We start from the raw sequence: 113,583 nt of genomic DNA on the forward strand, positions 1-113,583 counted from the left end.
GCGGTGATGCCGCTGGCTGGCCTGATCGGCACGGGTCTGGGGATCTGCAACCCGTACAACCTGCAGATCATCCTGGAAGAAGCCAAGATTCCGGTGTTGGTGGATGCCGGTGTTGGCACCGCCTCCGACGCCACCATCGCCATGGAACTGGGCTGTGAAGCAGTGCTGATGAACTCGGCCATCGCCCATGCCCAGCAACCGATCCTGATGGCCGAAGCCATGAAACACGCCATTGTGGCCGGTCGCCTGGCATACCTCGCCGGCCGCATGCCGAAAAAACTCTACGCCAGCGCCTCTTCGCCGCTGGATGGTCTGATCAAGTAAGAGCCATTGATGACTGAATCGAACGACACGCCTGTCCTCCCGGAAGAAGGCGAAGAGCGCCAACACCGCCGCATCAAGAGTTTCGTGATGCGCGCCGGGCGCATGACCGAAGGCCAGCAACGCGGCCTGGAACAGGGCACGCCGCTGTTTGTCCTGCCCCTGGCCGATGCGCCGGTGGACTTTGACCAGGTGTTCGGCCGCTCGGCGCCGCGCTCGCTGGAAATCGGCTTCGGCATGGGCCACTCGCTGCTGGAAATGGCCGCCGCGGCGCCGGAACAGGATTTCATCGGTGTGGAAGTTCATCGTCCCGGTGTGGGCGCGCTACTCAACGGCGTACTGACCCAAGGACTGACCAACCTGCGGGTCTACGACTGCGACGCCATCGAAGTGCTCAACCGCTGTGTGGCCGACAACAGCCTCGACCGGCTGATGCTGTTCTTCCCGGACCCATGGCACAAGAGCCGCCATCACAAGCGCCGTATCGTCCAGGCGTCGTTCGCTGAGTTGGTGCGCAGCAAGTTGAAGGTCGGCGGTGTGCTGCACATGGCCACCGACTGGGAACCCTACGCCGAGTACATGCTGGAAGTGATGAACGTCGCCCCGGGTTACCGTAACCTGGCCGAAGACGGCAAGTGCGTACCGCGCCCGGCCGAACGACCGATCACCAAGTTCGAACGCCGTGGCGAACGCTTGGGGCATGGGGTTTGGGATTTGAAGTTCGAGAAGGTGGCTTAAACACCAGAAGATCCTGCTGAGATGGGATCCCCTGTGGGAGCGAGCTTGCTCGCGATGAGGCCATAACATTCAATATCAATGTTGACTGTCAGGCCGCCATCGCGAGCAAGCTCGCTCCCACATTTCGTTCTGTGCTACATCGAAAATCAGCGACGGTCAGCGACCACCCCAATCAACACCAGCACCACCAACAGCACCGGTGCCAGGCTGTAGTTGTTGAACTGGCTCAAGCCCCGGACGACCCACGGCGTGGCGTAGATCAAGGCCGCGCCGCTGCCGATCATGCACAGCAGGGCGATCAGCGGGACGCGCAAGGCCCCGGCAATATTGCCAAGGCGTTGTTCGACCCAGCCCTTGATGTCGGCACCAAACAGCACCAGCAGGCAGCCTACCAATGCCAGGGAGATTTCCGACAGGTTGCTGCGGCTCCAGCGGGACACGGTGGCGAGCAGGTCGAGTACCAGATCCATGGGGTTTCCTTGTGTGATTAGCTCAAAAATTTCTGCAACAGGTCATTGAGAAACAACTGTCCGCGCTCGGTGGCTGCCAGACGTGCCGGTTCGACCCGCAACAACCCGCTTTGTTCGGCCTCGCGTCGGCCTTCAGCCAGACTCTGCAAAGGCAGGCCGGTGCGTTCGGGGTAAAGCCGCGCGTCCACACCTTCGGTCAGGCGCAGCGCGTTCATCAGGAACTCGAAGGGCAGTTCTTCATTGCTCAGGGTTTTCTCGCCGGCCAGGAAGCGTTTGGCTGGGTTGAGGTAGTCCTTGGGCAGGCGGGTTTTCCAGGTGCGCACAATACGCCCGTCCGGATGGCTGAGCTTGCCGTGGGCGCCCGCGCCGATGCCGATGAAGTCGCCGAAACTCCAGTAATTGAGGTTATGCCGCGCCGGTCGCCCGGGCTGGGCGTAGGCCGAGACTTCGTATTGGCTGTAGCCATGTTCGGCCAGCAACGCTTGCCCGGCTTCCTGGATGTCCCACAGCGTGTCGTCCTCCGGCAAGGTCGGCGGCTGGTTCCAGAACACCGTGTTTGGCTCCAGGGTCAACTGATACCAGGACAGATGCGTGGGCTTCAACGCAATGGCCTGGCGCAAGTCGCTCAAGGCGTCGTCCAGGGACTGATCGGGCAGGCCATGCATCAGGTCCAGGTTGAAGTTGTCGAACCCGGCCTGACGGGCCATGCCGGCGGCGCGCACAGCTTCGTCACCGTTATGAATCCGGCCCAAAGCCTTGAGCTTGGCTTCCTGAAAGCTCTGGATGCCAATGGATAGGCGATTGATGCCCAGTGCCCGGTAAGCGACAAATTTCTCTTGCTCGAAGGTCCCTGGGTTGGCTTCCAGGGTGATTTCAATGTCATAGGCGAAGGGGATTCGCGCCTCGACACCTTTGAGCAGCCGGCCCAGGGCCTGGGCGCTGAACAGGCTTGGAGTACCGCCGCCGAAAAAGATCGAGCTCAGTTCCCGGCCATACACCGCCTGCAGGTCCTGGTCGAGATCGGCCAGCAAGGCGTCGACGTATTCTTCTTCCGGCAACTGCGGGCTGGCGGCATGGGAATTGAAATCGCAATACGGGCATTTGCGTACACACCACGGAATGTGGATGTACAACGCCAAAGGCGGCAGCACTGGCAGCGGTGCCCGAGGCGTTTGCGCACCGCCATGGATCAGAGGTGCGGGGGACTCATCGATCATTGCAGGCCCAGGCGTTGGCGCAGCAAAGCCATGGCGCGGGCGCGGTGGCTCAGCTGGTTTTTTTCCACCGGGCCCAGTTCGGCGCTGGAGCAGTTGCGCTCTGGCACCCAGAACAGCGGATCGTAGCCAAAACCGTGCTCGCCGCTGGCTTCGGTGAGAATGCGCCCGTGCCACAAGCCTTCGCAGAGGATCGGCAGTGGATCGTCGGCATGACGGACGAGGGCCAGGACGCAGACGAACTGTGCGCCGCGCTCGGCTTCGGGCACATCCTTGAGGGCCTCGAGCAGCTTGGCGTTGTTCGCCGCGTCGCCTTTGCCATCGGCGTAGCGGGCTGAATAGATGCCCGGCGCACCGCCGAGAAAGTCCACCGCCAGCCCGGAGTCGTCGGCCAGCGCCGGCAGGCCGGAAATGCGCGCGGCGTTGCGGGCCTTGAGGATGGCGTTCTCGACGAACGACAGGCCGGTTTCTTCAGGTTCGACTTGGCTGAACTCGCCAATCGAGCGCAGTTGCACCGACCCGCCGAGCATGGCCTGGAGTTCCTTGAGTTTGCCGGCGTTGTGGCTGGCCAGTACGAGTTGGGTGAAATTCATCATTCGCCGGGGAACAGTTCCTGGTTGAAGTTGAGGGTGTTGATCTTATCGCCCGTTTTCACCTGGATGTTGAAGGTGCGGGTTTCCTGCTGTTTCACCGGGTATTGGGCGATGTAATAGGTCGCGTTGGGTTCGGCCACCTCCTTGAAGTTCAGCGTGACACTGCTGCTGGTAAGGTCCTTGACTGTCCCGCTGACCTCGGCCTTCAAGGGTTTACCATCCTTGAGTACCGAAACGTTGATCACGCCCTGGGTCTTGTCGCGGATCAATCCGGCGGCGTCGGCAATATCCGGCGTCAGGAAGGTGGAATTGAAGGTGTTGTAGTGCACGGTGATGTCGCCGAACACTTCCTTGCGATCGCTCTTGATGACATCCGCGGCCATGGCTCCGGCGCTCAGGCAGGCGGTAATGAGAAACAACGCTAGACGTTTCATGTCGTGCTCCTGGTAAGGCCGGGGTTCACACCGCGACCTGATGATCGGCAAGGCCTGGGCTGCTGACCCGATAGATGCCTATTTCACCTAACAGATTAGGCCATAGCTTGCTGGCCCACCCGTGGCGGTGCTGCTGGTCCACCGCCAGGCGATCGATGACCTTTGCTTGGCGTTCGCGGCACAACGCCTCAAAATCCTCGAAGGTGCAGAAGTGGATGTTCGGCGTGTTGTACCAGGTGTAGGGCAGAAACTCCGACACCGGCATGCGGCCCTTGCTCGCCAGGTACCAGCGGCAGCGCCAGTGACCGAAGTTGGGGAAGGTGATGATGCACTGGCGCCCGACCCGCAGCATTTCGTCGAGGATCTTGTCCGGGTAGTGCACCGCTTGCAGCGCCTGGGTCATGACCACGATGTCGAAGCTGTTGCTGGCGAAGTTGCCCAGGCCCTTGTCCAAGTCCTGCTCGATCACGTTGATGCCCTTGGCCACACACTCGGCGATGTTGTCCGGGTCGTTTTCCAGGCCGTAGCCGGTGACTTGCTTGTGGTCGCGCAGCCAGGTCAGCAGTTCGCCGTTGCCGCAGCCCAGGTCGAGCACGCGGCTGCCGGCGGGGATCCATTCCTGGATGATGTCCAGATCGGCTCTCATGGCGTCCTCACAGCGTTATACGGTTCATGTAGTTGCCGAACGCCTGCAGGTAGCGCGGGATCGGGATCAGAAAGGCGTCGTGACCCTGGGGCGCGTCGATTTCCAGGTAGCAGACGTCCTTGCGGGCAGCCATCAGCGCGTCCACCAGCTCCCGTGAGCGGGCCGGGGAGAAGCGCCAGTCGGTGGTGAACGACATCACGCAGAACCTGGCGGTGGCGCCTGCAAAGGTTTTTGCCAGGTCATCGTCGAAGTTCGCCGCCGGATCGAAGTAGTCCAGGGCTTTCGTCATCAACAGGTAGGTGTTGGCATCGAAGCGTCCGGAGAATTCTTCGCCCTGGTAGCGCAGGTAGCTTTCCACCTGGAATTCGACGCTGTGGAAGTCGTAGTTGAGCTTTTCGCTCTTGAGACCGCGGCCGAATTTCTCGCCCATGGAATCATCGGACAGGTAGGTGATATGCCCGACCATCCGCGCCAGCATCAGCCCGCGCTTGGGAATCACGCCGTGTTCCTGGAACGAGCCGCCGTGGAATTCCGGATCGGTGAGGATCGCCTGGCGCGCCACTTCGTTGAAGGCGATGTTCTGCGCCGACAGCTTGGGGGCAGAGGCGATTGCCAGGCAGTGGCGCACACGGTCCGGGTAAGTGATGGTCCATTGCAGGGCTTGCATGCCGCCCAGGCTGCCGCCGATCACTGCGGCCCACTGGGCGATACCGAGGCGGTCCGCCAGGCGTGCCTGACTGTGGACCCAGTCTTCCACGGTCAGCACCGGAAAGTCGGCGCCGAAGGGCTTGCCGGTGTCCGGGTTGACGCTGCTGGGGCCGGTGGAGCCGTTGCAGCCGCCGAGGTTGTTCAGGCTGACCACGAAGAACTTGTTGGTGTCGATGGGCTTGCCCGGGCCGATGCAACTGTCCCACCAGCCCGGCTTGCGGTCGTCGACACTGTGATAGCCGGCGGCGTGGTGATGCCCCGACAAGGCATGGCAGATCAGCACGGCATTGCTCGCCGTGGCATTGAGGGTGCCGTAGGTTTCGAAAATCAGGTCATAGGCTGGCAACGAACGACCGCAGGCCAGGGCCAGGGGCTCGCTGAAATGCGCCATTTGCGGCGTCACCAGACCAACGGAATCGGGGGGAAAGGCAGCTGGCATCGACCCTGCTCTCGTTGAAATGAGGCGTAAGTCTAAAGACCGCTGTGGCAAGCGGCAAGCAAAGGGCGGAGCTGATTGTCCGCCGCTTTACCCGTGGCGAGGGAGCTTGCTCCCGCTGGGGCGCGAAGCGGCCCTGAAAGCTGCTGCCCGTGACTGTCCGGGATACGGTGGCGCCCGCTTTGGGGCTGCTTTGCAGCCCAGCGGGAGCAAGCTCCCTCGCCACAGGAAAGGCTGCAGCGTTTTAGATCAGCAACCGCAGGATTTCCGGCATCATGGTCATCGCCGCCAGGTTGTTGATCACCAGCATGTCGATCAGCTTGAGCACCAGGAACGCCAGGATCGGCGAGATATCCAGGCCGCCGAGGTTCGGCACGATGCGGCGGAACGGTGCCAGCGCCGGCTCGCAGATCTGGTTCACCAGTTCGGCGCCCGGGTTGTGGCTGCCGGGAGCGACCCAGGACAGGATCACGCTGATGATCAGGGCGAAGAAGAAAATCTTCAGGAACAGCGCGGTCACGCCAATGATCGACCAGATCAGCAGTTGCAGCGGGTTGCCGGTGGTGCCGTAGGTCAGCAGCAGGGTCAGGGCCATCAGCGCCAGTTGCACGATGATTGCCAGTACCAGCGACGACATGTCCAGGCCGAACACGCTCGGAATGATCCGGCGCAGTGGCTTGAGCAATGGCTGGGTGGCCTTGACGATGAACTGGCACAGCGGGTTGTAGAAGTTGGCGCGCACCAGTTGCAGCACAAAGCGCAGCAGTACGATCAGCAGGTACAGGCTGCCGAGGGTTTGCAGCACGTAGACCGCTGCAGTGTTCAATCCGATCATGAATGGCTCCTTATTGGCCCAGTTGTTCGGCCATTTCGGCCGAGCGGTGCGCGGCGGCGCCGAGTGCTTTTTCCACCAGGGCTTCGAAGCCCCCGGCCTGGAACGATTTTATGGCGGCTTCGGTGGTGCCTGCTGGCGAAGTCACCCGGCGCCGCAGTTCGGCCGCATCGACATCGCTGGACACTGCCATGTGGGCGGCGCCCAGGGCGGTCTGCAACGTCAGTTTGGCGGCGGTTTCGCGCGGCAGGCCGAGTTTTTCACCGGCGGCGGTCATGGCTTCGATCAGCAGGAAAAAGTATGCCGGGCCCGAGCCGGACACGGCCGTCACCGCATCCAGTTGCTGCTCGGTTTCCAGCCACAGTGCCAGGCCTACGGCCGAGAGCAGCTCTTCGGCCTGCTGGCGCTGTTCGGCGGTCACTTGTGCGGTCGCGAACAGCCCACTGACGCCCTGGCGCAGCAGCGCCGGGGTGTTGGGCATGCAGCGCACGATCGGCTGGGACCCGAGCCAGTTGTTCATGCTGGCGCAGGTAATGCCGGCGGCGATCGACACCACCATCTGATGGGGTTTGAGGCTTGGACGAATGGCCTCGCAAACAGTTTTCATCGCCTGTGGCTTGACCGCCAGCACGACGACGTCCGCGCCCTCGATGGCCTGGGCGTTGTCGGCGAACGTTTCGATGCCGTGCTCTGTGCTCACCCGGGCGCGAGTCTCGGCCCCCGGATCGCTGGCGCGGATCTGCGAAGCGTCCAGACCCTTGGCCCGCAGGCCGCCGATCAGGCTGGCGGCCATGTTGCCGGCGCCGATGAAGGCAATACGTGTGTTGCTCATGACAGGTCCTTGATTAGAGAGTTGAGTCAGCATGGCGTACGGCTAGCTACGGCTATAGTCGCGCGCACCAAACAGCGCGGTACCGATCCGCACCCAGGTGGCGCCCTGGGCAATGGCCGACTCGAGGTCATGGCTCATGCCCATGGAAAGGGTGTCCAGCGGTAGCTTCAGATCGGCTTGCAAGCGTTGAACCGCTGCGAAGGCGGCATCCTGGGCGGCACGCTCCTCGGTCGGTTCGGGAATCGCCATCAACCCACGCAGCTTCAGGCGTGGCAACGCGCTGATGGCGCTGGCCAGAGCGGGCAGGTCCGCCGCGGTGCAGCCGGATTTGCTGTCTTCACCGCTGACGTTGACCTGGATGCAGATATTCAGCGGCGGTAGGTCGGCCGGGCGCTGCTCGGACAGGCGTTGTGCAATTTTCAAACGATCCACGGAATGCACCCAGTCGAAATGTTCGGCGATAGCGCGCGTCTTGTTCGATTGAATGGGGCCGATGAAGTGCCAGATCAAGGGCAGGTCGGTCAGTTCGGCCTGTTTGCCCAGCGCCTCCTGCAGATAGTTCTCGCCAAAGTCCCGCAGGCCGGCGGCATAGGCTTCACGCAGGGCCTGGGCGGGCTTGGTCTTGCTCACCGCCAGCAGCTGCACGCTGTGTTCGTCGCGGTGGGCGGCTTGTTCGGCTGCGCGGATACGCGATCTAACCTGAGCAATGTTGTCTGCTATCGTGGACATTAAAGAAGCGCCAGCGGTGAGGTTCGCGGCATTCTACTGGAATTGAGGAGCGCTATGGATATCACTGAGCTACTGGCGTTCAGCGCCAAACAGGGCGCATCGGACCTGCACTTGTCCGCCGGGCTGCCGCCGATGATCCGTGTCGATGGCGATGTGAGGCGGATCAACCTGCCGGCCCTGGACCACAAGCAGGTCCATGAGCTGATCTACGACATCATGAACGACCGGCAGCGGGTAGATTACGAGAAGTTTCTGGAAACCGACTTTTCCTTCGACGTGCCGGGCGTCGCACGGTTCCGGGTCAATGCGTTCAACCAGAATCGCGGTGCAGGTGCGGTGTTCCGGACCATCCCGTCGAAAGTCCTGACCATGGAAGACCTGGGGATGGGCGATGTGTTTCGCAAGGTGACCGAGGCGCCTCGCGGGCTGGTGTTGGTGACCGGGCCGACCGGCTCCGGCAAGTCCACCACCCTGGCGGCGATGATCGACTACCTCAACACCCACAAACACCATCACATCCTCACCATCGAAGATCCCATCGAGTTTGTCCACGAGCCGCGCAAATGCCTGATCAACCAGCGCGAAGTGCACCGCGACACCCAAAGTTTCTCCACGGCCCTGCGCTCAGCCCTGCGCGAAGACCCGGACGTGATTCTGGTGGGGGAGATGCGTGACCTGGAGACCATCCGCCTGGCCCTGACCGCCGCCGAAACCGGTCACCTAGTGTTTGGCACCTTGCACACCACCTCGGCGGCCAAGACCATCGACCGGGTGGTGGACGTGTTCCCGGGGGATGAGAAATCCATGGTCCGCTCGATGTTGTCCGAATCCTTGCAGGCGGTGATTTCACAGACGCTGGTCAAGAAGATTGGCGGCGGCCGGGTCGCGGCTCATGAAATCATGCTGGGAACGTCGGCGATCCGTAACCTGATCCGCGAGGACAAGGTGGCACAGATGTACTCGGCGATCCAGACCGGTGGGTCGCTGGGGATGCAGACATTGGATATGTGTTTGAAGGATTTGCTGAACAAGGGGCTGATCAGCCGCGAGCATGCGCGGGAGCGGGCGCGTACGCCGGATAACTTCTGAGGATCGGCCACAAAACCTCCTGTGGGAGCGAGCTTGCTCGCGATAGCGTTGGATCAGCCAACATTGAAGTTGACGGATGTACCGCTATCGCGAGCAGGCTCGCTCCCACAGTTTGCTTGAACTGGCAAATGTGCCACTTTCAAATCAGCGCTGAACCAGCTGCATCCCTTTCGGCTCTTTGGGCAGCACCCGCTTGGCAAGGACGTAGTGGCTGTTCCAGTACGGCTTGTTCAAGGTGTCGATGGTCACCGACTTGCCACGGCGCGGGGCGTGGATGAAGCGGTCATTGCCCAGGTAGATGGCCACGTGGTTGACCCGGCGGCTCTTGAGCTTGAAGAAGATCAGATCGCCGGGCTTGAGGTCCTTGCGATCGACCTTCTGGCCGTGACCGCTGGCCATCGCATTGGAAGTGCGCGGCAGGTCGAAGGTGGCATCGTTGAAGGCGTACTTCACCAGGCCGCTGCAATCGAAACCTTTGCTTGGGCTACTGCCGCCCCAACGGTAAGGTGTTCCCAGTACGTTCACGGCACGGCTCAAGACGTTGCTGCTTGTCTTGGCGGTCATGACCGGAACCAGCTTGCTATTGGCGGTGCTCAAACGCTGGGCGTTTCGCTTGTTCTTGCTCGAAGGAGCAGAAACATGAGATTTGGGGGTGTAGCCGTTGACGTTGGGAAGACGTTGCTCACGATTGGTGGCGTGGGCGGCCAGGGGCAATAATAGGCAAATGGTTAGCCATGTCTTGATAAATGGACGCATTAGGCAGGGCTCTTGAAGGTAAGCGCGCAACTTTATAACAGCTTTTTTTACTGTTCCGAGGCCGTTTGTCGAATCGCAACCCAGGTGAAACCTGCATAATTGCGACATATTGACCTGATTGTCTGACAGAACCCAGACAGCACGGGGGTTTACCGGGTTCCTGACGCTGGAGACCGCTTGTCGGCAATCCATAAAAAAGTCACAAATAATCCGAACAAATTTATCTATCGAGGCAAAAGAGGCGATTCATGAACAGCTATCAGCAGGACGCTTTACGCGATACCCACAGCAAAGTGATCGGCTATCTCTTGTGGATTTTCGGCTTTACCGGCGCCCACCGCTTCTACTACGGCAAGCCGGTCACCGGCACGATCTGGTTTTTCACCTTCGGCCTGTTGGGCATCGGCTGGCTGATCGACCTGTTCCTGATTCCGGCCATGGATCGGGAGGCCGATCTGCGCTTCACCCCGGGTCCCCTCGAGTACAGCGTGGCGTGGATTCTGCTGACGTTTCTCGGTGTGCTGGGTGTGCACCGCATGTACCAGGGCAAATGGCTCACCGGCATCCTTTACCTGCTGACTGGCGGGGTGTTTTTCCTGGGGGTGCTGTATGACTTCTGGACGCTGAACGATCAGGTCTCGATTCGCAATGCGCAGAAGCGCGGGGCTTTTCACTAAGACCGAGTCGCCTGCATCGCGAGCAGGCTCGCTCCCACACTGGATCAAGGTGTTCACAGGTTATGTGTTCACCGAAGATCCCTGTGGGAGCGAGCCTGCTCGCGATAAGAGCGACGCGATGTCAGGCCTGGTGAGTAATCCGCCCATCCATCAGCGTATAACGCACCACCCCCGGCAAACTGTGGCCAAGGAACGGGCAGTTGTCACCCTTGGAGCGCCAGGCTTCACCCGCCACAGTGGACGCCGCCGGGTCGAACAGCACCAAGTCCGCCGCCGCGCCCACTGCCAGTTTACCCACCGGTAATTGCAGCGCGTCGGCCGGGCCGTTGCTCAGGCGTGCGAGCAGGGTCGGCAGGTCCAGCAATCCGTCTTCCACCAGTGTCATGGCCAGTGGCAGCAACAGTTCGACACTGCTGATGCCCGGTTCCGTGGCGCCGAATGGTGCCAGCTTGGCATCGCGCTCGTGGGGCTGGTGATGGCTGGAGATGGCCGAGATCACCCCGGACTTCACAGCCTCGCGCAAGCCATCGCGGTCGGCGCGGGTGCGCAGCGGCGGCTGGACGTGATAGACGCTGTTGAAGTCGATCAGCGCTTCGTCGGTCAGGATCAGTTGGTACAGCGCTACATCGGCGGTGACGGGCAGGCCGCGAGCCTGGGCCTGGGCGATCAGTGCGGCGCCGCGGGCGCTGGTCAACTGGCTGAAGTGTGCGCGCACGCCGCTTTGTTCCACCAGCAGCAGGTCCCGGGCCAGGGCCACGGTTTCGGCGGTTTCCGGAATGCCTGGCAGGCCGAGGAAACTGGCGGTCGGGCCTTCGTGGGCCAGCCCACCTTCAGCCAGATCGTGATCCTGGGAGTTGAAGATCACCGTCAGGCCGAAGGTCGCAGCGTATTCCAGGGCGCGGCACAGGGTGCGGGTATTGCGAAAACTGTTCAGACCATTGCCGAACGCCACGCAACCGGCGTCGCGTAGCGCAATGAGTTCTGCCAGTTGCTCGCCATCGAGGCCTTTGCTCAAGGCGCCGATAGGGAAGACCTTGGTGTTGCCGGCTTCGCGGGCGCGATCGAGGATCAGCTCGGCCACGGCCGAGGTGTCCAGTACCGGCTTGGTCTGTGGCGGGCAGCACAAACTGGTCACGCCACCGGCGGCGGCAGCCTGGGTTTCGCTGACGATACTGCCTTTGCGGCTGTAACCGGGTTCGCGCAGGGCGACGTTCAGGTCCACCAGGCCAGGGGCGGCCACCAGGCCTTGGGCGTTGAGGGTATCAACGGCGGTAAAACCGGCTGGAGCGGCGCCAAGGGCGACAATTTTGCAGGCATCGATATGGATGTCAGTCACTTGATCCAGGCCGCTGGCCGGATCGATCACGCGTGCGCCGAGAATGCTGAGCTTCACTGGGCGTTCTCCTGGTCGAATTGGCGCTGGGCCGTTTGCCCGCTCATGGCCATGGACAGCACGGCCATACGGATGGCGATGCCGTAGGTCACCTGGTTGAGGATCACCGAATGTGGTCCGTCGGCCACTGCCGACTCGATCTCCACCCCGCGGTTGATCGGCCCCGGGTGCATGACGATGGCGTCCGGCTTGGCCCCGGCCAGGCGCGCGGTGGTCAGGCCGAACAGGCGGTAGAACTCGCCTTCGCTCGGCAGCAGGCCGCCGGTCATGCGTTCGCGCTGCAGGCGCAGCATGATCACCACGTCCACGTCCTTGAGGCCTTCGGTCATGTCGGTGTAGACCTTCACGCCATACTGCTCGACGCCAATGGGCAGCAGGGTTTTCGGCGCGATCACGCGGATGTCCGGGCAGCCGAGGGTCTTGAGGGCGAGCATGTTCGAACGGGCCACCCGCGAGTGCAGGATGTCGCCGACGATAGCCACCGACAGGTTCTCGAAGCTGCCCTTGTGCCGACGGATGGTCAGCATGTCCAGCATGCCCTGGGTTGGGTGGGCGTGACGGCCGTCGCCGCCGTTGATGATCGCCACTTGCGGGCATACATGCTCGGCAATGAAATGCGCCGCGCCGGAATCACCGTGACGCACGACGAACATGTCGGCCGCCATGGCCTCGAGGTTGCGCAAGGTGTCGAGCAGGGTTTCGCCCTTGCTCGCCGAGGAGGTGGACACGTTCAGGGTGATCACGTCCGCCGACAGTCGCTGGGCCGCCAGTTCGAAGGTGGTGCGGGTGCGGGTGGAGTTTTCGAAGAACACGTTGCACACGGTCTTGCCGCGCAGCAACGGGACTTTCTTGACCGCCCGGGCCCCGACTTCGAGGAACGAATCGGCGGTGTCGAGGATTTCCGTCAGCAGCTCGCGGCGCAGGCCGTCGAGGGACAGGAAGTGCCGCAGCTGGCCCTGATCGTTGAGCTGTAGCGCTCGCTTGGTTTCGAGAGGCGTCATCGCAATGGACTCTTACAAGGGCAGTTAAAGGGCAAGGTCTTGCAGTTCGAGTTGCAGCGGCGCGGGGCCGGACAGCTTGACTCGCTCGTGGGCGGCCAGCGTCAGCGTCGCGCCGACCACGTTCGGGCGGATCGGCAGCTCGGCGGCGTCCAGGTCCAGCAGGCACACCAGGGTCACGCTGGCGGGGCGGCCATAATCGAACAGTTCGTTCATGGCGGCGCGGATGGTCCGGCCGCTCATCAGCACATCGTCGATCAGTACCAGATGCTGGCCTTCAATCTCGAACGGCAGGGCCGAAGGGCGCACTTGCGGGTGCAGGCCGTTCTGGCTGAAGTCGTCGCGGTAGAACGACACATCGAGGGTGCCCAGCGGCGCATCGCTGCCCAGTTCTTCGAGCAAGGCCTGGGCGACCCAGACGCCACCGGTGCGAATGCCGATGTAGCGCGGTTCGCTGATGCCGCGTTGTTCCAGATGCGCCGTGAGACGAATCGCCATCTGGCTGATCAGTTCGGCGGGATTGGGCAGGCTCATGCTGGCTCCTTCAGGTTCCCGGGCCGGTGGTCAGAGGCCCGGTTTATCGCTAAAAGAAAGCGCCCTGGCGGCGCTTTCAAAAAAATCAGGTTTCGAACAGGGCGGCGTTGGCGTCGAGCCAGCCTTGCAGCAGCAGGGCGGCCGCGATGGCGTCTACCGGGTTGTCGCGGTAACTGCCTTTCTGCCCGCCACGTACCAGGCGTTCGCCCTTGGCCTCGAACGTGGTCAGACGCTCGTCGTGGGTATAGAAAGGCAGGTTGTAGCGGCCGTTGAGCCTGCGGGCGAATTTCTCCGCGCGAACGCACATGTCGCTGGGCGTGCCGTCCATGTTCAGCGGCAGGCCGACCACCACGGCGTCGGGTTTCCACTCCTTGATCAGGGCTTCGACCTGGTTCCAGTCGGGAACGCCGTTCTGCGCCTTCAGGGTGCACAGCTCGCGGGCCTGGCCGGTAATCACCTGGCCGACCGCCACGCCGATCTGTTTGGTGCCGTAATCGAAGCCCAGCAGCAAGCGCAGGGCCATCAGGCGTGTCCTGCCTGGCTGGTGAGCAGACTGAGGTTGACCCCCAACCGGCTGGCCGCCGCTTCCAGGCGCAGTTCGCTGCTGGTGTTGAACAGGATGTCGGCGTCGAACGGGCAGGTCAGCCAGGCGTTATCGGCCAGCTCGGCTTCCAGTTGCCCGGCTTCCCAACCGGCATAGCCTAGGGCGATCAGGCTTTTTTCCGGGCCTACGCCGTCGGCAATGGCGAACAGCACATCCTGGGAGGTGGACAGCGATACGCCATCCAGGTCCACGGTGGCCTGGTAGGACGGCCCCGTCGGGTGGAGCACGAAGCCTCGGTCGGTCTGCACCGGGCCGCCGATGAAAATCGGGACGTGCTGGCACAAGAGTGGCGGTTCTACATCCGGGCGCAACTGCTCAAGAATGTCCGCCAGGTTCAGTTCCTGCGGCCGATTGATCACCAGCCCCATGGCCCCATTGGCCGTGTGCTCGACGATGTAGGTCAAGGTGTGGGCAAAGTTCGGATCGGCCATGTGTGGCATGGCAATCAGGAAGTGATGCTTGAGGTAGGTGGGGCTGACGTTTTTCATAGGCGCTAGTGTGGCGGCGCAGGGGCGAACTGACAAGCTGGGGATGTGCAGCAAATGCCGGAGACTGTCACGAAACCCTTGTGGGAGCGAGCCTGCTCGCGATGCGGTGTGTCAGGCGACATCATGCTGGATGTTCGATTGCTATCGCGAGCAGGCTCGCTCCCACAAGGGGATGGGGTCAGTTGCTGGAGAGACGATCGCCCCGGGCGAACTTCCAGGTGCGGATGATTTCCAGGCGGTCGATGTCCGACAGGTCCCCGGTAAACGGTGCGAACGGCGCGGCCAGGCGCACGATCCGCTGGGCGGCCTGATCCAGCAATGGCTGGCCGGAGGACTCCAGCACCAGCACTTCATACAACGAGCCGTCGCGGTTGATCGAGACCAGCAGCCGCAAGTTGCCATAGATCTGCTTGCGCCGGGCTTCGTCGGGGTAGTTGAGATTGCCGATGCGCTCGACTTTCTTGCGCCACTCATCTTTGTACCAGGCGCCCTTGTCGCGCATGGTCGAGGCGGCGCTCAGGCGGTGGATACGCGGGCGTTTGGCATACAACTGCTGTTCCTGGGCCAGCTCGGCTTCCAGGCTGGCGATGTCGCTGGACAGTTGGGCGCTATCGAAGGTGGGCACCGGGGCCTTGGGTTTGGGGTCGGGCCTGACCTCTTCCTTGACCGGGGCTTTTTTCGGCTTCGGCGCCACGGTGGTCACGGCTGCCTTGGGCGCCGTCTCCCGGACTTCGGGCTTGGCCGCTGGCGGCGGTGTGACCTTCTGCACTTTATTGTCCTGGAATGGCGCGATCTGGGTGGTCTTGGGCGTCGCCTTTTTTTCCAGGGTGCCACTGCCTTGCTGGTTTTCCTGGGCGAGGAAGTCCGCTTTTTGTGGCTTGGCTTCGCTTTTGAAGGTGGCCAGGGTGATTTCCAGGGTCTGGCTGATCTGTTTGGGTTCTACCGTGGCAAACCCGACGCCCAGCAGCAGTGCCAAGTGGATCAATGCCGCCAGGAACAGGGTAAAACCGAGACGATCAGCCGGGCGCACGCCGCGATGGGCGAGCTCTTGGGGCAGATCGGACGGGAGGGTCATGGCAAGGAAACCAACATCGCGTTTTTTTCAGGCCGGGCATGATAACGCAATGTGGGTTTCCTTCAGCAGGATCTGGATCAACGAGCCTTGAGCTTCTGATCGATGGCATCCATCAGCATCGCGCCGATGTCGGTGCCGAAGGCGTTGTCGATCTCGCGGATGCAGGTCGGGCTGGTGACGTTGATTTCCGTCAGGTGCTCGCCGATCACGTCCAGGCCCACGAACAGCAGACCTTTCTCCCGCAGGGTCGGGCCGACCTGGGCCGCGATCCAGCGGTCCTTTTCAGTCAACGGACGCGCCTCGCCACGCCCGCCGGCCGCCAGGTTGCCGCGGGTTTCGCCGGCCGCGGGAATGCGCGCCAGGCAATAGTCCACCGGTTCGCCGTCGATCATCAGGATGCGCTTGTCGCCATCGACGATGGCCGGCAGGTAACCCTGGATCATGATCTGCTGCTGACCGTGCAGGGTCAGGGTTTCGAGGATCACTGACAGGTTGGGGTGGCCGGCGGTGTGACGGAAAATCGAGGAGCCGCCCATGCCGTCCAGGGGCTTGAGGATCACGTCGCCGTGATGGTCGGCGAATTCACGCAGCACGTCCGGGCGACGGCTGACGATGGTGGGCGGCGTGCATTGCGGGAACAGCGTGGCGAACAGCTTTTCGTTGCAGTCGCGCAGGCTCTGGGGTTTGTTGACCACCAGCACACCGGCGTTTTCGGCCTGTTCCAGCAGGTAGGTGGAATACACGAACTCCATGTCGAAAGGCGGATCCTTGCGCATGAGGATCACGTCCAGGTCGCTGAGCAGCGCATCGCGTTCGGTACCCAGCTCAAACCATTTTTCGGGGTTGGCGAAGACGTTCAGCGGCTTCATCCGTGCCCGCGCCTGGCCTTCGGCCTGGTAGAGGTCGCGCTGCTCCATGTAGAACAGCTCCCAGCCGCGCTTCTGAGCGGCCAGCAGCATGGCCAGCGAGCTATCCTTTTTATAGGAAATGCTGGCGATAGGGTCCATGACAATGCCGACGCGTACGCTCATGGCTTGGTTCCTCGAAAATTGATGGGCACAAATGGTGTGAAAAAGTGGCGTCAGAGTGGCGCCCGGAAGATTGGCGGTCAAGGAAAAACCACTGTACCGAGCGGCCGATAGATCGGCGATGGAGACTGTGCTAAAAAGGCTGGCATGTGACGTGCGGGCCTTGAACATCAAGGGTTTGCGCTGTCGTTCACACTTACGCGTTAAAAACCGGTTTGCAGTGGCAATGGCAGAGCATCTTACGCAGCAGCAACCCAGCGCCTTGAAGGTCATGGTCATCGACGACTCGAAGACCATCCGCCGCACCGCCGAGACCTTGTTGCGCAACGTGGGTTGCGAGGTCATCACGGCGGTCGATGGCTTCGATGCCCTGGCCAAGATCGCCGACCATCATCCGGGCATTATCTTTGTCGACATCATGATGCCGCGCCTGGACGGTTACCAGACTTGTGCCCTGATCAAGAACAACAGCGTTTTCAAGGCCACGCCGGTGATCATGTTGTCGTCCCGGGACGGTTTGTTCGACAAGGCCAAGGGGCGCATTGTCGGCTCCGATCAGTTTTTGACCAAGCCTTTCAGCAAGGAAGAACTGCTGGGCGCGATACGGGCTCATGTTCCGGGCTTTGCCGCTGTCCAGCCGCACCAGGCACATTAATGACACTCGGCCATCGGGCCTGGGGTCAACGAAAAATGGGGAACACCATGGCACGAATTCTGATCGTCGATGATTCGCCGACCGAAATGTACAAACTGACCGGCATGCTGGAAAAGCACGGCCACCAGGTCCTGAAGGCCGAAAACGGCGCCGACGGCGTGGCCCTGGCTCGCCAGGAAAAGCCCGACGCGGTCCTGATGGATATCGTCATGCCCGGCCTCAACGGTTTCCAGGCCACGCGCCAGTTGACCAAGGATCCGGACACCGGGCACATCCCGGTGATCATCATCACCACCAAGGACCAGGACACCGACAAGGTCTGGGGCACTCGCCAAGGCGCGAAGGACTACCTGACCAAACCGGTGGACGAAGAAACCCTGATCAAGACCCTGAACAACGTGCTGGCGGGTTGATGACACGGCCATGAGCCAATCCCTGACCGCTTTCGAACTGCTCCTGCAGATCGACCGGCGTTGCCGGCTGCTGGGGGCGGACCTGCCGTCACAACCGACCCACGGCGACAGCTGGAGCGGCATCGGTTTTCGCCTCGGCGAACACTGGTACGTGGCGCCCATGGGCGAAGTCAGCGAAGTGCTGCACGAGCCGCGCTACACACATTTGCCCGGGGTCAAGCCATGGGTTCGTGGTGTGGCTAATCTGCGCGGGCGCTTATTGCCGTTGATGGATTTGTGCGGTTTCTTCGGCCATGAGCTGTCGAGCGTGCGCAAGCAGCGGCGGGTGCTGGTGGTGGATCATGACGAGGTCTTTACCGGGTTGCTGGTGGATGAAGTCCTCGGATTGCAGCATTTTGCCCAGGACAGCCTGGAGCCGACGCTGATGGACGACCTTGACGGCCCGGAGTCGGCCTTCGTCAAGGGCCGGTTTCGCGGCGAACGGCAGTGGCAGGTGTTCAGCCCGTTTGCGCTGACGCGCTCGCCGGGGTTCATGGATGTAGCTGTTTGACGAGATGCCACACGGTCCCTTGTAGGAACGAGCCAGTGGGAGCAAAGCTTGCTCGCGATGGCGGCGCCTCGGTTGGCGGGAAACCGTGTTGTTTTCATCGCAGGCAAGCCTTGCTCCCACAGAGTCACACTGATTGAGCAGGCTGCACTACAAGGGCTTGCTTACAGTTGGCAGTGGTGAGTGGGTTGGATTGGGCAGTACAGGCGAGAACCGATGAGCAAAGCAAATACAGGTAAGCCTCTGGAAGCGTCGCGCAGTCGTTCGCAGATCATCGTGCTGTTCGTCGCGCTGATTGTCTTCATCATGCTGCTGTTCGCCAACTTCGCTTACCTCAACACCCAGTCCAACTACGACAAGCAGTACATCGGCCACGCCGGTGAGTTGCGGGTGCTGTCCCAGCGCATCGCGAAGAACGCCACCGAGGCGGCCGCCGGCAAGGCCGCGGCGTTCAAGTTGCTGAGCGAGGCGCGCAATGATTTCGCCCAGCGCTGGGCCTACCTGAAGCAAGGCGACCCGGTGACCGGCCTGCCACCGGCACCTGCTGCCCTGCGCCCGCAGATGCGTGCCGTACAGCTGGACTGGGAACGCCTGCTCAAGAACACCGATGCCATCCTGTCCAGCGAACAGACTGTGCTGTCGCTGCATCAGGTGGCGGCGACCCTCGCCGAAACCGTGCCGCAATTGCAGGTCGAGTACGAAAAGGTCGTCGAAATTCTCCTGCAGCGCGGCGCGCCCGCCGCGCAGGTCGCCATGGCCCAGCGCCAGTCGTTGCTGGCCGAACGGATTCTCGGGGCGGTGAACACCGTGCTGGCGGGGGATGAAAACGCCAGTCAGGCCGCCGATACCTTTGGCCGCGATGCCGCACGTTTTGGTCAGGTGCTCAATGGCATGTCGCAAGGTGACCCGGCCTTGAAGATCTCCCAAGTACAGGACCGCGATGCCCGGGCTCGCCTGAGTGAGATCAGCGAACTCTTCGAATTCGTCTCCGGCTCGGTGGACGAAATCCTCGAAACCTCTCCTGAGCTGTTCAAGGTCCGCGAGTCGGCAGGCAACATCTTCAACCTGTCGCAAACCTTGCTGGACGAAGCGTCGCACCTGGCCACCGCGTTCGAAAACCTGGCCGGCGGGCGTTCCGCAAACGCCATCGGTGGTTATGTGCTGGGTCTGTTGGCGCTGATGTCGATCATCCTGATCGGGCTGGTGATGGTCCGCGAAACCAACCGGCAGTTGCGTGAAACCGCAGAAAAGAATGAGCGCAACCAGAACGCGATCATGCGTCTGCTGGACGAGATCGAAGACCTGGCCGATGGCGACCTGACCGTGACCGCCTCGGTTACCGAAGACTTTACCGGCACCATCGCCGATTCCATCAACTATTCGGTGGACCAACTGCGTGACCTTGTGGCCACCATCAACCTCACCGCCGGCCAGGTCGCCGCTGCGGTGCAGGAAACCCAGGCTACGGCGATGCACCTGGCGCAGGCTTCCGAACATCAGGCCCAGCAGATATCCGAAGCTTCGACTTCAATCAATGAAATGGCCCAGTCCATCGATCAGGTCTCGGCCAATGCCGCCGAGTCGTCGGCGGTGGCCGAGCGCTCCGTGGAGATCGCCAACAAAGGCAACGAGGTGGTGCACAACACCATTCATGGCATGGACAACATTCGCGAGCAGATCCAGGACACGGCCAAGCGCATCAAGCGCCTGGGGGAGTCGTCTCAGGAAATCGGCGACATTGTCAGCCTGATCGATGACATTGCCGACCAGACCAACATCCTGGCCCTCAACGCCGCTATCCAGGCGTCCATGGCCGGTGACGCCGGGCGCGGGTTCGCGGTGGTGGCCGATGAAGTGCAGCGGCTGGCGGAGCGCTCTTCGGCGGCGACCCGGCAGATCGAGACCCTGGTGCGGGCGATTCAGGCTGACACCAACGAGGCGGTGATTTCCATGGAACAGACCACCACCGAAGTGGTGCGCGGCGCCCGACTGGCCCAGGATGCCGGGGTGGCCCTGGAAGAAATCGAAGGCGTGTCCAAGACCCTGGCGGCGCTGATCCAGAGCATTTCCAACGCGGCGCAGCAACAGACCACGTCGGCGGGGCAGATTTCCTTGACCATGAACGTGATCCAGCAGATCACCACGCAAACCTCTTCCGGCTCCACCGCCACCGCCGAGAGCATCGGCAACCTGGCGAAAATGGCCAGTCAGCTGCGTCGTTCGGTGTCGGGGTTTACTTTGCCGGCGGCGGCTGCGGCGGATGAGAACAAGGCGTAACTGGCTGGATCTGTATATTGAGAAGGGTCATGTGGCGAGGAAGCTTTTGTGGCGAGGGGATTTATCCCCGCTGGACTGCGAAGCAGTCCCAAAATAGCCAGTCTGGGACATAGATGTTGGATTCTGCATTGCAGGGGGCCGCTTCGCAGCCCAGCGGGGATAAATCCCCTCGCCACAAGGGCTGATGTTCCTGCGTCTTAGACTGTTGATTTGGAGTGGTTATGGGTGATCGGCACGACTATGTGGCCCTGGAATGGGTCAAGGGCGAGATTGCCGAAACGCTGAAGCAGGCCCATCTGGCGCTCAATCGCCTGGTGGACGACCCGCAGGCGGCGGATGCCCTCGCGCATTGCCTGGCGTGCATTCATCAGGTGCACGGCGGCCTGCAGATGGTCGAGTTCTATGGTGCGGCGCTGCTGGCCGAGGAGATGGAACAGCTGTGCGTCGCCCTGCAGGACAACCGCATCGCCCATCGCGACGAAGCCATCAGTCTGTTGAGCCAGGCCCTTGGGCAGTTGCCGATCTATCTGGACCGCATCCAAGGTGCCCGCCGCGATCTGCCGTTGGTGGTGCTGCCATTGATCAATGATTTGCGCAGCGCCCGGGGCGAGAGCCTGTTGTCGGAGACCAGCCTGTTCAGTCCAGAGTTACCGCTGATCGCGCCGCTCAGTGACGAGGCCTTGAAGCGACTCGAACCGCCTGACCTGCCCAACACCTTGCGCAAACTGCGCCAGACCCTGCAAGTGGCCCTGGTGGGGCTGTTGCGCGAACAGGACGACGCCACCCATCTCGGCTATCTGGCCAAGGTCTTCCACCGCCTGGAAGGGCTGTGCGCCGCCGCACCGCTCAATGCGCTGTGGCAGGTGGCGTCGGCCCTGGTCGAAGGCATGCGCGAGGGGCGTATCGCCAATAGCCCGGCCCTGCGCAGCTTATTCAAGGAAGCGGACAAGGAACTCAAGCGCCTGTTGGACCAGGGCCTGCAAGGCATCAATCAACCGGCGCCGCCACAGTTGCTGACGAGTTTGTTGTTCTATATTGCCAAGGCCGAACATCCCAGCGGGCAGATGCAGATCATGAAAGAACGCTACTCACTGGACGACGCGCTGCCCGACAGCGCCATGGTCGACGAAGAACGCGCACGCCTGGCCGGACCGGACCGCGATGCCATGCGCTCGGTGCTCGCCGCACTCTGCGAAGAGCTGGTGCGGGTCAAGGAGCGGCTCGACCTGTTCGTGCGCAGTGACCGCCAGCACGCCTCGGAGCTGGACAGCCTGCTGGCGCCCCTGCGACAGATCGCCGACACCCTGGCGGTGCTCGGCTTCGGTCAGCCGCGAAAAGTGATCATCGATCAATTGGCGGTGGTCCTGAGCCTCGCCCAAGGTCATCGCGAGCCGGATGACGCGACGCTCATGGATGTCGCCGGGGCCTTGCTCTACGTCGAGGCCACTCTGGCCGGCATGGTCGGCACCGTCGAGCCCGAGAGCCCTGAAGACAGCCACCTGCCCACCACAGACCTGACCCAGATCCACCAGATTGTTATCAAGGAAGCCCACACCTGCCTGCAACAGGCCAAGGACATGATCGTCGACTACATCGACGCCGACTGGAACAGCGAACAACTGCAAGCGCTACCGGCGTTGCTGACCCAGGTGCGCGGCGCGCTGGCGATGATCCCCTTGAGCCGCGCCGCCAGCCTTGTGGAGGCGTGCAATGGTTTCATTCGCGAGCATCTGCTGTTGGATCACGCCCAGCCGGGCTGGGAAGAGCTCGATCACCTGGCCGACGTAATCACCGGCCTCGAATATTACCTGGAACGTTTGAGCGAAGACCCGGAAACGCCCGGCGAACCCTTGTTGGACGTGGTCGAGCGCAGCTTGGGTGCCCTCGGTTATTTCCCCGACGAAGCCCGGGTGCCGTTGCTTGACGATGTGCTGAGCCCGAACGAGGCCCAGGTCATGCAGGACTTGCAGGAGCTGGATGACCCGCAGACCGTGCAGTCCTTGGCCCAAATGCTGGCCAGCCCGGTCTCGGCGGTCAACCCGCCGGCCCGGAGCACGCCGGGTAGCCTGTTGCCGCCGCCGTTGGACGAGCATCCGGTGGACGACGAGCTGCGCGAGGTCTTCCTTGAAGAAGCCGACGAGGTACTCGACGTTTTGCGCGAATACCTGCCGCGCTGGGCCGCTCACCCTGACGACCATGGCGCCCTGGCCGAATTGCGCAGGGCCTTCCATACCCTCAAGGGCAGCGGTCGGATGGTGCGGGCGCTGGTCTTGGGAGAGCTGGCCTGGGCTGTGGAAAACCTGCTCAACCGGGTGCTGGAGCGCAGTGTTGAGCCGGGTGCTGCGGTCCGGCAGTTGCTCGATGACACGGTGCAGTTGCTACCGGCCCTGGTGAGCGAGTTTGCAGACAACCGCCAGCGTCAGCGCAACGATGTCGACCGTCTGGCGGCCCGTGCCCATGCGCTGGCAAAGGGCGTCGATGACGATGAAGACGCCCAGGATGTCGCCGCCCTTGACCCGTTGTTGCTGAAGATATTCGACAACGAAGCCCAGGGTCACCTTGCCAGCCTCAATCGCTTTCTCGACCAGGCCGCCGAACACTTGCCGCTGCAGGCCAACGACGAATTGCAGCGAGCCTTGCATACCCTCAAGGGCAGCGCATCAATGGCCGGCGTGTTGCCGATTGCCGAGCTGGCCGGCGCGATGGACCAGTTGGCCCGGGAATACAAGGCGCACCTGATCGCCCTCGACCTTGATGAAACTGAATTGCTGCTGGAGGCCGAGGGCCTGTTGCGCCTGGGCTTGCGTCAGTTGCACGGTGACCCCCTGGCGCCGATCCCCGGCGCAGAAGAGCTGATCCAGCGAACCCAAACGCTGCTGGCCGAGCGCCTGCAAACGGCCCTCAGTGCACCGGACAAAGGCTTGCGGACCAAGCGCGATCCCCAACTGATCAACAACTTCCTCGCCCAGGGCATGGACATCCTGCTCGATGCCGAAAACCTGTTGCGCCGTTGGCAGCAGCACCCCGGCGAAGGCCAGGAACTCAGTGCACTGCTGGACGAGCTGACCACCCTCGGCGAAGGCGCGCACTTGGCCGACTTGCACCCGGTGGACGAGCTCTGTGAAGCCTTGCTCGATCTCTATGGCGCAGTGGAGGAAAGCAGCCTGGCAGTCAGCGACGTGTTTTTCCAGGAAGCGCAGCGCGCCCATGAAGCCTTGATCGATATGCTCGATGAATTGGCCGCCGGGCAACACGTGCACTCGCAGCCCGAGCGGGTGCAGGCCCTGCGCGGCTTGCTCCAAGAGAGCCTGGACCCATCCGCCACCGGCCTGATCCGCAGCGATGGCAGCCGCACCCTGAGCATCCGCGAACTGGGTAACGCGACAGCGGAACTGCAGCGCAGCGCCCCTGCTGAGACCTCAGTGGACGACGACATTGCCTCGATCTTCCTCGAAGAGGCGCAGGACATCCTCGAAAGCGCCGCCCAGGCCCTGCAACGTTGGCTGGCCGACCCGGACAACGCAGCGCCGCTGTCCTCGTTGCAACGCGACTTGCACACCCTCAAGGGCGGCGCACGAATGGCCGATATCCGGCCGGTGAGCGACCTGGCCCAGGAGCTGGAAAATCTCTACGAAGGGCTGGTGGACCGCCGTTACAGCCACAGCGAGGAACTCGAGCAACTGCTCAGCAGCAGTCACGAACGCCTCGATCTGCTGCTCGGGCAGTTGCAGCAGGGCCAGCCGTTGGGCGATCCCGTTGCGCTGATCGACGCCATTCGCCGGTTCCGTCAGGACAAGCCGAACCCAATCGATTCGGCAGGGGCGATCCAGGGCGAGGGGGCCGGACATGACCCGGAGCTGCTGGAAATCTTCCTCGAAGAAGGTTTCGACATTCTCGACAGCGCAGGCTCAGCGCTGCTGCGCTGGCAGGACGAACCATCGAACCGTCAGGCCCTGGAAACGCTGTTGCGGGATTTGCACACCCTCAAGGGTGGAGCGCGGATGGTGGAAATCGTCCCCATCGGCGACCTGGCCCATGAGCTGGAAAATCTCTATGAAGGCTTGTCGGCGGGGCTGCTCCAACCGACTCCAGCGCTGTTCGCCTTGCTGCAAAGCAGCCACGACCGGCTGGCGCAGATGCTCGATGCGGTACGCGCCGGCCACCCCTGCCCCGTTGCCGACCGGCTGATCGCGCAGATCCAGGCGGTAAATCATCCGCAGGACAGCGAGACGCCCAAAGTCGTCCCCGCGCCGGAACCGGCCCCGACCCCGCCGCCTGCGCCCACAAGGCCTGAGACCGGCACCCCGAGCGACGGCGCGGACATGGTCAAGGTCTCCGCCGAACTGCTTGACGACCTGGTGAACCTGGCTGGGGAAACCTCGATTTTCCGTGGGCGTATCGAACAGCAGGTCAACGACGCGCGCGTGGCCCTGGGCGAGATGGAAACCACCATCGAGCGCATGCGCGACCAGTTGCGCCGTCTTGATACCGAAACCCAGGGCCGGATCCTCAGTCGCCAGCAGGTCGAGGCCGAGCGCCTTGGCTACGAAGAATTCGACCCGCTGGAGATGGACCGGCATTCCCAGTTGCAGCAATTGTCCCGGGCGCTGTTCGAATCGGCCTCGGACTTGCTCGATCTCAAGGAAACCCTCGAACGCAGCAATCACGACGCTGAGAACCTGCTGCAACAGCAGGGGCGGGTCAATACCGAACTTCAGGAAGGGTTGATGCGCACGCGCATGGTGCCGTTCGAGCGCATGTTGCCGCGCCTCAAACGCATCGTGCGGCAAGTGGCGCAGGAGTTGGGCAAGGACGTGGAGTTCGTGGTTGGCAATGCTGAAGGCGAAATGGACCGTAGCGTGCTGGAGCGCATGGCCGCGCCCTTGGAGCATATGCTGCGCAACGCCGTCGACCACGGCCTGGAGCCAGCCGACGTGCGCATCGCTGCCGGGAAACCGGCCCGGGGGCGCATCAGCCTCGACCTGTCCCGGGAAGGTGGCGACATCATTTTCGACATTCGCGACGACGGCGCCGGCGTGCCGCTGGAGGCGGTGCGCAGCAAGGCGATCAAGCGTGGTCTGCTGGCACCGGACAGCGACATCAGCGACCGCGACGTGCTGCAATTCATCTTGCAGCCGGGCTTTTCCACCGCCGAAAAAATCACCCAGATTTCCGGGCGCGGCGTCGGCATGGACGTGGTCCATGAAGAGGTGCGGCAACTGGGTGGCAGTATGGTCATCGACTCTACGCCGGGGCAGGGCGTGCATTTCCGCATTCGCCTGCCGTTTACCGTGGCGGTCAACCGGGCGTTGATGGTGCAATGTCACGAAGACCAGTACGCGATCCCACTGAACACCATCGAAAGTATCGTCCGGGTGTTGCCCGCTGAACTGGATGGCTATTACCAGCTCGACCCGCCGACCTACACCTACGCCGGGCAACGCTATGAGCTGTGCTACCTGGGTGAGCTATTGAAAACCGGCGCTCGCCCGAAACTGTTGGGCCAGAGCCAACCGTTGCCGGTGCTGCTGATGCAATGCAGCGAGCGGCATATCGCGGTGCAAGTGGACGCTACCGCTGGGACCCGGGAGATCGTGGTCAAGAGCCTCGGCCCGCAATTTTCGGCGGTGCAGGGCTTGTCGGGGGCGACGATCCTGGGCGATGGCCGGGTGGTGTTGATTCTCGACCTGTTGGCGCCGATCCGCGCCTTGCCTCATCAGGTCCCACGCCGCCCGGCAGCGGCGCAAGGCGAGGGCGAACACCCGCGAGCATTGCTGGTGCTGGTGGTGGACGACTCGGTGACGGTCCGCAAGGTCACCAGCCGCCTGCTGGAGCGCCACGGCATGCACGTGCTCACCGCCAAGGATGGCGTGGATGCCATGGCGCTGCTGGCCGAACACTCCCCCGACCTGATGTTGCTGGACATCGAAATGCCGCGCATGGACGGCTTCGAAGTGGCCACGCAAGTACGCAATGACCCGCGCCTGGCCCACCTGCCGATCATCATGATCACCTCCCGCACCGGCCAGAAACACCGCGACCGCGCCATGGCCATCGGCGTCAACGACTACCTGGGCAAGCCGTACCAGGAATCGGTGCTGCTCGACAGCATCGCCCGCTGGAGCAAAACCCATGCATGACCTTCACCCGCGTACCGGGCACATCACTGGGCTGCTGCTACCCCTGGCCGACCGGCACCTGATTTTACCCAACGTGGCCGTGGCCGAGCTGATCGACTACCAGAGCAGCGCGTTCGATATGGACACTCCGCCGTGGTTCCTGGGTTGGGTGAGCTGGCGCGAACGGCAAATCCCGTTGCTGAGTTTCGAGTCGGCCTGCGGCCAGAAAACCGTGATCGGCGAGCGTGCGCGCATCGTCGTGCTCAATGCACTGGGCGGGCGCCCGGAGTTGCGGTTCATTGCGCTGCTGGTCCAGGGTATCCCGCGTTCCTACAAACTCGACACCCAGCTGAGCTACGTCGATGTACCGCTGTGTGGGCTGGAACAGGCGGCGGTACAAGTGGGCGAGCATGTGGCGAAGGTGCCGGATTTGTTGGCCCTGGAAGAGTTGGTCGTTGCCTCGGGGTTGGCAAAAAGCTAGGTCAGACACGGTACCTGTGGGGGCGGGCTTGCTCGCGAAGTCGGGCTGATAGCCGGCCAGGGTTTTGTTGACTGAGTACATATCCATTGCCGCCGTTACCGCAGCAACGGATATACACACAAAACTCAAGTAAGCAGTCCCAAGTCATCAAACCCTGAACCGCCCCACCAACGTCTGCAAATGAACCCCCAACCGGGCCAATTCAGCGCTCGAAGCGGCCGTCTCTTCACTGGACGACGCAGTTTGCTCCGACACATCGCGCACATTCAGCACGCTGCGGTTGATCTCCTCGGCCACGGCACTCTGCTGCTCGGCCGCAGCGGCGATCTGCTGGTTCATCGACTGAATGGCCGAGACCGTGCGGGTGATGTTTTCCAGGGATCCACCGGCGCGGCGGGTCAGTTCGACGCTGTTGTCGGTCAGGCTGCGGCTGTTGTCCATGATGGTCGCGACCTGCTCGGTGCCTGACTGCAGGCCGACGATCAGTTCTTCGATTTCTTCTGTGGACTTCTGGGTGCGCTGGGCCAGGCTGCGGACCTCGTCAGCCACCACCGCGAAACCACGTCCGGCTTCGCCCGCACGGGCCGCTTCGATGGCCGCGTTGAGGGCCAGCAGGTTGGTTTGCTGGGCTACGGACTTGATCACGTCCAGCACGCTGCCGATTTTGTCGCTTTCGCGCTTGAGGTCGCCCATGGCTGTGGTGGAGTTACCCACTTCGAGGGCCAGGCGTTCGATCTGGGCGATGGCTTCGCCGACCACTTTTTCACCCTCGCGTGCCTGCTGGTCAGCCGCGACGGCCGCTTCGGAAGCTTCCTCGGCATTGCGCGCCACTTCCTGCACCGTGGCGGTCATTTCGTGCATGGCGGTGGCGACCTGGTCGGTTTCCACTTTCTGGCTGTTGACCCCGGCGCTGGTCTGCTCGGTCACGGCCGAGAGTTGTTCGGCGGCGCTGGCGATTTGTGTAACGCCGTCGCTGATGCCGCCGATCAACTGCCGCAGGCCCACGGTCATGCTCTGCATGGCGCGCTGCAATTGACCGAGTTCGTCGCGGCGCTCGGAGGTGAGGTTGTGGGTCAGGTCGCCCGCGGCAATGCGCTCGGCGACTTTGAGGGTCTGGTCCAGCGGGCCGACGATCTGCCGGGTGATGACCAATGCTGCGATCACGCCGAACAACATGGCCAGCACGGCAGCCGATACCAGGACGGTCTTGGCCTGGGCGGCGTCCTGGTCGCGCACGGCGGTCTGGGACACGGTCAGGCTTTTGCTGGACTCAAGCAATACTTCGCCTTGCTCGGTCATGCGCTTGAGCGCCGCGGCGGTATCAAGCTGGGAATCGCGAAACTGACTGACCGCCGCACGGTAGGCGTTGATCGAATCGCTGGCTTGCTGCAGGTTGGCGGAGTGCTCCTCAGGCAACTGCGCCGGTAGGCGTGCGAGAAGTTTGAGGGCATCGGTAATGGCGTCAAGGGCCGGTTGCTGGGCTTCGTTCTTACCGCTGTAGGTGTAGCCGCGAACCTGATAACGCGCTTGCTGGATCGCCTTGCTCAGGGATACCACGCTGTTGAATTGGGCGACGTTCTCGCTTTGCAGCGTGGCTTTTTCAACCTCGGCGACGCGGGCCACGGCGTTGTCGGCGCTGGCGCCGAGTTTGCTGCGGGCATCTTCGCGACTGACGGTGGCGCTGGCCATCTCGGCGAAGGCGCTTTTGTACTCGGCCACAGCGGCCAGTTGTTTGTCGATCAGCGCCACGTCGGCCGGCTGCTCGATCATCTGGCGGGCTGCGGTCAGGCCGGTCTCGAGTTTGGCAAGCAGATCGTTGACTTCCTGCGGACCGTTTTCACCCCGCGTGGTGTAGTAGTCCAGGCGTGCCAGGCGCAGGTCCTTGCTCAACTCGTTCAGGCTGGAAATGTAGCCCAGCTTGTCGCCACGGCTAATGACATTGCCCAGGCCGCTCCAACCGGTGAAAGCGATCATCAAGGTTAGAAATAGCACCAGACCGAAGCCGAAGCCGAGTTTGCGATTGACGCTTACGTTTCCCAGACTCTGGGTAAGCATTCGGAACATGCTGATTTCTCCCTTGCTGCACTGAATTGGTTTTATGGGAGCTGTATCGGCGGGGCGGGAGGGATCTGTAGAAATGAACTGAGAATCCTGGCGCTCGCCACAAAAAACGGGCAAGCGGCAGGGGGTCAGAACAACCGTGCGAGCAGCGCGGTAACGGCGGTTTCGACGCGCAGGATGCGTTCGCCCAGTTGTACCGGTTGCAGTCCGGCCTTGGCCAGCAGGTCGATTTCGTAAGGAATCCAGCCGCCTTCGGGGCCGATGGCCAGGGTCACGGGTTCGTCCAGCGCGCGAGGGCAGGGGGGGTAGTTCCCCGGATGGCCGACCAGACCGCAGGTGCCGTTCGCCATGGCCGGCAGGCGGTCTTCAACGAAGGGCTTGAAGCGCTTTTCGATGATGATCTCCGGCAGCACGCTGTCGCGCGCCTGCTCCAGGCCAAGGATCAGTTGTTCGCGAATGGCCTCGGGCTCCAGGAACGGGGTCTGCCAGAAGCTCTTTTCCACGCGGTAACTGTTGACCAGTACCACGCGCGGCACGCCCATGCTGGCGATGGTCTGGAGCACTCGCCGGAGCATTTTCGGTCGAGGCAGGGCCAGCACCAGTGTCAGTGGCAGCTTGACCGGCGCAGGTTGGTCGAGTGTCACTTGCAGTTCGGCTTCATGGGCTTCCAGGCGCAGCACCTGGGCCGTGCCCATCAACCCGCCGATACGCCCGACCCGCAGGCTGTCACCGACGGCGCTACGGTGCACTTGCTGCATGTGGGTCAAGCGGCGATCGCTCAGCACGACGCGGTCAGGCCCGATGAAGTCGGCCTCTTCAAGCAGCAGCAGGTTCACGCTTGGGTCGCTGGCGGCTGGTCGTTATGGTCGTCGACCGGCTGATCGTCTGCTTCTTCCCGGCGCTTGCGCACCAGACCGCCGAACAGGATGCCGATCTCGAACAGCAGCCACATCGGCACGGCGAGCAGGGTCTGGGAGAAGATGTCCGGCGGGGTCAGGATCATGCCGACCACGAAGCAGCCGATGATCACGTACGGACGAATTTTCTTCAGGTACGCAACGTCGACCACGCCGATCCACACCAGCAGTACCACGGCTACCGGGATTTCGAACGCCACGCCGAAGGCGAAGAACAGCGTCATGACGAAATCCAGGTAGCTGGTGATGTCGGTCATCATTTCCACGCCCGCGGGAGTGGCGGCGGCAAAGAACTTGAAGATCAACGGGAATACGAAGAAGTAGGCGAAGGCCATGCCGGTGTAGAACAGCAGAATGCTGGACACCAGCAGCGGCACGGCAACGCGTTTTTCATGCTTGTACAGGCCTGGCGCGATGAAGCCCCAGATCTGGTGCAGGATCACCGGGATCGCCAGGAACAACGAGACCATCATCGTCAGCTTGAGCGGCGTCAGGAACGGTGACGACACGTCGGTGGCGATCATCGTCGCGCCTTCCGGCAGGTACTGGCGCAGCGGTGTGGAAACGAAGGTGTAGATCTGTTGGGTGAAGGCAAACAGCCCGGCGAAGATGACGAAAATCGCCGCCACGCAACGCAACAGGCGGGTGCGCAACTCGGTGAGGTGCGATACCAGCGGCATCGGCTGGTCGTTTTCAGGAATATCGCTCATGGGGCTCGCGGCGGCAAAGTAGGGTCGTTAGGAACGGCTGGTGCCGCCACTGTCGGGGCGGGCTCCACGGGGTTCGCGGGCGCGGCTGCTACAGGCGGCGTGTCATCCACCGGCGCCTGGGGGGCAATCGTCGGCTCGACCGCCGGCTGAACCGGTGTCGGCTCCTGCTGGGTCGGGGTGAAGATTTTCCGCGCTTCCTGCTCCAGAGACAGAATGTGTTCGTTGTGCAGTTGCCGACGAATGTCGTCGGCCCCGATTTCACGTTCAACTTCCTGTTTGATCGCATTGAAGCTGCGCTTGAGCCGCCCGATCCATAGACCTGCGGTGCGCGCAGCGCCCGGCAGCCGCTCGGGGCCCAGTACCAGCAGGGCGACGAGGCCGACGAGCAGCAGTTCAGTGAAGCTGATCCCAAACATTAGTCAGTGCTCACGAGTCTTTGCGGGCCGGCTCTTCGACTTTCTGTGCCTGCACATCGATGGTGTGCGGGGCATTCACAGGTTGAGTGGCCTGTGGGTGAACCGGTTGGCTCGGCTGCGCTGGTTGAGCGGGCGTCGCTGCCGGGTCGGCCGGTTTTTCGTCGTCGTTCATGGCCTTGCGAAAGCCCTTGATCGACTCGCCAACGTCAGTGCCCAGGTTCTTGAGTTTCTTGGTGCCGAACACCAGTACCACGACCACCAGAATGACGACCCAGTGTTTCCAGTCAAAAATACCCATGTGGCTATTCCTCTCGTAAGTTGATCAGGCGGACGGACGCGAGGCTTTCTCGACGTGCCCGGACAGACCGAAACGACGGTCCAGTTCATCCAGTACAGCCTGCGGGTGCTGCCCCAGTTGGGCAAGCATGACCAGGCTATGGAACCACAGGTCGGCGGTCTCGTAGATCACGTCACTGCAGTCGCCGCTGATGGCAGCGTCCTTGGCGGCGATGATGGTCTCGACCGACTCTTCACCGACCTTTTCCAGAATCTTGTTCAAACCCTTGTGGTACAGACTGGCGACATAGGAACTGTCGGCCGCTGCGCCTTTGCGCTCTTCCAGCACCTGGGCCAGGCGGGTCAGGGTGTCACTCATGGGTATGTCCTGAATAAATGGCGTGCGGGTCCTTGAGCACCGGGTCGACGGTTTTCCAGTCGCCGTTCTCGAAGACGCGATAGAAGCAGCTTTGACGGCCGGTGTGGCAGGCGATCTCACCGACCTGCTCGACCATCAGGATGATGACGTCGCCGTCGCAGTCCAGGCGCATCTCGTGCAGGTGCTGCACGTGCCCGGACTCTTCACCCTTGCGCCACAGCTTGCCACGCGAACGTGACCAATAGATGGCGCGGTTCTCAGCGGCGGTCAGGGCCAGCGCTTCACGGTTCATCCAGGCCATCATCAGCACGCGCCCGGTCTTGTGATCCTGGGCGATGGCCGGCACCAGGCCGTCAGCGTCCCATTTGATCTCGTCCTGCCAGTTTTTCATCTTCGACTCCGACAATGGGCCGCGCATCTCAAGTCGACGGGCCCAGCCTTGAAACAGTGTGCCAGCGTGAACCGGTGCTGGCTATCGACGAACGACCAGATACAAACCAACGATGACCATGATGCCGGCGGGCCAGTGGCCCAGCTGACTCAACGGACCCCCGCTCGCCAGTACTGCACCGCCACCCAGGTGAGCGGCGCCGAGCAGGCGCATGAACCAGTCGTCCCCGCGCTCTTTCCACGGCGGCGCGGGATCGTGGGCGTGGGGTTGGGACATGCGTTCGAGCAGGTCGCGGGTCATGTTGGCCAGGTGCGGGAGCTGCTCGAACTGGCTCTGCACGTTGCCCAGCAAGGTTTTGGGGCTCACGCGCTCACGCATCCAGCGTTCGAGGAACGGCTGGGCGGTGTTCCACAGGTCCAGGTCCGGGTATAGCTGGCGACCAAGGCCTTCGATGTTCAGCAAGGTTTTCTGCAACAGTACCAACTGCGGCTGAACCTCCATATTGAAGCGACGCGCGGTCTGGAACAGGCGCATCAGCACCTGGCCGAATGAAATATCTTTTAACGGTTTTTCGAAGATCGGTTCGCATACCGTGCGGATCGCCGCTTCGAATTCGTTGAGTTTGGTCTCGGCCGGCACCCAGCCGGAGTCGATGTGCAGTTGCGCGACGCGGCGGTAGTCGCACTTGAAGAAGGCGAACAGGTTGCGGGCCAGATAGTCCTGGTCTTCGGGAGTCAGGCTGCCGACGATGCCGCAGTCGATGGCAATGTATTGCGGGCTCCACGGTTGCACGGTGCTGACAAAGATATTCCCCGGGTGCATGTCGGCGTGGAAGAAGCTGTCGCGGAACACCTGGGTGAAGAAGATTTCCACACCGCGCTCGGCCAGCAGTTTCATGTCGGTGCGCTGGTCGGCCAGGGTCGCCAGGTCGGTCACCTGGATGCCGTAGATACGCTCCATCACCAACACTTTCGGACGGCACCAGTCCCAATAGACTTGCGGCACATAGAGCAGCGGCGAGCCTTCGAAGTTACGGCGCAGTTGGCTGGCGTTGGCGGCTTCGCGCAGCAGATCGAGTTCGTCGTAGATGGTTTTTTCGTAGTCCAGGACCACGTCAACCGGATGCAACAGGCGCGCATCGGCCGACAGCCGCTCGGCGGCCCGGGCGAGAATGAACAGCCACGCCAGGTCCTGGGCAATGATCGGCTTGAGACCCGGGCGGATAACTTTCACCACCACTTCTTCGCCGCTCTTGAGCTGCGCAGCGTGAACCTGGGCCACGGAGGCCGAGGCCAACGGCTCGACGTCGAAACGGCTGAACACTTCGCTGATCTTCTTGCCCAGTTGTTCTTCGATCAGGGCCACCGACACCTTTGAATCGAACGGCGGCACGCGGTCTTGAAGCATCATCAATTCATCGGCGATATCTTCGGGCAACAGGTCGCGACGAGTCGAGAGGATCTGCCCGAACTTGATGAAGATCGGTCCCAGGTCCTGCAAGGCCAGGCGCAGGCGTGCGCCGCGACTCAGGTCCAGCGTTCGCCGGGGAAACCAGCGCCACGGCAGCACGAAGCGCAGCGCCAGCAAAAACCAGGGCAGCGGCAGGGCGAACAGCAGGTCATCGAGGCGATAGCGGATCACGACGCGCTGGATGCGCAACAAACGGCGGACGGCAAGCAGCTTCATGCGTTATCGCTTGGTTTCAAGGGAGCGGGAAAGGCGCTCGAAACGCGCCTCGAGACGTTCCAGGTCAAGTTTGATCTGGTCCAGTTCATTAAAGCGGGCGTCGGCTTCGCGTTGGCCTACGAGAGTACGCGATTCCTCGGCCAGGTATTCACTCAGATTCTGCCCCAGGCTGGCGAAGCCTTGGCGATACCAGCGCGTGCGGCTGCGCAGATGGCCACTGAGTAGCTGAGTGGCCACCGGCCCGAGCCAGCGGGATACTTCATATTCCCAGTCCAGCTCCAGGTCCTGGAGAATCGCCGCCAGCTCCAGCAGCACGCCGCTGTCGCCGTCCAGTTCCACCTCAGGGCCATGCAGCACGGCGGTCTTGTCCTTGCTCAGGGCCAGGTTCACCAGGCTCGATGCCGGGGCGCGCAGGGTGCAGTGGGCCTCGGCTTCCCAGTGTGCGGCGAGCATCAGGCCTTCGTCGCTGGGCAGGATGAACAGCCGCAATGCGGGGCTGCGGCAATCCACCGCAATCACCTTGCCGCTCAAGTGCGCCAGGCGCGCCAGCGCCGTACTGTCCAGGCGCAGGACGCGATTGACGCCGAGTTCGACGCTGGCGAGCAGGCCGGTGAGCAGCATCAGGGCTTGATACCGCGGTGCAGGGCCACGATGCCCGAGGTCATGTTGTGGTAGGTCACGCGGTCGAAACCGGCCTCGACCATCATCGACTTCAGGGTTTCCTGATCCGGGTGCATGCGGATCGATTCGGCCAGGTAGCGATAGCTTTCCGAGTCGTTGGTGATCAGCTTGCCCATCAGTGGCATGAAGGCGAACGAGTAGGCGTCGTAGGCCTTGGACATCAGCGCGTTGGTCGGCTTGGAGAATTCCAGCACCAGCAGACGGCCGCCGGGTTTGAGGACTCGTAGCATCGAGCGCAGGGCGTCTTCCTTGTGGGTGACGTTGCGCAGGCCGAAGGCGATGGTGACGCAATCGAAATGGTTGTCAGGGAAGGGCAGCTTCTCGGCGTCGGCCTGGACGAACTCGACATTGCCGGCCACACCCAGGTCCAGCAGGCGGTCACGACCGACCTTGAGCATGGACTCGTTGATGTCGGCGAGCACCACCTGACCGGTCGGCCCGACAATGTGAGAAAACTTCTTCGTCAGGTCGCCGGTGCCGCCGGCGATGTCCAGCACCCGATTGCCGCTGCGCACACCCGACAGTTCGATCGCGAAACGCTTCCACAGACGGTGCATGCCACCCGAGAGCAGATCGTTCATCAAGTCATATTTGGCGGCTACCGAGTGGAAAACCTCAGCGACTTTTTCCGCCTTTTGGCTTTCCGGCACGTTCTTGAAGCCGAAGTGAGTGGTGGGTTCGGCATCGCTGCCTTTGCGCTGATCAGTCATATCGCTGTCACCAAAAAAGAATGCGGGACATTCTAATCCCGGTAGAGGGCTTTGTCTTGGCAAGCCTGAAGGTAAGATGAGCGACCGCCGGGACGTTTTGACGCAGCCAGGGTCAGAAACGTGCAGGCAAGTCCCGATAAAACAGGAGTCATCAGATGGCCCGTATAACAGTTGAGCGTGCCCACGGCCTGGGCAAGGAAGCGGCCCGCGCGAAAGCCGACCAGTTGGCGCAGAAACTGTCCGACAGCTATGGCCTGGAGCCGCAGTGGTCGGGCGACACGCTGAAGCTCAAGCGCTCCGGGGTCAAAGGCGAGGTGCATGTGGGCGAGGACTCGATCCGCGTCGATGTCGAACTGGGCATGTTGATGTCGGCCATGAGCGGCACGATCAAGACGGAAATTGAAAAGGCGTTGGATAAAGCATTGGCTTGATTGAAGAGATGACTCAAGTTCATCACTCATTCACCTGTGGGAGCGAGCCTGCTCGCGATAGCGGCGTGTCATTCAACATCAATGTTGCCGGTCTATCGCCATCGCGAGCAGGCTCGCTCCCACAGGGGAAGTCATCACCTCGGATTCTGTGGCAGTAGTTAGGGTGCCGTTTCTAATTATTGTCACTACTTTGTGCCTGAGCCCGACCGTGTACGGGCAGTTCCTCAAACCTGTTATCGAGTGAGGTGCACCATGGCCAAAGTTATTTTGAAGAAAAAAACCGACGTTGAATCTTCCACGCTCAGCGACGTGAAAACGTACGCGCGCAAGATCTGGCTGGCGGGCCTGGGCGCCTACACCAAGGTCGGCCAGGAAGGCAGCGAGTACTTCCAGGAGTTGGTAAAAGCCGGTGAAGTTATTGAAACCAAAGGCAAAAAGAACATTGCCGGAAAACTCGAAGCGGCTAACAGCGAACTGATTGAAGCCAAGACTGACGTCAACACGTTCAAGGCCCGGGTTGAAGTACAACTCGATAAAGTCGAGAAGGTATTCGACGCCCGTGTTGCAAGTGCCTTGAATCGTATCGGCATTCCGTCTAAACATGACGTTGAGACACTCTCTGCTAAGCTCGATGAGCTGACGGCATTGCTTGAACGTGTCGCGCGTAAACATTAAGGAGAACGGGATGGCTGGCAAAAAAATCACCGAAAAAGAAGGCAGCTCGTGGGCCGGGAAGATTGAAAAATACTCCCGCAAAATCTGGCTTGCTGGTTTAGGCGTGTACTCGAAGATTGACACTGACGGCAGCAAACTCTTCGAGTCCCTGGTTAAGGACGGCGAGAAGGCCGAAAAACTCACCAAGACGGCGGTCGGCAAACAAGTCGATGCTGCCAAGGGCTCTGCCGAGTCCGCCAAGTCGCGAATCGGCGGCGTAAAAGATCGGGCGATGGGCAAATGGGACGAACTGGAAGGGGCTTTCGACAAGCGCCTGAACAGCGCGATCTCTCGGCTGGGCGTGCCGAGCCGCAATGAAGTCAAGGCGCTGCACAGCAAGGTCGACACCCTGACCAAGCAGATCGAAAAACTCACCGGCGCCAAGGTCGCGCCAGTGGCGGCCAAGACTGCGGCAGCCAAACCTGCCACCAAGACGGCAGCCAAGCCATTGGTCAAGGCCGCGGCGAAAGCCGTCGCTAAGCCTGCGGCAAAAGCAGCGGCCAAGCCGGCGGCGAAAACCGCAGCCGCCAAACCTGCCGCCAAGGCAGCGGCCAAGCCGGTAGCAGCCAAACCCGCGACCAAAGCAGCGGCCAAGCCGGCTGCCAAAACCGCGGCCGCCAAACCTGCTGCCAAGCCTGCGGCAAAAGCGGCGGCCAAACCCGCCGCGGCGAAAAAGCCTGCGGTGAAAAAACCGGCTGCGCCAAAAGCTGCCGCACCGAAGGCGCCGACTGCTGCCGCCAAACCGGCCGCCCCGACGAGCCCCGCGAACTCCGCTTCGGCTCCGACTCCGGCGGTTACCCCGACCGCTGCGCCGGCTCCATCGACGCCTACCACCCAGTCCTGATATCCAGGGCAAACAAAAACGCCCGGCCTGTGAAGGTCGGGTTTTTTTATGCGTATTCATTTGATGCACCGCAGAAGTGGGCTTGCTCCTACAGGGGGGCGGTGATGCAAATACTGAAATCACCCAGAAAACATTGTGGGAGCGAGCCTGCTCGCGATAGCGGTGTGTCAGCCACATTGATGTTGGATGTGCGTCCGCCATCGCGAGCAGGCTCGCTCCCACAAGGGATCTTCCTCTGCTGGTCGTTAGTCGTGCTCTTCCAGGTACCGCAACGCCAGTTGCTCGGTGGCAACCTTTGCCGCCGGCGGCAGATGCGGCGCTACCAGCATCATGACCTGATAGACCACCAGTCGAACTTCACCCTCGCGGTCGAGGATTCGCTGATAGTCCAGCGAGAACAGTAAGGTCATGGTGATCTGTTCCACCAGTTGCCCCAATGCCTGGGTATCGCTGACCAGCATCCCCTGGGCCTTGAGTTGCGCCAGCAGCGAGGCCAGGGTGCGTTTCAGGGCGTTGAGCAACTGGCGGATGCCCTTGGCCAGTTTTGGCAGGCGTCCGGCCAGGTTCGACAGGTCCTGGAACAGAAACCGGTATTGAGCCAGCCGTTCGACGATCAGGTGCAGGAACAGCCAATAATCTTCCGGCGCCAGTTGTACATCTGCCGGTGGGTCCAGCAGCGGTGCCAGTTCGCCCTGGAAGCGCTCGAACAACCCGAGGATCAGGGGCTCCTTGCCATGAAAGTGGTAATAGAGATTGCCTGGGCTGATGCCTATTTCGTTGGCGACTTCCATGGTGGAAACGTTCGGTTCGCCCTTCTCATTGAACAACTGCAGGGCGCATTCAAGAATGCGGTCGCGGGTTTTCATCCGGTCTTCTTAGTGATGGAAATCGTGCCACGGCCCAGTGTCTGGCCGTGGAGTGAGCCCTTAGCGCACGCGCACATAGGTTCCCGGCGCCGCTTCCAGGGGCGGGTAGTTCGCGTTGCCCAGGGTCATCTGTGTTTCGCGTTGGGCGCCGGAGCGTTCCTGGACCCAACCCAGCCACTGGGTCCACCAACTGCCCTCGATGTGCTTGGCGTCGTAATACCAGGCCCGCGGGTCGCTGCTCAGTTTCGGGTTTTCGACGTAGTTGGCCTTGGGGTTGCCCGGCGGGTTGAGAATGCTTTGGACGTGACCGCTGTTGGACAGCACGAAGCGCCGCTCGCCACCGAGCAACAGCGTTGAGCGATAGACCGCGTCCCATGGCGTGATGTGGTCATTGATGCCCGCCACGCTGAAGCTGTCCACCGTCACTTTTTGCAGGTCGATCGGTGTGCCGCACACTTCCAGGCCGCCGGGGTGGGTCAAGGGATTGTGCTTGAAGAAGTCCAGCAGGTCGCCATGGTAGGCCGCCGGCAGTCGGGTGCAGTCGTTGTTCCAGTAGAGGATGTCGAACGCCGGCGGCTCCTTGCCCAGCAGGTAGTTGTTGATGAAATAAGTCCAGATCAGGTCATTGGGGCGCATCCAGGCAAACACCCGGGCCATGTCGCGGCCATCGAGGATGCCTTTCTGATAGGAGCGGCGCTTGGCGGCTTCCAGGGTCTGCTCGTCAGTGAACAGCGTGGCGGGGCTCTCCATCTGGCTGTCCAGCAGGCTCACCAGGTAAGTGGCGCTGGCGACCCGGCGCAGTTGGCGCTTGGCTTGCAGATGGCCTTGCAGGGCGGCGATGGTCATGCCGCCCGCGCAGGCGCCCATCAGGTTGACCTCACGAGCGCCGGTGATCGCCCGGCAGACATTCATGGCTTCTTCCGTTGCCTCGACATAGCTGGACAGGCCCCATTCGCGATGACGTACATCGGGGTTGCGCCAACTGATGATGAACACCTGCAAACCGTTTTTCAGGGCGTACTGGACGAAGCTGTTGGAAGGGCTCAGGTCGAAGATGTAGAACTTGTTGATCTGCGGCGGCACGATCAGCAACGGCTTGGCGTATTGCTTTTCGCTCATGGACTTGTACTGGATCAGCTCGAGCATTTCGTTGCGAAACACCACCGCCCCCGGTGTAGTCGCCAGGGTCTTGCCGACTTCGAAGGCATGAGGTGTGACTTGCCGCGGCAGCCCGTCATTGTGCAGCAGGTCGTCCACCAAGTGGCTGATGCCACGAATCAGGCTGGTACCGCCGGAATTGAACAGCTCCTTGACCGCCAGCGGGTTGAGCAAGGTATTGGAAGGCGATACGGCATCGTTGAGCAGGGCGAAAGCGAAGTGAGCCCGGGCACGGTCATCGGGGCTCATGTCGCATTCGTCGATCCAGCTCTTCATCTGTTTCTGCCAGCTCAGGTAGGCCTGCAGGCTGCGACGATAGAACGGATTGAGCTCCCAGGTGGGATCGGCGAAACGCTTGTCGTTGGGGTTGGTGGGGTGCAGGGTTTCCCCTAGCAGCACGCGGCCCAACTGGCTGCCCAACTTCAACGCATGCCGGGCGCTGTGCACTGGGTTGCGCAAGCCGTGTACGGCAACACTGCGCAGGGTGGAAAGCAGGTCCCGGCCCCGCAGGCCGGTGACCGCACTTTGTGCGTTGATGAAGTTGGCAGGGGCGGGCATGGAACCCTTCGCCGGTTTGTCGCGCATGAGTCAACTCCTTCGTCATCAGGCTAAAAACAAACACACCGAACCAGACAACATAGTCGCTGTTCCGGGTAGTTGCGCGATCCGGCGTCCTGCCAGGCGCTTTTGGGCGGTGTCAGCCGCCACCCAGCGGCGCGGGATGCGGGTGCATGACCGCGCGCTGACGTTCTTCCTCCAGAAACTTCATGATGATCGGCGCCACAGCCTCGGCCCGGGTAATCAGGAACAGATGGCCGTCGTCGATGATGTGCAGCTGGGCGTTGGGGATGCGCCAGGCCAGCATGCGCATGTTGATCAACGGGATCAGTGGATCGTCGTCGCCGGCGAGCACCAGGGTCGGCTGGTGGATCTTGTGCAGCCAGTGGATGCTGGTCCAGCCCAGGCCGGCGAACAGTTGCCAGTAATAACCCAGCTTGCCGGCCGAACGCACCTTGGCCGCATGACTGGCCGCCAGGCTGGGGTCGCGGCGGAACGAGCCGCCGTAGATCAGTGGGGCGATACGCATAACGTGGGACGGTTGCACGTAGCGCCGGGGGCTGGCCATCATCCACAGCACTTTCGGTTTGCCCGGCACCATCACTGCGCCAGCGGCGGTGGCCGCCAGCACCAGCTTTTTGCAGCGCTCAGGGTAGTCATGGGCAAATTGCTGGGCCAGGGCGCCGCCCCAGGACACGCCGATCACGTTGACCTGTCCGTAATCGAGGTAATCGAGCATCCGCGCGGTGAGTTTTGCCAGGCCGGGAAAGCGATACGGCCGGCTGGGCGTCGACGAGCCGCCGACGCCGGGAACGTCAAAGGCGATGACTTCCAGGTCCGGGTCCAGGGCCTGGATGAACGGGAACACCAGCTCAAGGTTGGCGCCGATGCCGTTGAAAATCAGCAGGGGCGTCAAATGAGGCTTGCCGGGGCGTACCGCGGTGCGCAAGGTCTGGCCATCCAGATCGACGGTACGGAAGATGTACGGTTGCGGCATGCTTCAAGCCCTGTGGGTTGGGTCGCTGTCTTTCATTTTTCCCCCGATCCCTGTGGGAGCGAGCCTGCTCGCGATAAGGCCGTTGCATTCAACATCACTGTTGCCTGACGCACCGCTATCGCGAGCGGGCTCGCTCCCACATTGGATCTGCTGTTAACGCAAGTTTGCGTTCACCAGCGGCGTGGGCCTTGCATTAATGTCGGCTGTTGACATGCTTTCGTGAGTAACCTCACGGCTGCAACAGACGAGTTGCACCAGTTACCGCTCATGCACATACGTGCCCGGCGCCGCTTCTCCCGCCGGATAAGTCTTGTTGCCCAGCACCGTGGGTGCCTTTTTCAGTTTGCCCGAGCGTTCTGCCTGCCAGGCCTGCCAATGCAGCCACCAGGAATCGGTGTGCTTGGTGGAGTTCTCCTGCCAGTCCTCGGCCTTGGCCGGCATGTCCTCGCTGGTCATGTAGCGCGACTTGGGGTTACCTGGTGGGTTGAGGATGCTTTGGATGTGACCGCTGCTCGACAGCACGAATTCCACCTTGCCGCCAAACAGCTGTGCGGATTTGTAGCAGGACTTCCAAGGGGTGATGTGGTCGTTGGTGCCGGCCAGGGAGAAGATGTCGGCGGTGACCTGCTTGAGGTCGATCGGTGTGCCGCACACTTCCAGTGCATTGGGCCGGATCAGCGGGTTGTTCTTGAACATCTCGATGAGGTCGCCATGGAATGCCGCCGGCAGCCGGGTGGTGTCGTTGTTCCAGAACAGAATGTCGAACACCGGCGGCTCGTTGCCCAGCAGATAGTTGTTGACCCAGTAGTTCCAGATCAGATCGTTGGGACGCATCCAGGCGAAGACCTTGGCCATGTCGCGACCTTCAAGCACGCCGGCTTGATAGGAGTGACGCTTGGCCGCCTCCAGGGTCTGCTCGTCGACGAACAGCGCCACGTCGGTGTCCAGGGTGGTGTCGAGCACGCTCACCAGCAGGGTCAGGGCGTTGACCTTCTTCTCGCCCAGAGCGGCGTAATGCCCCAGCAGCGCGGTGCAAGTGATGCCGCCCGAGCAGGCTCCGAGCATGTTCACATCCTTGCTGCCGGTGATGGCCGTGACCACGTCCACCGCTTCCTTGAGTGCCTCGATGTAGGTCGACAGGCCCCACTCGCGCTGCTCCTTGGTGGGGTTGCGCCAGCTGACAATGAACGTCTGCACATTGCTGCGCAGGCAGAAGCGCGCCAGGCTCTTGTCCGGGCTCAGGTCGAAGACGTAGAACTTGTTGATCTGCGGCGGCACCACCAGCAGTGGGCGCTCGTGGACCTGTTCGGTGATGGGGCGGTACTGGATCAACTCCAGCACGTCGTTGCGAAACACCACGGCGCCTTCCGTCACGCCCAGGCTCTTGCCGACTTCGAATGCGCCCATGTCGACCTGGCTCGGCATCCCGCCGTTGTGCACCAGGTCCTTGGCCAGGTGCGAAAGGCCGTCCAGCAGGCTCTTGCCGCCGGTTTCGAAAAAGCGTTTGACCGCCGCCGGGTTGGCTGCCGAATTGGTCGGGGCCATGGCCTCGGTCATCAGGTTGATCACGAAGTGCCCGCGGCTGATGTCCTGGGGCGAAAGGTTGCTCTCGTCGATCCAGGCGTGCAGCTCCTTGCGCCACGCCAGGTAGGTTTGCAGATAGCGTTTGTAGAGCGGGTTCTGGCTCCAGGCCGGGTCGTTGAAGCGACGGTCATCGCCCGCAGGTTGCAGCTCGGATCTGCCGAACAGGACGTTCTTGAGTTCGACGCCGAAATGGGCGACGTGCTTGACGCTGTGCAGCGGTTGTTTGATGGCCTGGGTCAGCACCATTCGGGCAGAGGCCAGCAGATCTTTTCTGCGCAAGCCGACGACAGGATTCAACCCCAGGGTATTTTCCGAGGCTTGGTACTTCAGGTCATCGTTGTTCTTGTTGCTCATCTACGACGCTCCATTGTCCTTCAGACGAGTACCTGGGCCATGCCAGAAAGCCCATAGCCAATGCCAGGTACGCTGCTCGTGTGACCGTTAATTCCGCATCGAGGCAATGAGGAAACATGTGCAAGGAATTCGCCGATTCCTTTGCAGGGAACTTGCCAGCTCCATTGGTTACCCGAGTTTAATTTTTTTCGCAAGCAGGCCAGTCATTGACGTTGCCGCGGGGGCATTCAAGCAGATGAGTCTAGAAAATTCGCCCTAAAGCGCCAGCCCTTGAGTTAGAGCATCAGCTTGACGACCGACTCGTTCGGGTCGCGGGTTTTTCCGGCCGCCTTGAGTTCGGCAAGATAATCGTTCCACAGGTCCTCCTGGCGTACCGCCAACTGGTACAGGTAGTCCCAGGTGAACAGTCCGCTGTCGTGACCGTCGTCGAAGGTCAATTTCAGTGCGTACTGGCCGGCCGGTTCGACCTTGGTCAGGCCGACGCCGATTTTTCCGTATTGCAGGATCGGTTTGCCGTGGCCCTGGACCTCGGCGGAAGGCGAGTGCACCCGCAGGAATTCGGCGGGCAGGTGATACTCCTCGTCCGGCGCGTATTTGAGCGTCAGGGTCTTGGAGGCTTTGTGCAGGTTGATGGCGCTGGGGAGTTTGGTCATGGCCTCTGATCCGTTTCTGAAGGGAGCCTTGATCTGCAAAAACGACAAAGGTCCATGTGGGAGCGAGCTTGCTCGCGATAGCGGTTTGACAGTCAACGCATTGGTTGAATGATACGCCGCCATCGCGAGCAAGCTCGCTCCCACAGGTCCGAGGAAACCTGTCGGTGACTTACAGGATATACCGCGACAGGTCTTCGTTCTCTGCCAGTTCACCCAGGTGGCTGTTGACGTACTCGGCATCGATGAGGATCGGCGCTTCGTTATGGGCGCTGGCCAGGTCGCCGGCACTGAACGAGACTTCCTCGAGCAGGCGTTCGAGCAGGGTGTGCAGGCGCCGGGCACCGATGTTCTCGGTCTTCTCGTTGACCTGCCAGGCGATCTGCGCCAGGCGCTTGATGCCTTCCGGCGCGAACTCGATGTTCAGGCCTTCGGTCTTGAGCAGGGCGCAATACTGTTCGGTCAGGGACGCGTGGGGTTCGCTCAGGATGCGTTCGAAGTCTTCCGGCGTCAGGGCCTTGAGCTCGACGCGGATCGGCAGGCGACCTTGCAGCTCGGGCACCAGGTCGCTGGGCTTGCTCAGGTGGAACGCACCGGAGGCGATGAACAGGATGTGGTCGGTCTTGACCATACCCAGCTTGGTGTTGACCGTGCAGCCTTCGATCAGCGGCAGCAGGTCGCGTTGCACGCCTTCGCGGGACACGTCGGCGCCGCCGACATTGCCGCGCTTGGCGACCTTGTCGATTTCGTCGATGAACACAATGCCGTGCTGCTCGACGGCCTCCAGGGCCTTGGCCTTCAACTCTTCTTCGTTGACCAGGCGGCTGGCTTCTTCATCGCGAACCAGTTTCAGCGCTTCCTTGACCTTGAGCTTGCGGTTCTTGCGCTTGCCCTTGCCCATGTTGGCGAACAGGCTTTGCAATTGATTGGTCATTTCCTCCATGCCGGGCGGCGCGGAGATGTCGACGCCGGCCATTTCGGCCACTTCGATCTCGATTTCCTTGTCGTCGAGCTGGCCTTCGCGCAGGCGCTTGCGGAACAGCTGGCGGGTGTTGGAGTCCTGGGTCGCAGCGGATTCGGCGTTGAAGCCCATGCGCGCTGGCGGCAGCAGCGCGTCGAGGATGCGCTCTTCGGCGGCATCTTCGGCGCGGTGACGGACCTTGGTGATTTCCTGTTCGCGCAGCAACTTGATGGCGGCATCGGCCAGGTCGCGGATGATCGACTCGACGTCGCGACCGACATAACCGACTTCGGTGAACTTGGTGGCTTCGACCTTGATGAACGGCGCGTTGGCCAGTTTGGCCAGGCGACGGGCGATTTCGGTTTTACCGACACCGGTCGGGCCGATCATCAGGATGTTCTTGGGGGTCACTTCGACGCGCAGCTCTTCAGGCAGCTGCATCCGACGCCAGCGGTTACGCAGGGCGATGGCGACGGCGCGCTTGGCATCGTCCTGGCCGATGATGTGGCGGTTGAGTTCGTGGACGATTTCGCGGGGAGTCATGGACATAGTATTTGGCGGTCCTCAAGCAGGAATGAGCCGTGGCACAGGGCCAGGCTTATTCCGCGAGATCCTGCTCCTCAATGGTCTGGGTGTGGTTGGTGAAGACGCAGATGTCGCCGGCGATGCCCAAGGCAGTCTCGACGATTTCGCGGGCCGACAGATCGGTCTTTTTCAACAGGGCGCTGGCTGCGGCCTGGGCGTAGGCGCCGCCGGAACCCATGGCGATCAGGCCATCCTCGGGTTCAACGACGTCACCGTTACCGGTAATGATCAGCGAGGCGTCCTTGTTGGCGACCGCGAGCATGGCTTCGAGGCGGCTCAGGGAGCGGTCGGTACGCCATTCCTTGGCCAGTTCCACGGCGGCACGCACCAGGTGGCCCTGATGTTTCTCAAGCTGGCCTTCGAAACGCTCGAACAGGGTGAAAGCATCGGCGGTGGCCCCGGCGAAGCCGGCGATGACCTGGCCGTGGTACAGGCGGCGGACTTTCTTCGCATTGCCTTTCATCACGGTGTTGCCTAGTGAAACCTGGCCGTCGCCGCCCATGACGACTTTGCCATGACGGCGGACTGAAACGATGGTGGTCAAGGGAAGAGTCTCCACGCAGCGGGGCGAAAATGCCCGGATGGAACTCATATGGGGGTGGCGTGGGTTTTTTCAACTGTGGGGTGGGAGAGGGGACGAGTGGCTTGTTTTGCTTTGAGGGCTGATCACGGCCCCTGTGGCGAGGGGATTTATCCCCGCTGGGGCGCGCAGCGCCCCTAAGATCTGCGACGCGGTATGGCAGGTCTATCGCATCAAGCCTTTAGGGGCTGCTGCGCAGCCCAGCGGGGATAAATCCCCTCGCCACAGGGCTGCGTTCACCTGCTTCAGCGGCTCTGGCGCTGTTGTAACAACAGGTTGCTGAAACCGCTGCCGGCCAATTGTTTTTGGGCTTTTGTCAGTTCTTCGCGGTTGCTGAACGGACCGACCAGCACCCGATACCAGGTTTCTTCCTTCACCGTGCCGGACTCCACCGCCACGGACTGGCCCAGCAGAATGATCTGCGCGCGTACCTTGTCGGCGTCGGCTTCCTTGCGGAACGAGCCGGCCTGCAGGAAGAACTTCGTCACCGGAGCGGCTTTCTGCACGGGCGGAGCCGGCGGCGGCGTGATGCCGGCCAGGGCTGCCTGAGCGCGAGCGGTGTCGATCTTCGCCGCTTCGGCCGGAGTTACCGGCGTGGTGGGCACCTGTGGCGTCGGCAGGGTTTTCTCCGGCACGGCATCGGGCGGCACGATGACTTCCGATTCCGGCAGCAGGGTGTAGAAGTCGTACTTGGGCTTGACCGGTTGCGTCGGGCTCGGCGGGGTCTTGTTGGCCTCGGCGATGCGCGTGGCTTTCTGTTGCTCTTGGCGCACGCGCTTGACGTCATCGCCCTGGCCCGGCTCCAGCTTCATCAGAAACACAATGAAAGCGCCGACGGTCAGGCCGATAGCCATCCACAACCAGCCGGGAATCGGCTGTTTGGCTGGGGGCTGGTAACGACTGGCGCCGCGTTTGGGTGCAGGTTTTTTCTTGGCGGCCAACTTACATGCGCTCCAGCGTTTCCAGGCCCAGCAGTTCCAGGCCTTGCTTGAGGGTGCGCCCGGTCAGTGCGGCGAGGCGCAGGCGACTCTGCATTTGCTCTGGCGTTTCGGCGTTGAGGATCGGGCAGTTCTCGTAGAAGCTGGAGAACAGACCGGCCACATCGTACAGGTACGCGCACAGGGTGTGTGGGGTGCCTTTGTCTGCGACGTTGTTCAGCACTTCGCCGAACTGCGCCAGTCTGGCTGCCAGCTCCTGTTCGTGAGGGGCTTGAAGCACAATCCGGCCGTCGACCTCATCGAAGTTCTTGCCGAGCTTGCGGAACACACCGGCCACGCGGGTGTAGGCGTACAGCAGGTACGGCGCGGTGTTGCCCTCGAAATTGAGCATCAAGTCGAAGTTGAAGCTGTAGTCGCTGGTGCGGTGCTTGGACAGGTCGGCGTATTTCACCGCGTCGATGCCCACGACCTTGGCGATCTGGCGCAGTTCGTCTTCGGCCAGGTCCGGGTTCTTGCCCTTGACCAGGGTGTAGGCGCGGTCCTGGGCTTCGCTCAGCAGGTCGATGAGCTTGACCGTGCCACCGTCGCGGGTCTTGAACGGACGACCGTCGGCGCCGTTCATGGTGCCGAAGCCCATGTGTTCCATCTCCATCGGATGGCTCACGAAACCGGCCTGGCGTGCGACTTCGAACACTTGCTGGAAGTGCAGGGCCTGGCGCTGGTCGACGAAATACAGCACTCGATCGGCCTTGAGCACGTTGTTGCGGTAGCGCACGGCCGCCAGGTCGGTGGTGGCGTAGAGGTAGCCGCCGTCAGCCTTGACGATGATCACCGGCAGCGGCTCACCGTCAGCGGTCTTGAACTGCTCGAGGAATACGCACTGGGCGCCGTTGCTTTCCACCAGCATGCCCTTGGCCTTGAGGTCGTTGACCACGTTGATCAGGTCGTCGTTGTAGGCGCTTTCGCCCATCACGTCAGCCATGGTCAATTTGACGTTCAGCAGTTCGTAGATTTTCTGGCAGTGGGACAGGGAGATGTCCTTGAACTTGGTCCACAGCGCCAGGCACTCGGCATCGCCGGCCTGCAGCTTGACCACCAGGCCACGGGCGCGGTCAGCAAATTCGGGCGACTCGTCGAAGCGTTGCTTGGCGGCGCGGTAGAAGTTCTCCAGGTCCGACAGCTCATCGCTGGTGATCGGGTTTTCCTGCAGGTAGGCCATCAGCATGCCGAACTGGGTGCCCCAGTCGCCGACGTGGTTCTGGCGGATCACCGTGTCGCCGAGAAACTCCAGTACCCGGGCCACGCCGTCACCAATGATGGTCGAGCGCAGATGGCCGACATGCATTTCCTTGGCGAGGTTGGGGGCCGAAAGGTCGACCACGGTGCGTTGCAGCGGACCGGCCTTGCGCACGCCGATGCGTTCGTCGGCCAGGGCCGCGTCCAGGCGTGAGGCCAGGGCCTGGGTGTTCTGGAAGAAATTGATGAAGCCTGGGCCGGCAATGTCAGCCTTGCTGACGTTTTCGTCAGCCGGCAGCGCGGCGATGATCTTTTCGGCCAGGTCCCGCGGTTTCATGCCGGCCGGTTTGGCGAGCATCATCGCGATGTTGCTGGCGAAATCGCCGTGGGTCTTGTCACGGGTGTTTTCGACCTGAATCGCCGGCGACAGGCCTTCTGGCAGCACACCTTCAGCGACGAGTTGGGCGATGGCTTGCTGGATGAGCTGGCGAATGGTGTCTTTCATGGTCTTCTCTTTCAACCGCAGGCGCGGCGGCGCTTCGATGCGCTGGTGGAAAAACTGGGCATTATCCGTGGCGAAGGCAAGCTTGCCAACTGTAGCGGGTCGGGTGGGGATGTGTGGTGGCTATTCGGGCCTCATCGCGAGCAGGAAATTGCATTCCAATGTGGGAGCGAGCCTGCTCGCGATGAGGATGTCTGGATCAATACAAATCCACCGGATCCACATCCAGCGACCAGCGCACCGCCCGCCCGCTGGGCATCTGCTCCAGCGCCAGCAGCCAGGTACTTAATAGCCGATGCAAAGGGGCCCGGGCATTGGCCTGTAGTAGAAGTTGAGCCCTGTAACGCCCGGCCCGTCGTTCCATCGGAGCCGGTACCGGGCCCAATAGTTCGATGCCGGTGAGGTTCTGTTGCCCCAGCAAGCGTTCGGCCTCGCTGCAGGCTTCGTCAAGGAACGCTTCGGCCTGCCCGGGCTTATGGGCTTCGGCCCGCAACAATGCCAGGTGAGCAAACGGCGGCAGGCCGGCGCCGCGACGCTCGCTCAAGGCCTGCTCGGCGAAGGCGAAGTAGCCTTGTTCGGTCAGTTGTATCAGCAGCGGATGGTCGGCCAGGTGGGTCTGGATAATTACCTTGCCCGGCTCCTCGGCCCGTCCGGCCCGGCCTGCGACCTGAACGATCAACTGCGCCATGCGCTCGCTGGCACGGAAGTCGCCGGAGAACAGTCCGCCGTCGGCATCAAGGATCGACACCAGCGTGACCCGAGGAAAGTGATGCCCCTTGGCGAGCATCTGCGTGCCCACCAGGATGCACGGCTGGCCTTTCTGAATGGTAGCGAACAACTGATTCATGGCGTCCTTGCGCGAAGTGCTGTCGCGATCGACCCGCAGTACCGGGTAATCGGGAAACAGGATGCCCAGCCGTTCTTCAGCGCGTTCGGTGCCGGCCCCCACCGGGCGCAGGTCCACTTTGCCGCACTGCGGGCAGTGCCTCGGCACTCGTTCGGCGTGGCCGCAATGATGGCAGCGCAGCTCGCCGTGGCGTTGGTGCACGGTCATGCGTGCGTCGCAGCGTTCGCAGCCCGACATCCAGCCGCAGTCATGGCACAGCAGGGTCGGGGCGAAACCCCGGCGGTTGAGGAACACCAAGACCTGTTGCCCGGCGGCCAGGGTCTGGCCGATGGCTTGTTGCATCGGCCCGGAAATGCCGCTGTCCAGCGGACGACTCTTTACATCCAGGCGCAGAAACCGTGGCTGCTTGGCGCCGCCGGCCCGTTCGTTCAGGCGCAGGAGCCCGTAACGTCCGGTGTAGGCATTGTGCAGGCTTTCCAGGGACGGCGTGGCTGAACCGAGAACAATGGGAATGTTTTCCTGGCGCGCCCGCACCAGGGCCAGATCGCGGGCGTGGTAGCGCAGGCCTTCCTGCTGCTTATAAGAGCCGTCATGTTCTTCGTCGATGATGATCAGGCCGGGGTTTTTCATCGGTGTGAACAGGGCCGAGCGGGTGCCGATGATGATGTCGGCCTCACCGTCCCGGGCGGCGAGCCAGGCTTCCAGGCGTTCTCGGTCGTTGACCGCCGAATGCACCAGGGCGATCCGCGCGTTGAAGCGTTGTTCGAAGCGCGCCAGGGTCTGTGGCCCAAGGTTGATTTCCGGAATCAGTACCAGGGCCTGCTTGCCGGCTTCCAGGGTCTGGCGGATCAGTTGCAGATAGACCTCGGTCTTGCCGCTGCCGGTGACGCCGGCCAGCAAGAAGGCGTGATAGCTGTCGAAACCGGCGCGAATCGCCTCGCAGGCGGCCCGCTGTTCAGCATTGAGCGGCAGTTCCGGCTGGGCCAGCCAATGCTCATGGCGAACACCCGGAGCGTGCCGGCGGATGTCTACCTGGACCAGGTCCTTGGCCAGCAGCAGGTCGAGGCTGTCCTTGCTGAGCATCAGTTTGCTCAATAGCTGATGGGCCACGCCGTGGGGATGCTGGGCCAGGGTCGCCAGGGCCTCACGCTGACGCGGGGCGCGGGCGATGCGCGGGTCGTCCAGCGAGGCGCCCGGTGCTACCGACCAGAACCGCTCCTGGCGTGCCTCGGCCGGTTCGCCCTGGCGCAACAGTACCGGCAGCGCCCAGCTCAGGGTGTCGCCGAGGCTGTGTTGATAGTACTGGGAGGTCCACAGGCACAGCTTGAACAGCGAGGCGGGCAGCGGCGGCGTCGCATCGAGCAAGGCCAGGGCCGGCTTCAGTTTGTCGGCTGGGACTTCGCTGTGGTCGGCGACCTCGACCAGAATCCCGATCATCTCCCGTCGGCCGAACGGCACCCGCAGGCGCATGCCCGGATGCAACTGCTCACGCAGGACCCCGGCCGGGGCCCGGTAGTCGAACAGGCGGCGCAGAGGCGAAGGCAGGGCGAGGCGCAGGATGGCGTCGGGCACGCGGGAGGGTCTCGATATACAGACAAATTCAGAAGGCTTGGCACAACCCTTGTGGGAGCGAGCCTGCTCGCGATGGCGGAGTGTCAACCAATACCCATGCGGCTGATCCACCGCCATCGCGAGCAGGCTCGCTCCCACAGAAGAGCTTGCGCATGAGGCGGGGAGCCTAGCAGACGGTTGGTACAAGTCATAGCTTGCGTGATTGATGTTGTCTGGTAGAATCCGCGGCCTAATTACGTGCGGTATTCAACAATAGTGTTGGGTGGCGGCACGCTAGCCTGAGGAAAACCCCATGAAAACCGATATCCATCCGGAATACCCAGAAATTGCCGTGACCTGCAGCTGCGGCAATAAGTTCGAAACTCGTTCGACCTACGGCAAAGCCCTGTCGATCGACGTTTGCAACGAATGCCACCCGTTCTACACCGGTAAGCAAAAGACTCTGGATACCGGCGGCCGCGTTCAGAAGTTCGCCGATCGTTTCGGTGCTTTTGGCGCTACCAAAAAAGCCTGAGGCTAATCATTTTGGATGGTCGTTTCGGCTGCTCCAGACTGATGAAGAAGGCGTCCCTTGTGGGCGCCTTTTTTGTGTCCGCGATTTGGCTGAGCAGCGCGCAGGCCTTCTGCCCGGCGCCACCTGGCCTGGCCCATGTGATGGTCCAGAAGGTGGTGGACGGCGATACCCTGCGCCTGGCTGATGGCCGCAGCGTGCGCATGATCGGTCTCAACAGTCCTGAACTGGGGCGTCGAGGGCGTTCCGATGAGCCGTTCGCCGTCGCTGCACGCCGGCGCCTTGAGGCATTGGTGGGCGCCAGTGCGGGACGCGTGGGGTTGCTGCCCGGCAAGGAAGACAAGGATCGCTACGGTCGCACGCTGGCCCATGTCTACAGCGCCGACGGTCAGAACCTGGAAGCGCAGTTGCTCGCCGAGGGCTTGGGATTTCACGTGGTGGTCGCGCCGAATGTCGATCTGGCGCATTGTCAGCGCGCTGCCGAACGCCAGGCGCGGGAAGCGGGCGTCGGGGTGTGGAAGCGTTCGCCTGTGCTTGAGGCGTACAATATCAAGGCACCAGGCTTTGCCGTGCTCACTGGCCGCGTGATCGACGTCTCGCGCAATCGCGGCGGTATTTGGCTCCAGTTGGAGGGGCCGGTTGTATTGCGCGTTGCCCCCAATCTGGTGAGTCGCTTCGATATGGCGTCGCTCGAGCGACTCAAAGGCAAGCGGATCGAAGCGCGTGGCTGGGTGGTCGACCGTTCGCGTCGCGGCGGGCTTGAGCCGGGGCAGGCGCGCTGGTTACTGCCGTTGACCGATTCAGGGATGTTGAGTCGCGCGTCTCGATAAAAAATTGTAGACATTTATGCTTCTGATTGTATGCATGTAGGCCTTGTGTTCTGCGGCTCTTGGCCCAAAGTCGTAGGGGGGCGCGCTTGACAGGGGTGACTGGTCAGTCTTGTAGGGACTTTGCGAGGCGCGTATCCTCGGCGGTCCGTCTGTCCAACACAGTAAAAAGCGGAATGCCCACATGTCTGATCTGAAAACTGCCGCTCTCGAATATCACGCTAATCCTCGTCCAGGGAAGCTGAGTGTCGAGCTCACCAAGGCCACCGCTACTGCCCGCGATCTGTCGCTGGCCTACAGCCCCGGCGTAGCCGAACCAGTACGCGAAATCGCTCGCGACCCTGAGCTGGCCTACAAATACACCGGCAAGGGCAACCTGGTGGCAGTCATTTCCGACGGCACCGCGATTCTCGGCCTGGGTAACCTCGGCCCATTGGCCTCCAAGCCGGTCATGGAAGGCAAGGGCGTTTTGTTCAAGCGTTTCGCCGGTATTGACGTGTTCGACATCGAAGTCGACTCCGAAAGCCCGCAAGCTTTCATCGACACTGTCAAGCGTATCTCCATCACCTTCGGTGGCATCAACCTGGAAGACATCAAGGCGCCTGAGTGCTTTGAGATCGAACGTGCCCTGATCGAGCAGTGCGACATTCCAGTGTTCCACGATGACCAGCACGGCACCGCGATCGTGACCGCGGCCGGCATGATCAATGCCCTGGAAATCGCTGGCAAAACCCTGCCACAAGCCAAGATCGTCTGCCTGGGTGCCGGCGCTGCGGCCATCTCCTGCATGAAGTTGCTGGTGAGCATGGGCGCCAAGATCGAAAACATTTTCATGGTTGACCGTACCGGCGTGATCCATTCCGGCCGTGACGACCTGAACCAGTACAAGGCCGTGTTTGCCCACGCCACTGACAAGCGCTCCCTGGCCGACGCGCTGGACGGTGCCGACGTATTCGTTGGCCTGTCGGGTCCGAACCTGCTGAGCCCGGAAAACCTGCTGCGCATGGCGCCGAACCCGATCGTGTTCGCCTGCTCGAACCCGGATCCGGAAATCTCCCCGGAACTGGCTCACGCTACCCGCAGCGACGTGATCATGGCCACCGGCCGTTCGGACTACCCGAACCAGGTCAACAACGTACTGGGCTTCCCGTTCATTTTCCGTGGTGCCCTGGACGTTCGCGCCAAGCGCATCAACGAAGAAATGAAAGTCGCGGCCGCCAACGCCCTGCGCGAACTGGCCAAGCTGCCAGTGCCTCAGGAAGTGTGCGATGCCTACGGCGGCATCAAGCTGGAATTTGGTCGTGAGTACATCATTCCCAAGCCAATGGATGCCCGCCTGATCACCCTGATCTCCGACGCCGTGGCCAAGGCCGCGATCGAGACCGGCGTAGCTACCCTGCCGTATCCGAAGAACTACCCGCTCAAGAGCGTGGATGACGTGTTCAACGGTTAAGCCGTTGTAGCGTTCAATAAAAAGCCCCGGCTCTTCTTTGAGTCGGGGCTTTTTTGTACCTGCCGATTTTGTGTGACCACCGCAAATCCTGTGGGAGCCGAGCTTGCTCGCGATTGCAGTCTGGTATTCAGCATGGATGCAAGCTGACCTGCCGCCATCGCGAGCAAGCTCAGCTCCTACAGGGGAGTGTGTAATTTGAGGGCCTGAAAAAAGCCCCGCGCTTCTTTCGAAGGCGGGGCTTTTGCGAGAGGCCCGATCAGAACAAATCGATCGGCGCCGCCTCATCCGCCGGTAGCGGGCTGCCTGGCGCTACGCCGTTGCCCAGCTCGTTGACTGACGGTGGGGTGTCTTCGCTCTTGAACAGCTCGAAGTACGCTCCCGGAGTGCCTGGGGTGGCTGCTCGGCCGCTGACCGGGTCAACCCGCAGGCTGAGGATGCCTTCGGGTTCCGGTTGGGTGTGTGGCGGTTTGTCCTTGAGGGCAGCGCCCATGTAACTCATCCAGATCGGCAGCGCCACGGTGCCGCCGTATTCGCGCCGACCGAGGCTTTCAGGCTGGTCGAACCCGGTCCAGACGGTGGTGACGTAATCGCCGTTGTAGCCCGAGAACCAGGCGTCCTTGGATTCGTTCGTGGTGCCGGTCTTGCCGGCCAGGTCGGTACGGCCCAGGGCCAGGGCGCGGCGGCCGGTGCCGAGCTTGATCACGTCCTGCAGCATACTGTTGAGAATGTAGGTGGTGCGGCCATCGATGATGCGCTCGGCGATGACCGGCGCTTGCGGTACGGCTGGCGCTGTCGTGGCTTCACCTGGTGTTGCCTCTACCGTGAACGTCTCGCTGGCCGGTGCGGCGACGCCGTCGCTGGCCTGTTCGCCTGAAGGCACCCGTGGTGGGTTGGCGAGGAACAACGTGTCGCCGTTGCGGCTTTCGATCTTGTCGATGAGGTACGGGGTGACTTTGTATCCGCCATTGGCGAACGTGCTCCAGCCCGTGGCGATTTCCATCGGGGTCAGGGTTGCGGTGCCCAGGGCCAGGGACAGGTTGCGCGGCAAGTCCTGCTTGTTGAAGCCGAACTTGCTGATGTAGTCGATGGTACGGTCCACACCCAGCGCCTGCAGCAAACGGATCGATACCAGGTTACGCGACTTGTACAGCGCTTCGCGCATGCGGATCGGACCCAGGAAGGTATTGGTGTCGTTCTTCGGGCGCCAGACCTTGTCCAGGTATTCGTCGACAAACACGATCGGTGCGTCGTTCACCAGGCTGGCGGCGGTGTAGCCGTTATCCAGGGCGGCGCTGTACACGAACGGTTTGAAGCTTGAACCCGGCTGGCGCTTGGCCTGCATCGCGCGATTGTAATTGCTCTGCTCGAAGGCGAAGCCACCGACCAGCGACCGGATGGCGCCGTCCTGCGGGTCAAGCGACACCAGGGCGCCTTGGGCGGCCGGGATCTGGCTGAACTTGAGGGTGTTGTCCGGCTGGCGCTGTACCCGGATCAGATCACCCACCTGGGCGACGTCCGACGGTTGGCGGGGGTTGGCACCCATGCTGTTGGTGTTGAGGAATGGGCGGGCCCATTTCATGGTCTCCCAGCTCACGTGCTCTTCCAGCTCGCCATTGCGGGTCAGCACCATGATGCCGTCCTTGTCCACCTGGGTGACGATCGCCGGTTCCAGGCTGCTGATGGTGCGCTGCTTGGTCAATTCCTCGGCCCAGGCTTCTTTGGTCTTGCCTGGCAGGCGCGATTCAGGCCCGCGGTAGCCGTGGCGCTGATCGTAGGTGATCAGGCCCTCGTGCAGCGCGGTGTTGGCCATCTCCTGCAGATTGCTCGGCACCGTGGTGACCACGCGGAAACCCTCGGTGTAGGCGTCGCTGCCATAACGCCCAACCATCTCGGCACGGGCCATTTCGGCGATGTACGGCGCGTTCACCTCGGGGGTCGGCACGTGGTAGCTGGCGTTCAGAGGCTCATTGATCGCTGCGGTGTATTCGGCCTCGCTGATCTTGCCCAGCTTGTACATGCGCCCCAGGATCCAGTCGCGACGTTCCTTGCTGCGCGCCGGGTTGGCCAGTGGATTGAAGCGCGACGGTGCCTTGGGCAGGCCGGCGATCATCGCCATTTGCGCCAGGCTCACATCACGAATCGACTTGCCGTAATACACCTGCGCCGCCGCCTCGATACCGTAGGCGCGGTTGCCCAGGTAGATCTTGTTGACGTACAGCTCCAGGATCTCGTCCTTGGTCAGCTGTCGCTCGATTTGCAGGGCCAGGAGGATCTCGGTGGTCTTGCGCGAGAAGCTGCGCTCACTGGTCAGGAAGAAGTTTTTCGCCACCTGCATGGTGATGGTACTGCCACCGGACTGGATATGGCCGCTTTTGATCAGCTGGCTAGCCGCCCGCATCAGGCTGCCCGGATCGACGCCGTAGTGATTGGCGAAGTTGTCGTCTTCAGCACTTAGTAACGCATTGATGAAATTGGGGGGAATGTCGGCGAAACGGATCGGCGTGCGGCGCATTTCGCCAAACTCTGCGATCAACTTGTCGTCGCTGCTGTACACCCGCAATGGAATCTGCAACTGAATACTTCTCAGCGCCTCCACGGACGGCAATCCCGGACTAAGGTAAAGAAACGCACCGCTCAGACCCAGGAGCAGTCCGCAGAAAACGGCGAGGATGGACCATCCGAAAAATTTCAGCAGACGAATCAAGGCTTTTGGATATCCAGGCAAAGAATGAAAAGGCGCCAGGTGCAGGGAAGGACCCGTGCTTGCAACAAAGCGAAAAAAAACGCTGGGCATTATAAGCATTTTTTTTCGTCGGTAACGCCACCCGGACGTCCGTCGGGCCGGAGTGATTGAACGCAACGCATATTAGAGAGTCCGTAACTCACGGATAGTCATAGGGAATTGGTAGTGCTACGACTCTTCAATAAAAAAGCCCATACGCTTTTGGGGATAGACATCAGTTCCACGTCGGTGAAGCTGCTCGAGTTGAGCCGCCAGGGTGACCGCTACCGTGTCGAGTCTTACGCGGTCGAGCCGTTGCCGGCCAACGCCGTGGTCGAAAAGAACATCGCCGAGCTCGAGGGCGTGGGCCAGGCATTGTCACGGGTGCTCGCCAAGGCCAGAACACCCTTGCGTAACGTGGCGGTGGCTGTAGCGGGGTCGGCGGTGATCACCAAGACCATCGAGATGGACGCCGGACTTTCCGACGACGACATGGAAAATCAGCTCAAGATCGAAGCCGATCAATACATTCCTTATCCGCTGGACGAGGTGGCCATCGACTTCGAAGTCCTGGGCGTTTCACCGCGCAGCGCCGAGCGGGTCGAGGTGCTGTTGGCCGCCTGTCGCAAGGAAAACGTCGAAGTTCGCGAGGCTGCGCTGGCGCTCGCCGGGCTTACGGCCAAGGTGGTCGATGTGGAGGCCTACGCGCTGGAGCGCGCCTTCGGGCTGCTTGCCACGCAACTGGCCGCGTCCCAGGAGCGGCTGACGGTGGCGGTGATCGACATCGGCGCCACCATGACCACCCTGAGCGTGCTGCATAACGGGCGCATCATCTATACCCGCGAACAATTGTTCGGCGGTCGCCAGCTCACCGAAGAAATCCAGCGCCGCTACGGCCTGTCACCCGAGCAGGCCGGGCAGGCAAAGAAGCAGGGTGGCCTGCCGGACGATTACCTCGGTGAGGTCCTGCAACCTTTTCGCGAGGCCCTGGTGCAACAGGTATCGAGGTCCTTGCAGTTTTTCTTCGCCTCGGGCCAGTACAGTGCGGTGGACCACATCCTCTTGGCTGGAGGCACCGCCTCGGTCGCGGGCCTGGACCGGCTGATCGAACAGCGCCTGGGCACGCCGACCCAGGTGGCCAACCCGTTTTCCAACATGGCCCTGGGCAGCAAGGTCAACGCCGGTGCCCTGGCCAGTGACGCACCGGCCTTGATGATTGCCTGCGGGCTGGCCCTCAGGAGCTTCGACTGATGGCGCGGATCAACCTTCTTCCCTGGCGAGAGGAGCTGCGTGAGGAGCGTCGCAAACGCTTTTTGCTGGCATTGGTGGGCGCATTGGTCGGTGCGGTGGGCCTGACGCTGATTGCGGTCCGCTACCTGGACAGTGCCATTGACCACCAGATGGCTCGCAACAGTCATATCAGCGAGCAGATAGCTGTGCTGGACGAGCGCATCAAGCAGATCAGCGAACTCAAGGCCCGCCGCCAGCAACTGCTGGAGCGCATGCGCATCATCCAGGACTTGCAGGGTAACCGGCCGGTGAGCGGGCGCATCTTCGATCAACTGGCGCGCACCCTGCCTGACGGAGTGTATTTCACCGAAGTGAAGATGGAAGACAAGACCCTCTCCATCAAGGGCGCGGCGGAATCGAACAACCGGGTCTCGGACCTGATGCGTAACCTGGACTCATCGGACCTGTTCGATGCGCCCAGCCTGACGGAAGTCAAGGCCACCACGGCCGGTCAGCTCGATCAGGCCAACGTCTTCCAGCTGACGGTTCGCCAGACCCGTCCGGCCATTGTCGAGGACGCCCAATGAAGCCGGGAGAGTGGTTCGAAGCGCTGCGCAAGATCGACATCAGTGAGCTGGATACCAACAACATTGGCTCCTGGCCGATGCCGGTCAAATGGTTGAGCGGCATCCTGCTGGTCATCCTGGTGCTGGGGTTGGGCTACAACTTTGCCTTGAGTGACTTGGAGAACCAGCTGCAGCAAGTGCGCGGAGAAGAAAACGCCCTCAAGGCACAGTTTGCGGGCAAAGCTCACATGGCCGCGAACCTGGAGCGCTACACCGAACAGATGAAGCAGATGGAAGCCTCCTTCGGCGTGCTGTTGCGGCAATTGCCCAGTGACACCGAAGTGCCAGGCCTGCTGGAGGACATCACCCGTACCGGTCTGGGCAGTGGTCTGGAGTTCGAGGAGATCAAGCTGTTACCGGAGGTCACCCAGCCGTTTTACATCGAACTGCCGATCCAGATTACGGTGACCGGCGACTATCATGACCTGGCAACCTTCGTCAGCGGCGTTGCCGGACTGCCACGGATCGTCACGCTGCACGATTTCGACATCGCCCCGATGGAGCCCGACGCAGGAGCGAAACTGCGCATGAGCATCCAGGCCAAGACCTACCGGTACAACGAGCAGGAGGTGCAGCCATGAAGCCGGCTTGGCGCATTATCCTGCTGGCGGGGCTGGTCGTGCTGGCGGGCTGCAACAACGATAACGGCTTCAGCGACCTGGACGCCTACATGAACGAAGTGCGGCTGCGCCCGCCCGGCAAGATCGAGCCAACGCCGACGTTCAGGCCTTACGAAACCTTCACTTACAGCGCCGCCGACCTGCGCAGCCCGTTTTCACGGCAGGTCAGGGTGGATCAGGCCGGCCGCCAGAAGGGTGCACGCAACGTCCGGCCCGACCCGACTCGGGTCAAGCAATACCTGGAAGGCTTCAACATCGAGCAGTTTGAAATGGTCGGGACGATTTCCAACGTCAGCGGCTCCTTCGCGCTGCTGCGCGGCGCGGGCGGGGTGCACCGGCTCAAGGTCGGTGACTATCTGGGACGCAACGACGGGCGGATCGTCGGCATTAGCGCCACCCAGGTCGAGGTGGTCGAAATCGTTCCTGATGGCGAGGGCGCCTGGCTGGAACGGCCACGGACCATTCCTCTGAAAGAGCACTCAATAGTGGAACTCGAACAATGAACAGGTTTTTTCCAGCCCTCGGTATTTCGCTATGGATAGCGCTGTTGTCGCCGATGGTTCATGCGGTCAATCTGAAAACGCTGGATGTCGCGGCGCTGCCGGGGGACCGCATCGAGTTGAAACTCACCTTCGACGGGCCGCCCCCTGCGCCTCGGGGCTACACGACCGAGCAGCCGGCCCGGATCGCTCTGGATCTGCCGGGGGTGACCAGCCAGTTGGCCCACAAGAGACATGATCTTGGTGCTGGCAATGCGCGAAGCGCCACGGTGGTCGAGGCGGCTGATCGTACCCGTTTGATCATTGGCCTTACCCAGCTTGCGCCCTATACCGCGCGGGTCGAGGGCAACAGCCTGCTTGTGGTGGTCGGCAAGGGAACGGTTGCCAGCGCTACTGCCCAGGCGCCACGCCCGGCGGCTCCCAGCGCTGTGCCCGCCAGAGCCAGTGCGCCGGTGGGCAAGGCGATCCGAGGGGTAGATTTCCAGCGCGGTACCCAGGGCGAAGGCAATGTGGTGATCGATCTGTCGGATCCCTCGATCGCCCCGGACATCCAGGAGCGTGAAGGCAAGATCATCCTCAACTTCGCCAAGACCCGGTTGCCCGAACCGCTGCGCGTGCGCCTGGACGTCAAGGACTTCGCCACCCCGGTGCAGTTCGTCAATGCCAGTGCCGGCGCCGACCGGGCCACCATCAGCATCGAACCCAGCGGTACTTTCGATTACTCCACCTACCAGACGGACAACAAACTGACCGTCAGTGTCCGACCCATGACAGTCGAGGATCTGCAAAAACGCGATGCCAGTCGCGAGGCCTACAACGGTGAAAAGCTGTCCCTCAACTTTCAGGACATCGAGGTGCGCTCGGTCCTGCAACTGATTGCCGATTTCACCAACCTCAACCTGGTGGCCAGTGACACGGTGCAGGGCGGCATTACCCTGCGCCTGCAAAATGTGCCTTGGGACCAGGCGCTGGACCTGGTGCTCAAGACCAAAGGGCTGGACAAGCGCAAGGTCGGCAATGTGCTGCTGGTCGCCCCCGCCGACGAAATCGCGGCCCGTGAGCGCCAGGAACTCGAATCCCAGAAGCAGATTGCCGACCTGGCGCCGCTACGGCGTGAGCTGTTGCAGGTCAACTATGCGAAGGCTGCGGACATCGCCAAGCTGTTCCAGTCGGTGACCAGTGCCGAAGCCAAGGCCGATGAGCGCGGTACGATCACGGTCGATGAGCGAACCAACAACATCATTGCCTACCAGACCCAGGACCGGCTCGACGAACTGCGCCGGATCGTGGCGCAGCTGGATATCCCGGTGCGCCAGGTGATGATCGAGGCGCGGATTGTCGAGGCCAACGTTGACTACGACAAGAGCCTGGGCGTGCGCTGGGGTGGATCGATCCAGAACAAAGGCAACTGGAACACTTCAGGGGTCACCACCGGCGACTCCACCACCATCGGCACGCCGGGCAGCACCAGCACCAACCAGCCGTTTGTCGATCTGGGCGCGTCGGGCAATACCTCCGGCATCGGCATCGCCTTCATCACCGACAATGTACTGCTGGACCTGGAATTGACGGCCATGGAGAAAACCGGCAACGGGGAAATCGTCTCTCAGCCCAAGGTGGTGACGTCCGACAAAGAGACGGCAAAAATCCTCAAGGGCACGGAGATTCCCTATCAGGAAGCCAGTTCCAGTGGTGCCACCTCGGTGTCGTTCAAGGAGGCCTCGCTGTCTCTGGAGGTGACCCCGCAGATCACCCCGGACAACCGCATCATCATGGAGGTCAAGGTCACCAAGGATGAGCCGGATTACCTGAACAAGGTGAATGATGTGCCGCCAATCAAGAAAAACGAAGTCAACGCCAAGGTGCTGGTCAATGACGGCGAGACCATTGTGATTGGCGGGGTTTTCTCAAATACTCAGAGCAAGGTCGTAGATAAGGTGCCATTTCTTGGCGATGTGCCGTATCTTGGCCGCCTTTTCCGGCGTGATGTGGTTTCGGAGCAAAAATCCGAGCTGCTGGTGTTCCTCACTCCGCGTATCATGAATAACCAGGCGATTGCTGTGAGTCGTTGATTCTGTGCGAAATTTGATTCTTGTTGGGCCGATGGGCGCTGGAAAAAGCACCATCGGCCGTTTGCTGGCCAAAGAGCTGCGCCTGCCATTCAAAGATTCCGACAAGGAAATTGAATTGCGCACGGGTGCCAATATCCCATGGATCTTCGATAAGGAAGGCGAGCCCGGCTTTCGTGACCGTGAGCAGGCGATGATCGCCGAACTGTGCGCGTTCGACGGTGTGGTGCTGGCCACCGGTGGCGGCGCGGTGATGCGCGAGGCCAATCGTCGGGCATTGCATGCCGGCGGACGAGTGGTCTATCTGCACGCCTCCGTCGAGCAGCAGGTGGGTCGCACCGCTCGGGATCGTAACCGTCCGCTGTTGCGTACCGCCGACCCGGCCAAGACCTTGCGCGACCTGCTGGAGCTGCGTGATCCGCTGTACCGGGAGATCGCTGATCTGGTGGTGGAAACCGACGAGCGGCCGCCGCGAATGGTGGTGCTGGACATTCTTGATCGCCTGCAGCAACTGCCACCCCGTTAATGCGTCGCGGGAAATGCGCTATCCTCGGCGTCCCGTCATGGCTCGCCGGGACGTGGCCGATGGCCATCGATTGACATCACAACAGGCACCGTGGACTTTCGTTAATTGCAGGCAGGACGCCTGATTCCATCTTCACTGTGGGGACACATGCAGACACTTAAGGTCGACCTGGGCGAGCGCAGCTACCCGATTCACATTGGCGAAGGTTTGCTGGACCGGCCCGACTTGCTGGCGCCGCATATCGCCGGACGGCAAGTGGCGATTATCTCCAACGAAACCGTCGCACCTTTGTATCTGGAGCGTCTGACCCGCAGCCTGTCGGCTTTCTCGGTCATTTCCGTGGTGCTGCCTGACGGCGAAGCCTTCAAGAATTGGGAAACCCTGCAGCTTATTTTCGATGGCCTGCTGACCGCGCGGCATGACCGCCGCACCACGGTGGTGGCCTTGGGCGGCGGCGTGATCGGCGACATGGCCGGTTTCGCCGCCGCTTGCTATCAGCGCGGTGTTGATTTCATCCAGATCCCCACGACCCTGTTGTCCCAGGTGGACTCGTCGGTGGGCGGCAAGACCGGGATCAACCATCCGCTGGGCAAAAACATGGTGGGTGCTTTCTACCAGCCCAACGTGGTGCTGATCGACACCGCGACCCTCAATACATTGCCCGCCCGCGAGCTGTCTGCGGGGCTGGCTGAAGTCATCAAGTACGGGCTGATCTGCGACGAACCGTTCCTGGGCTGGCTGGAAGAAAACGTCGACCGCCTGCGTGCGCTGGATCAGGCTGCGCTGACCTACGCTATCGAACGTTCCTGTGCGGCCAAGGCTGCGGTGGTCGGTGCCGATGAGCGCGAGTCGGGCGTGCGCGCCACGCTCAACCTGGGGCATACCTTTGGCCACGCCATCGAAACCCACATGGGCTATGGTGTCTGGCTCCATGGCGAAGCGGTTGCGGCCGGTACGGTCATGGCCCTGGAGATGTCCGCGCGTTTGGGCTGGATCAGTGAACAGGAGCGCGATCGCGGTATTGCTCTGTTCCAGCGCGCCGGGTTGCCGGTGATCCCGCCCGAAGAAATGACCGAAGCCGATTTTCTCGAACACATGGCAATCGACAAAAAAGTGATCGACGGTCGCCTGCGTCTGGTGCTGCTGCGCCACATGGGCGAAGCTGTGGTGACCGACGATTATCCGAAAGAGGTTCTACAGGCCACGCTGGGAGCGGATTATCGCGCCCTGGCTCAGCTTAAAGGTTAATAAGATTCCGATGACTAGTTTGCATGCCGACGAGGCTTTCCTCGGCCATTTCCAGTTGAGTCATGACCCTTTCGCGCCACGGGTTCCAGGCTTCAAGTTTTTCCCCGCCCAACGCAAACCGGTTCTGGGCCAGTTGCATCACCTGGCGCGTTACAGCCAGCTGTTGCTGGTGGTCACCGGCCCTCAAGGCAGCGGCAAGACCTTGCTGCGCCAGGCCCTGGTGGCCAGCACCAACAAGCAGTCGGTGCAAAGCGTGGTGGTGTCGGCTCGTGGCGCCGGTGATGCAGCCGGTGTGTTGCGTCAGGTGGCCCAGGCGCTGAATGTCGCCCAGGCTGAAGTCGGTGCGATTCTGGATCAGATCGTGCAACTGGCGCTGACCGGGCAGGAAGTCTATCTGCTGGTGGACGACGCCGAGCAGCTCGACGAGTCGGCCCTGGAAGCCTTGCTGGCTCTGGCTGCCGGTGCGCCGGAAGGCCGTCCCCACGTCTTCCTGTTTGGTGAGTCGTCGCTGATCGCCGATCTGGAGCAGCTGAATCTTGAGCAAGAGCGCTTTCACGTCATTGAGCTGGCGCCCTACACCGAAGAAGAAACCCGTGAATACCTGGCCCAACGCCTTGAAGGCGCCGGTCGGGGCATCGAACTTTTCACCGCGGATCAGATCTCTGAGATTCACGAAAGCTCCGATGGCTGGCCTGGAAATATTAATCAGGTGGCCCGCGATGCTCTCATCGAAGTCATGATTGCCAGCCGCTCAGCGGTAAAGCGTCCAAGTATGGGGTTCAACATGCCGAAGAAACACGTATTGGCGATTTCCGCCGTCGTCGTGGTCGCGATCGCCGCCGCCTGGCTGATGCCGGGTCGCAGCAAGGCGCCGACCACCGGCGCACCCGCCAACGAGCAGGCACAACTGCCGCTGGGCCAGGACGCCGCGCAGCCCAATGGCGCTGCCCCGGAGGTGGAGTTCGCGGGTAACACCCAGCCGATGCCGCTGCCGCTGGTCGGCCAGTCGCAACCGGTCATGCGCAGTCCCTTGGCTGAGGCCGCTGGCGGTATCACCGAGGGTGATGACGGCGCGCCACCACCGATCGATGACACCAGCGATACGCCGCCAACCGTGACCACCAGCGCCCCACCGGCGGATGTGCCGGCTGGCCCGGCGCCAACTCCAACTCCAGCCCCAGCCCCGGCGCCCGCTCCGGCTGCCAAGCCTGCGCCGGCTCCCGCCCCGGCCGCCAAGCCGGCCACTCAGGCCGCTGGCGGTAACTGGTACGCCGGTCAGGCTCCAGGCAGCTACGTGGTACAGATCCTCGGCACCAGCTCCGAAGCGTCTGCGCAAAAATTCGTCAAGGAGCAGGGCGGCGAGTACCGTTATTTCAAGAAAATGCTCAACGGCAAACCGCTTTATGTCATCACCTACGGCAATTTCGCCAACCGTGATGCAGCCGTTTCCGCCATCAAGGCCTTGCCAGCGAAGGTTCAGGCTGGTAAACCTTGGCCTCGCACTGTCGCCAGCGTCCAACAGGAACTGGCAGCAACTCGCTGAAGATTCGGCGGCCTTACCCAGGCCGCCTCTCCCAGCACCTCAAAATTTCCGCAAGGGCGAGCGACCTTTCAGGCCGCGCGCCTTGTGGTGTCTGCGTCACAGTAGCGTTTGAGTCGCAGCGGTCGAACCCAAAAAAGTTTTGACTAGCACAGCGTATAGCTTTAAACCTTTCACAAATGCGACATGGATTTGCGACGTTTCGTCGTCAAATTTGTGAGCCCTTGTGTCGGTGTGTACAATGACCTCCCTTTTGCCCCCGCAAAGCTGGCGTACGTTCGGCGCGGCACGCAACTGGCTGAATTGAAAAGAAATTTGCCTCGATAAGAGGCAGCCTGGTGAGAAAGTGTCTATGAAAGCAGGTCTGTACCAACCAGATGAATTCAAGGATAACTGCGGTTTCGGCCTGATTGCTCATATGCAGGGCGAACCCAGCCATACCCTTTTACAAACGGCCATTGAGGCCCTGACCTGCATGACCCACCGCGGTGGGATCAACGCCGACGGCAAGACCGGTGACGGTTGTGGCTTGCTGATTCAAAAGCCTGACGAGTTCCTGCGTGCCATTGCCCAGGAAACGTTTGGCGTGACCCTGCCCAAGCAGTACGCGGTGGGCATGGTGTTCTTCAATCAGGACCCGGTGAAGGCCCAAGCGGCTCGCGAAAACATGAACCGCGAGATCCTGGCCGCCGGCCTGCAATTGGTGGGCTGGCGCAAGGTGCCGATCGACACCAGCGTCCTCGGCCGCCTGGCCCTTGAGCGTCTGCCGCAGATCGAACAAGTGTTCATCGCGGGCGAAGGCCTGAGCGACCAGGACATGTCGATCAAGCTGTTCAGCTCCCGTCGTCGTTCGTCCGTGGCCAACGCCGCCGACACCGATCACTACATCTGCAGCTTTTCCCACAAGACCATCATCTATAAAGGCCTGATGATGCCGGCGGACCTGACCGCCTTCTATCCGGACCTGAGCGACGAGCGCCTGAAAACCGCGATCTGCGTGTTCCACCAGCGCTTCTCCACTAACACCCTGCCGAAATGGCCGCTGGCCCAGCCATTCCGCTTCCTCGCCCACAACGGCGAGATCAACACCATCACCGGCAACCGCAACTGGGCGCTGGCCCGTCGCACCAAGTTCGCCAACGATCTGATGCCGGATCTGGAAGAACTCGGCCCGCTGGTCAACCGTGTGGGCTCGGACTCCTCGAGCATGGACAACATGCTGGAACTGATGGTCACCGGCGGCATCGACCTGTTCCGTGGCGTGCGCATGCTGGTGCCGCCGGCCTGGCAGAACGTCGAGACCATGGACCCGGACCTGCGTGCGTTCTACGAATACAACTCCATGCACATGGAACCGTGGGACGGCCCGGCCGGTATCGTCATGACCGACGGCCGCTACGCCGTGTGCCTGCTCGACCGTAACGGTCTGCGTCCGGCGCGCTGGGTAACCACCACCAACGGGTTCATCACCCTGGCTTCGGAAATCGGTGTCTGGAACTACCAGCCCGAAGACGTCATCGCCAAGGGCCGCGTGGGCCCGGGCCAGATCTTTGCCGTGGACACCGAAACCGGCCAGATCCTCGACACCGACGCCATCGACAACCGTCTCAAGTCCCGTCATCCGTACAAGCAATGGCTGCGCAAGAACGCCCTGCGCATTCAGGCGACCATGGAGGACAACGATCACGGTTCGGCTTTTTACGACGTCGATCAGCTCAAGCAGTACATGAAGATGTACCAGGTGACGTTCGAAGAGCGTGACCAGGTGCTGCGTCCGTTGGGTGAGCAGGGCTACGAAGCGGTCGGTTCCATGGGCGACGACACGCCGATGGCCGTGCTGTCCCAGCGCGTGCGTACGCCGTACGACTATTTCCGCCAGCAGTTCGCTCAGGTGACCAACCCACCGATCGACCCGCTGCGCGAAGCGATCGTGATGTCCCTGGAAATCTGCCTCGGTGCCGAGCGCAACATCTTCCAAGAGTCGCCGGAACACGCCTCGCGTGTGATCCTCAGTTCGCCGGTCATTTCCCCGGCCAAATGGCGCTCGCTGACCAACCTCGACCGCCCGGGTTTCCAGCGTCAGGTCATCGACCTGAACTACGACGAAAGCGTGGGCCTTGAAGCGGCGATCCGCAACGTGGCCGATCAGGCTGAAGAAGCCGCGCGCGCCGGTCGCACCCAAATCGTGCTGACCGACCGTCACATCGCCCCGGGCAAGTTGCCGATCCACGCGTCGTTGGCCACCGGTGCGGTGCACCATCGCCTGACCGAAAAAGGCCTGCGTTGCGATTCCAACATCCTGGTGGAAACCGCCACCGCTCGCGATCCGCATCACTTTGCGGTGCTGATCGGTTTCGGTGCCTCGGCGGTGTATCCGTTCCTGGCCTATGAAGTGCTGGGTGACCTGATCCGTACCGGTGAAGTGCTGGGCGACCTCTATGAGGTGTTCAAGAACTACCGCAAAGGCATCACCAAGGGCCTGCTCAAGATCCTCTCGAAGATGGGGATCTCGACCATCGCTTCGTACCGCGGTGCGCAACTGTTCGAGGCCATCGGCCTGTCCGAAGAAGTCTGCGAGCTGAGCTTCCGTGGCGTGCCGAGCCGCATCAAGGGTGCGCGTTTCGTCGACATCGAAGCCGAACAGAAAGCCCTGGCGGCCGAAGCCTGGAGCCCGCGCAAGCCGATCCAGCAAGGCGGCCTGCTGAAGTTCGTCCACGGTGGCGAATACCACGCCTATAACCCGGACGTGGTCAACACCTTGCAAGCCGCCGTGCAGCAGGGCGACTACGGCAAGTTCAAGGAATACACCTCGCTGGTGGACAACCGTCCGGTGTCGATGATTCGCGACCTGCTAAAGGTCAAGACCCTGGACACGCCGCTGGACATCAGCGAAATCGAGCCGCTGGAATCGGTGCTCAAGCGCTTCGATTCCGCCGGTATCTCCTTGGGTGCCTTGTCTCCGGAAGCTCATGAAGCCCTGGCTGAAGCCATGAACCGCCTCGGCGCGCGTTCCAACTCCGGCGAAGGCGGTGAAGACCCGGCGCGCTACGGCACTATCAAGAGTTCGAAAATCAAGCAGGTGGCCACCGGCCGCTTCGGTGTGACACCGGAGTACCTGGTCAACGCTGAAGTGCTGCAGATCAAGGTTGCCCAGGGCGCCAAGCCCGGCGAAGGCGGCCAACTGCCCGGCGGCAAGGTCAACGGCCTGATCGCCAAGCTGCGTTACGCAGTACCCGGCGTGACCCTGATCTCACCGCCGCCGCATCACGACATCTATTCGATCGAAGACTTGTCGCAACTGATCTTCGACCTCAAGCAGGTGAACCCGAAGGCGCTGGTCTCGGTGAAGCTGGTGGCAGAAGCCGGCGTTGGCACCATCGCCGCCGGTGTGGCCAAGGCCTACGCCGACCTGATCACCATCTCCGGCTATGACGGCGGCACCGGCGCATCGCCGCTGACCTCGATCAAATATGCCGGCGCGCCGTGGGAACTGGGCCTGGCCGAGACCCACCAGACCCTGCGCGGCAACGACCTGCGCGGCAAGGTCCGGGTGCAGACTGATGGCGGCCTGAAAACCGGCCTGGACGTGATCAAGGCGGCCATCCTCGGCGCCGAGAGCTTCGGCTTCGGCACCGCGCCGATGATCGCCCTGGGTTGCAAGTACCTGCGTATCTGCCACCTGAACAACTGCGCTACCGGTGTGGCGACCCAGAACGAAAAGCTGCGCAAGGACCACTACATCGGTACCGTCGACATGGTGGTGAACTTCTTCACCTACGTCGCCGAGGAAACCCGCGAGTGGCTGGCGAAGCTGGGCGTGCGCTCGCTCGAAGAGCTGATCGGCCGTACCGACCTGCTGGAAGTGCTCGAGGGCCAGACCGCCAAGCAGCATCACCTGGACCTGACGCCGTTGCTGGGCAGCGATCTCATCCCGGCGGACAAACCACAGTTCTGCCAGGTTGATCGCAACCCGCCGTTCGACAAGGGTGAGTTGGCCGAGAAGATGGTCGACATGGCCGCTTCGGCGATCAACGACCTCAGTGGTGCCGAGTTCGAGCTGGATATCTGCAACTGCGACCGTTCCATCGGCGCGCGGATCTCTGGTGAAATCGCGCGCAAGCACGGCAACCAGGGCATGGCCAAGGCGCCGATCACCTTCCGCTTCAAGGGCACTGCAGGCCAGAGCTTCGGCGTCTGGAACGCCGGTGGCCTGGATATGTATCTGGAAGGCGATGCCAACGATTACGTGGGCAAGGGCATGACCGGCGGCAAACTGGTCATCGTTCCGCCCAAGGCCAGCGTCTACAAGACTCAGGACAGTGCCATCATCGGCAACACCTGCCTGTACGGCGCCACGGGCGGCAAGCTGTTCGCCGCCGGCACCGCGGGCGAGCGTTTCGCCGTGCGTAACTCCGGGGCCCACACTGTGGTGGAAGGCACCGGTGATCATTGCTGCGAGTACATGACCGGTGGTTTCGTCTGTGTCCTGGGCAAGACCGGTTACAACTTCGGCTCTGGCATGACCGGCGGTTTCGCCTACGTGCTCGACCAGGACAACACCTTCGTTGACCGGGTCAATCACGAACTGGTGGAAATCCAGCGGATCAGCGGCGAGGCGATGGAAGCCTACCGCAGCCACTTGCAGCGCGTGCTGGACGAATACGTCGAGGAAACCGACAGCGAGTGGGGTCGTGAACTCGCCGAAAACCTCGATGACTATCTGCGTCGTTTCTGGCTGGTCAAGCCCAAGGCTGCCAACCTGAAATCGTTGCTTTCCAGCACCCGTGCCAACCCGCAGTGATATGCGCCTGAAGAGTTTGATGAGGTTTTAACAATGGCTGAACGTCTGAGTAATGACTTCCAGTTCATCGATGTCGGGCGCAAGGATCCGAAGAAGAAACTGTTGCGTCAACGCAAGAAAGAGTTCGTGGAAATCTACGAGCCTTTCAAACCCCAGCAGTCGGCCGACCAGGCCCACCGCTGCCTGGGCTGCGGTAACCCGTACTGCGAATGGAAGTGCCCGGTGCACAACTTCATTCCCAACTGGCTGAAGCTGGTGGCCGAGGGCAACATCCTCCAGGCCGCCGAGTTGTCCCACCAGACCAACACCCTGCCGGAAGTCTGCGGCCGGGTGTGTCCGCAGGACCGCCTGTGTGAGGGTGCATGCACCCTCAACGACGGTTTTGGCGCGGTGACCATCGGTTCGGTGGAGAAGTACATCACCGACACCGCGTTCGCCATGGGCTGGCGCCCGGACATGTCCAAGGTCAAGCCGACCGGCAAGCGCGTGGCGATCATCGGCGCGGGCCCGGCGGGCCTGGGTTGCGCCGATGTGCTGGTGCGCGGTGGCGTGACCCCGGTGGTGTTCGACAAGAACCCGGAAATCGGCGGCCTGCTGACCTTCGGCATCCCCGAGTTCAAGCTGGAAAAGACCGTGCTGAGCAATCGTCGCGAAGTCTTCACCGGCATGGGCATCGAGTTTCGCCTGAACACCGAAGTAGGCAAGGACGTGACCATGGAGCAACTGCTCGAAGAGTACGATGCCGTATTCATGGGCATGGGCACCTACACCTACATGAAGGGCGGCTTTGCCGGCGAGGACCTGCCGGGCGTCTACGACGCGCTGGACTTCCTGATCGCCAACGTCAACCGCAACCTGGGCTTTGAAAAGTCGCCGGAAGATTTCGTCGACATGAAAGGCAAGAAGGTCGTGGTGCTGGGCGGCGGTGACACGGCGATGGACTGCAACCGCACTTCGATTCGCCAGGGCGCCAAGTCGGTGACCTGCGCCTATCGTCGTGACGAAGCGAACATGCCCGGCTCGCGCAAAGAAGTGAAGAACGCCAAGGAAGAGGGCGTGAAGTTCCTCTACAACCGCCAGCCGATCGCCATTGTCGGTGAAGACAAGGTCGAGGGCGTGAAGGTGGTCGAGACCCGTCTCGGCGAACCGGACGCCCGCGGTCGTCGCAGCCCCGAGCCGATCCCCGGTTCCGAAGAGATCATCCCGGCCGATGCCGTGGTCATCGCCTTCGGCTTCCGCCCGAGCCCGGCACCGTGGTTCGAGCAGTTCAGCATCCAGACCGACAGCCAGGGCCGCGTCGTGGCCCCGGAGCAAGGCCAGTACAAGCACCAGACCAGTAACCCGAAGATCTTCGCCGGCGGCGACATGGTTCGGGGTTCCGATCTGGTGGTGACGGCGATCTTCGAAGGCCGCAATGCGGCGGAAGGGATTCTGGATTACTTGGGGGTCTGATCATTTCCTGAATGGGAATGCAATCAAATGTGGGAGCGAGCTTGCTCGCGATAGCGGCGAATCAGTCGACGAAAATGTTGAATGTGATGCCCTCATCGCGAGCAAGCTTGCTCCCACAGTGGTTTTAGGTGTTGCCTGATACCGCGACAAATTGCCCCGATAGATAAAAGGCACGGCTCTTGCCGTGCCTTTTGCGTCGCGCTCTGAGAAAATGCCCGCACTTTTTTTCCGGATGCCGACATGACTGCCCTGAAGAACGACCGTTTCCTCCGTGCCCTGCTCAAGCAACCCGTAGACGTCACCCCCGTGTGGATGATGCGTCAGGCCGGTCGCTACTTGCCGGAATACCGCGCCAGTCGGGCCAAGGCCGGCGACTTCATGAGCCTGTGCATGAATCCCCAGTTCGCCTGCGAAGTCACGATGCAGCCGCTGGATCGTTACCCGCAGCTGGACGCGGCGATTCTGTTTTCCGACATTCTCACCATTCCCGACGCCATGGGCCAGGGTCTGTACTTCGAGACCGGCGAAGGCCCGCGCTTCAAGAAAGTCGTCAGCACTCTGGCCGACATCGAAGCCCTGCCGATCCCCGATCCGCAGAAGGACCTGGGTTATGTCATGGACGCGGTCAGCACCATCCGTCGAGAACTCAACGGTCGCGTGCCGCTGATCGGCTTCTCCGGCAGCCCCTGGACCCTGGCCACCTACATGGTCGAAGGCGGCTCGTCGAAAGACTTCCGCAAGACCAAGGCGATGCTCTACGACAACCCGCAAGCCATGCACCTGCTGCTGGACAAGCTGGCCCAGTCGGTGACGTCCTATCTCAACGGGCAGATCCTGGCCGGTGCGCAAGCGGTGCAGATCTTCGACACCTGGGGCGGCAATCTCTCGGCGGCGGCGTACCAGGAGTTTTCCCTGGCCTACATGCGCAAGATCGTCAGCGGCCTGATCCGCGAACATGAAGGTCGTAAAGTACCGGTGATCCTGTTCACCAAGAACGGCGGCCTGTGGCTGGAAAGCATCGCCGATGCCGGTGCCGACGCTCTGGGCCTGGATTGGACCTGCGACATTGGCAACGCCCGCGAGCGTGTCGGCAGCAAAGTCGCTCTGCAAGGCAACATGGATCCGACTGTGCTTTACGCCAAACCGCAAGCCATCCGCAACGAAGTCGGGCGCATCCTCGCCAGCTATGGCAAGGGCAGCGGTCATGTGTTCAACCTTGGCCATGGCATTACGCCGGAAGTCGATCCGGAACACGCCGGTGCTTTCCTGCGCGCGGTGCATGAGTTGTCGGCGCAATACCACGACTGATCGTAGCTCGCTCATCCAGCCTGTCGGGATTCGTTCCAGGCAGGCTTTTTTTTGCCTGCTAATTATTCAATGAAACAAGTTGGCTATGTTTGTCGGTTTATCTGTTTTCTTTTGTTTAGTAACTAACTTTGCCTGTAAGAAGTTTTTCTTCTGGACTCGGAAAAATAGATTCAGGGATTGTTCCTTCTATTTACCTCGATCTGGCAGCCCACCCGACATCGGCTCGACCTGGCCGAGCGTCAGTATTGGCAGCAGGCCGAACTCGCTGCCCGGATCCAGCGCCTGGACCCCACCGGCGCTACGACCGCCACGAGCCCTTTGTCCGTCAGGATCAACGACAGTGCGACGGCCGCGGGGCTGGAGCTGGCGGAGCTGGAGATCGACGGTGATTCGTTACGGCTTGCCGTCAGTGGCGATGCCAATCGACTGCTCGACTGGCTGGATCGACACGAGCGGGACGGCGCCTCCTTGCAGGTGCTGAGCCTGGAAGTGCGCAACGGTGTCCTGGACGCGCGGATGGTGTTGGGGCAATGACTTGAGCGGCGGGCCAGCGCCTGAACAGTGTCCGCTCAAACCTGAGCGTTGCCCGGCAACACCGGCAACTTCGCCAGTTTCACCGCCACCAGCAACGCCACCACCAGCAAGCCGCCGATGAACAGGCTGACACCGTTCCATCCGCCCAGATGCCAGGCTACCCCGCCAGCCGTACCTGCGACGCTGGAGCCGGCGTAGTAGCTGAACAGGTACAACGACGAGGCCTGTCCCTTGGCTTTGGTTGCGCGGCGGCCGATCCAACTGCTGGCGACCGAGTGAGCGCCGAAGAAGCCGAAGGTGAACACCAGCATGCCCAGGATCACCAGCCACAGCGGCGTGGTCATGGTCAGCGCAAGACCGGCCAGCATCAGCGCGATAGTCGCCCAGAGCATTTTGCGACGGCCGTGTTTGTCGGCCAGTGCGCCGACTTTCGCCGAGCTGTAGATACCCGACAGGTAGACCACCGAGAGCAACCCGACAAAGGCCTGGTCCAAGTGATAAGGCCCGGCCAGCAGGCGATAGCCGATGTAGTTGAACAGCGTCACGAATGCACCCATCAATACGAAAGCTTCGAGAAACAATAGCGGCAACCCGGCATCGCGAAAGTGCATGGTGAAACCGTCCAGCAAGCTGCGCGGATGCAGCGAGCGGGGGCGGAAATTGCGTGACTCGGGAAGAATCCTCCAGAACACCGCCGCCGCGATCAAGGCCAGGCCACCGACCACCAGCATCGCGGCGTGCCAGCTGACGAAGTCAATCAGCACCCCGGCGATCAAGCGGCCGCTCATGCCTCCGATGGCGTTGCCGGCGATGTACAAGCCCATCGCCAGGCCAATGTGCTTGGGATGGATTTCTTCACCCAGGTAAGTCATCGCGACTGCCGCCACGCCGCTCAACGACAACCCCACCAGAGCGCGCAGCACCAGTACACCCTGCCAGGTCGGCATCATCGCGCTGGCAATGGTGCACAACGCCGCGGCAAACAGGGCCGCGACCATCACTGACTTGCGGCCGATGCGATCGGAAATCGGGCCGGTGATCAGCAGCCCGACGGCGAGCAGGCCGGTCGCCACCGACAGGATCAGACTGCTCTGGGCGGCATTGATGGAAAACTCTTCGGAGAGCAGCGGCATCATCGGTTGCACGCAATACAACAGGGCGAAGGTCGCAAAACCGCCACAAAACAACGCCAGCACCGTACGCATGAACAACGGTGTGCCTTTTTCGATGTAGATGTCTTTGCGTCCGGTGACGCCATCATCGGCAGGCGGAGGGATCTCATGGGCCAGTGGAGCGACAGCAGTTTTCACGGTGAACCTCGCAGGAGCACGACCAGGCAGGCAATGGAAAAAGCATATAGCCGGTTAATGTTTCTATCCAATATATTGTTCGACCTGTTTAAGACGTTCTACGACCTATTGGATTGCTTATGGAACTGCGTCATCTGCGTTACTTCATAGCCGTTGCCGAAGAACTGCATTTTGGTCGCGCCGCGCTGGCGCTGGGCATCTCCCAGCCGCCCCTTAGCCAGCAGATCCAGGCACTGGAGCAAGAGATCGGCGCGCGGCTGTTCAATCGCACCAATCGTCGCGTCGAACTGAGTGAAGCCGGACGTTTGTTTCTCGAAGAGGCCCGACAGGTGCTGGCCCAGGTCGACAAGGCCGCCGATGTCGCCCGCCGCGCAGAGTTGGGCGAACTGGGCGAGCTGAAAATCGGCTTCACATCATCGGCGCCTTTCAACTCCACCATCCCCCAGGCGATTTTCACGTTTCGCCAGCGCTTTCCCGCTGTACACCTGAACCTTCGGGAAATGAGCAGCACCCAAGTGGCTGACGCCCTGGTGGACGAGGCAATCGAGGTGGGCATCATGCGGCCCTTGCCGCTGCCCGACTCTCTGCAGGAGATCGAATTGAGCCGCGAGCCGCTGGTGGCCGTGCTCAGTTCCAAGCATCCACTGGCCCAGGGCAGCGAAGGGGGGCTGTTCCTCTCTGCACTGGCCCAGGAACCGTTCGTGTTCTTCCCCCGCAGCTACGGCAGCGGTCTCTATGCACAACTCCTGAGCCTGGCCCGCGACGCCGGCTTCAGCCCGAACTTCGCCCAGGAGGCCGGTGAGGCCATGACCATCATCGGCCTGGTGGCGGCGGGGCTGGGCGTCTCGGTCCTGCCGGCGTCCTACCAGCGCATGCGTATTGACGGCGTGGTCTACCGGCCACTGCTCGATCCGGCGGCAATGTCGGCGGTGTGGCTGGTGCAACGTAAGGATCAGTGCTCGCCGATGGCAAGGGCGTTTGTGGAGTTGTTGACTAATGTCGTGGATTTGTCTGTTTCTTAGAGTAGGTACCGATGACTCCATAAAGTTGAAGTTGGTAATAAATGTAAAGGCAGAGAGTGATTAAGAATATGCTGAAAATCTGCAAGTGGTGTGGGGATGTCCAGTAGCTTACATGGTGGACCAATATGGCTACGGTTAAAGCGGTGGAGACGTAGCTCGCGAGCTTTGTGAGGAGGTTGCTGGGCGAATTGTTTATTTTTTTCAAGCGATAAGGGTGCTGGAAGAGAAGGCATAGTAGTGATATGAGTAGGGTGCCAATAATCGCTGAAAATGGGATGGCGATAATATCATGGTCGGCAGCGTAAAGATTGTTTGTGAAGTTCGAGTATAAATTGTAGCCGCCGATGAATGGAGTGGTTGAAAGGCTGATTAAATAGAGCGATAAATAGTTGTGGGTTTTCATGATTTATCTCATTGTCGATAACAAAGTGTTGCCCATGGTCATGGCGTTTCGCTTAAAAATTCGGGGTCTGGAAACCCTTCCCTATCAAGTGTATTTTGTGTTCGCCTGATATATCGATTTCGTAACTTTTTCCTGGTAGAACCCTGCCGGCGGTAGTTAATTGTTCCAGTGCCAGCGGTCTATTGCTTTTATTAAAATCATAAAAATCATGGTAGGCCTTGACTGTTCCCAGAAATTGCCAGGAGGTGTCCTTGTGGCGAATGAAGTCACCTTCGACGCGAAGAGTGATTCGCCCCAGATAAGCACCACTGATCCAACTGTCTCTACCGGTGTCATAACCCACCTTTGGATCCACGAGGTGATACTTTCCGGGTGTCTTGGTATGTTCAGTGGTCTGTTTTAATAAAGACAGGTTGTGTTCTTTTATTTGTAAGCCAATGCTATTTATGTCGACTTCGAGCTTCTCACCCTTCCCCCATAAATCGTGTGCTAATGCTTTTACTGGGCTGAATGTGCCTCCAGATAATTTTGGTGTTTCGAGTTTGAATGTTGTACTGCGGGCGTATTTTGAGTTGGCCACAGCGATGATGGCTTCTCTAGACGTAAAGCCGCTTCTTTCAAGCGCATCAGCCAGGCTGAAGCTAATCATTTTGTTTTTAAAAAATACATCATTTATACGCCAGTAAGGTGCTACCCAGCCGCGCTCTTTTTCGACAATTCGCCATATGTCTTTTATTGCGCCGTAGGCGTTTTTATGGTTTATGGCTTTGTCGAGGATTCTAAGGTTGAAGGTGAAATCATCCAGTCCCGTTTGAGTTTTTATAAGGTCGGTTATGTAGAGGTCATCATCTTCTGTCAATACGTCGGGTTGAGGAGGTGGATATATATAAGTTCCGTCAATGATAATTCCGTCCGTAGACCAGTATCCACCTAAGGAACCTCTCCAAGTGCCCGTGATATCAGTGGCGGGTAAAGTGATTTCTTTCTGTTTCATGGTTCAAATCCTTTTGAGTTTAAAGTCTGAGGTTTTGTAATTTTGTAGTTTTGTAGTTTTGTAGTTTTGTATGTTTGTCTGGACTTTTACTTAAGCATAGGGCAGGAGTTGGCTCAATGACCTAATGGCCGCTTGGGAAATGGATTACGAAAGTTGCGGAAGTTGCCTGCCTAGGCTTGGCGACGAATTCAGTACCCTCCTGAGAAACAGACCAGGCGCAGCGAAATCCTGGCAGGAGCAAAACCCATGACCGAACAACTCACTCGCTGGGACTCTGCCGAGTACCTCAAGACCGAAGAGGACATGGCTAACTACCTGGACGCATGCATGGAGGAGGCAGGAGACGATCCTGCATTCATCGCAAAGCCTTGGGAACCATTGCACGAGCTCGCGGAATTGGCCCGTGATGCCGGGCTGTCCCGGGAAAATCTTTACCGCGCCTTGTCGGGGGAAGGAAATCCTGAGTTCGGCACTATTTTGAAAAGTTGTCAAAGCGTTGGGACTGAAACTGCATGCCAGCACCTGAACAGGTCAGCATGATGAATGACAAGCCAGTCTGTTTGTGAAGGGCGCCATAAGGCGCCCTTCTTCGTTACAGCCTCAGCATCGGCCCAACTATTTACCGTATTCCTTAACCCTCCCAAACCGTCGCAGGCCTATTGACGTGATAGTCATAAAACCCTTGAAGGGTCCAGGTATCGCCCTTGCGTTCAAAGGCAGCGCGCCATGCGCCTCTGCCACTCCCGGGTGACAGTTGCGCCATGTCGTACCAGTAATACCGGTTGATGCGCTTGGTGGTGACCCGGCCTGCACGAATGTCAGCCATGATTTCCGTTATTTTCGTTTTGGCTGCCTCAGTAAAAGTGTCATATGACATCTGTGACTCGGCCAGCAGGCTGGTGCTTGTCGAAAATTTGTCTGCGACAACCGGGCCTTCCGCAACAGCGAGGGGGGCGGTCGCGGCCGCAGGCTTGCCGGTGACTTTCTTCGTCGGGACTTGGGTCACGACCTCGATATCAAACGTGTCGTAGTTCGAGAGGTTTTTACTGAAGTTCGTGATGTCCTCGCCGGTGACCAATAACGTTTTCCGCTGCGACTTGCCCTTGTTGACGATGACATAAGGAATCTTATGGTTGCGGATTTCGGTCAGGAGGCCGGGCTTGTGTCTTTTTTTCATCTCGTCCCTGAACGCGCTGAGTTTGTTACTTTTATACGCCCGGAAATTTTCAGGGTTCTGTTTATATTGTTCCCTGGCCGCTTCCACCTCGGGTCCCGTCCCTGAGTACCGTTCGCCCAGATCGACCCAGACGCGCTTTTCCGCTGCCTCGACCACGTCATGAATATCGTCCTGGATTTTAGTCATGGCGGCTTTCTTTTTCCCCTGTTCAGGGATGATGGTAATGAATGACGCGCCGGTGAGATTGTCGGGCAAGGAGGACATCATCATCTTGAAGTTGCCTTCGCTGTCGAAAAGCTCCCTTTTCAGCGGCAGGGTCATGTCGAATACTTTTATCTTTTGAGCGGCCGTCAGCTGGATCCCTCTTGCCTGGGAGTCGATGTCTCTGGTGCAGTAGTCGACGGCCTGCCATACGTTGTATTTATACAGCAGGCTGTCGTGGGCCTTTTTATGTTGCGTGAGGTCCTGGTGTCCTTTGTTTATCCAGTTTATTCGTGAGCGATAAGTGTCTATGTCGCGTACGTGGATGTCATTCATGCTCTCGCGCACGATACGCTCTGCCAGTTCCTCGGGCATCGAGTAGATGACTTTTTTTGCCGTATTCACCACTGCCCGAGACGGCCACTGATGGTCGACGAGGACGCCCTCTACCAACGCGTTATAGGTTTTCTGTTGCGGGGTTTCCGGAGTCCGACCGAACAGGCTTTGTATGACTCCACCACCGAGCAGCCGTTTTGGTTCTTCGATCTGCCAGCGGCCATTTTCCCAGGTTACCGTCCGCTGGTCGGTACGGTTGTTCGGCCCGTAGATGATTCGTTCGCCTGCTTGTATGGCGGTTTTGCAGTAGTCCTTCCCCAGCTTCAGATAGCCCTGCCCACCGGCGTCCCTGTACCGATTGCGCCCCTCGGGCACCAGTCCCTTGCCGTCGAACCCTTTGAGGATGAACGGTTCGAGCTCCGGGTCCGGCATGCGGGGCAAGGCTGAGAGCGCCGGGCGAGGCTTACCTCGGCGCCGTGCCGCGCGGGACATGATCAGGTCCTGACCGCCCTCTGCCAGTACCTCACCGAGCCCGCTGATAAGATCACTCGTCCACTGGCTGAAGCTGCCCCCTTCATCCTTTATCGCCGACACCGCAGCGCCGCCGGTCATCACGGGCAGAATCGCGCGGCCCAGTACCCCACCCAGCCGGCCTGCATAGAACATTGACATCGCCCCCGTCAGTAGCATGACTGCAGTCCTGCGCCCATCTTGTGCCGCTGTGCTGTCGCGCTCGGCGTTGGTCACGGTCAGCAGGTCCGCCGTCTGGATCGCTTGGGTGATCTGCGTCTCATGCAGCGCTTTGAAAAGGTTGCCTTTAACCACGGGCGAATAGACTTTCAATGCGAAGTCGTCCTGAACCCTGTGCTTGATCCAGGAGAACGTGGGTTGCGTCACTTTCTTGATCTTCTCGTTGAGGGTCAGGCTTTCCGCGGACGGCACCAGGCTGGCAAGCTGATCGGCTTGCTTGAGCAGCGGCAGGTGCGAAATCAGCCAGCGGGTCATTTCCGGCGTGGCGGTGAGCGTCCGCACCAGGGCCGCCTCCAGCTCCCGGTCGCTTCCGGCATCGACGTCCCTGAACTGCTTGCCGTCCGGTGCTTCTGGTGTGTACAGGGTCAACGAAGGCCGGCTGCCAAGGGTCTTCACCCCAAAGGCCAGCAGCTCCTTGAGTACGCTGTCACCCCACTGGATCTGGCGGACCACCACCTCATGTCCGTTGACCTTGCTGCGCCCCTGCGGCGTCGGGCTGTCCAGCGCCGCCAGCACCAGGTTCAGCCCGGTATTGTCCTTGTCGTGGGTAAAGTCGCCCGAGATATGGGCGGCCCACGCCTGCGCCCGCATCTGTTTGGCCTTCAGGGACATCCACTGTGCTTGCTGCTCCCGGGCTGCGAGCTGCAACGCGGGCGAGAGCCGGGCACCGATGTTTGCCCGTTCAATGACTTCTACAATCTGCGCAAAACTCAGCGGACCTTCCACCGTGGTGTCGCTGGCCGTGCGTTCCTCCGGCGTCAGGTTGGACATTGCCCACTGCGTCAGGGAGCGGCGGTCATCAAATTGGCCCTTCACCTTGCCCGACGAGAGCCCGGAGCCGAATGGTGACTCGCCTGTCGGGGCGTGCGGATCGAGCAGATGCTTGCGGATACTCAGAGAAACCTGGTCAGGATCGACCGGTGGGTACTTCTCCTTGATGAACCTGGCAAGCAGGGTGCGAGTCCGGTCATGAAGGGCGTCAGGGGTTGCCAGGGTGACCGGGTCCGGTGGTGGTGGCGAATCTGTCAGGGTTTGCTGCAAGTCCTGCACGGCCTTCCACCAGGCCAGACGGTCGCTGCCGATAACGTTAGGGTCGCGGTGCAGCCAGTCGTGCAGTTTTTTCCGGTTCAGCCGTAACTCGCGCTCGTCCATGGCGCCGGCCAGATCCAGCTTGTGCCTGAGGTCCGCCGCCGCATCTATCCTGGCCATCCAGGTGGTGAGACTCTCTCCCTCTGCCGGGCCGCTGGATAGAACCTCGCTCACGGCGGTTTTCTGCGCCGCTCGCAGGTCAGTGACCAGGCGAGCGAGAAAGTTCTGCGCCATTGACGCCGTGCTCACCGTATCCTGAGTGCCGTCTTCCACCAGGCTGGCCTTCAACGTCGTCAAGTCAGCGTAAACCTCCAGTGGGCTACCCGGGCTGCATAGCACCGCGCCCCCCGGATGATCGGCATTATCATGCTGCGTCAGCGCAACCGCCCCCGGCATCGGTACGCTGAACCCCCACCCTTCGGGGGTCAGATTCAAACCGTAGACCCCGGGCCGGACACGCTCCGCCAGCTTGGCACGGGACGCGCCGTCCGGCGCCGACAGGGCGAAGTCCGTCACCGCTTTGTGCATCGGCAGGCTCAACACAGCGTCCAGCCGGTGGAGATCCGCCTGTGCCTTGAGTTGCGTGCCGAACTCATCGGCCAGCCAGTCGCTGACACTGCGGCCTTGGCTGAACTCGGCAGGTTTATCCCAAAAATGCTCCAGCGCCCGCTCCAGCAGTCGTGCATGAGACGCGGGCGTGACGCTTATCCGCCGCCTGATCTCTTCCTTTGCGTCACGACTATTGAGGACTGCCGGCATTTGCGTGGCATCGTCCTTACCCGTGACGATGTCGATATTGTCCAATTCGAGGAAGAACTCGCGCGCGTTGATCTCGCCGGCGATCGCGCGCCAGAAAAGCGTATCGAGGGGAACAGTCTGCACCACCGTTCGTTTTGAAGTCGGCTCGTCCTGCCGCCGGCACACCAGTATGTCTTTGGCTACCAGAGTGTTCGCCAGGCTGGGAAAGGCTTTCGCCAGCCAGTACTCCATATGTTGGGCTGTCACCTTCGACGGACGGGGAACGGCGCCGTTCAGGTGGATCATCTGCTGCTGCGAGGCATTGAGCCGGTTTATCAGCGCAGCACTTGTGGCCATGGCACTGTCGGCCTGTAACGGGTTGTCTTCCAGCATGTTCTCTTCCTGAGAAATTTTCGGAAGGAGCAACCTATGGGAGAAGAATGAAGGCAGGGTGGTAGATAGATACCGCCTGCAGCGGTGTCAGGCGGTGTACGAACGAAACGGTCGAAGCCACTGCATCTGTGGGGACAAGTTTTGCTCCCACAGATTGTTTGGCTGCCTGGTGCACGCCGATCAATGCCGGTCGCAGCCCCTCATTCCTTGATCACGGGCAACAGGGATATCAATCCAACTCAGCGCCAGCGGCGGAAAATCAACGAGGTGTTGACCCCACCAAAAGCGAAGTTGTTGTTCATCACGTATTCGTTGCTCATGGACCTGAACTCATTGCACAGGTAGTCGAGCTTGCCGCACTGGGGATCGACCTCATCGAGGTTGAAGGTGTGCACGTAGAGATCGCGGTTCATCATTTCGATGCTGAACCACGATTCCAGCGCACCGCAGGCGCCGAGGGTATGACCGAGAAAGCTTTTCTGCGAACTGATGGGCATGTGTTCGCCAAACAGGCTGCTGGTGGCCAGGGTTTCGGCGATGTCGCCCTGTTCGGTGGCGGTGCCGTGGCCGTTGACGTAGCCGATGGCGGCAGGTTCCAGGCCAGCGTCTTCCAGGGCCAGTTCCATGGCCCGGCGCATGGTGCTCAGTTCGGGACGGGTAGCGTGCTGACCGTCGGCGTTGCTGCCGAAGCCGACGATTTCGGCATGGATTCGCGCTCCTCGGGCCAGGGCGTGCTCCAGTTCTTCGAGTACCAGCATGCCGGCGCCTTCACCGATCACCAGGCCATCGCGGTCCTTGTCATAGGGCCGTGGGCTGGTCTGCGGGGCGTCGTTTTTCAGGCTGGTGGCGTACAGCGCATCGAAGACCATCGCTTCGGTCGGGCAGAGCTCTTCCGCGCCGCCGGCGAGCATCAGCGGCAGGCGACCGAACTTGATTGCCTCATAGGCATAGCCGATGCCATGGCTGCCGCTGGTGCAGGCGCTGGAGGTGGGGATCAGCCGTCCGGTAAGCCCGAAGAAGATACTGATATTGGCCGCCGTGGTGTGGGGCATCATCCGTACATAGGAGTTGGCGTTCAACCCTTCGGCCACGCTGTTGAGCAGCATGTTGCCGAACGCCTTGATCTCGTCGGTACTGCCGGTTGACGAACCACAGGAGACGCCCATGCGCCCGTCCTTGATCGACTCATCGCCCAACAGCCCCGCATCGGCCAGGGCCTGTTCGGCGGCGCCGACGGCCAGGCGCGATACCCGACCCATGCTGCGCAGTTGCTTGCGCGTCCAGTGAGTCGGGACCTGGAAATCATCGACAGGCCCGGCCAGGCGTGTATTCAGCTCGGTGAACCGGTCCCATTCGTCCATGCGTCGTATGCCGCTGCGGTTGGCGGCGAAGTTGGCGGCGATGGTTTCCCAGTCGCTGCCCAGAGAGGTGATGCCGGCCATGCCGGTAACGACGACGCGCTTCATCAGCACAGGCCTCCGTTGACGGCCAGGACCTGCCGGGTGATGTAGCCGGCCTCGGCGGACATCAGGAAATTCACCGCGCTCGCGACTTCTTCCGGGGTACCCATGCGCTGGGCGGGGATCATTTTCATCAGTTCTTCCACGGGCACGTTTTCATCGAGCATGGCGGTATCGATCAGTCCGGGCGCGACGCAATTGACAGTGATCTTGCGCTTGCCCAACTCGATTGCCAACGCCTTTGCCGCGCCGATCAGGCCGGCTTTCGACGCGCTGTAATTGACCTGGCCGCGATTGCCGATCAGCCCCGAAACGGAGGTGATGCAAACAACTCGCCCAGCGGCGCGCCGACGGATCATCGGCATCATCACCGGGTGCAGGACGTTGTAGAAACCGTCCAGGTTGGTCCGCATCACCACATCCCAGTCGTCCTCGCTCAAGGCCGGGAATGCGCCGTCGCGGGTCAGGCCGGCGTTGAGCACCACGCCGTAATAGGCACCGTGGGTTTCAACATCAGCATCGAGAATGGTTTTGCACGCGCTGCGGTCCGACACGTCGAATTGCAGCACCCGGGCATTGCGGCCCAGCGCCTGGATTTCGACCTGGACGGCCTCAGCCTCGGCGCGCCCGCTGCGGCAATGCAGCACGATGTCGTGCCCGGCCTGGGCCAGGCGCAGGGCGATGGCACGGCCGATGCCACGGCTGGAGCCGGTGACCAGTACGGATTCAGTCATGGCGTATTTCCTGTTGCGGACGGTTCATGAAGGTAGTGGGCTGGCTGAGGTGGCCGGAACACATTCAACCGGGCCATGGCATGAATGCCCGGGGCGTTGATGTGGCATTCGAACACGCCCATGCCGTTGTCGTCTTCCAGCGAGCGCAAACCGTGGATGGTCAATTCGGTCCCGGCCGGGAAAAATTCGACATTGCATTCGAACTTGCGGGTGCCGAGCAAAAAACCCAGCTCCACGGTGTCGCCGCGGCGGCGTGCATGACAACCGGCAAACGCGGCGACGCTCTGGGCCATCAATTCAATGCCGACCCAGGCAGGCAGCCCGCCGTCGTCGCGGCTGAACAACCCGTCGGGCTTGACAGTGGCGAGGGTGTGGATCTGTTCATCATCGAACGCCAGGACACGGTCGATGAGAATCATGTCGCCGGCGTGGGGCAGGAGTTCGGCGAGCGGCCAGTCAATCATGGGGCGTCTCCGATAATCAGGCTGACGTTGTTGCCGCCGAAGGCGAACGAGTTGCTCATCAGGCGGCGCGGTGATGTCGGGTTCAGGCGGGTGTCGGTAGTGACCCACTTCAATGCCGGCAGTGCAGGATCGGCCTGGCCGTCCCAGACATGCGGCGGCAAGGCCTGGGCGGTGTTTTGCGTACTCAGGCTCAACCAGCAGAACGCCGCTTCCAGCGCCCCGGCGGCCCCGAGGGTATGGCCGGTCATGGGCTTGGTCGACGAACAGGGCACTCCCGCTGGAAACAGCCCGGCCACTGCCTGGCTTTCCATGGCGTCGTTGTGTTGCGTGGCGGTGCCGTGCAGGTTCAGGTAATCGATCTGGCCGGGTTGCAGGCCGGCGCGACGCAAGGCTTTTTCCATGGCCTGGCGAGCGCCGCGACCACTGGGCTCCGGCGCTGAAATATGGTGGGCATCGGAGCTGGCGCCGTCACCCAGCAAGGCGATCGGTGCCGGATGTCCCGGCGTCCTGCTCATGAGAAACAGCACCGCGGCCTCGCCGATGTTGATGCCGCTGCGGTTGACCGAAAACGGATTACAGCGCTCCCCCGATACCGCTTCCAGGGCCGAAAAGCCGTTGAGGGTCAGTTTGCACAGGCTGTCCACGCCGCCGCAGAGCACCGCATCGCACAGGCCCAGGTCGAGCAGGCGTCGGGCGCTCATCAAGGCCCGGGCGCTGGATGTGCAGGCGGTGGATATCACATAGGACGGGCCGCTCAGCTCCAGCCAGTCGCAAAGGAAGTTGGCCGGTGCGCTCAGCTCCTGTTGCTGGTAGTCGTAGCCGTCGGGGAAGTGCTGCTCACGCAGGTAATGGGCAATGCCCTGACTGGCTTCTTCGATGCCCGAGGTACTGGTGCCCAGCACGACACCGATGCGAGCGCGACCGTAGGTCTGGATGGCCTGATCGATCTCATCGCGAATCTGCATCCCCGCTTCGAGCAGCAACTGATTGTTGCGGCTGCGGTGCGCGATCAAAGATTGCGGTATGCAAGCGAGTTCACCGGGCACCGAGGCCACCGGCAATTTACGTTCGGCCACCCAGCCATCCTGCACGCGGACACCGCCGCAGTCGCCGGCAAACAGGTTGCGCGCCACTTCATCTTTACCCCGGCCCAGGGCGCAAATTACCCCCAGGGCATTCAAATAAGCGGTCATGGGGTACTCTCGGTCAACGGCATGATGCGGTAGTGCGGGCCTTCGTGCAGGCCCAGTTCAAAATCCAGCGGTTGCTTGTAGCGCACTTGCCAGCGTTGGCCCAGGGTTCGTTGCCGAGCCTCTTGCCGGGCGGTGGGGTAGTTGCCCGGCAGCTCGGTTTCAGGCGTCAGGGCAAACAACAGCGCGGCGAAAAGCTCACGGGCTTCGGCATTGGGTGGCAGCAGTCCGTCGGCTTGCCAATGGCCGTCCACCAGGCGTTGGCGGGCCAGGGGAATGCCCAGCGGGTCCAGCATCGACCAGCGGATACCGGCGCCTTCGCGCTGGATCACCAGCAGCCAATCCTGGCGCTGTCCGGCCAGTTGCCGCTCGATATGCAACTGCAGCGGCAGTGCCAGGGTTGGTGTGCGTTCCGGCAGCGGCGCCTGACTGGCGCAGGCACCGAGCAACAGCAAGCAGCCAAAAAGCAGCGCACGAATCATTCGACAGTCCCTTCAACGGGTTTACGGGCCACTACATTGATCAGGGTTTCCTCCCGCTCGCCAAAGGGCCGCGGGCGGCGCAGGCCGAAGCGTTCGAGAAGGCCGAAATCCCTGGCGCGGCTCCACCACAGATAGGGATACGAGACGTTGGCGGCTTCGAACTGGAAACCCTGATCGCGGATCATCTCCAGGTACTGCGCGGCACTTTTTTGCACGTGCATGGGATGACGGAACAGCCAGCGGATCACCCAGGTATCGATGTAGGCCGCCGTGGACTCCGCGAACATCAGATAGCCGCCGGGCTTGAGCACGCGATAGAACTCGGCGAGGGCTTTTTCCTGCTCCACCAGGTGATGAAAGGTCTGATGGCAGAACAGCAGGTCGACGCTGTCATCAGGCACCGTCAACGTCGCGCAATCGCTGCCGACCAGTTCCACGGCCATGCCTTGGCGTGCGGCTTCCGCAAGACTCAGGTCCAGGCTGTGAGGGTCGGCGTCGACGCCGATCAGGCGTTGTGGCGCGAACACCTGGCGCAGGTATTGGAACGACTTGCCCTGGCCGCAACCGGCATCGAGCAGCACCGGAGCCACCGGCAACGGGCCGCTGAAAAGGTTGCGCAGGTCATTGATCGCCACCCGCAAGACATGGTGCTGCCAGGTGTGGCTGCGCAGGAACCAGAAGCCGAAGCGGGTCTCTTCGACGTAGTTGTCGCTCAGGTAGCTCATGGCTGCTTTCTCATGGTGCCGGGCTCGCACAGATTTCCGACAGCATGCGCAGGCGCCGCTTGGGCTCGCTGACGAACGGATTGCGCTCATCCCAGGCATAACCGGCCAGGATCGCGCTGATCATGCGGCGAATGTCTGGCGAGCCGTCGGTGTAGAAAATCACGTCCTGGAAGGTGCCGGCGTACCAGCCCTCGACGTAGCAGCGGAAGGTGTCGACGCCACGTTTGAGTGGCTCGGCGAATTCGCTTTGCCAGTCCACGCTTTCTCCTTGCAACTGCCGATGCAGCACCCCAGCGGCCATGCTGGCCGAGCGCATGGCGATGGTCACGCCGGAAGAGAACACCGGGTCGAGGAACTCCGCGGCGTTGCCCAGCAGGGCGAAGCCTGGGCCATGCAGCGTTTTGACATTGGCCGAGTAGCCGCCGATGGTTCGCGCCGGGGTGTCCCATATCGCGTTGCTGAGTACACTGGCCAGGCTTGGTGTTTCGTCGATGAAGCCGCGCAGGCAAGCGTCAAGATCGTCAGTGCGACCGGCGAAATGTTCCGCCGCCGCGACCACGCCGACTGAACAGCGCCCGTCGCTGAACGGGATGGTCCAGAACCACACATCGCGTTGGGTCGGGTGAGTGGTGATAAGGATTTTTTCGCGGTCGAAGGTTGGGGCATCGATGCAATCTTCGATGTGGGTGAACACCGCCTGGCGCAGCGGAAAGTTCGAGGGCGCCTCAAGGTCCAGCAGGCGTGGCAAGACCCGGCCATAGCCGCTGGCGTCGAGGACGAAATCGGCCTCGACGAGATACGCGCTGCCGTCTTCGCGCTGGACGCCCAGTTGTGGTTTGGCAAGTGAGAAGTCGGCGCCGGTGATGGCCTGCCCATAACGGATCTCGACACCTTGCAACGCCGCCTGATCGGCCAGCAGCTTGTCGAAGTCGGCGCGCTGCACCTGGAAGGTGGTGGGCTTGCCTTTGCTGAAGGTATCGCCGAAATCGAAGGCGCTGTAGCGCTCGCCCCAGGCGAACGCCGCGCCATTCTTGCGCTGAAACCCGGCGGCATTCACCGCGTCGAGCATGCCGGCCTCTTCGACGAAGTCCAGGCAATGGGACAACAGGCTTTCGCCGATGGAAAACCGTGGGAAATGCTGGCGCTCGATGACTAGCACATCGTGGCCCTTGCGCTTGAGCAGCGCGGCGGCGATAGCGCCAGAGGGACCTGCGCCGATGACGACGACCTGTCGACGTTCCATTTCAACTGTTGGCACTGGAGCTCCTGGCCGGGACGGCAATCGAGGGAATACGGTGGAAGCCGGCCAGGGCCGGCAGCAATGTCGCGATCAGGCCCATCAGCATCAGCGCAAAGTACACCGCCGGGCTGATGAGCTGTTGTTGTAGCAGCAGGTTGAGGAACACGATTTCACTCAAGCCGCGAATGTTCAGCAAGACACTTTCGCGCCAGCGACTGGCGCCAGGGAACGAGGCCCCGGCCCAGCCCAATCCCAGCCAGTTGCCCAGCAGTTTGCTGGCGATGGGTAACAGCAGCAATGCGCTGATCTGGAGCCAGTCGAGGCGACTCAGGGCGCTGTGGACGTTGATCTGCACGATGCCGAAGGTGAGGATCAGCGGGATCGCCAGGTAGGTCTGCAAACCTTGCATCCAGTTCGTGTTGAGCGGTAACACCAGCGGCACCTTGAGCGCGGCCATGCACAGCAGATAGCCGATGCCGACAATCAGCGCGTTGAGCCGGTAGTGTTCGGCCACCACCAGCAAGGCGAAAAAGATCCCGCTGTGCAGCAGCGGCTGGCGCAGGCCAAGCAGTCGCAACAGCAGCGGCACACAGGCACCGGCCAACGGCAGCAACAGGCTGGCCAGGTGCAGGCTGCCTTGGGCCAGGGCGAACAGGCTCCAGCAGATCAAGTCGATCAGAATCGCGGTTTGCACCAGGCGCCGTGTGGCGGCGGGCGGGTAGTCGATGTGACGCAGGTACAGGTACAGCACCGGGATGGCGGTGATCGCAAACAGCAGCCCCACCGCCAGGGAACTGATCCAGGGCTGGGGCGGTAGCAGCCAGAGCGCGGTCGCCAAACCGCAGGCGAATGGAACGCCGAAGCTGGGCAGGGCGACTTTCACGCTCTGGCGGTCCAGCCGCAGGTCGATCACGTCGCTGAGGATGTGCCCCAGCAACAGGGCGAAGGCGAGGCTGTAGAGACTGCTCAGCCACACCGGCGCCACCAGTTGCGCGCCGCTGAGCTGCCAGCCTGGTTCGATCCAGAAGTACATCAGCAACGGCAGGCCAAGCGTCGCCAACAGCAATTGGCTGACAATCGGGATCAGCCCGACGCGACGGCCGATGACTGTCGCCACCGCGAACAGCCCCAGGGCCATAAGCCAGAACATCAGGATGATCACTGGGCCGGCTCCGTAACCGCTGCCGCGTGGGCCTGATGCCCGGCCCACGGCGCTAGCATGAAACTGAAGGCCAGCCCCAGGCTGACCGCCAGGCCGAAGTTGCTCACCGCCGGCGTGCTGGAAACTGCCAACAGGCCGAACGACAACCAGGTGGTGACTGCCGCCAGCAGGGTGCCCAGCAGGCTCACCGCGGCGCCGCCTATCTGTTCGCGCATCAGGATCGCGTAATCGACACCGATGGCGGTGACCAGCAACAGACCGAACAGGCCGAACAGGGTCAGTGGCTGGCCCAGCCAGCCGAGGCTCGCCAGGCTGCACAGCGCCGCCAGCAACGGTAGCGCGACGACGCGAAGGGCGCCGCCGACACCGAACGGCCAGGTCAATAACAGCAAGATGAGCACGCAGGAGGCCAGTTTCAATTCGGCGGCGCTGACTTGCGTGGCGGCAAAGACCCGGTTCAGGTCCCCCAGACGATCGACCAGTTGTACGCCGGGCAGATCCAGCGTCTGCACCCTGAGCAGCGCTGCATCATTCAAGCCTTGCAGGCTGACCACCGCCGCCACGCCCTCCGCCGTCGGGCCGAGCCAGAGTGTGCGGTACGGTTCGGCCAGGGGGCCGGCCAGTGCGGTATCGATGTCGGTCACCGGCAAGGCCTGCAATTGCGTCAGTTCGGCTTGCAGTGCGGCGACCGGCACTCCCAGGTCCAGCAGCGGTTGCCAGAACGCCGGCAACCGGGCCAGGGCGTCACGCACTTTCTGCTGTTCGGCGGGCGGGCTGACCAGTTGGTTCAGCGACAGGTAGCCCTCCAGCTTCTCCAGGCCAATCAACTGCTCCAGCCGCTCGTTGAGCACCGTCTGACGTTCCAGCAGGTGTGACTGATTATCGGCGCGGATCAGGAAGAATTGGCTGGTGGGTTGGAAGCCGGTGATACGGGCGATGGCCTGGGCTTCGTCGGTCAACTGCTCAGGCGTGCCGATCCATTGGCGAATGTCGTTTTTCGTGGTCAGTTGCCAGAGGCCGCCGGCGCAGAAGATCAGCAAGAGCCCTAACAAGACCGGTGTTCGCACCCGCGCCAGCAACGCTTCGCGCGCCCTGAGCAGGTGTTCGCACAGCCGCAGCGGCCACTGGGCCGGGTGTAAGTCCACGCCCTTGAGCAGTGCCGGCAAGAGACAAACCGCTGTCAGGTAAGCACCGATCAAACCTGCGGCGGAAAAGATCGCGATCTGGGTCAGGGCCGGGAACGGCGTCCAGGCCAGGGCCAGGTAGCCGATGCAGGTGGTCGCCAGGCTCAGGCTCAGTCCCGGCAGGGTCAGGCGTAGGGCCGACCAACTGCGCCACGGTTTGAGGCTCCAGCTTTTGGACAGGTAGTGCAGCGGATAATCCACCGCCACACCGATCAGGCTGGAACCCAGCACCAGGGTCATGACATGCATGCGACCGAACAGCGCCACGCAGGCCACCGCGCCGAACAGGATACCCACCAGTACCGGCACGAATGCCAGCCATGCTCGCAAGCGTCGGAAGGCCAGCAACAGCAACAGCAAAATGCCGATTGTCGCCCCGCCGCCCACCCAGGTGATTTCCCGCGAAGCCTGTTGTTGGCCACTGGCGGCGTACAGCAGGCCGCTGGCCGCCAGCAATTGCCCTTGGGCCAGGCCCGCCTGATCACGGCTGCGTTGCAGCAGGTCGGCCACTTGCAGCGGCAGGTCCATGTCGAAAGCGTTGCCATGGGTGCGGGCCCGCAGCATCACCCAGTTTTTGCCGTCGGCTTCGGCAATCAGCGCGCCGCTGCCCACGTCCAGCTGTATCGCACCGCGTTGGGGCTGGCTGTTCTGGATGCGCCCGGTCAGGCCCAGCCAGTCGTCCTGGCTCGGCACCAGGCTGAAGCCGCTGAACGGATCGAAGAGCGCCTGCACCCGTTGCTGGATGAAGGCCTGGGGCTGATCGATCAATTGTTGCCGATCCGCGGCCGAGAGCATTGCCAGTCGCCCCTTGAGCAATTGCGCGCGCAAGGCCGGCAGATCGGCTTGCAACGTCCACTGGACCTTGTCGAACAAACCGCTGGCTTGCCATTGCTCGCCAAGGGTTTGCGCCAAAGCGATCGCCTGTTGGCGCTCGGTGTGCCCGACCAGTAGTAGCACCTCGCGGTTGAGGGGTTCTTGCATGCGTTGTTCGGCGATGAGTTCAAGCGCATCAGGAGCGGTACCGGGCACCAGCTCCATGAGGTTGGCCGACAGCGGCGCGCCATTGCGCCACTGCCAACCGGCCAGCGCCATCACCGCCAACAGCAGAATCAGGAACAGTCGCGGCAGCTTGTGTTCACTCGGCAAAGTCATGTTGCTCCGCTTCGCTCAAGGCTTTCGCGCTGGTGCTGTTTTGCATGCGCAGCACGGTACGGTCACCCTGGGTTTCCAGCAGTTCGATACGCTGCACCAGTTCGCCGCCATCGATGTTGATCTGGTTGAAGATTTGTTTGAGCAGCACCGAGCGCGGGGTCAAGGTGAGCTTCCACTGCTGCGGTTGGCCCGACAGACTGAGGTCGAAGTCCCGTTGCAGGCCGCTGCTGTCGCCCTGTAACACCGCAAGGAACAAACGATTCTGCTCGGCGCCGGCACTCTTGTTCGGCAGTGTCTGCCAGGTGCCGCCATCGCGCCGGGCGATTCCCAGGGGGGTGATGCGGTAATCCTGCTGCAGCGGGGTTTGCAGCAGCCACAGCAGGCCATGGTTTTTTGCCAATACGAAACGGCCCTTGCTGGTGAGCGGCTGGGGCAGGGCGCGCAGGTGCTTTTCCTGGATGAACTGGCCGTGGATCACGTCCGGGCGCGCCAGTTGTTCGCTCAACTGTTGCAAGTCGAACGCCTGGGCAAAGGGCGCCAGGCCCCACAGCAGCAGCCAGATGAACAGGCGTTTCACGGTAGTTTCCTCTCGACGGCTTGGACAAAGACCCGCGGCGAGGCCAGCAGCATTTCGCGACTCGCGACGTCCACCGCCACTTGCACCGAGCTGGCGCGGGTCAGACGTTCACCCGTGGCTGCGTCGCTGATCAGGTAATTGATCTTCAGGCGGTTCTCCCATTCCACCAGGCTGGCGCGCACGGTCAGGGTCTGACCGAACACGGCGCTGCGCACGTAGCGCAGTTGCAGGTCGATCACCGGCCACGCATAGCCGGATGCGAGCATGTCGTTGTAGTTGTGGCCGATCAGGTCGAGCAAGGCGCAGCGGGCCACTTCCAGGTACTTGACGTAATGACCGTGCCAGACCACGTTCATCGAATCGACATCGAAAAACGGCACCACGATCTGCGTTTCGACGTGCAACACCCCTTGGCTACGCATGCAGCCTCCAGTGTTGTTCAGCAATGCGTTGCAGGCACAGGCGCAATTCGCCTTCCAGGGCGCGATCCTCGATGACTGGCGGGAAATCCACGGCCAGTTGTTCGTGCATGTCGGCCAAGGCCGGCGGCAGCGGTCGGGCATCTTCGGCACGGCTGCGCAGCCACACGCCCTGGTTGGCGGCCAGCAGCGTCGCGGCGGCCACTTGTTCGGTCAGTTCCAGCACGCGGATCGCATCCCGGGCAGCGATGGTGCCCATGCTCACTTTGTCCTGGTTGTGGCATTCGGTGGAGCGCGAGAACACGCTGGCCGGCATGGTGTTTTTCAAGGCTTCGGCGGTCCAGGCGCTGGTGCCGATCTGCACCGCCTTGAAGCCATGGTTGAGCATCGCTCGCTCGGCGCTGGCGCCGGACAGGTTGCTCGGCAAGCCGTGGTTGTAGCGTTCGTCGACCAATAGCGCGAGCTGGCGGTCCAGCAGATCGGCGACGTTGGCCACCAGGTTCTTGAGGCTGTCCATGGCAAAGGCGATATGCCCGCCGTAGAAATGCCCGCCGTGCAGTACGCGCTCGGCTTCGGCGTCGATGATCGGGTTGTCGTTGGCGCTGTTGAGCTCGATTTCGATGAATGAACGCAGCCAGTTCAGACTGTCGGCCAGCACGCCAAGCACGTGGGGGGCGCAGCGCAGGGAGTAGCGATCCTGCAGGCGATGCAGCGGCGCGGTGGGGGCGTCGATCGCCAGGTCCTTGCGCAGCCACGCGGCCACTTGCATTTGCCCCGGATGCGGCTTGGCGGCGAACAGGCGCTCGTCGAAGTGCTCCGGGTTGCCTTGCAGCGCGACCACGTTCAGCGCGGTGATGCGGGTTGCCAGTTGCAACAGGTAGTCGGCGCGGGCGAAGGCCAGGCAGGCCAGGCCGGTCATCACGGCGGTGCCGTTCATCAGCGCGAGGGCTTCCTTGGGCCGCAGCACCAACGGAGTCCAACCGAGTTCGCGGTGCACGTCGGCGGCCAGGCGGCGTTCGCCAGCGAACATCACTTCCCGCTCGCCGGAGAGAGTGGCGGCGACGTAAGACAGGGGCGTCAGGTCCCCGCTGGCGCCCACCGAGCCTTCTTCCGGAATCAGCGGCAGGATGTCATGTTCGAGAAAGGCCTGGAGCCGCTCCAGCAGTTCCACGCGCACCCCGGACACGCCGTGGCACAGCGACTGCAAACGCGCGGCCAGCACGGCGCGGGTGGCCTGCGGGTCCAGCAGTTTGCCCAGGCCGCAACCGTGGAACGTATACAAGTGACGGGGCAGGGCCTCGACGTGGTGCAACGGCACGGCCACCACGCAGGAGTCGCCGTAACCGGTGGTCACGCCGTAGATCACGCCTTCCTTGTCCAGCAAAGAGTCGAGGAATTGCGCACCCTTGGCGATGCGCTGGCGGAATGCCGGATCATCCTGCAACCGCGTCTGCACCTGACGATTGGCCAGGGCCAGTACGTCCTCGATGCGCAAGGGGCGTTCGCCGAAGGTTACCGGCTCAAGAGTGGGCATCGTCATCGGTCTTCCAGAAAGGGTAAAAGTTGAACCACTGTTGCGGTGCCTGGAGGCAATAGTGCGCCAGGCGCTGGGCGTAGAGGCCGGCCCAATGGGTGATGACCTGCTCGCGGTCGCTGCGTTTCCACACCACGGCCTCGGCGAAGGGTTCGAGGGTGACCCGATAGCGTCCCTCGTGCTTGAGGCACATCAGCAGGTTGATCGGGCATTTGAGCAGCCCGGCCAGCAGCCAGGGCCCTTGGGGAAATGCCGCCGGGCGACCCATGAAGTCCACGGTCACAGTGCGTGCGCCGTGCAGCGGTATGCGGTCGCCGGCTATCGCCAGCCACTCGCCGCGTTCCAGGCGTTCGCTCAGTTGCAGCATGATCACCGGGTCCAGCTCGCTGACCTGGATCAGCCGCAGATGCGTGGCGCCGGCTTCCCCCAGCAAACGATTGAACTGTTCGGCGTGCTTGGTGTGCACCAGCACGTTCATGGTCACTTTCTCGCCCAGCTCGGCCAGGGCCCGGCACATTTCCAGGTTGCCCAGGTGTGCGCCCACCAGCATCTGCCCACGGCCGTCGCGCAAGTGATTGCGCAGCAATGCCGGATCGACGATTTCGATCTGTTCCAGGCTCAGCTTGCCGTTCCAGACGTCGAGCTTGTCCAGCAGGGAGTCGGCAAACGCCATGAACTGCCCGAACACTCGCCAATGGCTTGGGCGCAGCTCGGTGCGGCCGCTCCAGTCGGCCAGGCGCTGTTGGTATTGCCAGGCTGCCTGTCGGGCGCTGCGGCCGAAAATGAAGAAGTACAGGACGATGCCGTAGAGCAGCGGGCTCAATAAGCGGCGGCCCAATACCTTGGCGGCGAACGCGGTGAGTTTCATCAGCCAGAAACTGCCGCGCTCCTGGCGATCAGCCCAGTGCTGCTTGTCTGTCTCAAGGCTCATGTTCGCCACCGTCGCCAGAGAATCAGGGGGGAGCGCACCAGCATGCCGAAGAACAACCGGGTGTGCATGCTGGAAATCAGTACGTTGTCGTGGAACAGGCGAAAGTGCGAAACCCCGTCCAAGGGGTAGTGAACCCGGGTACGCAACCAGCGCATCGGTTGATTGCGCCAGGCCAGGCGCACCAGGATGTCGGAGTCGAAATCCATGCGCTTGCCAATGTTCGCCGAATTGATCAGCGTCAGGACCGGTGGCAGGGGGTAGACCCGAAACCCGCACATCGAGTCGCGGATTTGCAGGGACAGGCTGTTGATCCAGACCATGACATGCGTCAGGTAGCGTGCATACAAGCGGCCTTTGGGCACACTCTCATCGTATTGGGGATAACCGCAGATCACCGCCTCCGGGTGAGCGCGGGATTGCTCGATGAAGTTCCTTACGTCGCCAAGATCGTGTTGCCCGTCGGCATCGACCTGCAGGGCGTGGCTGAAGCCCAGGCGCGACGCTTCCCGCAGACCGGTCATCACCGCGCCACCCTTGCCTTGATTGACCGCCAGCCTGACCAGATGAACCTGCTCGCCCTCGGCCAGCTGCTCCAATACCGCCGCGCAGGCCGGGCTGCTGGCGTCGTCCACCAGCACGCAGGGCAAGCCGTTGGCGAGCAGTGCCTGCACCACGGTCGCGACGGCGGTTTCGTGGTTGAAGACCGGGATGACGGCGCAGGGGTTATGCATGGTTTGCGCCTTCCACCGATCCATTGTGAACAGGGCGCTTATTGTGGCGAGGGAGCTTGCTCCCGCTCGAGTGCGCAGCACTCGCCCGGCGATTTGAAACACTTGGGGCTGCTTCGCAGCCCAGCGGGAGCAAGCTCCCTCGCCACAGGAGGGCGGTGCAATCAATCATCGGCCACCCCCAGGACAATCCGCCCACTCGAACAGGCCGCCGTGTCATTGCGATAAGCGAAGTACAGCTTGCCGCGCTCGCGGTCGAAACGCAGGTGCAGTTGGATTTCATCGCCGGGGCGCATCAGTTGCTGGAACTTCAGCACTTCCATGCCGACGAACCGCGGCGGCAGGTCCATCAGTTGTCGGCCCAGGCTCAAGGCCCAGTCGACCTGCACCACGCCGGGGAGGACCGGTGCGGTGGGAAAGTGGCCGCTGAAATACGCCAGGTCCGGGGGCACCAGCAGTTGCAGGCTCCATTGCCCGTCGGTTTCGACCTGTTCGAGCACTTGCGGGGCTTTGGGGCGCGCAGCCATCAGCAGGGCTTCGACTTCGGCCTGGGGCAGCTTGCCTTGGGCGTTGAGCGGCAACTGCCGCAGCCAGCGCCAGCGCCGAGGCAAGGCGAGGGTTTCGCAGTGTTCGCTCAAGTGACGGCGCAAGGCCTCGGTCACGGCGCGTCGACCCAGGTTGCGCAAGGCGTGCAGGCCGCTTTCGCTCAGCACCAGCAGCGCCCCGAGGGAGGCGCGATTTTCCTGGACCACCCCCAGTCGGGCTTCGCTGACCCAGTCGTGGGCGATCAACGCCTGTTCCAGCATGGGCAGGGAGATGCGTTTCTCTTCAAGCTTGACGATGCGATCCAGCCGCCCGAGCAGTTCGAAGCGTCCATCCCCGGCGATCCGCGCCGCGTCGGCGGTGTGTTCCACATGGCCGGCCGGCAGATAAGGCGAGGCGATCAGCAAGGCGCCGTCACTGTCCTGGCTCAGCTTTACGTCGGCGAAGGGCTGCCATAAGCCTGCGCCCTGACGCCAGGCGATGCCGCCGGTTTCCGAACTGCCAAAGATTTCCGTCGGCCATTGCCCCAGCCGCTGGTGCAGGCTTTGGGCGGCCTCGGTCGGCAAGGCACCACCGGAGGAGAATACCCGGCGTACGCAGCTCAAGGCTGGCCAGTCGAGGTTATCGCCCATGCGCTTGAGCAAGGCCGGGCTGGCGACCCAGGCAAAAGCCGGGTACTGACGGCTGGCGCGTTGCAGGTCTTCGGGAAAAGCCAGTTGCCGGCGCACGAATGTACGCCCGGCACACAGCGGCCACAGCACCCGAAACAGCAGGCCATAGATGTGCTGGGTGGCGACGCTGCCGATCACGCAGGCCGGGCCCAGGTCGGTGCCCCACAATTGTTCCAGGGCCTGGACTTCGTTGCTCAACTGACGCAGATTTTTCTCGATGCGCTTGGGCTCGCCGCTTGACCCTGAGGTGCACAGGCTCAGCCAGCACTGATCGAGGTCCAGTTCAGTGGCCTCAAGGGGGGCTTGTCGCAGGTCGTCGAGACGGATGTCCGTGGGTTGATCGGTCAACCACAGGTCGACGTCCGCCGACCAGCGCTGGCGGGTCTGGGCTTGCAGGTCGGCCGGGAGCAAGACGCTGGCCCCGGCGCGCCAGGCACCGAGCAGGGCCACCGCCAGGTCGGCGGCGTCTTCCAGGTGCACCGCTATGCGCCGTACGCCGCGGGCCTGCAGACCGGCGGCCAGGCCCAGCGCCGCGTCCCGCAGTTGCGAGTGGCTCAGCGCCGGGTCGACGGCCACAGCACGGTCCGGCTGGGCGCTGAGCAACATCTGCTCAAGTGTTATCCAATTCATGGGCGGCCTCTTACCCGTTGTCGTATAAGCCATTCAATGGCAAACAGCAGCCCCATCAATCCGTAGGAAATCAGGCCGGTGTACAACATCCACCAGCTCAGCGGCGCCCAGAGGGTGAGGGCGGCGGCGAGCAAGCCGTTACACAGGAAAAACACACTCCAGACCACCGTGACCTGGCGGGTATACACCACCGCGTTGGCCGGTAGCTGCGGTTCGCGCAGGCGCGCCAGGCGCTCGACCATCGGCGGACCGTATTTCAGACTCAGGGCGAACAGCCCGAGCATGAAGGCGCTGATCAGCACCGGATACCAGCGCAGCAGGAGCGGGCTGTCGAACAGCGCGAGCAAAACACTGAAGGCAATTGCCGTAACCGCCATCCAGCGGCTGCCGGGCCCGCTTTTACCGAGCAATGCCCGGGCCAGCCACAGGCTACCCAGCAGCAGGCCGAACTGCCATGGGGCGAAATGCTCCATGCCGAAATACACCGCAAAGGGGTACAACAGGCCCACCAGCAGCAGGCCGAGGCCAATCAGCCGGGTCATGCGGCCGGTTGAACCAGTCGATAGACCGCCTCGACCACGTCGTTGACGGTGCGCACCGACTTGAACTCTTCGGCGGCGATCTTCTTGCCGGTCTGGCGCTTGATGTGGTCGATCAGGTCGACCGCGTCGATGCTGTCGATTTCCAGGTCCTGATACAGGTTCGACTCCAGCGTTACGCGCTCAGGGTCCAGCTCGAAAAGCTCGACCAGAGCATCGCGCAGGGTATTGAAAATGTCGTCACGAGTTTGCATGGTCCGGTCTCAGGCTACGCGATTTGCAGTGACGAAGGCCGCAAGGCTTGCCACATTGCTGAAATGGTTGCGGGTGTCCTTGGCGTCGGCATCGATCTTGATCCCGTACTCCCTCTGGATCGCCAGGCCCAGCTCCAGGGCATCCACCGAGTCCAGGCCCAGGCCTTCGCCGAACAGGGTCTGGTGGTCGCCGATATCGTCGGTGCTGATGTCCTCCAGGCCGAGGGCGTCGATGATCAGCTGTTTGATGTCATGGTGCAGATCGCTCATCTTCGGCGAGCTCCTTGATGTAATAGTGATGCAGAAAATCGTTGAGCCTGCGCGAAGCCTGCGGCGCAGGGCCGAGCGCGGCGAACGCCTGTGGATCTATATCGGCCCCCACGTGGAAACTGAAGTGCACGCGGCGCTGAGGGATGCGATACCAGGGTTCGGCCTTGGTCAAAGTGGTGGGGCTGACCTTGATGGTCACCGGAGTGAGGATTTTCGCACCTCGCAGCGCGATGGCCGCTGCGCCCCGATGAAAGGCCGGTGGTTGGCCTGGCCGAGTACGGGTGCCTTCGGGGAACACGATCAGGCTCTGGCCGTCCTGCAGGGCGTCGCTGGCGGCATCAAGCATGTCCATGCTGCCGTCGTTGCTGATGTATTGGGTCGAACGCAGCGGGCCGCGGGTGAAGGGGTTTTCCCACAGGCTCTGCTTGACCACGCAGTTGGCGTCGCGCACCAGGCCGATCAGGAACACCACGTCGATCAGCGACGGATGGTTGGCGATGATCATTTGCCCGGGGCGACCGAGTTTCTCCGCGCCGTCGATCTGATAGGTGAGCACGCCGGTGCGGGCCATGAAACGGATAAAGAACCAGAACAATCGCCCCACAGTGCGGCGGGCTCGCAGGCGGTGGGCCTGGGCGTCGCCGGGCAGCCAGGCCAGCAATGGAAACACCAGCAATCGCAGGCACAGCCCGCCTAGCCCGAACAGGACGAAGCTTGCCGCAGTCGCGATCAGGCGCCAGTAGTAGGCGTCGCGATGTTTACCGTTCACCGGTTGCGTTGCCAGGTCCATACACGATTCTTCCAGGCATGTTGGCAGGTGGATAGGTTGTTCCGCAGCGTACGCAACAAACCCAGGGCATGGGGCCAGTCGCTGGCGGGCCTTTGACCGGCCTGGGTGGACAGGTCCAGTTGCCAATCGTCGCCTGGAGTCAACAGCAAGCCCACTGCATAGGGGAAGGGCACATCGTTGACCCAGGGAGCGTACACCTGGGGTGGCTGCTCTTCGGTGATCACCAGCAGCACCGCCGCCGCTCCCTCGTTCAGCAGCGCAACGGCTTCCAGGATCCCGTGTTCCAGCCCGTCGCCCGTGGCCGCCAGGGCGGTCATTTCGCTGGTTTCGCCGCGCAGGATCGACCACAGGCCGATCACGGCGTTATGCACCGACAGGCTGAATTGAGTCGGCGATAACGGTTGGTTGGCTGCCAGGTCCTTGAGAATCTCAAAAGTACGCGGGGTTTCGCCGTGACGGGAAATAAAGACCAACGGCAGGTTCGACCGGCCTTCGGCCAGCGGCCAGCCCACGCTGAAGGCCATCCGCGCCAGGCGACTGAGGCGACGGCGCTGCATGGCCGGCAGAAACGAAACGTCAGGGGCGGCATCGCTGGCGGGCAACACGACCGGCTGTCGGCACCATGCCTGCCAGTCGTCCACGCTTTCGAGCCCAGGGGCCCACGCGCGCCATTGGGCGATGTTGAAATTGATCACAAATACACCCCACCCCTGCGGGCTTTTATTGTCACGGTTCAGTGGTTTGACCCGCGTCCAACCCTGCATGGTCTTGCGACCCAAGTGGCGCGCATTATCCGGGTGCGGTTGGCTTGTAGCAAATGCTGGTTACATTTTGCTCAGCGAAATGTACCGGTTCGTTCGTCCAGGCGCAGACAAGAGCCATTGTCGCGATTATGACGAGTATGTCTGTCGGACGTTTCTGTCACTCTCGCGCCAAGTTGATGCTTCAGGGGTGGAAAAAACCTCCGGCGTCGTAGTCCGTCCGCAGCGAAGGTAGCGAAGGGGTATCGAGGCCTACTACACTCGGGAATCTTTGATACACGGAGGTTTTGACATGCGGCGCGTGGTATTCAATCAGAAAGGTGGCGTGGGCAAGTCCAGCATCGCCTGCAATCTGGCAGCGGTCAGTGCCAGCGAGGGGTATCGCACGCTGTTGGTGGACCTGGATGCCCAGGCCAATTCGACTCAATACCTGACGGGCCTTACCGGCGACGACATCCCCATGGGGATCGCCGATTTCTTCAAGCAAACCCTGTCGTCCGGGCCCTTCTCGAAAAAGAACAAGGTGGATATCTACGAAACACCGTTCGACAACCTGCACGTCATCACTGCCACCGCCGAGCTGACGGATCTGCAACCCAAGCTTGAGGCGAAACACAAGATCAACAAACTGCGCAAGTTGCTCGAAGAGCTGGGCGAGGATTACGACCGGATCTATCTGGATACCCCGCCCGCCTTGAACTTCTATGCGGTTTCGGCACTGATCGCCGCTGATCGTGTGCTGATTCCCTTCGATTGCGACAGCTTTTCACGTCAGGCGTTGTACGGTCTGTTGGCGGAAATAGAAGAGCTCAAGGACGACCACAACGAAGGGCTCGAAGTCGAAGGCATCGTCGTCAATCAGTTCCAGGCGCGGGCCAGCCTGCCGCAGCAGATCCTTGACGAACTCATTGCCGAAGGCTTGCCGGTTTTGCCGGTGTACCTGAGCAGTTCGGTGCGCATGCGTGAATCCCATCAGGCGAGCTTGCCCCTGATCCATCTGGACCCGCGGCACAAGCTGACCCAGCAGTTCATGGAGTTGCATAGCTTGCTGGAAAGCGCCTGATTGACTGGCGTATACAAGTCCACTGTGGGAGCGAGCCTGCTCGCGATTGCGGTGGCACATTCAACATAGAGGTAGCCAGGCAGTCCGCTATCGCGAGCAGGCTCGCTCCCACAGTGCTGAGGTCAAATCCCCTGGCCGCGCAACCAACTCATCAACTGCGGCAACGGCAATGCCCCGCTCTGGCGCGCCACTTCGCGGCCGTCCTTGAACAGGATCAGGCTGGGTATCGAGCGGATACCCAGCTGTGCCGATAGCTGCTGGTTGGCTTCGCTGTCGAGCTTGGCCAGGCGGCATTTACCCACCAGTTGCGTGGCGGCCTGTTCGAACACGGGCGCGAAGGATTTGCATGGCCCGCACCAATCGGCCCACACATCCACCAGTAACGGCAGGTCACCCTTGATCTGGCTGGCATAGTCGCCTTGCTTGAGTTCGAACGGTTTGCTCAATAACACCTGGGCCTTGCAGCGCCCGCACTTGGGCTCATCGCCCAGGCGTTCGGCGGGGATGCGGTTGAGCCCGTTGCAGTGGGGGCAGGGGATCAGCATTGGGACAACTCCAGAAAAGATCATTGGTAAAGATTTGACCACCGTGTAGAGCACACCGCAAACACTTGTGGGAGCGAGCCTGCTCGCGATTGCGGCCTGACAGTCAATACGTCATTGACTGTCCTGCCGTCATCGCGAGCGGGCTCGCTCCCACAGGGGTTACGCGTTGCCGGTTACTTCGCGCTGGTCAGCGTGTTGTAGCTGGTCATCAGGTTGCGGTAGTCCGGGATGTGGTTGGAGAACAAGGTCGCCAGCCCTTCCACATCGTTGCGCCAGTCGCGGTGCAGTTCGCAGGCCAGACCGAACCAGGTCATCAATTGCGCGCCCGAGGAGGACATGCGGTCCCAGGCCGATTGACGGGTCAGCTCGTTGAAGGTGCCAGAGGCATCGGTGACCACGAACACCTCGAAACCTTCGGCCAGGGCCGACAGTGCCGGGAAGGCTACACAGACTTCCGTGACGACGCCGGCGATGATCAGTTGCTTCTTGCCGGTGGCTTTGATCGCCTTGACGAAATCTTCGTTGTCCCAGGCGTTGATCTGGCCGGGACGGGCGATGTACGGCGCGTCCGGGAACAGGCTCTTGAGCTCGGGCATCAACGGGCCGTTGGGGCCGGTTTCGAAACTGGTGGTGAGGATGGTCGGCAGCTCGAAGTATTTGGCCAGGTCGGCCAGGGCCAGCACGTTGTTCTTGAAGCGGTCCGGGTCGATGTCACGCACCAGCGACAGCAGGCCAGCCTGGTGGTCCACCAGCAGAACGGCGGCGTTATCTTTGTCGAGACGCTTGTAGGAAGTGGTCATGGCGTTAGTCCTCTAAGTTTTGGCTGCCGAACGGTTCGGCGTGGTTAAAGTTTTCAGTGTTGGTGTGTTGCTAAGCGATGGACATAGATTAAAACTGGCACCTTTGATGCGCTAGACTGCAAAAATCAGCCTTAGCGTTCTATTTGGAGAACGATCATCGAAGACCTCAACACGCTTTACTACTTCACCCAAGTGGTCGAGCACGGCGGTTTCGCCGCCGCCGGCCGAGCGCTGGACATGCCCAAATCGAAGCTCAGCCGGCGCATTGCCCAACTGGAAGAACGCCTTGGGGTGCGGTTGATCCATCGCTCCAGTCGTCATTGCTCGTTGACGGAGATCGGCCAGGCCTACTACCAGCGCTGCCTGGCGATGCGGGTCGAGGCCGAGAGCGCGGCCGAAGTGATCGAGCGCAACCGCTCCGAGCCCCAGGGCCTGGTGCGTATCAGTTGCCCGACAGCGTTGCTCAACAGCTGGGTCGGGCCGATGCTGACCCGCTACATGCTCAAGTACCCACGGGTGGAGTTGTTCATTGAGAGCACCAACCGCCGGGTCGACCTGATCCATGAGGGTTTCGATATCGCGTTGCGGGTACGCTTTCCGCCGCTGGAAAACACCGACATGGTCATGAAAGTACTGGGCAATAGCACCCAGTGCCTGGTAGGCAGCCCGGCCTACCGCGAGCGTCTGTCCTCACCCGCTTCACCGGCGGACCTGCACGGTTTGCCGAGCGTGCACTGGGGGGCGGCGCAGCGTGAATACCAGTGGGAATTGTTCGGCCCGGACGGCGCCAGCGCGTTGATTCGCCATGAACCACGCATGGTCACCGATGACCTGCTGGCCCTGCGTCACGCGGTACTGGCGGGTATCGGCATCGCTCACCTGCCTGCCGTGGTGGTGCGCGAAGACCTGGCTGCTGGCCGGCTGGTGGAATTGGTACCGGGCTGGACGCCCAAGTGCGGGATCGTCCATGCGATCTTCGCCTCCCGGCGCGGGTTGCTGCCGTCGGTGCGCACGCTGATTGATTTTCTGGCCGAAGAATTCAGCCAGAGTGATATGGCGTAGGGCGCAGGCAGCATTACCACCGGATTTCCCTTGTGGGAGTGGACTCACGATCCAGGCATTTTCCCAGGACATTTATCAAGACTGCCATTCATCAGGTGCGCCGCACTGAAAACGCCCCAGGCCCTCAAAAAACACACAGCACCTGTTCGCAACCCAGGAGGCCCCATGAGCAATCCTCAAGACCCAACCATCCCCCAGGCACCCACCAACCCTAACGACGACGGCTTCGTACTCGGCACCGCCGGCCGCGACGAAGACCCGAACGCCGCCCCGTCCTACGCCATCGACCGTCGCCACGAACGGGATGAACTGACTCCCGAAGACGCCCGCGGCATGCCCGGCTACCCCGAGAAAAAACCGCCGGCCAAACCGGCTGGTGAAGCAGAGAGTGGCGAGGCAGAACCGGGCATCGAGACGCCTGAGCAGGGCAACGATAAGGTGGGGTGAGCAGGGCTCACATCCGCTCACATTTTTTGCCGAAGTCTTGAAGACTTGAGTGACTAGGCTAAAAAAATACTTCGGCGACCTTCTGTCTATTTGGCTCTATCGCAATTTGCGATGCGTCCGATCTGTGTTTAACTCCTCCATAGCAAAATGCGATAAGGACATTGCATGCATGTGATCACTGAGAAGCGCATCTGGGAGGCCAAGGAAAAAATGGCCGCGCTGCGCCAATTCGCTGGATCAATGGTATCGGCTTATCAAACGCACCAGCCCGGCTGACTTCGCTGCGATGAAATCCATTTTTCCCGCAACCGACAAGGTCGGTCCGCTACATGTGTTCGATATTGCTGGCAACAAATTGCGACTGATTGCCGTGGTTCGCTATCGGCCTCAGCGCTTGTACATCAAATGCGTGCTGGATCATCAGGAATACGACAGAGGCAAGTGGAAGGAGGAAAAGGGATGAGTGCACTAATCGAACAAGTCGCTGCCCATTGGGAGTTTGTGTCGCCCCTGCTGCGCAAACCCGGGAACGAGGAGGACTACGACCGGTTGGTCGCAGCTCTCGATGAATTGCTGGAATTGATTGGTGAAGACGAAGCCCATCCCCTTATGAGCCTGGTGGACATCATCGGCGAATGGATCGAGGCTTGGGATCACCAACATCGGCCAATGCCCAAGGCCAGCGGCGTCGAGACACTTCGCTACCTGATGCGCGAGCATGGGATGAGCCAGAGCGACTTGCCGGGCGTCGGCACCCAGTCGGTGGTATCGGAGGTGTTGAGCGGCAAGCGCCAGCTCAATTTGAGGCAGATCCGCTGGCTGGCGGGGCGCTTCGGCGTGTCGGTTGAAACCTTTATTTGACGGGTCGCTGTGGGAGCAAAGCTTGCTCGCGATACAGGCTCCTCGGTTTATGGGGAAGACCGAGTTGTTTTCATCGCGGGCAAGCCTTGCTCCCACATGCCTTGCCCTCGCAAGACTGAAGGTTTTACGACGAACAACTGATCTCCAGATGTTTGCCCCACTCCGGCGGACGTTGCGCGTAGCTGTCCATGCCCGGCTGTTCTTCGAACGGCCTGCTCAGCACCGTGTGCAGGCGGCGGACTTCTTCGTAGTCGCCTGCCTCGGCGGCGTCGATGGCTTTCTGCGCCAGGTAGTTGCGCAGCACATACAGTGGGTTCACCGCGTGCATGCGGACGCGACGCAGGTCTTGATCGACAGGGCCTTCGCGGCTGACGCGGGCAACGTATAGCTCGCCCCAGGCGTCGAAGCCCTTGAGGTCGACGAAGTCATCACGCAGGGCGGCGACGGCCTGTTCGGGGGACTGATCGCCTAGCCGGCGGAAGAACAGGCTGTAGTCGACGCCGCTGTTTTGCATCAATTGCAGCAGGCGCTCCACCAGGTTCTGGTCATCCTCCTCGGCGCTGGTCAGGCCCAGGCGGCGGCGCATCAGGTCCAGGTAGTGGGCCTGGTACAGCGGCAAATACAAACCGAGTGTTTCACGCAGGGCCTCGACGCTGATGAACGGCGTCAGGGCCTGGGCCAGTGCGCTGAGGTTCCATTGGCCGATTGGCACCTGGTTGCTGAACGAGTAGCGGCCCTGGTCGTCGGAGTGGTTGCAGATGAAGTTGGCGTCGAAGTCGTCGAGGAAGGCGAACGGCCCGAAATCGAAGGTGATGCCCAGGATCGACATGTTGTCGGTGTTCATCACACCGTGGCAGAAGCCGTAGGCTTGCCATTTGGCGATCAGTTCGGCGTTGCGCTCGACGATTTCGCGGAACATCGCCAGGTACGGCTCCGGTTGTTCGCGGCACTCGGCAAAGTGCATGTTCAGCACATGCTCCGCGAGGGTGGCATGCAACTCGGGCTTTTTGGTGTAGTAGAAGTATTCGAAATGCCCGAAGCGCACATGGCTCGGCGCCATACGCAACACCATGGCGGCGCGCTCCTGCTTTTCGCGCCATACCGGGGTGTCGGAACCGATCACGCATAAGGCGCGTGTAGTCGGTATGCCCAGGGCGTGCAGCGCTTCGGACGCCAGGAACTCGCGGATCGAGGAGCGCAACACCGCCCGTCCATCGCCCATGCGTGAGAACGGTGTCTGGCCGGCGCCTTTGAGGTGCAGGTCCCAGTGGTCCCCGGCCTCGTTGTATACCTCCCCCAGTAGCAACCCGCGGCCGTCCCCCAGTTGTGGGTTGTAATGGCCGAACTGGTGGCCCGAATACACCATCGCCCGGGGCTCGGTTTCAGCCCACAGTTTGTGTCCGCCGAACAGCTCGGCGAACAGCGGCGCCTGGGCTTCGACCGGGTCCAGGTCCAGCAATGCCATGGCTTGGTCGCTGGCAACGACCAGCCGGGGATTGTCGATAGGCTCGGGTAGCACGTGGGCCGAGAAACCGTCGCCAAGACGGGCGAAGCGGTTATCGAAGGTCAATGTTTCCAGGGTTTTCATGGCCGTCTCCGGCGCGATGCCCGCAGGCTTCGCGCGATCAGTCGAGGGTGGCTGCCGGCGGCTCTGGCAAGGACTTGGGCCCTGGCGTGAGGGGAGGCTCAGGCGTCGCGGTTTTGTCTCCAGGCAAGACAGGTGTCAGCTTGTATTCCAGGCCTTGAAGATTTTTCAAGGAAACTTCTACCTGCCGGAACGCAATGCTGATGTTCTGCTTCTTGAATTCGCGACTGATGAACCGGTTGATCTCGTCCAGCACAGGATTGCGGTCACCCAGGTCGCGCACATGCATGCGCAGCTCATGGTCCAGGGTACTCTCCCCGAAGTTGAGGAAGTACACGAGTGGTTCTGGTTCTTTCAGCACGCGCGGGTTCTCGCGGGCAGCCTTGAGCAGCAGTTCCTTGACCAGATCAAGGTCTGATCCGTAGTCGACACCCAGTTTGAGGGTTACTCGGGTGACGGTGTCGGTCAGCGACCAGTTGATCAACTGTCCGGTGATGAACGTTTTGTTCGGAACGATGATGTCTTTACGGTCGAAGTCGGTGATGGTGGTGGCACGGATACGGATCTTGCTGACCGTGCCCGACAGGTTGCCAATGGTGATGGTGTCGCCGATCCGCACCGGACGTTCGAACAGGATCATGATCCCGGAGATGAAGTTGGCGAAGATTTCCTGCATGCCGAAGCCCAGGCCGACTGAGAGCGCGGCCACCAGCCATTGCAGCTTGTCCCAGCTCACGCCCAGGGTGGACAGTGTGGTGACGAAGCCGATGCCGGCGATCACATAGGACAGCAGCGTGGTGGCGGCATAGGCGCTGCCCTGGGCCAGGTTGAGCTTGGACAGGACGAACACTTCCAAAAGTCCCGGCAGGTTACGTGCCAGGGCGAAGGTGATGCCGATGATGATCAGGGCGCCGAGCATGTCACCGATGCTGATGGGCACCATGCTCATGGTGGCGCCGGTACCGCTGGTGTACTCGTAGAGGGTGATGTTGTCCAGGTAGGAGAACACGCTGATCAGGTCCGACCAGACCCAGTACAGCGCGGCGATGAAACCGCCCAGCAGCGCCAGGCGGATCAGGCGCAGGGACTGTTCGTTGACCTTTTCGATGTCCAGGGTCGGCTCCTCGACCACTGCTTCGCCATCACCGGCTTCCTTGGTCGCCTGACGCTTGGCCAGGGCGCGCTGGTAGGCCAGGCGCCGCGCCGCGACGGACAGGCCGCGCACGAAGGTGGCCTCGATCACCAGCCAGAACATCAGCAGGTACAGGGTATTGATCAGTCGGTCGCTGAGTTTGAGCGCGGTGTAGTAGTAGCCGAAGCACACCGCTACGAACAAGGCGATTGGCAGCGCGGTGAACATCACCCCGACGGCCTTGCGGAACAGCGAGGTGTTCTGGTGGGTCGGGCTGCTGAGCAACAGGCGGCTGAGCAGCCAGGCCATCAGGGCGTAGCAGGTCAGCACCACCGGCATGCCCAATACATCGTCGGCCAGGGCCGAGGGTTGCAATTCGGCCACGGCCACCACCGCAACCAGCGCCAGTACCACCAGCCCGAGCCGGCGGATCCAGCCCTGGAGGAATTCGACCTGGGGTTTTTCCCAGCGGAAATGCAACTCGGCCACGCCACCGGGCGCCAGCACCCTATAGGCGGTATAGAACACCAGCCAGGCCTGGCCGATCTGCAGCAGCGCCGCGCCGAGGTTGGCGTTCTGGCCCCGGGCGTCGATCTGCAGGGCGTAGCCGCACAGGGCCAGCGCCAGGGCTACCGGCATCGCCAGCAGGATATTGATCAGAATCGCCTGGGGGGTGTGCCACTGACTGTCACGCTTGAAGTGGCCGACGTCCTGGTGAACCTTGTTCAGCCGGGCATACAGATTCTTGCGTCGCCACAGCAGAGCACCGATGAGCAGCGCCAGGGGCAGGAACAGCAGCGGCCGCTGGGTCAGGCCGTCCGCCAGCTCACTGAGACTCGAGGCCCAGGGTAGCGAGTCGATCTGTTTTTCCAGGCGCGCCGGCACGCCCCGCATCCATTCGAAATCCAGCGGCTTGTTGCTGGGAATCCAGAACATTTGCTCTTCCAGGGTCGCCCGCAAGTTTTGGGCGGTACTGAGCAGTTGCTTCTGGTTGAGCTGCAAGGTGATGGATTCGTTAAGCACCGCGCTCAACTCGCGGTTCAGCCTTTCCAGCAGGTCGACCCGGGTCAGGGCCAGTTCCAGCAGGGTCTTGCGCAGTTGCGGCGTGACTTGCTCGGCAGGCTGCGAGGCCAGCAGATTGTCGACATAGGCGCTTGGGTTGTTCAGCAGTTCGCGTTGTTGACTGACTTCGAACTGGTACAGGCGGATGTCGGCAATCTGGTCCGCCAGATTCTTGTCCAGTTCCAGGCGCGGCAGGGTTTGGCGCTGTTTGTAGAGAATCTTGGACAGCAGCAGGCTGCCCTTGAGTACGCTGATCTGCTCGTCCAGGGCCGCGTCGGTCTGGGTAACGCTGTCCAGCAGTTGCTTGGTCTGCAGGTTCTGCTGGGTGACCTCATTGAGGCGGTCGGTGCTTTTGAGCAGATAGTCGGAAAGTTTCAGGTTGGCCGTGCTTTCGGTCGCCAGCAGGCTGCTGCCGCCGGCCTTCTGGGCTTCGATGGATTGCTGGGTCACCGTTTCCTGGGACTGGGCCAGGCGCTTCTGGTTGATCAGCGCCTGCAGGTCCTGGATTTCCTGCTCCATGCGGTCGATCTTTTCCGTCAGCAAGTCGTGCTGACTGTTGCCCAGGTCTTGCAACTGGCTGTTGCCGGCCAGCTCCTGGCGCCGCAACGGAATCAGGGCATTGAGTGCGGCCAGTTCGGCGTTGAGCTGGTCGCGCTGTTCGCCGTTCAGGGTTTTACCGGCATCCTTGCCCGTCTTGAGGATGGTGTTGATCTGCTGGATGCGGGTCTGGCTGCTGGCGATTTCGGCCTGGGCGCGCTCGGGGCGGGTCTGGGCGGTGATGATCAGGCTGTTGGCATCGGCCAGGGCTTTTTGCAGGTCACTCTGCTGGGTGGAACGGTCCGTCAGCATCTGTTCGAGCTGGGGCACCGGCAGGTTGGCGTAACGCTGCGCCACCGGCACCACGGGGGTGCTCTTGAGCCGGGCCAGCTCGCGCTGGTTTTCAATGTTTTGCTTGGGGGCACTGGCCAGCTGCTGTTTGAGATCGACCAGCTTCTGCTCGTATTCGGCCTTGCTGGTGAGCTGTGCCAAGGTCTTTTGCAGGGTCTCCTGCAAGGCCTTCTGCTCGGCTTCCGGCAGTTTGCGGTCAGCGATTTTGTCCAGGCTGGCCTGGACCGAAGCGCTGGTGAGCGGTTCGGCGGCTTGCAGTGGGCAGACGGAAAGACTCAGGCCCAGCAGGGCAATGGTTAAAAAGGAGCGCAGGGTAGGCATAGAGACCGGTCGAGCAAGTGAAAGTGGGAGCAGTTTAGAGGAACAAGCCGGGACCCGGGCGACTTCCTTCGGGGAATCTGACGCCCACTTTGCCGATCTTGTTCCCGTCCATGACCGCAACGGTCCAAAGGGTGTTGTTCCAATCCACCTGGTCACCGACTACTGGCGCGCCACCGACTTTCTGGGCGATGAAACGGCCCAGGGACATGTCCGGATCGATGCCGTCCAGCTTCAGCCCGTACAGGGCCGCAACCGCGGCCAGCTGGGCGTCTCCTTCGAGTACGAAGTCGCCGAAGAAGCGCAGATCCAAGCCCCTTTGCGGTGCCTGGCTGAACAGTTTTCCAAGGGCCGGCAAATCGTGTTCATGGCCGATCACACACAGCAAATCACCAACTTCCAGCACCGTACTACCCGACGGATGGAGCAGTTGCTGGCCACGAAACAGGGCCGCGATCCGTGTACCGTCGGGCATTTTCAGATCCCGCAGGGGCGAGCCGATGCACCATTTCTCCGCGCCGAGGCGATAGATGAACAGTTCCCACTCGCTGGTGACGTGGACCTCCAGCGCTGCCCGGGAGATCGGCAGGGGTTCTGGCGGGACGGTAACGTGCAACAGTTTGGCGACCCACGGCAGGCTCGTACCCTGCACCAGCAACGACACCAGCACGATAAAGAACGCCAGGTTGAAGTAGAGCTGGGCGTTGGGCAGGCCGGCCATCAACGGGAACACTGCCAGGATGATTGGCACCGCGCCGCGTAGGCCGACCCAGGAAATGAACACTTTCTCGCGGCCATGGAAAGCCTTGAACGGCAACAGCCCCACCATCACCGACAGCGGACGTGCGATCAGGATCATCCACAAGGCCAGGCCCAGGGCCGGCAGGGCGATCGGCAACAGGTCATGGGGCGTGACCAGCAGCCCCAGCACCAGGAACATGCCGATCTGCGCCAGCCAGGCCATGCCATCGAGCATGTGCAGGATGCCATGACGGCTGCGCACCGGGCGGTTGCCGATCACCAGGCCGCACAGGTAAACCGCGAGGAAGCCGCTGCCGTGCAGGGCATTGGTCAGAGCGAACACCGCCAGGCCGCCGCTGATGACGAGGATCGGGTAGAGCCCGTTGGCCAGGTTGATGCGGTTGACCAGTTGCAGCATCAGCCAGCCACCACCCAGGCCGATCACCCCGCCGATGCCGAATTCACGCAACAAGTGCCCCAGCAGGTTCCAATGCAGACCGGTTTCACCGCTGGCGAGCATGCCGATCAGGGTTACGGTCAGGAACACCGCCATGGGGTCGTTGCTACCGGACTCGATCTCCAGTGTCGCGCTGACCCGCTCGTTCAGGCCCTTGCCGCCCAACAGCGAAAACACCGCCGCGGCATCGGTCGAGCCGACGATGGCGCCAATCAGCAGACCTTGCATCAGGTTCAGATTGAACAGCCACGCCGCCGCCAGGCCGGTCAGCCCGGTGGTGATCAGGACGCCAACGGTGGCCAGCGACAATGCTGGCCACAACGCCACGCGAAAGCTCGACACCTGCGTGCGCAAGCCGCCGTCCAGCAGAATGACCGCCAGCGCGAGGTTGCCGACCAGATAGGCCGTGGCGTAGTTATCGAACAGAATCCCGGCGCCGTCGACACCGGCAACCATGCCCACGGCCAGGATGATCACCAGAATCGGGATGCCCAGGCGGGACGAAAGAGAACTGACCAGAATGCTCGCACCTACCAGCAACGCGCCGATCAAGAACAGGCTGTTGATGGTCGTCGCAGTCAAAGGCAGTACTCCGAGCAAGCGTGGGGGGCGGGCGCAAACTGACCATGCAGTCTGCGTGCCAGCGATTCTAACCTGTTGAAATGTGATGCTGTCAAAAAAGGTTGGCGGATTGTGGGGTACAAGCGCGGCAGCAATACCGTGGCGAGGGAGCTTGCTCCCGTTCGGCTGCGAAGCAGTCGTCGCTTTTGAGGTTATGGGGCCGCTTCGCAGCCCAGCGGGAGCAAGCTCCCTCGCCACAAAAGCTGGAGGGTTGATCGCGCACGGTCTGTGGACGATCAACCGTTACGCGGGTTAAAGGCTGAACCGCCCAACCATGCTGTTCAAGTCCACGGCCAGACGCGACAGTTCGGCACTGGCGGCGCTGGTCTGGTTGGCGCCAGTGGCCGATTGCACCGAAAGGTCGCGGATGTTCACCAGGTTGCGGTCCACTTCACGGGCCACTTGGGCCTGTTCCTCGGCGGCGCTGGCGATCACCAGGTTGCGTTCGTTGATTTCGACGATGGCGGTGTTGATCGTGTCCAGGGACAGGCCGGCACCACGGGCGATGTTCAGCGTCGACTCGGCACGTTCGGTGCTGTTGCGCATCGAATCCACGGCGTGTTCGGTGCCGCTCTGGATGCTGCCGATCATGCGTTCGATCTCGCTGGTCGACTGCTGGGTGCGATGGGCCAGAGCGCGCACTTCGTCGGCCACCACGGCGAAACCACGACCGGCCTCACCGGCACGGGCCGCTTCGATGGCGGCGTTCAAGGCCAGCAGGTTGGTCTGGTCAGCCAGGCCGCGGATCACGTCCAGCACCTTGCCGATGTCACGGGACTCGTTGGCCAGGTCGCCGATCAACGTGGCGGTGCTTTGCACATCGGCGCTCATGCGCTCGATGGCGCTGACAGTTTCCTGTACCAGGTCGCGACCGTCACCGGCAGAGGCGGTGGCGTCTTTCGAGGCTTCGGAGGTGCTGACCGCGTTGCGCGCCACTTCTTCGACGGCGCTGGTCATCTCGTTGACTGCGGTGGCGGCCTGTTCGATTTCATTATTCTGCTGGGTCAGGCCACGGGCGCTTTCGTCGGTGACGCTGTTGAGCTCTTCGGCGGCGGAAGCCAGTTGGGTGGCCGAGCCGGAGATCCGTTGCAGGGTGTCGCGCAGTTTGTCCTGCATGGTCGACATCGCCCGCAGCAGGCGACCGGCTTCATCGTTGCCATCCACGGTAATCGGTCGGGTCAGGTTGCCCTTGGCGATTTCTTCGGCGGCGTCCAGGGCGCTGCCGATCGGACGGGTAATGCTGTTGGTCAGCAGCCAGGCGAACAGCAGGGTCAGGCCGGTGGCGATGACCAGCAGCGTGACCACCCAATTGAAGGCCGTTGAATATTGTTGGGTCGCACCCTGATTGAGGGCCTCGGCTTGCTGGTTGTTGATGTCCACCAAGCGGGCGATCGCCGCGTTGATGGCGTCTGAGTTGCTCAGCAGTTCAGTGTTGAGCAATGCACGCAGTTCATCGAGCTGATTGTTGCGCGACAACGTTTTCATCCGCTCTTCGAGCTGGCGGTATTGGCCCAGCAATTGAACGTATTGATCGTAGGCGGCCCGCTCTTGCGGGGAGCTGATGAGTTTTTCGTAGGCGCTTTGAGCCGTCTGGATCTGCTGGTTGCGTTGCTCGAACAAGCTGAAGGTTTTCTGCTGGACGTCCGGTTCGCGGTTGACCAGCAAGCGATAGGACAGCACGCGCAGACGCAGGGTCAGCGAGGTGAATTCATCCAGGGCCTTGATGCTGGGCACGCTGTTCTGGACGAGGCTTTCGCCGGATGCACGGATTTTGCTCATCTGGCTCAGGGCGAACACCCCGAGGGCCAGCATCAGGGCGCCGATCAGGGCAAACCCCAGGAACGCCCGCGGCGCGATATTCATATTACGTAGGGACATGGAAAGTACCGGAAGGGGGCGCGTCCGTGCGGGGGTGGTGACAGGTGTTCCCTGACTTATCGGTCATACGACTAAAGTCTTGAGTCGCTGCGTGCTTTTGTCGCAGGGCAGCGCCTGCTGCGCGACGAAGGGCGGGAACCAGATCTTCCATTCACAGTCTTTACAGCTCGCCAGCGAAGCACCGCCGCCCCAAGTCGTGGCATTGACGGTGACTTTTCTTTATCGTACGCGCCCCCTTGAAAAAGCCTGGAAATCAATATGTTGGAAACATCCCTCAGCCAACTGGAACAACTGGTCAACGACCTGGTGCAACAGAACCGTCAACTGGCCGGCCTGAATGAGACCCTGAACGCGGAACTGGCCAAGGCCAAGGATGAAAATGAAAGCCTGCAACTGAGCCTGATGGAACAGGAAGAGCTGCACGGCACCACCGCCGCGCGCATCCAGGCCCTGATCGAGCGCGCCAGCGCCGGTCCTGTCAGCGCATGAAGCATGGCGCCGACGGGGTGACGGTCGTCTCGATTCTGGGAGAGGACTATTCAATCAAGGCGCCGGCCGGGCAGGAACAGGCCCTGCTGGACGCCGCTTCGATGCTCAAGGCCGCTCTGGCCG

Annotated in this window: 101 protein-coding genes and 5 pseudogenes (2 of these 106 only partly in view); 37 read left to right on the forward strand and 69 right to left on the reverse strand. The window is 61.7% G+C overall.

Features of this window, described 5'->3' with window-relative positions:
* Both CRX69_RS01060 and trmB read left to right on the forward strand, forming a co-directional pair.
* On the forward strand, positions 1-324 hold the final stretch of the coding sequence (locus CRX69_RS01060; RefSeq protein WP_003177480.1) for a thiazole synthase. Its footprint begins 471 nt before the window's first position; only the last 324 of its 795 coding nucleotides appear in the window; its start codon lies beyond the left edge, outside the window; it ends in the stop codon at positions 322-324.
* Between the two features lie 9 nt (positions 325-333).
* Positions 334-1,059 (forward strand): tRNA (guanosine(46)-N7)-methyltransferase TrmB, encoded by a 726-nt coding sequence (gene trmB / locus CRX69_RS01065; RefSeq protein WP_047226017.1) that lies wholly within the window; start codon positions 334-336, stop codon positions 1,057-1,059.
* Between the two features lie 146 nt (positions 1,060-1,205).
* On the opposite strand, the gene CRX69_RS01075 is transcribed toward trmB, so the two are convergent.
* From CRX69_RS01075 to CRX69_RS01115, 9 genes are all read right to left on the reverse strand, one after another.
* A complete protein-coding gene (locus tag CRX69_RS01075; RefSeq protein WP_047226016.1) occupies positions 1,206-1,529 on the reverse strand; it encodes a DUF3392 domain-containing protein in 324 nt (107 codons plus the stop codon).
* Between the two features lie 17 nt (positions 1,530-1,546).
* On the reverse strand, positions 1,547-2,746 hold the full coding sequence (gene hemW, locus CRX69_RS01080) for a radical SAM family heme chaperone HemW (RefSeq protein ID WP_107321398.1): 1,200 nt from the start codon (positions 2,744-2,746) through the stop codon (positions 1,547-1,549).
* The gene (rdgB, locus tag CRX69_RS01085; RefSeq protein ID WP_047226014.1) at positions 2,743-3,339 is read right to left on the reverse strand and encodes an RdgB/HAM1 family non-canonical purine NTP pyrophosphatase; all 597 of its coding nucleotides are present in this window, start codon (positions 3,337-3,339) and stop codon (positions 2,743-2,745) included. The genes hemW and rdgB overlap by 4 nt, the downstream gene beginning before the upstream one ends.
* Entirely contained in the window at positions 3,336-3,770 is a 435-nt protein-coding gene (locus CRX69_RS01090) for a DUF4426 domain-containing protein (protein WP_047226013.1), read from the reverse strand. The genes rdgB and CRX69_RS01090 overlap by 4 nt, the downstream gene beginning before the upstream one ends.
* A gap of 25 nt (positions 3,771-3,795) precedes the next feature.
* A complete protein-coding gene (gene metW, locus CRX69_RS01095) occupies positions 3,796-4,416 on the reverse strand; it encodes a methionine biosynthesis protein MetW (RefSeq protein ID WP_047226012.1) in 621 nt (206 codons plus the stop codon).
* A 7-nt stretch (positions 4,417-4,423) separates the two neighbouring features.
* The gene (metX, locus tag CRX69_RS01100) at positions 4,424-5,563 is read right to left on the reverse strand and encodes a homoserine O-succinyltransferase MetX (protein ID WP_047226011.1); all 1,140 of its coding nucleotides are present in this window, start codon (positions 5,561-5,563) and stop codon (positions 4,424-4,426) included.
* A gap of 241 nt (positions 5,564-5,804) precedes the next feature.
* Positions 5,805-6,395: a YggT family protein gene (locus CRX69_RS01105; RefSeq protein ID WP_047226010.1), complete on the reverse strand. Its 591-nt coding sequence runs from the start codon at positions 6,393-6,395 to the stop codon at positions 5,805-5,807.
* Positions 6,396-6,405: 10 nt separating this feature from the next.
* Positions 6,406-7,224, reverse strand: coding sequence for a pyrroline-5-carboxylate reductase (proC, locus tag CRX69_RS01110; protein WP_047226009.1), 819 nt, complete (start codon positions 7,222-7,224; stop codon positions 6,406-6,408).
* A gap of 42 nt (positions 7,225-7,266) precedes the next feature.
* The gene (locus tag CRX69_RS01115; protein WP_047226008.1) at positions 7,267-7,953 is read right to left on the reverse strand and encodes a YggS family pyridoxal phosphate-dependent enzyme; all 687 of its coding nucleotides are present in this window, start codon (positions 7,951-7,953) and stop codon (positions 7,267-7,269) included.
* 54 nt (positions 7,954-8,007) lie between these two features.
* Here CRX69_RS01115 and CRX69_RS01120 point away from each other — a divergent pair, with 54 nt between their 5' ends.
* Positions 8,008-9,042 (forward strand): type IV pilus twitching motility protein PilT, encoded by a 1,035-nt coding sequence (locus CRX69_RS01120; RefSeq protein WP_107321399.1) that lies wholly within the window; start codon positions 8,008-8,010, stop codon positions 9,040-9,042.
* A gap of 144 nt (positions 9,043-9,186) precedes the next feature.
* On the opposite strand, the gene CRX69_RS01125 is transcribed toward CRX69_RS01120, so the two are convergent.
* Complete coding sequence (locus CRX69_RS01125; protein WP_047226006.1) at positions 9,187-9,798, reverse strand: C40 family peptidase; 612 nt, start codon at positions 9,796-9,798, stop codon at positions 9,187-9,189.
* Between the two features lie 248 nt (positions 9,799-10,046).
* Here CRX69_RS01125 and CRX69_RS01130 point away from each other — a divergent pair, with 248 nt between their 5' ends.
* Complete coding sequence (locus tag CRX69_RS01130; protein ID WP_047226005.1) at positions 10,047-10,475, forward strand: NINE protein; 429 nt, start codon at positions 10,047-10,049, stop codon at positions 10,473-10,475.
* A gap of 121 nt (positions 10,476-10,596) precedes the next feature.
* Here CRX69_RS01130 and CRX69_RS01135 read toward each other — a convergent pair whose 3' ends face one another.
* The 7 genes from CRX69_RS01135 to gshB form a co-directional block, all read right to left on the reverse strand.
* Complete coding sequence (locus tag CRX69_RS01135; RefSeq protein ID WP_076383024.1) at positions 10,597-11,868, reverse strand: dihydroorotase; 1,272 nt, start codon at positions 11,866-11,868, stop codon at positions 10,597-10,599.
* Positions 11,865-12,869: an aspartate carbamoyltransferase catalytic subunit gene (locus tag CRX69_RS01140; RefSeq protein ID WP_047226003.1), complete on the reverse strand. Its 1,005-nt coding sequence runs from the start codon at positions 12,867-12,869 to the stop codon at positions 11,865-11,867. Before CRX69_RS01140 ends, CRX69_RS01135 begins: the two co-directional genes overlap by 4 nt.
* Before the next feature lie 24 nt (positions 12,870-12,893).
* Positions 12,894-13,400, reverse strand: coding sequence for a bifunctional pyr operon transcriptional regulator/uracil phosphoribosyltransferase PyrR (gene pyrR / locus CRX69_RS01145; protein WP_047226002.1), 507 nt, complete (start codon positions 13,398-13,400; stop codon positions 12,894-12,896).
* Positions 13,401-13,485: 85 nt separating this feature from the next.
* Positions 13,486-13,923, reverse strand: a complete 438-nt coding sequence (gene ruvX / locus CRX69_RS01150; RefSeq protein WP_092395470.1) for a Holliday junction resolvase RuvX — start codon at positions 13,921-13,923, stop codon at positions 13,486-13,488.
* A complete protein-coding gene (locus CRX69_RS01155; protein WP_047226000.1) occupies positions 13,923-14,492 on the reverse strand; it encodes a YqgE/AlgH family protein in 570 nt (189 codons plus the stop codon). Before CRX69_RS01155 ends, ruvX begins: the two co-directional genes overlap by 1 nt.
* A gap of 178 nt (positions 14,493-14,670) precedes the next feature.
* The gene (locus tag CRX69_RS01160) at positions 14,671-15,567 is read right to left on the reverse strand and encodes an energy transducer TonB (RefSeq protein ID WP_047225999.1); all 897 of its coding nucleotides are present in this window, start codon (positions 15,565-15,567) and stop codon (positions 14,671-14,673) included.
* 77 nt (positions 15,568-15,644) lie between these two features.
* Entirely contained in the window at positions 15,645-16,598 is a 954-nt protein-coding gene (gene gshB / locus CRX69_RS01165; protein WP_107321400.1) for a glutathione synthase, read from the reverse strand.
* Positions 16,599-16,821: 223 nt separating this feature from the next.
* Here gshB and CRX69_RS01170 point away from each other — a divergent pair, with 223 nt between their 5' ends.
* From CRX69_RS01170 to CRX69_RS01195, 6 genes are all read left to right on the forward strand, one after another.
* Entirely contained in the window at positions 16,822-17,250 is a 429-nt protein-coding gene (locus CRX69_RS01170; RefSeq protein WP_047225997.1) for a response regulator, read from the forward strand.
* Between the two features lie 47 nt (positions 17,251-17,297).
* On the forward strand, positions 17,298-17,663 hold the full coding sequence (gene pilH, locus CRX69_RS01175; RefSeq protein ID WP_047226188.1) for a twitching motility response regulator PilH: 366 nt from the start codon (positions 17,298-17,300) through the stop codon (positions 17,661-17,663).
* Positions 17,664-17,673: 10 nt separating this feature from the next.
* Complete coding sequence (locus CRX69_RS01180) at positions 17,674-18,213, forward strand: chemotaxis protein CheW (RefSeq protein ID WP_047225996.1); 540 nt, start codon at positions 17,674-17,676, stop codon at positions 18,211-18,213.
* Between the two features lie 213 nt (positions 18,214-18,426).
* Positions 18,427-20,487: a methyl-accepting chemotaxis protein gene (locus CRX69_RS01185; RefSeq protein ID WP_107321401.1), complete on the forward strand. Its 2,061-nt coding sequence runs from the start codon at positions 18,427-18,429 to the stop codon at positions 20,485-20,487.
* 221 nt (positions 20,488-20,708) lie between these two features.
* Positions 20,709-26,627 carry an Hpt domain-containing protein gene (locus CRX69_RS01190; RefSeq protein WP_107321402.1) on the forward strand — a complete coding sequence of 1,973 codons (5,919 nt, stop codon included), beginning with the start codon at positions 20,709-20,711 and terminating at the stop codon, positions 26,625-26,627.
* Positions 26,620-27,087, forward strand: coding sequence for a chemotaxis protein CheW (locus tag CRX69_RS01195; protein ID WP_047225993.1), 468 nt, complete (start codon positions 26,620-26,622; stop codon positions 27,085-27,087). The genes CRX69_RS01190 and CRX69_RS01195 overlap by 8 nt, the downstream gene beginning before the upstream one ends.
* Before the next feature lie 147 nt (positions 27,088-27,234).
* Here the strand turns inward: CRX69_RS01195 and CRX69_RS28135 are convergent, their stop codons facing one another.
* The 11 genes and pseudogenes from CRX69_RS28135 to ubiE form a co-directional block, all read right to left on the reverse strand.
* A complete protein-coding gene (locus tag CRX69_RS28135) occupies positions 27,235-28,107 on the reverse strand; it encodes a methyl-accepting chemotaxis protein (protein ID WP_420821200.1) in 873 nt (290 codons plus the stop codon).
* Positions 28,093-29,151 (reverse strand): annotated as a pseudogene (locus tag CRX69_RS28140) (methyl-accepting chemotaxis protein); the annotation flags it as partial. The pseudogene CRX69_RS28140 and the gene CRX69_RS28135, both read right to left, overlap by 15 nt.
* Before the next feature lie 125 nt (positions 29,152-29,276).
* Entirely contained in the window at positions 29,277-29,984 is a 708-nt protein-coding gene (locus CRX69_RS01205; RefSeq protein WP_047225991.1) for a 16S rRNA (uracil(1498)-N(3))-methyltransferase, read from the reverse strand.
* Positions 29,981-30,775 (reverse strand): twin-arginine translocase subunit TatC, encoded by a 795-nt coding sequence (tatC, locus tag CRX69_RS01210; protein ID WP_076383016.1) that lies wholly within the window; start codon positions 30,773-30,775, stop codon positions 29,981-29,983. Before tatC ends, CRX69_RS01205 begins: the two co-directional genes overlap by 4 nt.
* Positions 30,772-31,191, reverse strand: coding sequence for a Sec-independent protein translocase protein TatB (gene tatB / locus CRX69_RS01215; RefSeq protein WP_047225989.1), 420 nt, complete (start codon positions 31,189-31,191; stop codon positions 30,772-30,774). The genes tatC and tatB overlap by 4 nt, the downstream gene beginning before the upstream one ends.
* A 10-nt stretch (positions 31,192-31,201) precedes the next feature.
* Entirely contained in the window at positions 31,202-31,489 is a 288-nt protein-coding gene (locus tag CRX69_RS01220; RefSeq protein ID WP_047225988.1) for a twin-arginine translocase TatA/TatE family subunit, read from the reverse strand.
* A gap of 24 nt (positions 31,490-31,513) precedes the next feature.
* Positions 31,514-31,846, reverse strand: coding sequence for a phosphoribosyl-ATP diphosphatase (locus tag CRX69_RS01225; RefSeq protein ID WP_003186671.1), 333 nt, complete (start codon positions 31,844-31,846; stop codon positions 31,514-31,516).
* Positions 31,839-32,237, reverse strand: a complete 399-nt coding sequence (gene hisI / locus CRX69_RS01230; protein ID WP_003196931.1) for a phosphoribosyl-AMP cyclohydrolase — start codon at positions 32,235-32,237, stop codon at positions 31,839-31,841. The genes CRX69_RS01225 and hisI overlap by 8 nt, the downstream gene beginning before the upstream one ends.
* Positions 32,238-32,318: 81 nt before the next feature.
* Positions 32,319-33,923: a ubiquinone biosynthesis regulatory protein kinase UbiB gene (gene ubiB, locus CRX69_RS01235; protein ID WP_107321403.1), complete on the reverse strand. Its 1,605-nt coding sequence runs from the start codon at positions 33,921-33,923 to the stop codon at positions 32,319-32,321.
* Positions 33,920-34,544, reverse strand: a pseudogene (locus CRX69_RS01240) (ubiquinone biosynthesis accessory factor UbiJ). Before CRX69_RS01240 ends, ubiB begins: the two are co-directional and overlap by 4 nt.
* Entirely contained in the window at positions 34,544-35,314 is a 771-nt protein-coding gene (gene ubiE, locus CRX69_RS01245) for a bifunctional demethylmenaquinone methyltransferase/2-methoxy-6-polyprenyl-1,4-benzoquinol methylase UbiE (RefSeq protein WP_047225985.1), read from the reverse strand. Before ubiE ends, CRX69_RS01240 begins: the two are co-directional and overlap by 1 nt.
* A 155-nt stretch (positions 35,315-35,469) precedes the next feature.
* Between ubiE and CRX69_RS01250 the strand changes: the two genes are divergently transcribed.
* The 3 genes from CRX69_RS01250 (at position 35,470) to CRX69_RS01260 (ending at position 37,303) form a co-directional block, all read left to right on the forward strand.
* The gene (locus CRX69_RS01250; protein ID WP_076383012.1) at positions 35,470-35,745 is read left to right on the forward strand and encodes a polyhydroxyalkanoic acid system family protein; all 276 of its coding nucleotides are present in this window, start codon (positions 35,470-35,472) and stop codon (positions 35,743-35,745) included.
* Between the two features lie 252 nt (positions 35,746-35,997).
* Positions 35,998-36,420 carry a phasin family protein gene (locus CRX69_RS01255; protein ID WP_047225983.1) on the forward strand — a complete coding sequence of 141 codons (423 nt, stop codon included), beginning with the start codon at positions 35,998-36,000 and terminating at the stop codon, positions 36,418-36,420.
* A 10-nt stretch (positions 36,421-36,430) separates the two neighbouring features.
* The gene (locus CRX69_RS01260; RefSeq protein WP_107321405.1) at positions 36,431-37,303 is read left to right on the forward strand and encodes a phasin family protein; all 873 of its coding nucleotides are present in this window, start codon (positions 36,431-36,433) and stop codon (positions 37,301-37,303) included.
* Between the two features lie 245 nt (positions 37,304-37,548).
* Here CRX69_RS01260 and CRX69_RS01265 read toward each other — a convergent pair whose 3' ends face one another.
* The 10 genes from CRX69_RS01265 to CRX69_RS01320 form a co-directional block, all read right to left on the reverse strand.
* Positions 37,549-38,169, reverse strand: a complete 621-nt coding sequence (locus CRX69_RS01265) for a TetR/AcrR family transcriptional regulator (protein WP_047225981.1) — start codon at positions 38,167-38,169, stop codon at positions 37,549-37,551.
* Positions 38,170-38,229: 60 nt separating this feature from the next.
* Positions 38,230-39,912: a class II poly(R)-hydroxyalkanoic acid synthase gene (gene phaC, locus CRX69_RS01270; protein WP_107321406.1), complete on the reverse strand. Its 1,683-nt coding sequence runs from the start codon at positions 39,910-39,912 to the stop codon at positions 38,230-38,232.
* A 112-nt stretch (positions 39,913-40,024) separates the two neighbouring features.
* The gene (phaZ, locus tag CRX69_RS01275) at positions 40,025-40,882 is read right to left on the reverse strand and encodes a poly(3-hydroxyalkanoate) depolymerase (protein WP_047225979.1); all 858 of its coding nucleotides are present in this window, start codon (positions 40,880-40,882) and stop codon (positions 40,025-40,027) included.
* Positions 40,883-41,140: 258 nt separating this feature from the next.
* Positions 41,141-42,820, reverse strand: a complete 1,680-nt coding sequence (phaC, locus tag CRX69_RS01285) for a class II poly(R)-hydroxyalkanoic acid synthase (RefSeq protein WP_047225978.1) — start codon at positions 42,818-42,820, stop codon at positions 41,141-41,143.
* Positions 42,821-43,095: 275 nt separating this feature from the next.
* A complete protein-coding gene (locus tag CRX69_RS01290) occupies positions 43,096-43,473 on the reverse strand; it encodes a gamma-butyrobetaine hydroxylase family protein (RefSeq protein WP_047225977.1) in 378 nt (125 codons plus the stop codon).
* Between the two features lie 169 nt (positions 43,474-43,642).
* The gene (hslU, locus tag CRX69_RS01300; protein WP_047225976.1) at positions 43,643-44,980 is read right to left on the reverse strand and encodes an ATP-dependent protease ATPase subunit HslU; all 1,338 of its coding nucleotides are present in this window, start codon (positions 44,978-44,980) and stop codon (positions 43,643-43,645) included.
* 49 nt (positions 44,981-45,029) lie between these two features.
* On the reverse strand, positions 45,030-45,560 hold the full coding sequence (gene hslV / locus CRX69_RS01305; protein ID WP_003186641.1) for an ATP-dependent protease subunit HslV: 531 nt from the start codon (positions 45,558-45,560) through the stop codon (positions 45,030-45,032).
* A gap of 281 nt (positions 45,561-45,841) precedes the next feature.
* The gene (locus CRX69_RS01310; protein ID WP_047225975.1) at positions 45,842-46,537 is read right to left on the reverse strand and encodes an SPOR domain-containing protein; all 696 of its coding nucleotides are present in this window, start codon (positions 46,535-46,537) and stop codon (positions 45,842-45,844) included.
* Position 46,538: 1 nt separating this feature from the next.
* Complete coding sequence (gene argS / locus CRX69_RS01315) at positions 46,539-48,275, reverse strand: arginine--tRNA ligase (protein WP_107321407.1); 1,737 nt, start codon at positions 48,273-48,275, stop codon at positions 46,539-46,541.
* Between the two features lie 196 nt (positions 48,276-48,471).
* Entirely contained in the window at positions 48,472-50,691 is a 2,220-nt protein-coding gene (locus tag CRX69_RS01320; RefSeq protein ID WP_047225973.1) for a primosomal protein N', read from the reverse strand.
* Between the two features lie 292 nt (positions 50,692-50,983).
* Between CRX69_RS01320 and rpmE the strand changes: the two genes are divergently transcribed.
* From rpmE to CRX69_RS01335, 3 genes are all read left to right on the forward strand, one after another.
* The gene (gene rpmE / locus CRX69_RS01325; protein ID WP_047225972.1) at positions 50,984-51,205 is read left to right on the forward strand and encodes a 50S ribosomal protein L31; all 222 of its coding nucleotides are present in this window, start codon (positions 50,984-50,986) and stop codon (positions 51,203-51,205) included.
* Positions 51,206-51,246: 41 nt separating this feature from the next.
* Positions 51,247-52,032, forward strand: coding sequence for a thermonuclease family protein (locus tag CRX69_RS01330; protein WP_076382998.1), 786 nt, complete (start codon positions 51,247-51,249; stop codon positions 52,030-52,032).
* Positions 52,033-52,213: 181 nt separating this feature from the next.
* Positions 52,214-53,482 (forward strand): malic enzyme-like NAD(P)-binding protein, encoded by a 1,269-nt coding sequence (locus CRX69_RS01335; protein WP_047225970.1) that lies wholly within the window; start codon positions 52,214-52,216, stop codon positions 53,480-53,482.
* Positions 53,483-53,738: 256 nt separating this feature from the next.
* On the opposite strand, the gene CRX69_RS01340 is transcribed toward CRX69_RS01335, so the two are convergent.
* A complete protein-coding gene (locus CRX69_RS01340) occupies positions 53,739-56,183 on the reverse strand; it encodes a penicillin-binding protein 1A (protein ID WP_173407570.1) in 2,445 nt (814 codons plus the stop codon).
* 207 nt (positions 56,184-56,390) lie between these two features.
* Here CRX69_RS01340 and CRX69_RS01345 point away from each other — a divergent pair, with 207 nt between their 5' ends.
* The 12 genes from CRX69_RS01345 (at position 56,391) to gspM (ending at position 72,658) form a co-directional block, all read left to right on the forward strand.
* The gene (locus CRX69_RS01345; protein ID WP_047225968.1) at positions 56,391-57,455 is read left to right on the forward strand and encodes a pilus assembly protein PilM; all 1,065 of its coding nucleotides are present in this window, start codon (positions 56,391-56,393) and stop codon (positions 57,453-57,455) included.
* Positions 57,455-58,021, forward strand: coding sequence for a PilN domain-containing protein (locus CRX69_RS01350; protein WP_047225967.1), 567 nt, complete (start codon positions 57,455-57,457; stop codon positions 58,019-58,021). Before CRX69_RS01345 ends, CRX69_RS01350 begins: the two co-directional genes overlap by 1 nt.
* Positions 58,018-58,641, forward strand: a complete 624-nt coding sequence (gene pilO, locus CRX69_RS01355; protein ID WP_107321408.1) for a type 4a pilus biogenesis protein PilO — start codon at positions 58,018-58,020, stop codon at positions 58,639-58,641. The genes CRX69_RS01350 and pilO overlap by 4 nt, the downstream gene beginning before the upstream one ends.
* Positions 58,638-59,183, forward strand: a complete 546-nt coding sequence (locus tag CRX69_RS01360) for a pilus assembly protein PilP (protein ID WP_076382994.1) — start codon at positions 58,638-58,640, stop codon at positions 59,181-59,183. Before pilO ends, CRX69_RS01360 begins: the two co-directional genes overlap by 4 nt.
* Positions 59,180-61,252 carry a type IV pilus secretin PilQ gene (locus CRX69_RS01365; protein ID WP_107321409.1) on the forward strand — a complete coding sequence of 691 codons (2,073 nt, stop codon included), beginning with the start codon at positions 59,180-59,182 and terminating at the stop codon, positions 61,250-61,252. The genes CRX69_RS01360 and CRX69_RS01365 overlap by 4 nt, the downstream gene beginning before the upstream one ends.
* A gap of 4 nt (positions 61,253-61,256) precedes the next feature.
* Complete coding sequence (gene aroK, locus CRX69_RS01370) at positions 61,257-61,775, forward strand: shikimate kinase AroK (protein ID WP_003196983.1); 519 nt, start codon at positions 61,257-61,259, stop codon at positions 61,773-61,775.
* A 147-nt stretch (positions 61,776-61,922) separates the two neighbouring features.
* Positions 61,923-63,023 carry a 3-dehydroquinate synthase gene (gene aroB / locus CRX69_RS01375; protein WP_047225963.1) on the forward strand — a complete coding sequence of 367 codons (1,101 nt, stop codon included), beginning with the start codon at positions 61,923-61,925 and terminating at the stop codon, positions 63,021-63,023.
* A 10-nt stretch (positions 63,024-63,033) separates the two neighbouring features.
* Positions 63,034-64,566, forward strand: a complete 1,533-nt coding sequence (locus tag CRX69_RS01380; RefSeq protein WP_107321410.1) for an AAA family ATPase — start codon at positions 63,034-63,036, stop codon at positions 64,564-64,566.
* A gap of 349 nt (positions 64,567-64,915) precedes the next feature.
* Positions 64,916-69,364, forward strand: a complete 4,449-nt coding sequence (gene gltB / locus CRX69_RS01390; RefSeq protein WP_107321411.1) for a glutamate synthase large subunit — start codon at positions 64,916-64,918, stop codon at positions 69,362-69,364.
* Between the two features lie 33 nt (positions 69,365-69,397).
* The gene (locus CRX69_RS01395; RefSeq protein WP_047225960.1) at positions 69,398-70,816 is read left to right on the forward strand and encodes an FAD-dependent oxidoreductase; all 1,419 of its coding nucleotides are present in this window, start codon (positions 69,398-69,400) and stop codon (positions 70,814-70,816) included.
* A gap of 240 nt (positions 70,817-71,056) precedes the next feature.
* Positions 71,057-72,124, forward strand: a complete 1,068-nt coding sequence (hemE, locus tag CRX69_RS01400; RefSeq protein WP_107321412.1) for a uroporphyrinogen decarboxylase — start codon at positions 71,057-71,059, stop codon at positions 72,122-72,124.
* Between the two features lie 177 nt (positions 72,125-72,301).
* A complete protein-coding gene (gspM, locus tag CRX69_RS01405) occupies positions 72,302-72,658 on the forward strand; it encodes a type II secretion system protein GspM (protein WP_240539577.1) in 357 nt (118 codons plus the stop codon).
* 35 nt (positions 72,659-72,693) lie between these two features.
* Here the strand turns inward: gspM and CRX69_RS01410 are convergent, their stop codons facing one another.
* On the reverse strand, positions 72,694-73,947 hold the full coding sequence (locus CRX69_RS01410) for an MFS transporter (RefSeq protein WP_223194559.1): 1,254 nt from the start codon (positions 73,945-73,947) through the stop codon (positions 72,694-72,696).
* 140 nt (positions 73,948-74,087) lie between these two features.
* Between CRX69_RS01410 and CRX69_RS01415 the strand changes: the two genes are divergently transcribed.
* Positions 74,088-74,990: a LysR family transcriptional regulator gene (locus CRX69_RS01415; protein ID WP_076382987.1), complete on the forward strand. Its 903-nt coding sequence runs from the start codon at positions 74,088-74,090 to the stop codon at positions 74,988-74,990.
* 455 nt (positions 74,991-75,445) lie between these two features.
* On the opposite strand, the gene CRX69_RS01420 is transcribed toward CRX69_RS01415, so the two are convergent.
* A complete protein-coding gene (locus tag CRX69_RS01420; RefSeq protein WP_107321414.1) occupies positions 75,446-76,387 on the reverse strand; it encodes a lipid II-degrading bacteriocin in 942 nt (313 codons plus the stop codon).
* A gap of 246 nt (positions 76,388-76,633) precedes the next feature.
* On the opposite strand from CRX69_RS01420, the pseudogene CRX69_RS01425 reads away from it, so the two are divergent.
* A pseudogene (locus tag CRX69_RS01425) lies at positions 76,634-76,913 on the forward strand (addiction module antidote protein).
* A gap of 105 nt (positions 76,914-77,018) precedes the next feature.
* On the opposite strand, the gene CRX69_RS01430 reads toward CRX69_RS01425, so the two are convergent.
* From CRX69_RS01430 to CRX69_RS01530, 21 genes are all read right to left on the reverse strand, one after another.
* Positions 77,019-81,071 carry a dermonecrotic toxin domain-containing protein gene (locus tag CRX69_RS01430; RefSeq protein WP_107321416.1) on the reverse strand — a complete coding sequence of 1,351 codons (4,053 nt, stop codon included), beginning with the start codon at positions 81,069-81,071 and terminating at the stop codon, positions 77,019-77,021.
* 239 nt (positions 81,072-81,310) lie between these two features.
* Entirely contained in the window at positions 81,311-82,537 is a 1,227-nt protein-coding gene (locus CRX69_RS01435; RefSeq protein WP_047225953.1) for a beta-ketoacyl-ACP synthase, read from the reverse strand.
* Positions 82,537-83,265 carry a 3-oxoacyl-ACP reductase FabG gene (gene fabG / locus CRX69_RS01440; protein WP_107321417.1) on the reverse strand — a complete coding sequence of 243 codons (729 nt, stop codon included), beginning with the start codon at positions 83,263-83,265 and terminating at the stop codon, positions 82,537-82,539. Before fabG ends, CRX69_RS01435 begins: the two co-directional genes overlap by 1 nt.
* A complete protein-coding gene (locus tag CRX69_RS01445) occupies positions 83,262-83,729 on the reverse strand; it encodes a hotdog family protein (protein WP_107321418.1) in 468 nt (155 codons plus the stop codon). Before CRX69_RS01445 ends, fabG begins: the two co-directional genes overlap by 4 nt.
* The gene (locus tag CRX69_RS01450) at positions 83,726-84,922 is read right to left on the reverse strand and encodes a beta-ketoacyl-[acyl-carrier-protein] synthase family protein (RefSeq protein ID WP_107321419.1); all 1,197 of its coding nucleotides are present in this window, start codon (positions 84,920-84,922) and stop codon (positions 83,726-83,728) included. The genes CRX69_RS01445 and CRX69_RS01450 overlap by 4 nt, the downstream gene beginning before the upstream one ends.
* A complete protein-coding gene (locus CRX69_RS01455; protein WP_107321420.1) occupies positions 84,919-85,401 on the reverse strand; it encodes a DUF3261 domain-containing protein in 483 nt (160 codons plus the stop codon). Before CRX69_RS01455 ends, CRX69_RS01450 begins: the two co-directional genes overlap by 4 nt.
* Positions 85,398-86,126, reverse strand: a complete 729-nt coding sequence (locus CRX69_RS01460) for a class I SAM-dependent methyltransferase (RefSeq protein ID WP_047225948.1) — start codon at positions 86,124-86,126, stop codon at positions 85,398-85,400. The genes CRX69_RS01455 and CRX69_RS01460 overlap by 4 nt, the downstream gene beginning before the upstream one ends.
* A gap of 10 nt (positions 86,127-86,136) precedes the next feature.
* On the reverse strand, positions 86,137-87,384 hold the full coding sequence (locus CRX69_RS01465) for an NAD(P)/FAD-dependent oxidoreductase (protein ID WP_107321421.1): 1,248 nt from the start codon (positions 87,382-87,384) through the stop codon (positions 86,137-86,139).
* Entirely contained in the window at positions 87,371-88,528 is a 1,158-nt protein-coding gene (locus CRX69_RS01470; RefSeq protein WP_107321422.1) for a cation:proton antiporter, read from the reverse strand. The genes CRX69_RS01465 and CRX69_RS01470 overlap by 14 nt, the downstream gene beginning before the upstream one ends.
* Positions 88,525-90,864 (reverse strand): MMPL family transporter, encoded by a 2,340-nt coding sequence (locus CRX69_RS01475; protein ID WP_076382965.1) that lies wholly within the window; start codon positions 90,862-90,864, stop codon positions 88,525-88,527. The genes CRX69_RS01470 and CRX69_RS01475 overlap by 4 nt, the downstream gene beginning before the upstream one ends.
* Entirely contained in the window at positions 90,848-91,441 is a 594-nt protein-coding gene (locus CRX69_RS01480; RefSeq protein ID WP_047225944.1) for an outer membrane lipoprotein carrier protein LolA, read from the reverse strand. Before CRX69_RS01480 ends, CRX69_RS01475 begins: the two co-directional genes overlap by 17 nt.
* Complete coding sequence (locus CRX69_RS01485) at positions 91,438-91,863, reverse strand: acyl-CoA thioesterase (RefSeq protein WP_076382963.1); 426 nt, start codon at positions 91,861-91,863, stop codon at positions 91,438-91,440. The genes CRX69_RS01480 and CRX69_RS01485 overlap by 4 nt, the downstream gene beginning before the upstream one ends.
* Complete coding sequence (locus CRX69_RS01490) at positions 91,856-93,400, reverse strand: HAL/PAL/TAL family ammonia-lyase (RefSeq protein ID WP_047225942.1); 1,545 nt, start codon at positions 93,398-93,400, stop codon at positions 91,856-91,858. Before CRX69_RS01490 ends, CRX69_RS01485 begins: the two co-directional genes overlap by 8 nt.
* Entirely contained in the window at positions 93,381-94,325 is a 945-nt protein-coding gene (locus tag CRX69_RS01495; RefSeq protein WP_047225941.1) for an LpxL/LpxP family acyltransferase, read from the reverse strand. The genes CRX69_RS01490 and CRX69_RS01495 overlap by 20 nt, the downstream gene beginning before the upstream one ends.
* Positions 94,322-95,056: a glycosyltransferase family 2 protein gene (locus CRX69_RS01500; protein WP_107321423.1), complete on the reverse strand. Its 735-nt coding sequence runs from the start codon at positions 95,054-95,056 to the stop codon at positions 94,322-94,324. The genes CRX69_RS01495 and CRX69_RS01500 overlap by 4 nt, the downstream gene beginning before the upstream one ends.
* Before the next feature lie 161 nt (positions 95,057-95,217).
* Complete coding sequence (locus CRX69_RS01505; protein ID WP_107321424.1) at positions 95,218-96,897, reverse strand: ApeI family dehydratase; 1,680 nt, start codon at positions 96,895-96,897, stop codon at positions 95,218-95,220.
* On the reverse strand, positions 96,894-97,439 hold the full coding sequence (locus tag CRX69_RS01510; protein WP_047225938.1) for a COG4648 family protein: 546 nt from the start codon (positions 97,437-97,439) through the stop codon (positions 96,894-96,896). Before CRX69_RS01510 ends, CRX69_RS01505 begins: the two co-directional genes overlap by 4 nt.
* The gene (locus CRX69_RS01515) at positions 97,436-97,690 is read right to left on the reverse strand and encodes an acyl carrier protein (protein ID WP_030140951.1); all 255 of its coding nucleotides are present in this window, start codon (positions 97,688-97,690) and stop codon (positions 97,436-97,438) included. The genes CRX69_RS01510 and CRX69_RS01515 overlap by 4 nt, the downstream gene beginning before the upstream one ends.
* A gap of 9 nt (positions 97,691-97,699) precedes the next feature.
* Positions 97,700-97,960 carry a phosphopantetheine-binding protein gene (locus CRX69_RS01520; protein ID WP_047225937.1) on the reverse strand — a complete coding sequence of 87 codons (261 nt, stop codon included), beginning with the start codon at positions 97,958-97,960 and terminating at the stop codon, positions 97,700-97,702.
* The gene (locus CRX69_RS01525; protein WP_047225936.1) at positions 97,941-98,750 is read right to left on the reverse strand and encodes a lysophospholipid acyltransferase family protein; all 810 of its coding nucleotides are present in this window, start codon (positions 98,748-98,750) and stop codon (positions 97,941-97,943) included. Before CRX69_RS01525 ends, CRX69_RS01520 begins: the two co-directional genes overlap by 20 nt.
* Positions 98,726-99,445, reverse strand: coding sequence for a beta-ketoacyl synthase chain length factor (locus CRX69_RS01530; protein ID WP_107323220.1), 720 nt, complete (start codon positions 99,443-99,445; stop codon positions 98,726-98,728). The genes CRX69_RS01525 and CRX69_RS01530 overlap by 25 nt, the downstream gene beginning before the upstream one ends.
* 358 nt (positions 99,446-99,803) lie before the next feature.
* Here CRX69_RS01530 and CRX69_RS01535 point away from each other — a divergent pair, with 358 nt between their 5' ends.
* On the forward strand, positions 99,804-100,574 hold the full coding sequence (locus CRX69_RS01535) for a ParA family protein (RefSeq protein ID WP_047225935.1): 771 nt from the start codon (positions 99,804-99,806) through the stop codon (positions 100,572-100,574).
* Positions 100,575-100,696: 122 nt separating this feature from the next.
* Here CRX69_RS01535 and trxC read toward each other — a convergent pair whose 3' ends face one another.
* Together trxC and ycaC are read right to left on the reverse strand one after the other, a co-directional pair.
* On the reverse strand, positions 100,697-101,119 hold the full coding sequence (trxC, locus tag CRX69_RS01540) for a thioredoxin TrxC (protein ID WP_171061286.1): 423 nt from the start codon (positions 101,117-101,119) through the stop codon (positions 100,697-100,699).
* Between the two features lie 173 nt (positions 101,120-101,292).
* Positions 101,293-101,919 (reverse strand): isochorismate family cysteine hydrolase YcaC, encoded by a 627-nt coding sequence (gene ycaC, locus CRX69_RS01545; RefSeq protein WP_047225933.1) that lies wholly within the window; start codon positions 101,917-101,919, stop codon positions 101,293-101,295.
* A 156-nt stretch (positions 101,920-102,075) separates the two neighbouring features.
* On the opposite strand from ycaC, the gene CRX69_RS01550 reads away from it, so the two are divergent.
* From CRX69_RS01550 to CRX69_RS01565, 4 genes and pseudogenes are all read left to right on the forward strand, one after another.
* Positions 102,076-102,981, forward strand: coding sequence for a LysR family transcriptional regulator (locus tag CRX69_RS01550; protein WP_188252209.1), 906 nt, complete (start codon positions 102,076-102,078; stop codon positions 102,979-102,981).
* 165 nt (positions 102,982-103,146) lie between these two features.
* Positions 103,147-103,428 (forward strand): hypothetical protein, encoded by a 282-nt coding sequence (locus CRX69_RS01555; RefSeq protein ID WP_047225931.1) that lies wholly within the window; start codon positions 103,147-103,149, stop codon positions 103,426-103,428.
* Positions 103,429-103,593: 165 nt separating this feature from the next.
* Positions 103,594-103,891 (forward strand): annotated as a pseudogene (locus tag CRX69_RS01560) (type II toxin-antitoxin system HigB family toxin).
* On the forward strand, positions 103,888-104,289 hold the full coding sequence (locus CRX69_RS01565) for a helix-turn-helix domain-containing protein (RefSeq protein WP_047225929.1): 402 nt from the start codon (positions 103,888-103,890) through the stop codon (positions 104,287-104,289). Before CRX69_RS01560 ends, CRX69_RS01565 begins: the two are co-directional and overlap by 4 nt.
* Positions 104,290-104,413: 124 nt before the next feature.
* Here the strand turns inward: CRX69_RS01565 and selO are convergent, their stop codons facing one another.
* From selO to CRX69_RS28150, 5 genes and pseudogenes are all read right to left on the reverse strand, one after another.
* Entirely contained in the window at positions 104,414-105,877 is a 1,464-nt protein-coding gene (gene selO, locus CRX69_RS01570) for a protein adenylyltransferase SelO (RefSeq protein ID WP_107321425.1), read from the reverse strand.
* Positions 105,878-105,914: 37 nt separating this feature from the next.
* A complete protein-coding gene (gene mscK, locus CRX69_RS01575) occupies positions 105,915-109,277 on the reverse strand; it encodes a mechanosensitive channel MscK (RefSeq protein ID WP_047225927.1) in 3,363 nt (1,120 codons plus the stop codon).
* Positions 109,278-109,311: 34 nt separating this feature from the next.
* Entirely contained in the window at positions 109,312-111,054 is a 1,743-nt protein-coding gene (locus CRX69_RS01580; RefSeq protein WP_107323221.1) for a potassium/proton antiporter, read from the reverse strand.
* 291 nt (positions 111,055-111,345) lie between these two features.
* Positions 111,346-112,218 (reverse strand): methyl-accepting chemotaxis protein, encoded by an 873-nt coding sequence (locus tag CRX69_RS28145; protein ID WP_370695185.1) that lies wholly within the window; start codon positions 112,216-112,218, stop codon positions 111,346-111,348.
* A gap of 30 nt (positions 112,219-112,248) precedes the next feature.
* A pseudogene (locus CRX69_RS28150) lies at positions 112,249-112,971 on the reverse strand (MCP four helix bundle domain-containing protein); the annotation flags it as partial.
* A 258-nt stretch (positions 112,972-113,229) separates the two neighbouring features.
* Here CRX69_RS28150 and CRX69_RS01595 point away from each other — a divergent pair.
* Together CRX69_RS01595 and CRX69_RS01600 are read left to right on the forward strand one after the other, a co-directional pair.
* Positions 113,230-113,460, forward strand: a complete 231-nt coding sequence (locus CRX69_RS01595) for a hypothetical protein (RefSeq protein WP_047225924.1) — start codon at positions 113,230-113,232, stop codon at positions 113,458-113,460.
* Positions 113,457-113,583, forward strand: partial view of a cell division protein ZapA gene (locus CRX69_RS01600; RefSeq protein WP_047225923.1) — the 5' portion only. Its footprint extends 176 nt past the window's final position; the window shows 127 of its 303 coding nt (coding positions 1-127); it begins with the start codon at positions 113,457-113,459; the stop codon falls past the right edge of the window. The genes CRX69_RS01595 and CRX69_RS01600 overlap by 4 nt, the downstream gene beginning before the upstream one ends.

The organism is Pseudomonas rhizophila, assembly GCF_003033885.1.
Lineage (GTDB): Bacteria > Pseudomonadota > Gammaproteobacteria > Pseudomonadales > Pseudomonadaceae > Aquipseudomonas > Aquipseudomonas rhizophila.

What these genes read in the sequence shown, in the direction of transcription:
- trmB (WP_047226017.1), top strand. Translation starts at nt 334, where the DNA reads ATGACTGAATCGAACGACACGCCTGTCCTCCCGGAAGAAGGCGAAGAG.
- CRX69_RS01075 (WP_047226016.1), bottom strand. Translation starts at nt 1,529, where the DNA reads ATGGATCTGGTACTCGACCTGCTCGCCACCGTGTCCCGCTGGAGCCGC.
- hemW (WP_107321398.1), bottom strand. Translation starts at nt 2,746, where the DNA reads ATGATCGATGAGTCCCCCGCACCTCTGATCCATGGCGGTGCGCAAACG.
- rdgB (WP_047226014.1), bottom strand. Translation starts at nt 3,339, where the DNA reads ATGATGAATTTCACCCAACTCGTACTGGCCAGCCACAACGCCGGCAAA.
- CRX69_RS01090 (WP_047226013.1), bottom strand. Translation starts at nt 3,770, where the DNA reads ATGAAACGTCTAGCGTTGTTTCTCATTACCGCCTGCCTGAGCGCCGGA.
- metW (WP_047226012.1), bottom strand. Translation starts at nt 4,416, where the DNA reads ATGAGAGCCGATCTGGACATCATCCAGGAATGGATCCCCGCCGGCAGC.
- metX (WP_047226011.1), bottom strand. Translation starts at nt 5,563, where the DNA reads ATGCCAGCTGCCTTTCCCCCCGATTCCGTTGGTCTGGTGACGCCGCAA.
- CRX69_RS01105 (WP_047226010.1), bottom strand. Translation starts at nt 6,395, where the DNA reads ATGATCGGATTGAACACTGCAGCGGTCTACGTGCTGCAAACCCTCGGC.
- proC (WP_047226009.1), bottom strand. Translation starts at nt 7,224, where the DNA reads ATGAGCAACACACGTATTGCCTTCATCGGCGCCGGCAACATGGCCGCC.
- CRX69_RS01115 (WP_047226008.1), bottom strand. Translation starts at nt 7,953, where the DNA reads ATGTCCACGATAGCAGACAACATTGCTCAGGTTAGATCGCGTATCCGC.
- CRX69_RS01120 (WP_107321399.1), top strand. Translation starts at nt 8,008, where the DNA reads ATGGATATCACTGAGCTACTGGCGTTCAGCGCCAAACAGGGCGCATCG.
- CRX69_RS01125 (WP_047226006.1), bottom strand. Translation starts at nt 9,798, where the DNA reads ATGCGTCCATTTATCAAGACATGGCTAACCATTTGCCTATTATTGCCC.
- CRX69_RS01130 (WP_047226005.1), top strand. Translation starts at nt 10,047, where the DNA reads ATGAACAGCTATCAGCAGGACGCTTTACGCGATACCCACAGCAAAGTG.
- CRX69_RS01140 (WP_047226003.1), bottom strand. Translation starts at nt 12,869, where the DNA reads ATGACGCCTCTCGAAACCAAGCGAGCGCTACAGCTCAACGATCAGGGC.
- pyrR (WP_047226002.1), bottom strand. Translation starts at nt 13,400, where the DNA reads ATGAGCCTGCCCAATCCCGCCGAACTGATCAGCCAGATGGCGATTCGT.
- ruvX (WP_092395470.1), bottom strand. Translation starts at nt 13,923, where the DNA reads ATGGCCCTGCGCTTGCTGCTGGGCTTCGATTACGGCACCAAACAGATC.
- CRX69_RS01155 (WP_047226000.1), bottom strand. Translation starts at nt 14,492, where the DNA reads ATGAAAAACGTCAGCCCCACCTACCTCAAGCATCACTTCCTGATTGCC.
- CRX69_RS01160 (WP_047225999.1), bottom strand. Translation starts at nt 15,567, where the DNA reads ATGACCCTCCCGTCCGATCTGCCCCAAGAGCTCGCCCATCGCGGCGTG.
- gshB (WP_107321400.1), bottom strand. Translation starts at nt 16,598, where the DNA reads ATGAGCGTACGCGTCGGCATTGTCATGGACCCTATCGCCAGCATTTCC.
- CRX69_RS01170 (WP_047225997.1), top strand. Translation starts at nt 16,822, where the DNA reads ATGGCAGAGCATCTTACGCAGCAGCAACCCAGCGCCTTGAAGGTCATG.
- pilH (WP_047226188.1), top strand. Translation starts at nt 17,298, where the DNA reads ATGGCACGAATTCTGATCGTCGATGATTCGCCGACCGAAATGTACAAA.
- CRX69_RS01180 (WP_047225996.1), top strand. Translation starts at nt 17,674, where the DNA reads ATGAGCCAATCCCTGACCGCTTTCGAACTGCTCCTGCAGATCGACCGG.
- CRX69_RS01185 (WP_107321401.1), top strand. Translation starts at nt 18,427, where the DNA reads ATGAGCAAAGCAAATACAGGTAAGCCTCTGGAAGCGTCGCGCAGTCGT.
- CRX69_RS01190 (WP_107321402.1), top strand. Translation starts at nt 20,709, where the DNA reads ATGGGTGATCGGCACGACTATGTGGCCCTGGAATGGGTCAAGGGCGAG.
- CRX69_RS01195 (WP_047225993.1), top strand. Translation starts at nt 26,620, where the DNA reads ATGCATGACCTTCACCCGCGTACCGGGCACATCACTGGGCTGCTGCTA.
- CRX69_RS28135 (WP_420821200.1), bottom strand. Translation starts at nt 28,107, where the DNA reads ATGCAGAGCATGACCGTGGGCCTGCGGCAGTTGATCGGCGGCATCAGC.
- tatC (WP_076383016.1), bottom strand. Translation starts at nt 30,775, where the DNA reads ATGAGCGATATTCCTGAAAACGACCAGCCGATGCCGCTGGTATCGCAC.
- tatB (WP_047225989.1), bottom strand. Translation starts at nt 31,191, where the DNA reads ATGTTTGGGATCAGCTTCACTGAACTGCTGCTCGTCGGCCTCGTCGCC.
- CRX69_RS01220 (WP_047225988.1), bottom strand. Translation starts at nt 31,489, where the DNA reads ATGGGTATTTTTGACTGGAAACACTGGGTCGTCATTCTGGTGGTCGTG.
- CRX69_RS01225 (WP_003186671.1), bottom strand. Translation starts at nt 31,846, where the DNA reads ATGAGTGACACCCTGACCCGCCTGGCCCAGGTGCTGGAAGAGCGCAAA.
- hisI (WP_003196931.1), bottom strand. Translation starts at nt 32,237, where the DNA reads ATGAAAAACTGGCAGGACGAGATCAAATGGGACGCTGACGGCCTGGTG.
- ubiB (WP_107321403.1), bottom strand. Translation starts at nt 33,923, where the DNA reads ATGAAGCTGCTTGCCGTCCGCCGTTTGTTGCGCATCCAGCGCGTCGTG.
- ubiE (WP_047225985.1), bottom strand. Translation starts at nt 35,314, where the DNA reads ATGACTGATCAGCGCAAAGGCAGCGATGCCGAACCCACCACTCACTTC.
- CRX69_RS01250 (WP_076383012.1), top strand. Translation starts at nt 35,470, where the DNA reads ATGGCCCGTATAACAGTTGAGCGTGCCCACGGCCTGGGCAAGGAAGCG.
- CRX69_RS01255 (WP_047225983.1), top strand. Translation starts at nt 35,998, where the DNA reads ATGGCCAAAGTTATTTTGAAGAAAAAAACCGACGTTGAATCTTCCACG.
- CRX69_RS01260 (WP_107321405.1), top strand. Translation starts at nt 36,431, where the DNA reads ATGGCTGGCAAAAAAATCACCGAAAAAGAAGGCAGCTCGTGGGCCGGG.
- CRX69_RS01265 (WP_047225981.1), bottom strand. Translation starts at nt 38,169, where the DNA reads ATGAAAACCCGCGACCGCATTCTTGAATGCGCCCTGCAGTTGTTCAAT.
- phaC (WP_107321406.1), bottom strand. Translation starts at nt 39,912, where the DNA reads ATGCGCGACAAACCGGCGAAGGGTTCCATGCCCGCCCCTGCCAACTTC.
- phaZ (WP_047225979.1), bottom strand. Translation starts at nt 40,882, where the DNA reads ATGCCGCAACCGTACATCTTCCGTACCGTCGATCTGGATGGCCAGACC.
- phaC (WP_047225978.1), bottom strand. Translation starts at nt 42,820, where the DNA reads ATGAGCAACAAGAACAACGATGACCTGAAGTACCAAGCCTCGGAAAAT.
- CRX69_RS01290 (WP_047225977.1), bottom strand. Translation starts at nt 43,473, where the DNA reads ATGACCAAACTCCCCAGCGCCATCAACCTGCACAAAGCCTCCAAGACC.
- hslU (WP_047225976.1), bottom strand. Translation starts at nt 44,980, where the DNA reads ATGTCCATGACTCCCCGCGAAATCGTCCACGAACTCAACCGCCACATC.
- argS (WP_107321407.1), bottom strand. Translation starts at nt 48,275, where the DNA reads ATGAAAGACACCATTCGCCAGCTCATCCAGCAAGCCATCGCCCAACTC.
- rpmE (WP_047225972.1), top strand. Translation starts at nt 50,984, where the DNA reads ATGAAAACCGATATCCATCCGGAATACCCAGAAATTGCCGTGACCTGC.
- CRX69_RS01330 (WP_076382998.1), top strand. Translation starts at nt 51,247, where the DNA reads ATGAAGAAGGCGTCCCTTGTGGGCGCCTTTTTTGTGTCCGCGATTTGG.
- CRX69_RS01335 (WP_047225970.1), top strand. Translation starts at nt 52,214, where the DNA reads ATGTCTGATCTGAAAACTGCCGCTCTCGAATATCACGCTAATCCTCGT.
- CRX69_RS01350 (WP_047225967.1), top strand. Translation starts at nt 57,455, where the DNA reads ATGGCGCGGATCAACCTTCTTCCCTGGCGAGAGGAGCTGCGTGAGGAG.
- pilO (WP_107321408.1), top strand. Translation starts at nt 58,018, where the DNA reads ATGAAGCCGGGAGAGTGGTTCGAAGCGCTGCGCAAGATCGACATCAGT.
- CRX69_RS01360 (WP_076382994.1), top strand. Translation starts at nt 58,638, where the DNA reads ATGAAGCCGGCTTGGCGCATTATCCTGCTGGCGGGGCTGGTCGTGCTG.
- CRX69_RS01365 (WP_107321409.1), top strand. Translation starts at nt 59,180, where the DNA reads ATGAACAGGTTTTTTCCAGCCCTCGGTATTTCGCTATGGATAGCGCTG.
- aroB (WP_047225963.1), top strand. Translation starts at nt 61,923, where the DNA reads ATGCAGACACTTAAGGTCGACCTGGGCGAGCGCAGCTACCCGATTCAC.
- CRX69_RS01380 (WP_107321410.1), top strand. Translation starts at nt 63,034, where the DNA reads ATGACTAGTTTGCATGCCGACGAGGCTTTCCTCGGCCATTTCCAGTTG.
- gltB (WP_107321411.1), top strand. Translation starts at nt 64,916, where the DNA reads ATGAAAGCAGGTCTGTACCAACCAGATGAATTCAAGGATAACTGCGGT.
- CRX69_RS01395 (WP_047225960.1), top strand. Translation starts at nt 69,398, where the DNA reads ATGGCTGAACGTCTGAGTAATGACTTCCAGTTCATCGATGTCGGGCGC.
- hemE (WP_107321412.1), top strand. Translation starts at nt 71,057, where the DNA reads ATGACTGCCCTGAAGAACGACCGTTTCCTCCGTGCCCTGCTCAAGCAA.
- CRX69_RS01415 (WP_076382987.1), top strand. Translation starts at nt 74,088, where the DNA reads ATGGAACTGCGTCATCTGCGTTACTTCATAGCCGTTGCCGAAGAACTG.
- CRX69_RS01420 (WP_107321414.1), bottom strand. Translation starts at nt 76,387, where the DNA reads ATGAAACAGAAAGAAATCACTTTACCCGCCACTGATATCACGGGCACT.
- CRX69_RS01430 (WP_107321416.1), bottom strand. Translation starts at nt 81,071, where the DNA reads ATGCTGGAAGACAACCCGTTACAGGCCGACAGTGCCATGGCCACAAGT.
- CRX69_RS01435 (WP_047225953.1), bottom strand. Translation starts at nt 82,537, where the DNA reads ATGAAGCGCGTCGTCGTTACCGGCATGGCCGGCATCACCTCTCTGGGC.
- fabG (WP_107321417.1), bottom strand. Translation starts at nt 83,265, where the DNA reads ATGACTGAATCCGTACTGGTCACCGGCTCCAGCCGTGGCATCGGCCGT.
- CRX69_RS01445 (WP_107321418.1), bottom strand. Translation starts at nt 83,729, where the DNA reads ATGATTGACTGGCCGCTCGCCGAACTCCTGCCCCACGCCGGCGACATG.
- CRX69_RS01450 (WP_107321419.1), bottom strand. Translation starts at nt 84,922, where the DNA reads ATGACCGCTTATTTGAATGCCCTGGGGGTAATTTGCGCCCTGGGCCGG.
- CRX69_RS01455 (WP_107321420.1), bottom strand. Translation starts at nt 85,401, where the DNA reads ATGATTCGTGCGCTGCTTTTTGGCTGCTTGCTGTTGCTCGGTGCCTGC.
- CRX69_RS01460 (WP_047225948.1), bottom strand. Translation starts at nt 86,126, where the DNA reads ATGAGCTACCTGAGCGACAACTACGTCGAAGAGACCCGCTTCGGCTTC.
- CRX69_RS01475 (WP_076382965.1), bottom strand. Translation starts at nt 90,864, where the DNA reads ATGACTTTGCCGAGTGAACACAAGCTGCCGCGACTGTTCCTGATTCTG.
- CRX69_RS01485 (WP_076382963.1), bottom strand. Translation starts at nt 91,863, where the DNA reads ATGCGTAGCCAAGGGGTGTTGCACGTCGAAACGCAGATCGTGGTGCCG.
- CRX69_RS01490 (WP_047225942.1), bottom strand. Translation starts at nt 93,400, where the DNA reads ATGACGATGCCCACTCTTGAGCCGGTAACCTTCGGCGAACGCCCCTTG.
- CRX69_RS01495 (WP_047225941.1), bottom strand. Translation starts at nt 94,325, where the DNA reads ATGAGCCTTGAGACAGACAAGCAGCACTGGGCTGATCGCCAGGAGCGC.
- CRX69_RS01500 (WP_107321423.1), bottom strand. Translation starts at nt 95,056, where the DNA reads ATGCATAACCCCTGCGCCGTCATCCCGGTCTTCAACCACGAAACCGCC.
- CRX69_RS01505 (WP_107321424.1), bottom strand. Translation starts at nt 96,897, where the DNA reads ATGAATTGGATAACACTTGAGCAGATGTTGCTCAGCGCCCAGCCGGAC.
- CRX69_RS01510 (WP_047225938.1), bottom strand. Translation starts at nt 97,439, where the DNA reads ATGACCCGGCTGATTGGCCTCGGCCTGCTGCTGGTGGGCCTGTTGTAC.
- CRX69_RS01515 (WP_030140951.1), bottom strand. Translation starts at nt 97,690, where the DNA reads ATGCAAACTCGTGACGACATTTTCAATACCCTGCGCGATGCTCTGGTC.
- CRX69_RS01520 (WP_047225937.1), bottom strand. Translation starts at nt 97,960, where the DNA reads ATGAGCGATCTGCACCATGACATCAAACAGCTGATCATCGACGCCCTC.
- CRX69_RS01525 (WP_047225936.1), bottom strand. Translation starts at nt 98,750, where the DNA reads ATGGACCTGGCAACGCAACCGGTGAACGGTAAACATCGCGACGCCTAC.
- CRX69_RS01535 (WP_047225935.1), top strand. Translation starts at nt 99,804, where the DNA reads ATGCGGCGCGTGGTATTCAATCAGAAAGGTGGCGTGGGCAAGTCCAGC.
- trxC (WP_171061286.1), bottom strand. Translation starts at nt 101,119, where the DNA reads ATGCTGATCCCCTGCCCCCACTGCAACGGGCTCAACCGCATCCCCGCC.
- ycaC (WP_047225933.1), bottom strand. Translation starts at nt 101,919, where the DNA reads ATGACCACTTCCTACAAGCGTCTCGACAAAGATAACGCCGCCGTTCTG.
- CRX69_RS01555 (WP_047225931.1), top strand. Translation starts at nt 103,147, where the DNA reads ATGAGCAATCCTCAAGACCCAACCATCCCCCAGGCACCCACCAACCCT.
- CRX69_RS01565 (WP_047225929.1), top strand. Translation starts at nt 103,888, where the DNA reads ATGAGTGCACTAATCGAACAAGTCGCTGCCCATTGGGAGTTTGTGTCG.
- selO (WP_107321425.1), bottom strand. Translation starts at nt 105,877, where the DNA reads ATGAAAACCCTGGAAACATTGACCTTCGATAACCGCTTCGCCCGTCTT.
- mscK (WP_047225927.1), bottom strand. Translation starts at nt 109,277, where the DNA reads ATGCCTACCCTGCGCTCCTTTTTAACCATTGCCCTGCTGGGCCTGAGT.
- CRX69_RS28145 (WP_370695185.1), bottom strand. Translation starts at nt 112,218, where the DNA reads ATGTCGACCATGCAGGACAAACTGCGCGACACCCTGCAACGGATCTCC.
- CRX69_RS01595 (WP_047225924.1), top strand. Translation starts at nt 113,230, where the DNA reads ATGTTGGAAACATCCCTCAGCCAACTGGAACAACTGGTCAACGACCTG.